Below are 114,669 nucleotides of genomic sequence, written 5' to 3'. Positions count from 1 at the left end.
TCGCCGCCGGGCTCGCACCGAGCGCGCCGCCGAGCGTGCGTACCGTGACCTGGTTCAGATCCTTGTCGTAGACGTAGAGCTTGTCGCCGTCGGCCTGGAGAATTTGCGAATACGGCTTCTGATACGACCAGATGAACTTGCCCGGCCGCGCGAACATGAACGTGCCGCTGGAGGCTGCGCCCTTGGTCGGCACTTGCGTGGACGTCGCGCCGTTGTTGGTCTTGCCGGGCGCCTTGATTTCCTGCTGCGTGAAGTCGCCGCGCGCCGCGTGGACTTGCGACACGAACGCCTTCAATTGCTCCGTGCCGCTCGCGAATGCGTGCGATGCGACCAGCATCGACGCCGAAACCAGCGCCGTGCCGAATGCCTTGACGAAACTGCGCCCCGTAAACTGCTTCATGCTTATGTTCTCCATATAACGCGCGGTCATTCCGCGTCGCGCGCCGGCGTGAGGATTTCGCGGTTGCCGTTCGACGACATCGCCGACACGAGCCCCGAGTTCTCCATCTGTTCGAGCAAACGCGCCGCCCGGTTGTATCCGATGCGCAAATGCCGCTGCACGAGCGATATCGACGCGCGACGGTTCTTGATGACGACCTCGACCGCCTGATCGTACAAAGGGTCCGACTCGCCATCGGCGCCGCCGGTTCCGCTTGCGCCCGCCGAGCCTTCGTCGCCATCGCCCGCGAGGCCGCCTTCCAGAATGCCCTCGATATAGTTCGGCTCGCCCTGCTCCTTCAGCTTGTCGACGACGCGATGCACTTCTTCATCCGACACGAACGCGCCGTGCACGCGTACAGGCAGGCCCGAACCGGGCGGCAGATAGAGCATGTCGCCCATGCCGAGCAGCGACTCCGCGCCCTGCTGATCGAGAATCGTGCGCGAATCGATCTTCGACGACACCTGGAACGCCATGCGCGTCGGCACGTTCGCCTTGATGAGGCCGGTGATCACATCGACCGAAGGACGCTGCGTCGCGAGAATCAGATGGATGCCCGCCGCGCGCGCCTTCTGCGCAATGCGCGCGATCAGCTCTTCGACCTTCTTGCCGACGACCATCATCAGATCGGCGAGTTCGTCGATCACGACGACGATGTTCGGCAGACGCGTGAGCGGCTCCGGCTCGTCGGGCGTGAGGCTGAACGGATTCGGAATGTTTTCGCCGCGCTTCTTCGCTTCGTCGATCTTCGTGTTGAAGCTCGCGAGATTGCGCACGCCCATCTTGCTCATCAGCTTGTAGCGGCGTTCCATTTCGGCGACCGCCCAGTTGAGCGCGTGGCCGGCCTGCCGCATGTCGGTGACGACCGGACACAGCAAATGCGGAATGCCTTCGTAGACGCTCATTTCGAGCATCTTCGGATCGATGAGGATGAGCCGGACCTGATCCGCGCTCGCCTTGTACAAGAGCGAGAGAATCATCGCGTTGATGCCGACGGACTTGCCCGAGCCCGTCGTGCCCGCGACGAGCAAGTGCGGCATCTTCGCGAGATCGGCGCAGACCGGATTGCCGCCGATGTCCTTGCCGAGGCCCATCGTCAGCGGCGATGCGCCGTTCGCATAGACTTCGGAGCCGAGAATTTCGGAGAGCTTGACCGTTTGACGGCGCTGATTCGGCAATTCGAGCGCCATGAAGTTCTTGCCCGGAATCGTCTCGACGACGCGAATCGACACGAGCGACAGCGAGCGCGCGAGATCCTTCGCAAGACCGACGATCTGGCTGCCCTTCACGCCCGTCGCCGGCTCGATTTCATAGCGCGTGACGACCGGCCCAGGATACGCCGCGACCACGCTCACTTCGACGCCGAAGTCCTTCAGCTTCTTCTCGATGAGACGCGACGTGTATTCGAGCGTATCGGCGGCGATGGTTTCCTGCGTCTTCGGCGGCGGATCGAGCAGCGCGAGCGGCGGCAAGGTGGAATCGCCCGGCAGGTCCTTGAAGAGCGGCACCTGCTTTTCCTTCTCGGCGCGTTCGGAACGCGCGGGCGCGGGCGCGGCGGGCACGATCATCACCGGCTCGTGATCCTCGCTCTTCTCGCGCGAACGCACGACCTTGCCTTCGCGCTTGACCGCGGCCGCTTCGCCCAGCTTGCGATCGCGTCCGGCTTCGCGGCGCAGTTGCGCGCCGGTGATCGCATCGAGAATGCCGTCGCCGACCTTCTCGCACACGGACAGCCACGAGAAGCGGAAATACAGCGAGAGGCCGATCGCGAGCGCGATCAGCAGAAACAGCGTCGCGCCCGTGAAGCCGAGCGCGTGCGATACATGGCGCGCGACCACATCGCCGACGACGCCGCCCGGCGCGCGCGGCAACTGCACCTTGAGCGACCACATGCGCAGTGCCTCGATGCCGTCGGAGGCAAGCAGCACGAGCACGAACGCGAACGCTTCGGCGAGCCAGGTGCGATCTTTCGGCGCATCTTCGTCGACGACCGGCGGATGCGTGATCTTTCGATAATTCGCGATGATGCGCCGCGCGAGCAGCACGATCAGCCAGTAGGACGATAGCCCGAAGACGAGCAGGAGGATGTCCGACGTGTACGCGCCGACGCGCCCCGCCCAGTTCGCGATGTGATCGACGCTCACCGCGTGGGTCCAGCTCGGATCCTTGCGGCTGTACGACAGGAGCGCCATGACGAGAAACAGTCCGAGTGCGACCTGGAGAATCCAGCGAATCTCGGTGAAGAGCCGCGACATGCGGTGCGGCAATGCCTGCGGGCTCGCGGAATAGGTAGCTTTGGCCATTGATTCGGTGTCGCTTTGTATCGCTTTTTTGCGGCTCGCGCCTGTTGCGCAAGAGCGGCATGGAACGGTGAACTATTGTAAACGCTGCATTGCGGTGAAAGGCGCAAAAACCGGCGCGTTCTTGCAACCTGTAACACTCGTCACGCGCGCGTCATGTCGCGGTTTCGGCCCGGCGCGGCTATCAATCCGATTGAAAGGTTCATTCGGAAGGCTTTTTCCGACGCCTTTATAATCGTCGTTTTGCACTCAAATACGGTTCATCGGATGTACCGGGCGTCGAGATTGCTGCGTCGCAGGCAATCGCTCGCGCGCCTCGCGGCGCGCATCCGAAACCATCAATAACGGACCATCATCATGTCTTCGCCCAAACACGCCAAAGTGCTGATTCTCGGTTCCGGCCCCGCCGGCTACTCCGCCGCCGTCTACGCCGCGCGCGCGAACCTGTCGCCGCTGCTCATCACCGGCCTCGCGCAAGGCGGCCAGCTGATGACCACCACGGACGTCGAGAACTGGCCGGCGGATCCGTCGGGCGTGCAAGGCCCCGAACTGATGCAGCGTTTCGAGGAACACGCGCGCCGCTTCAACACCGAGATCGTCTTCGATCACATCCACACCGCGAAGCTCAACGAGCGCCCTTTCCGTCTGATCGGCGATTCCGGCGAGTACACCTGCGATTCGCTCATCATCGCGACGGGCGCATCGGCGCAATATCTCGGCGTGCCGTCGGAAGAAGCGTTCATGGGCAAAGGCGTGTCGGCCTGCGCAACGTGCGACGGCTTCTTCTATCGCAACGGTGAAGTCGCGGTGATCGGCGGCGGCAATACGGCCGTCGAGGAAGCGATCTATCTCGCGGGCATCGCGAAGAAGGTCACGGTCGTGCATCGCCGCGACAAGTTCCGCGCCGAGCCGATTCTCATCGACCGCCTGCTCGCGAAGGAGAAGGAAGGCATCGTCGACATCAAGTGGAATCACGTGCTCGACGAAGTCACCGGCGATCAGTCCGGCGTCACCGGCCTGCGCATCAAGGACACGCAATCGGGCAAGACGACCGACATCGCGCTGCAAGGCGTGTTCGTCGCGATCGGCCACAAGCCGAACACCGATCTCTTCGTCAACCAGCTCGAGATGAAGAACGGCTACATCATCACGAAGGGCGGCACGAGCGGCGACGCGACCGCGACGAGCATCCCCGGCGTGTTCGCGGCGGGCGACGTGCAGGATCACGTCTATCGCCAGGCGATCACGAGCGCGGGCACGGGCTGCATGGCCGCGCTCGATGCGCAGCGTTATCTCGAAACCATCGACGAAACGCCGACGCCGCATTCGATGAGCCACGAAGCCGACCGCTGATCGGGCGGCGCGAGCCGCTAGAATGCAGCAACGACGGGCCACGGTTCACTCCGCCGGCCCGTTTTCGTTTCGGCGCGCGCGTGCCGTCGTTTCAGCGGCGACGCCGGCGCGCGGCGCGCCGAGTCCGATCCCCGACCCATTCCGCTGGCCGAACGATGCCGAAGAATCTCCCTCATCCGAACGAACCGAAAGTCCGTCGCAAGGAAGCGCCGCGCCCGGCCGCGCCCGCGCAAAAACCGGTGGATGCGCGCGATGTCGCCGCCGCCGTGAAACGCGAAGGCCTGTCGGGTCTGTCGTCGCTGAAGGGCGCGCTGAAGGCCGACGCCGAGAAGCGCGAAGTCCAGCGGGTCGCGGCGGCGCGCGCCGAGCGGGAAGCCGTCGCGGATGCCGACGAGTTTCGTCGCGCGATCGGCGAAATCGAGCCGCTCAAGACGCCGCCGCGCACGACCGTCACGCGCGTACCGCCGCCGCCCGTGCCGCTGCAGAGCCGCCGCGACGAAGAAGCGGTGCTGCAGGAAGCGCTCTCCGACGAATACGATCCCGAAAGCCTGCTCGACATCGACGAAACGCTGTCGTTCTATCGTCCGGGCGTCAGCCAGGAAGTCGTCAGAAAGCTGCGGCGCGGGGCGTGGATCGTGCAGGCGCAGCTCGATCTGCACGGCATGCGCCGCGAGGAAGCGCGCGAGGCGCTCGCGGAGTTCATCCGCGAATCGGTGAAGCGCGGGCTGCGCTGCCTGCGCGTCATTCACGGGAAAGGGCTCGGGTCCATCGGCAAGGAGCCGGTGCTGAAGGGCAAGGTGCGCGCGTGGCTCGTGCAGAAGTCGGAGGTGATCGCGTTCTGTCAGGCGCGGCCGCACGACGGCGGCGCGGGCGCGGTGCTCGTGCTGCTGCAGCCGGGCGGCACGCCGCGTCATCACAATCATCCGCAGGACAAGTCGCAGGACCGGAGCCTCGGCAAGAACAGCAATCCGGGGCCGGACAGTGCATCCTAGACTCACCCTCGCCATCACCATCATGGAGGCGCTCGCGATTTTCGCGTACGCCTTCTCCGGACTCATCGAGGCGCGCAAGCGCCGGCTCGACGCGGTAGGCGCGTTTCTCGTCGCGCTCGTGACCGCGTTCGGCGGCGGCACGGTGCGCGACGTGCTGCTCTCGCGCCGGCCCTTCTACTGGGTCGAGCATCAGGACTACGTGCTGTTCATCTTCGCGATGGCGATCTTCGCGCCGCTTTTTTTGCGCGTCACGTCACGCCTCTTCGACCAGCGCGCGCTGCTCGTCACCGATGCGATCGGGCTCGGACTCTTCAGCGTGTCGGGCACGTCGATCGCACTCGACGCCCAGATGCCCGCCTTCACCGCGACGATGATGGGCGTCATCACCGGCGTGTTCGGCGGCGTGCTGCGCGACGTGCTCTGCAACGAGATTCCGCTGATCCTGCGCGACTCGCGCCCGTACGCGGTCTGCGCGTTCGCCGGATGCTGGATGTATCTCGGGCTCGAACGGCTCGACGTCGACACGATCTACAACGTGCTCTTTTCGACGGCGTTCATCCTGATCGCGCGGCTCATCACCTTCAAGTTCGATATCCGCCTGCCGCATTAGCCGCACGGGAGGCCAGCGCGTCGGGCGCAGGTCGGGCGCAAAGCAGGCGGGAAAACCCTTCGATTTGCTACAATCGCGTAGTTTTCTAGCCCCGCATCCGGCCGCGATGCAAGCCGCTCCGGTCGCCATCACGCACACAGAACATGAACATCGAGCAAGCGCGTTTCAACATGATCGAGCAACAGATTCGTCCGTGGGAAGTGCTGGACCAGGACGTCCTGAACCTGCTCGCGATCGTCAAGCGCGAGAACTTCGTTCCCGCCGCGTACCGCAACATCGCTTTCGCCGATCTCGAAATTCCGCTGCCTGGCGGCGAGCGCATGTTGTCGCCCAAGGTCGAAGCGCGCGTCCTGCAGGAACTCGCGATCCACAAGGGCGAAACCGTGCTGGAAATCGGCACCGGCTCGGGCTACATGGCGGCGCTGCTCGCGCACCGCGGCCGCAGCGTGACGACGGTCGAAATCTCGCCGGAGCTCGCCGCTTTCGCGCAGCAGAACCTCGCGGCGAACGGCGTGACGAACGTCGACGTGATCACCGGCGACGGCGCGCTCGGCTGGAATCAGGGCGCGCCTTACGACGTGATCTGCGTGTCGGGCGGGCTGCCGGTCATGCCGCAGGAATTTCTGGAACAGCTGAAGATCGGCGGGCGCATCGCGGCGTTCGTCGGCTCGGCGCCGGTCATGAAGGCGCAGATCATCACGCGCGTGGACGAAAAGCAGTTCCGCGTGTCGGATGTCTTCGAAACGCTTGTCGCGCCGCTCAAGAACGCGGTGCATCCGTCGCAGTTCAAGTTCTAAGCCGAAAGCGCGCTGCCGGCCTTATCCGGTAGCGCGCATCTTGCCGGAATCTCCATGCAAAACCTGACCGCACCCGAACTCGCCGCGTGGCTCGCCGATTCGTCGCGCCCCGCTCCCGTTCTGCTCGACGTGCGCGAGCCCTGGGAAATCCAGACGGCGAAGATGGACAACATCGTGTCGATTCCGATGCGCGACATCCCCGCACGCAGCGAAGAACTCGACGACGAAGCGCAGATCGTCTGCATCTGCCATCACGGCGCGCGCAGCGCACAGGTCGCGATGTTCCTCGAATCGCGCGGCTTCACGAAGACGTTCAATCTCTACGGCGGCATCGACGCATGGTCGCGTCAGGTCGATCCGTCGGTTCCGACGTACTGAAAGCGCTCGGCGCGGCGCTTCATCCCTCGCTCGACCAGAGTGCGGTGCCGCGCGCCGAAAAGATGACGAGATAGCCGTTCGGCAAGATAGTCGCGTAGGCGCCCGGATGCCCCGACGTGTGCGTCTGCCAGACCGTCGCGCCATTGTTGTCGTACATCGCCAGATTGCCGTCCTCCTGCATGCGCAGTTCGACGCCCGGCGTGCCGCTCACCTGCGATGACCAGATCGTCGCGCCATCCTTCACCGCGACGAGATAGCCGTCGCCGCGCAAGTTCACCTGCACGTTTCCACTGCACGCCGCGATCGATTGCCCTTCCGCAAGGCCTTCGCCCATCGCGATGCGCCCGCACGCCGTCGGCGCGTTGATCGGCGGCAGCGCGGCTAACCAGCCCAGATCGACCGCATTGGCGATCGCCAGCATGCCGGCATCGTCCGGATGAAGGTCGTCGCCGCTGTTGTAGGCGCGCGCGAACGCCGTCGAGTCGTGCGCGCCGGCCGGGTGGCCCAGCGCCGCGGCCTGATCCAGCACGGCATCGCAACCGCTGCTCTTGCTGCGCAGATAAGCGTTCACCGTCTGGCGCGTGTTCTCGATCTCGGGCGTCCATTCGTCGAGGCCTTCGAACGGCGTAAGCGTCGAGCAGATCAGGCCCACTTTCGCCGCAGCCGCCTGGTGAACGAGTTGCTGATACGCGCCGATGAGCTGCTGCGCGCTCGGCGGATTGCCGCTGATGAGATTGTTCACCGCGTCGTCGGAGACGATCACCCATTTGACGTTGGACTGCGCGAGCACGTCGCGGGCGAAGCGCGTCAGCCCGGCTTGGCCCGAACCGTTCGTGAAGAAATCGTTGCCGCTGATGCCCTGATTCAGCACGCCGACCGTCATGCCTGAGCGGATCAGCCGCTCCGCGAGGCGGTTCGGCCAGCGCCGGTTCGTGTTGGGCGTCGACGCGATTCCGTCCGTGATCGACGCGCCGAAGGTGACCACCGCGCCCGTCGCCGCGGCGTTCATCACATCGACATTGGTGAGGAAATAGTACGACTGCTCGCCCGCCGCGTTCACGACGCCGCCCGTGAACGCCGGGTCCGCGCTGACGTCGCCCGGTGCGATCCAGTTGTCCTGCAAGCCCTCGACGTGCCCGGTCGATCCCGGCGGCGTCTGCGATGGAATATGGAAGCTCACGGAGATGTCCGCGAGCGCCGGCACCTGAAACGGAACGGGGTCGGTCTGGACGGTGCCGCCGACGGGAATCGTCACATAAGTCTGCCCGTTGAAGGTCGCGGCCTTGTCGCTGCCGGCGATCGTCCGCGCGCCGCTCGCGCGACGGGCGACATGCACGTCGCCGAGCGTAACGGGCTGCGTGCCGAACAGATTGGAGAACGTCAGGCGCGCCGCCGTCCCGCCGATGCTCGTCCGCACGACGTGGCGAATCGTCTGATTGTTGAAGCCCCGGTCGGCGGTGACATCGGGCGCGGCGGCCCAGGTTCCGGTCCACGGCGCGGACGTGATAACGCCCTGTGCGAAGTAATGCGACGTATCGGGCCAGGACAGAAAAACGACGAGCGCAAGCCCGATCAACGTGTGTAGCGCCCGTCTCACGCCGCCTCCTTTTCTTTCGATCCTCGTATCGGTGAAAGGAAACTAGACCATCTTACAAGCGCATCGGCCGTGCGGTGGCGTACAGACAACGCAAAAACGCCGGTCCGGAAAGCGCGTGCAAAAAAAATGGGCTGCATGAGCATCGCGCCCGTGCAGCCCGTTCCTGAACGCGTCAGGCGAGCGCAATCAGACGACGTTCATCGCCAGCGCGCTTGCGCGGTAATGTTCCGCGGCCTTGTCCGCGTCGCCGAGCTGTTCGTGCAGACGGGCGAGCGCGCGATGCGTGCGAATCTTCAGCGGTTCGTTGTCGGCGAGCTTCAGCGCCGATTCGAGGAACGCCTGCGCCTTGCCCCACAACTGCTGATGCAGGCAGAGACGTCCGAGCGTGAAAAGCAGGTCGGCGTCTTCGGTGCGTTCCTTCTGCCACGCTTCGGCGCGCTGGATCAGCGGGAAAGCGTCGCCGCCGACGATGCAGTCCGGATAACGCCGCAACAGCCGCGCGTCCCAGTTGTGCGCGAGCGCGTCTTCGACGATCTTCTTCGCCTCCGCGCGACGATCGAGCGCGATCAGCAGTTCCGCGGCGAGATCGGCGAGACGCGGCGACTGGCGCTCGGTCGCCGACAGCGATTGCCACAGTTCGAGCAGCGCGTCCGGGTTATGCCGGCGATCGCGCAGCAGATTTTCCGCCGCGACCTGGCGCAGCCGCACCGCGACCGCCGGATGCAGCGCCTCGCGCTTCTCCAGCATCCGCACGAGCTTCAGCACTTCGCCCCAGTTCTTCAATTGCTGCTGCGCGCGCAGCGCGATCTGCTGCGCGTGGATGCGCCGGCCGCCCTGCGCCTGCATTTCGGTGAGCGCGACGAGCGCGCCGTCGGCGTCGCGGCCATCGGCGCGCATGTCGGCGGTGGCCATCAGGCGCGCGTCCTGCCAGTCGGCGCCGGAAACCTGCGCGAGCCACTCGTCGCGGCGCGCATATTCGTGCAGACGATGCGCCGCGTTCGCGCCGATCAGCCCGGCCGCACCCTTGTTGTCTTCGACGGACAACGCATCGCGCGCGGCCTTCTCGGCTTTCGAAAAACGGCCTGCGTACAGATGCCCGACCGCATCGCGCAGCGACGCATTCGCCTTCGCGATCTTGCTGCGCGTGCGGTACGCGGCGACGCGCGACGGCATCTTCCAGACGCCACGCACCGCGCGGATGATCGCGTACAGCACGATGAACAGCACGACGAGCGCGACCGCGAACAGATTGAGCGACATGTCCACGCGATACGGCGGTATCACGAGCAGGATTTGTCCGTTGTTGAAGCCGCCGACGGTCGCGACGATCACCGCGACGGCGAACAGCAGCGCGAGCCAGATGAGTCCACGAATCGTCATCATCCGCCTCGCTTGAACTGATGGACGGCGGCGAGGCTCGCGTTCAGGTTCGGTACGGCGACGGCGAGCGACGCCTGATCGACCTGCTTCACGAGTTCGCGCACGGCCTGCACTTTCTTCGACGAGGCATCGAAGTAGCGGCCGAGCGCGGCGTCGGCGGCGTGCAGGTCCGACTTGAGCGTCGGCTCGCTGCGCGACAGCAGCGAAAGACGCGCCGACAGCAGCCGCAGCTTCACGTTTTCGCGCACGAAATAACCTTGATCGGGCGATGTGAGCATCGCATCGGCGTTATCGATGCGGCGCACCGAGACGAGGCTCGACAACTGCTGGCCGATGCCGTTCGTGATCTGATGCCACAGCACCTTCCAGCGCGGCTCGCCGGTCGCCGCCGCGATCGACGCGCTGTTGGCCGGCTCGGCGGCCTGCGCGCGGGCGCGGGCGATCGGCGCCTCGCCCGAAAGCGGCAACTGGTCGATCTGGTCGATGGCCGTGTCGAGCTTGATCGCGAGACCGGTGAGATCGGTCGTCGGCGTGGCTTTCAGCTTGTCGATGTCCTGCGCGATCGCCTTGCGGATCGCGACGACCTGCGGACCGGTGGTCGCGGCAAGACGCGTGTCGGCGCTTTGCAGCGCGAAAAGCGCGAGTTGAACGTTGCCGGTGAGTTGCAACTGCTGGCTCGCGCTCGACAGAATCTGCTCGACTTCGGCGACGGTCCAGTCGTCGCGATTGCTCGCGAGATCCTGATATTGCTGCTGCAGCGCCTGACTGTGCGCTTCGGCATCGGCGAGCTTGCCCTGCAACTGGATGATCTGCGTGTTCAACGCGGTGGTCGCGCTCGCGGCCTGATCGGCCTTCGCGCGCAGATCGGCGTTCTGCTCGTCGGACTGGGCGAGGCGCTGCGACAGTTGCGCGTCGGTGCGCTCGAACTTGCGGTTCAGGACGAAGGCGCCCGCGCCCGCCGCCACCGCCAGAATGACGACGACGAACCACAACACCACGATGCCCGCGCCGCCGTTCTTCTTCTGCTGCTCATAAGGCGTGAAAGGCGTGTTCGGCGGCAAGGGCGGTGTCACGTTCGGCTGAGGTGAAGCTTTCTTGGAATCGTTCGAATCAGTCATGCGTGATTGAGCCGTTTGTTGGGCCGGCGCGGTGGCCGGATTGGCGTCCGTCGGCGCGGATGAGGAATTTATCGAAGCCGATGCGCTCGCGTGCGCGTGAGCCTCCGGATCCCGTTGGAGCGGGAACAGCGCTTCCAGCGCGTGCGCGATGCGCTCATCGCCCGCGCCGGACACCGTAATCCTATCAAAACCCGCTCCCCGCGCGGCCTCGGCGATGCGCGGGTGCGGGCAGACGAGCGGCGCGCGCTTGAGCAGCACGATTTCGTCGGCGGTGAGATGTTCGTGGGCGAGCTCGTCGAGATTGCGCACGCCTTCCGAGCTTGTCAGCAGCCACGCGTGCGGTTCTCCGGCCAGCAATTCGTGGATGCGCTCCCACTTTTGCATCGACGGTTCCGGCAACACGCGGCGATAGGCGGCGGCCTTTTCGACCCGCGCGCCTGCTTGCGCGAGCCGCTCGGCGAGCCATTCGCGGCCGCCGTCGCCGCGCACGATCAGCACGCGCTTGCCTTCGAGACCGTTCGTGCCGAAATGCGCTTCGATCGCGGTGAAGAGCGCCTCGGAATCGAAGCGCGGATCGAGCGCTTGCGCCGACGGACTGATCACGCGATGCGACGGCGCGTGCACGCCCTGACGCGCCAGCGCCGCGACCGAGCCCGGACCGACGACTGCGACGGGCAAATCGACGGGCCACGGCGCGGCGAGCCGCGAGAACGCATGATCGATCGCATTCGGCGACACGAACACGACGAGCGCATAGCGCCCCGGCGCTTCCGGCGGCAGAAAAAGCTCGTCGAGCGCGGCGCGCAGCGGCGCATCGTCGGCGACGGGCGCGATATCGATGAGCGGAAATTCCAGCGCGTCGAAGCCGGCGCTCGCAAGGAGCGCGAGCAGCGCGGACGACTGTCCGGCGGGACGCGTGACGACGACGGTGGCGCGGCGCTCGCTCGCCATCAGGACTTCGGCCCCGAGGGCGCGGTGTTCGGGCCGTCGGCGCGCGACATGGTGCTGAGCGCGGCGACGATATCCATCGCGCCTTGCGCTTCGAGATCCGACGACACGCGCTGGCCGAGCGCGAGCGCGGCGGCGAGATCGGGCGCCTGCACGCTTTCCTCCGCGCGCAGCACGCGCTTGCCGTCGGGCATCGACACCGCGCCGCGCAGATGCAGCGCGCCGTCGCGCCATACGGCGTACGCGGCGAGCGGCACTTCGCAACTGCCGCCGAGCGCGCGCGACACCGCGCGTTCCGCCTCGACCGCGAGCGCGGTGTTTTCATCGTGCAAAGGTGCGAGCCACGCGGCGAGATCGGCGCGGTCCGCGCGAATCTCGATGCCGAGCGCGCCCTGCCCCGCTGCCGGCAAGCTCTCGAACGGATCGAGCAGCGCACGGATGCGCGCTTCCAGACCGAGACGCTTCAAACCCGCCGCCGCGAGGATGATCGCCGCGTACTCGCCGCGGTCGAGCTTGGCGAGACGCGTATCGAGATTGCCGCGCAACGGCCGCACTTCGAGATGAGGAAAGCGCGCGCGAATCATCGACTCGCGACGCAGGCTCGACGTACCGACGATGCTCCCCGCAGGCAGCGCATCGAGCGACGCGTAATGCGGCGACACGAAAGCGTCGCGCGGATCTTCGCGCTCCATGATGGCGCCGAGCGTGAAGCCTTCGGGCAGTTCCATCGGCACGTCCTTGAGCGAATGCACGGCGAGATCGGCGCGGCCCTCGGCGAGCGCGGCTTCGAGCTCCTTCACGAACAAACCCTTGCCGCCGACCTTCGACAACGTGCGATCCAGAATCTGATCGCCGCGCGTCGTCATTCCGAGGATTTTCACGTCGCAAGATGGATATAATTTGTGCAGCGCACACCGCACGTGCTCGGCTTGCCACATCGCAAGCCGGCTTTCCCGCGAAGCGATGATGATGCTCGCGGGCGGTGTCGTTGAATGCGTCTCGGAATTCATTGATGCTCGATCGAATGACGGGATGGATGAATAGACATTAGCGAACAATGGTAGCACGCACGCCAAGGTCCACCGACACCCGGGCAGCGCGCGAGAGCCTTGTCCGATGCGCCTTTCGGGGCGTCCGTGGTGTGTTCGTAGCGGCGTGAACGACGGCCCCGGCCGCGTCGCGCGCGATGAACGCTTCGGGGCGCGAAGAATGCCGCGGCATGCTGTCGCCGGTTTGACGCACGGCCGTTCGCGCGGCCCGCGATTTTCTGCCGATGCGGCGCCCGTCGAGGTCGCCGGATCATGTCGATGTACCCTGGCTTCGCAGCTTTCGAGAGGAACCCAACGTGACGTCATCCGGATCGGCTCGCCCGGCGCGCCGCAACGCCGCATTGCCCAAGTCTTCCTCCTCCGACGCGCCGCGCGCGGCGTCGTCGCCCATCGTCACGACGAAGGCCGCGACGGCCGCGAAGGCTTCGAAAGCGGCCATCGCGCCGAAGCTCGCGAAGAAAGCCATCGCGACCAAAACCGCGCCGACGAAGCTCAAAACGCCGCGTCCCAACGGCGCGGCCGTCGCGAAAGCCGCGAAGCCCACGAAGCCCGCGAGCCGCACGCGCGACGACAAGGACCGCCCGCTCTTCGAAGACATCCGCTTTCTCGGGCGTGTGCTCGGCGAAGTGCTGCGCGAGCAGGAAGGCGACGCCGTGTTCGAGGTCGTCGAGGCCATTCGTCAGACGGCCGTGAAGTTCCGCCGCGAGGACGACGTCGAAGCCTCGCAGACGCTCGAAAAGAAGCTGCGCGCGCTGTCGCCGGAACAGACGGTGTCGGTCGTGCGTGCGTTCAGCTACTTCTCGCATCTCGCGAACATCGCCGAAGACCGCCATCACAATCGCCGGCGGCGCATTCACGCGCTCGCGGGCTCGGGTGCGCAGCCGGGCACCATCGCGTATGCGATCGAGCGCATGCGCGAGCACAAGAACATCAGCGCGACGCGCAAGCTGCTCGAGAGATTTTTCGGCGATGCGCTGATCGTGCCCGTCCTCACCGCGCATCCGACCGAAGTCTCGCGCAAGAGCATTCTCGACGCGCAACACGATATCGCGCGTCTGCTCGCCGAGCGCGATCAGGAACTGACCGCGCGCGAACGCGCACAGAACGAAGCGGTGCTGCGCGCACGCGTGACGTCGCTGTGGCAGACGCGCATGTTGCGCGACGCGCGCCTTTCCGTCGCCGATGAAATCGACAACGCGCTGTCTTACTATCGCGCGACCTTTCTCGCCGAAATTCCCGCGCTCTACGCCGATATCGAAGCCGCGCTCGCGGAACACGGCCTGCCCGTGCGCCTGCCGCCGTTCTTTCAGATGGGAAGCTGGATCGGCGGCGACCGCGACGGCAATCCGTTCGTCACCGGCGAAACGCTCGAAAACGCGATCACGCGTCAGGCGATCGTCATCTTCGAACACTATCTGGAAGAGACGCACAAGCTCGGCGCGGAATTGTCCGTGTCGGACCTGCTCGCCGGTTCGAGCGATGCCCTGAAAGCACTCGCCGATGCCTCGCCCGACCAGTCGCCGCATCGCAAGGACGAGCCGTATCGGCGCGCGCTCATCGGCATCTACACGCGGCTTGCGGCGAGCGCGCGCGTGCGGCTCGGCGAAGGCGTCGTGACCGTGCGCAGCGCGGGTCCGGGCGCACCGCAGATTCGCGCGACGCCCTACGCCGATGCCTCCGAATTCGTGCGCGACCTGCACGTGCTGATCGATTCGCTCGCGGAGCATCACGGCGCGTCGATGTCGAGCCTGCGTCTGTCGCCGCTCGCGCGCGCCGCCGAAGTGTTCGGCTTCCATCTCGCGAGCATCGACCTGCGGCAAAGCTCGGACATTCACGAGGCCGTCGTGAGCGAGCTGCTCGCGCGTGCGGGCGTCGTCGAGGATTACGCGTCGCTCACCGAAGAGCAGAAGCGCGAAGTGCTGCTGAAGGAGCTCGCGCAGCCGCGCCCGCTGCGCCTTCCCTACGCGCACTATTCCGATCTCGCGAAAAGCGAGCTCGGCGTGCTCGAAGCGGCCCGCGAGACGCGCGCGAAGTTCGGCGCGCGCGCGGTGCGCAACTACATCATTTCGCATACGGAGACCGTCAGCGACTTGCTGGAAGTGATGTTGCTGCAGAAGGAAACGGGCGTGCTGCAAGGCTATCTCGGCGCGAAGGACGATTCCCCGCGCGACGGCCTGATGGTCATTCCGCTCTTCGAGACCATCGCCGACTTGCGCAACGCGCCGGTCATCATGGGCGAATTCTTCGCGCTGCCGGGCATCGACAAGCTCATCGAAAATCAGGGCAACGAGCAGGAAGTGATGCTCGGCTATTCGGACAGCAACAAGGACGGCGGTTTCCTCACGTCGAACTGGGAGCTGTATCGCGCGGAACTGGCGCTCGTCACGCTGTTCAAGGAGCGTGGCACGACGCTGCGCCTCTTCCACGGACGCGGCGGCACGGTCGGACGCGGCGGCGGCCCGACGTATCAGGCGATTCTGTCGCAGCCGCCCGGCACCGTCGACGGGCAAATCCGCCTGACCGAGCAAGGCGAAGTGATTGCGAGCAAGTTCGCGAACGCGGAAATCGGGCGGCGCAATCTGGAGACGGTCGTCGCCGCGACGCTGGAAGCATCGCTGTTGCCGCACGAGAACGCGCCCGCGCAGTTGCCGCAATTCGAAGCGGCGATGCAGACGCTCTCCGATTCCGCGATGGCCGCGTATCGCGCGCTCGTCTACGAGACGCCGGGCTTCACCGACTACTTCTTCCTGTCGACGCCGATTTCGGAGATCGCGGAGCTGAACATCGGCAGCCGGCCGGCGTCGCGCAAGCTGCAGGATCCGAAGCAGCGCAAGATCGAGGATCTGCGCGCGATTCCGTGGGGCTTCTCGTGGGGCCAGTGCCGTCTCTTGCTGACGGGCTGGTACGGCTTCGGCAGCGCGGTGACGGCGTATCTCGACCGCGCCGGTTCCGACGATGAACGCGCGAAACGTCTCGCGACGCTGCGCAAGATGCACAAGACGTGGCCGTTCTTCAAGAACCTGCTGTCGAACATGGACATGGTGCTCGCGAAGACCGATCTCGCCGTCGCGTCGCGCTATGCGCAGCTCGTCACCGACAAGAAGCTGCGCAAGACCGTGTTCGACAAGATCGTCGCGGAGCATCAGCGCACGTGCGACGTGCTCGGCGAAATTACCGGCAAGATCGATCGTCTTTCGGACAACCCGCTGCTCGCGCGTTCGATCAAGAACCGCTTCCCTTATCTCGATCCGCTCAATCACTTGCAAGTGGAGCTGTTGAAGCGTCACCGCGCGGGCGATCAGAACGTGCGGCTGCGGCGCGGGATTCATTTGACGATCAACGGGATTGCCGCGGGGTTGCGTAATACCGGCTGATGCCTTCCCTTGGCGGGGCGTTTTGGTTCGGGATGCAACGTTGCCTCGATGTATGCGTGGGTTTCGGCGGATCCCGATTTCGTGTCGGTCTATTGGCGTTGCCCCTGTGCGGGGCAGTGCTTATAGACCACTAAGAAAACGGGATCCGGCGAAATCAACAACCGTCACCGACACGAACCCGAGGATCGAGCGACATCCCACAATCTTCAACCACGCCTCTTCCCCTCCACCATCACCGCATCGAGCTCGAACGAGCAATCATCCTTCACGTTGAAATACTGCCGCACCTCATCCGGCGCGCTCGCCCACATCGATCTGATGGCCGTCACGCGCTCGGCCGGCGTACGCATCCGCGTCACCCACGACTCGAATTCCAGCGGGATGCGCCAGCGCTCGGCGATTTGCGCATCGAAACCGGCGGCATCGAGCATCGCGATCCATTCGTCGGCGCGATAGTCACGGATATGCGACGCATCGCGCAGGATTTCGATCGCCTGAATGTGCGTGTCGTAGAGCGGATCGTCGATGCCCGCGATATCGATGAACTTCAGCCGCCCGCCAGGCTTCAACACGCGATGCACTTCGGCAAGCGCTGACGAAACGTCGCGCCAATGATGCGCGCTCATCCGGCTCACGGCCCAGTCGAACGACGCATCCGCGAACGGCAGCGTTTCGGCCGCGCCCTGCTGCGTGCGAATCGTCGTCAGGCCGCGTTCCTTCGCGGCGGCTTCCACGGTCGCGAGCATTTGCGGGGCGATGTCGTACGCCACCACTTCGCGCACGTGCGGCGCGATCGCAAAGCTCGCGTGTCCCGCGCCGCATCCCATGTCCAACACGCGCGCGTTGCCGCAAGTGGCCGCGAACGTCGCGGAGAGATTCTGCAGATCCGCGCCGCTCGCGTGGACGGCGCTCGTGAGATACGCGGCAGCGGTGCTGCCGAATGCGTCTGCGACCTGATCGTGGTGTTTCATCGTGGGCTCCGGTTTCGTCGTGGTCTTGTGTCGCTACAATAGAACCCGCTTTGTACCAGTACAAGTTGTGCAGTTATTCTGGTATGTACACCACCTGCCACGCATGAATCACATCGACAAGAACGAAACCCTCGCCGAAACGTCCGCGCACGCGCTCGGCGAGTTCATCCGCGCGCATCGCGAAAGGCTGTCGCCGCAAGCGGTCGGACTCGCGCCCGGCCCGCGCCGCCGCACGCCCGGCTTGCGCCGCGAAGAAGTCGCGCAACTGTGCGGCGTGAGCCCGACCTGGTACACCTGGATCGAGCAAGGCCGGCCCGTGTCCGCTTCCGCCGATGCCCTCGCGCGCATCGCCGTCGCGCTGCAACTGTCGCGCGCCGAACGTGCGTATCTTTTCGAGCTCGCCGCCCAGCGCGATCCCGCCGAGCCCGATCCGGCTTCGCAGGACGCGCCCGCCGCGCTGCTCCAGACCGTCGGGCTGATCGGCGCGCCCGCCTACGTGCTCGATCGTCAGTGGAACGCGCTGCGCTGGAACCAGCATGCGTCGGCGCTGTTCGTCGGCTGGCTCGACGGCGAGCACGACCGCAATCTGCTCACGTACACGTTCACGTCGCCGGCGGCGCGCGCGCTGATCGTCGACTGGGAAACGCGCGCGCGGCGTCTGGCGGCCGAATTCCGCGCCGATTCGATCCGCCATCTGAACGATGCGCCGACGCGCGCGCTCATCGACGATCTCTCCGCCGCGAGCGATGCCTTCGCGCGCTACTGGGCGTCGCAGGACGTGTTCGAGCGCGAAGGCGGCGAGCGCGCGTTCAATCATCCGTCGCGCGGGCGCGTCGTGTTCAATCAGATCACGTTCAAGCCCGCGCATCGCGAGGATTTGAAGCTCGTGATTCTGGTCGGATCGGAATAGTGCCGAATGTTAAAATTGTCGACTTCCCGAAGCCCGAACCGCTGAAAACATCACCATGACGTCCCAACTCCACAAAAAAGGCGAAGCCTGGTCGGCTCGCTTCTCCGAGCCGATGTCGGAGCTCGTCAAGCGCTACACGTCGTCGGTGTTCTTCGACAACCGGCTCGCGCTCGTCGACATTCAAGGCTCGCTCGCGCACGCGTCCATGCTTGCGGCGCAGAAGATCATCAGCGCCGACGACCTCGCCGCCATCGAGCGCGGCATGGCGCAGATCAAGGGCGAAATCGAGCGCGGCGAGTTCGAGTGGAAGCTGGATCTGGAAGACGTGCATCTGAACATCGAGGCGCGCCTGACGGCGCTGATCGGCGATGCGGGCAAGCGCCTGCACACCGGCCGCTCGCGCAACGATCAGGTCGCGACCGACATCCGCCTGTGGCTGCGCGGCGAAATCGACCGCATCGGCGAGCTGCTGAAGGAGTTGCGCGTCGCGCTCATCGACATGGCCGAAAAGCATGCCGACACCATCATGCCGGGCTTCACGCACCTGCAGGTCGCGCAGCCGGTCACGTTCGGGCATCACCTTTTGGCCTATGTCGAAATGTTCTCGCGCGATGCCGAGCGCATGCGCGATCTGCGCCGTCGCGTGAACCGTCTGCCGCTGGGCGCGGCGGCGCTCGCGGGCACGAGCTATCCGATCGACCGTCACGCGGTCGCGGCGGCGCTCGGCTTCGACGGCATCTGCGCGAATTCGCTCGACGCCGTGTCCGACCGCGACTTCGCGATCGAATTCACGGCGGCGGCCGCGCTCGTCATGACGCACGTGTCGCGCTTCTCCGAAGAACTCGTGCTGTGGATGAGCCCGCGCGTCGGCTTCATCGACCTGGCGGACCGTTTCTGCACGGGTTCGTCGATCATGCCGCAGAAGAAGAATCCCGACGTGCCCGAACTCGCGCGCGGCAAGACGGGCCGCGTGAACGGCCATCTGATGGCGCTGCTCACGCTGATGAAGGGCCAGCCGCTCGCCTACAACAAGGACAATCAGGAAGACAAGGAGCCGCTGTTCGATACCGTCGATACGGTCGCGGATACGCTGCGCATCTTCGCGGAAATGGCCGCAGGCATCACGGTGAAGCCGCAGGCGATGCGCGCGGCCGCGCTGCAAGGCTTCTCGACCGCCACCGATCTCGCCGACTATCTCGTGAAGCGCGGCCTGCCGTTTCGCGACGCGCACGAAGCCGTCGCGCACGCGGTGCGTATCTGCGACGATCGCGGCTGCGATATCGCGGACCTGTCGCTCGACGCGATGCGTATCGAACTGCCGAACGTCGCGCATCTGATCGGCGAAGACGTGTTCGACTATCTGACGCTCGAAGGCTCGGTCGCGAGCCGCAATCATCCGGGCGGCACCGCGCCGGATCAGGTGCGCGCGGCGGCGAAAGCGGCGCGCGCGGCGCTCTGATCGCATTGTCGCGTTGCTGATCTCGAAGGCCGTTCGCAAGGACGGCCTTTTCGTTTCCGCACGCGACGCCATGTCTCGCGCGCGATGCACCTTATTTTCGAGATAATCGGAAATTCATTGCGGTTTCACCGGCAAGCTCGTCCATGATCATTCGCCCCAAGCTCAACTGGTTCCGGCTGCTGTTCGTGTGGCGCGGCTCCGTGCTGCCGCAACTGCTGCCGCGCCTCGGGCTGATCTTCGCGCTGTCGCTCGCGGCGATCTTCATGCACGACCACATGCGGCACTATCCGCTCGGGCTCGGCACGCCGCCGTTCGCGCTCGTCGGCATCGCGCTCGCGGTGTTTCTCGGTTTCCGCAATAGCGCGAGTTACGAGCGATGGTGGGAAGGCCGCAAGCTGTGGGGCACGCTGCTCAACACATCGCGCGCGCTGGCGCAGCAGGCGCTGTCGCTGCCGGACAATCGCGACCGCGCTGAGGAGCGACGTTTTCTGTCCGCGCTCGGCGCGCTGCCTCACGCGTTGAGACATCAACTGCGCAACACCGACGCGCTCGCCGATCTCGCGCCCCGCCTCTCGCCTGAACTGCACGCACGCGTGGCCGCCGCGAAGTTCCGGCCCGCGCTGATTCTGCTCTGGCTCGGCGAATGGGTCGCCGAACGCAAGCGGGAAGACGCGCTCGATGGCTATGCCGTCCTCGCGATTCAGCACAATCTGAACGCGCTTTCGGATGTGATCGGCGGATGCGAGCGCATCGCCTCCACGCCGCTGCCCTTCTCCTACTCGGTGATGATTCACCGCACGATCTACCTCTTCTGCGTGATGCTGCCGTTCGGCCTCGTCGATGGCGCCGGCCTGCTCACGCCGCTTTTCGCGTTGCTCGTAGCGTATGCGTTCATGGCGCTGGAGGCGATCGCCGCGCAGATCGAAGATCCGTTCGGCCTCGAGGAAAACGATCTCGCGTTGAACGCCATCTGCGACGCGATCGAAGCCGCGCTGCACGACATGGCCGCCGACCCCGACTTCCCGATGCCGCCGAAGACCGTCGCATCCTCGCGCGATTTCATCCTCGATTGATCGCGGTTCGATCTTTCATCAAACGACACAATTCGTTTCGCGATAGCGGATGCTGCGCAAGCACGACATCGTTCATAATCGTGCGACTCATCCTGGAGGAATTGTTTTGAAACTGTTCTACAAGGCAGGCGCCTGTTCCCTCGCGTCGCACATCGCGCTCGAAGAATCCGGGCTCGCCTACGAAACCGAAGCCGTCGATCTCAAGACCAAGCTCACCGCGAGCGGCGCGGATTTCACCAAGATCAACGCGAAGGGTTACGTGCCCGCGCTCCTGCTCGACAACGGGGAACTGCTGACCGAAGGCCCGGCGATCATGCAATACATCGCCGATCAGGTTCCGGCGAAGCATCTCGCGCCGCTCAACGATGCGATGGCGCGGTACCGTCTGCAAAGCTGGCTCACGTTCATCGGCACGGAACTGCACAAGAACTTCTCGCCGTTCTTCAACCCGGCCGCAAGCAGCGACTGGAAGGCCGCGGCGATGGCCAATCTCGAACGCCGTCTCGCCTACGTCGCGCAGCAAGTCGATGACAAGCAGTTCCTGCTCGGCAACGAATTCAGCATCGGCGATGCGTATCTGTTCACGGTTTTGAGCTGGGCGAAGCATATCGATCTCGACCTCGGCAAGTGGCCCGCGCTCGTCGCGTATCAGGCGCGTGTCGGCGCGCGCCCGGGCGTGCAGGCCGCGCTCAAGGCCGAAGGACTGATCTGAATCCACGTCGTCTCCGGTAGCCAGGCGGCCTCCTTCGGGAGGCCGTTTTCACATGTAGCGTCGGCATCTCGATAAACGCGTCAGCACAATGCCATCCGGCGAAACCGCTCGTTTCACCATCTCAAATAAGAGTCGTCTCATTCAGTCTTAGACGCGCGCTCCCTATCATTTGCTCATGTTCTCGCGACGCCAAACGCAATCGGCGTCGTCAATCTGATACCGGAGATTCTCATGCGCAATCTGTTCAGCAAAGCCGCCGTCATCGCCATCGTTGCCGGCGCCGCCACGCTCGGCGTCGTCGCTTCGCCCAATGCAATGGCCGCCAGCAAGAGCGCGACCTTCGATGTCACGCTGACCGTGCAGGACGACTGCTCCATCGCCGCGAACCCGCTGAATTTCGGCAGCACCGGTGTGATCAGCAACAACCTCGATCAGACGACGACGCTCTCGGTCACATGCACCAAGGGCACGGCCTACAGCGTCGCGCTCGACGCGGGCACCGCGAACGGCTCGACTGTCGCGGACCGCAAGATGAGCAACGCGGCCGGCGATGCATCGGTCGAATTCAATCTGTATCGGGATACGGCGCGCACGCAGGTCTGGGGCAATACGGTGGACAGCGACACGGTCGCAGGCACGGGCGACGGCTCGAACCAGAGCATCACGGTTTATGGCCGCGTGCCGTCGCAAGACACGCCGGCTGCGGGCACGTATTCGTCGACCATCACCGCGACGCTGGTTTTCTAAGCATTTCGATTTCCTTTTTTCAAAGGCGCGGGGCTTTTTAGAAAGCACCCGCGCATATGCACTGTTGCATGGCGCGAAAAATCAATATCCCCTCGGGTCCATTCATGAAAAGTCACTCGCTCTACCATGCCGCATTCGCCGCCTTGATTGCGGCGGAAACGCTTGCTGTGTCTCCCGAAGGTTTCGCGAAAAGCGGCACGGCCAAAATGGACATCGCGCTGACAATCGAAAATGCCTGCTCGATCGTCACGCCCGGCGCACCTGTCCAAATCGATCAGGCAAGCCGCGTCGCGGTGAATTGCGGCGGGACCAAAACGCCGTATCGCGTCGGCGTCGAAGCGAGATCGGCTTCGGGTGAGGCGCTATCGTTGCAATCGATCGAGCACGCATCTCACGTCAAGGGCGCGGCGGCATCGACCAGTGTGTCCGGCAGCGAAAACTATCCACCGATCGTTGCCGTCACGGTTCAGTTCTGACGCACCGATACGCCGATATACCGGCCGGCGATTAAAGCGATCCCGCATACGGATCTGCGGCGCGTTTCATATTCGCATCGCTGCATGCATCAACGATCCATATCGCCGGAATGCCGATTGAAAATAACGGCCCGATGTCGAACTCACGACGTGCATATTCAAATCGACGGTGCCATATTTCGAAGCAGTATTCTTTGCGTCGCGTAAAAAGCACGCCTATAAGAAAACCAGAAGGAAAACTAATCATCAATTTCCAACTTGCTTAGTGGAGAAGCTTGGATTATCAATATATCCGCGTATAGGCGCTTGAAATGCGCGGCGTTTGAGGCAAACAGCTTGACAATGTAGAGAATCGAAACCAACCATAATCGAAACAAAGGAGGCCATTCTCATGAATCGCCTTGTTAAGCATTCCAAAATTAGCGCATTGACGCTGGCCTTGCTGGTTGCCTATTCAGTCAGTGCCAATGGCGCCGAGTGGCAGGAAGGGACCACATATTCGACAGGCGCCACCGTCACTTACAACGGCCACACGTATCAGGCGCTGCAATCGCATACCGCCTACCCCGGCGCGGGATGGACGCCTTCCACCACGCCGACGTTGTGGAAGGATCTCGGCGCAACGGGCGGCACGCCGACGCCGACACCGACACCGACACCGACTCCAACCCCGAGTCCCACGCCGACACCGACTCCAACGCCGACTCCAACACCGACTCCAACACCCACGCCAACGCCAACGCCGACTCCGACTCCGACTCCGACGCCCACGCCGACACCGTCGGGCTCCGCGTGTTATGACGCGTGGTCGTCGACGCAGGCTTATGCGACGGCGGGCACGCGCGTGACGTACAACGGCCGCAATTATCGAAACAAGTGGTGGACGCAGGGCGAAAATCCGGCGCAATCCGGGCAATACGGCGTATGGGAAGATCTCGGCGCGTGCTCGGGCGGGCCGTCGCCTGCTCCTGCTCCTGCTCCTGCGCCGACGCCGGTTCCGACGCCGACGCCAACACCCGTTCCGACGCCCACGCCCACGCCGACGCCGACGCCGACGCCGACGCCGGTTCCAACACCGACGCCCACGCCCACGCCGGTTCCAACACCGACGCCGACGCCAACGCCGGTGCCAACGCCGGCCCCAACACCGACGCCGACACCCACACCCACACCCGCACCCTCCCCCTCAGGGGCGCGTGAAATCGGCGGCTACTTCGCGCAGTGGGGCATCTACGACCGCAACTACAAGCTCAAGGACGTCGACACGACCGGCTCTGCCTCGATGCTCACGTTCATCAACTACGCGTTCGGCAACCTCTACCAGAAGAACGGCGGCTACGAGTGCGGCATCATCAACAAGGCCGAGCCGGGCGCGACCAATCCGAACGCCGCGGACGCAGGCACCGGCGGCGACGCCTGGGCCGACTATCAAAAGAACTTCGGCGCCAACGAAGCCGTCAGCGGCAAGGGCGACACCTGGGACTTCCCGACGAACGATCCGCGCTACGGCAAAGCCGGAGCCGGCCCGCTGAAAGGGAACTTCAATCAGCTCAAGCAGTTGAAGGCCAAGCATCCGAACCTGAAGGTGATCATTTCGCTCGGCGGCTGGACCTGGTCGCGATGGTTCGGCAAAGCGGCGGCAACCGACGCGCTGCGCAAGCAGCTCGTGAGCTCGTGCATCGACGTCTACATCAAGGGCAATCTGCCCTATGACGCCGGCTCGAACGCGGGCGGCGACGGCATCGGCGCGGACGTGTTCGACGGCATCGACATCGACTGGGAATTCCCCGGCGGCGGCGGCCAGCCATACAACGCCGTCGATCCGAACGACAAGAAGAACTACACGCTGCTGCTCGCCGAGTTCCGCAAGCAACTCGACGCCATCGGCGCCCAGAACGGCAAGCGCTATCTGCTGACGGTCGCGATCGGCGCGGGCGGCGACAAGATCGCGATGACCGAGCCGGGCGAATACAGCAAGTCGCTCGACTGGATCAACATCATGTCGTACGACTTCCACGGCGGATGGGAAACCAACGGGCCGACCGACTTCCAGGCGCCGCTCTACGGCGACCCCGACAGCCCGAACTACAAGGCGGGCCAGTATGCGCCGACCTATAACGTCGACGGAGCGGTGAAGGCGCTGCTCGCAGGCGGCGTGCCGACATCGAAGATCGTGGTCGGCGTGCCGTTCTACGGACGCGGCTGGACCGGCGTCACCAAGGGTCCGCAAGGCGACGGCCTGTATCAGAAAGCCACCAAGCCCGCGCCGGGCAAGTACGAGGAAGGCATCCAGGACTACCGCCTCCTGAAGAGCGCGGCCGGCACGGTGTACGAGCATCCGGTCGCGAAAACCGCGTACAAGTTCGACGGCACCACCTGGTGGTCCTACGACACGCCCGGAACCATGAAACTCAAGATGGACTACGTGAAAGCGCAGAACCTGCGCGGCTCGTTCGCCTGGGAACTCGACGGCGACGGACCCAACGCCGAGTTGCTGAAAGTGATGAGCGACGGACTGAAGTGATGCTCGACGGGCCGCGCGCGTATCGCCCGACCGGGCAGACGCGCGCGGCGCCGAGATCCGAACCTGCCGGGGGCTGCCATGTATAACCATTTGACGAAGGCTGCCGCACTGAGGGGAAAGCTGACGCAGACCGGCATCGGCTTGCGCCGGCGCGGCTTCACCTTGCTCGAACTGCTGGTGGTGCTGCTCATCATCGCGCTATTGGCGGGCTATGTCGGACCGAAGCTCTTCGGCGAAGTGGGCAAGGCGCGCAGCAAGACGGCGGCATCGCAGATGAAGGGCATCGAAAGCGCGCTCGACCGTTATCGGCTGGACACCGGGCACTATCCGGGCACCGACGCCGGCCTCGCCGCGCTGATGACCAACGTCGGCAACACGTCGGGCTGGGAAGGTCCGTACATGAGCAGCGCGATTCCGAACGATCCGTGGGGCAAGCCGTATATCTATCGATCGCCGGGCGAAGGCGGCAAGGACTACGACCTGATGACCTACGGCGCCGACGGCAAGCCGGGCGGATCGGGCGAGGACGCGGACATCGTCGCCAAATGATCCGCGCGGTGAGCGCCATGCGATATCGCGTACGGGTCGAAAGCGACGGCGGCCAGCAGGAGCTGGAACTCGACGCCGCCGATGACGCCCAGTTGCGCCAGAGCGTCGCCGACATGGGTCTGTCGCTCATCGAAGCGACGCCGCTCGAAAAGCGCAAGGCGGGCTTCACGTTCCGCAAGCCCGTGTTCGAGCGCGCGCTCTTCACGCAAGAGCTGATCGCGCTGCTCGAAGCGGGCCTGAGCCTCGTCGAGACCGTCGAGACATTGCGCGACAAGAGCCGCGACGGGCTCAATCGCACAGTGCTCGCGCAGATCGTCTCCGCGCTCTACGAAGGCGAGCCGCTGTCGCGCGCGCTCGAGCGGCAGCCCGCGCATTTTCCGCCGCTCTACGTCGCGACCGTGGCCTCCGCCGAACAGACCGGCCATCTCGCCGAGGCGCTCAAGCGCTATCACCACTACGACGCGCGGCTCTCCGTGGTGCGCAAGAAAGTCGTGTCGTCGATGGTGTATCCGTCGATCGTCATCGCGACGGGCGCGCTCATCGTCCTGTTTCTCGCGTTCTACGTGATCCCGAAGTTCAGCCAGGTGTTCGCGTCGATGAAGGAGATTCCGTTCTCCGCGCGCGTGATGCTCGCATGGGGAAATCTCGTCGAGGCGCACGGCGGGCTGCTGCTCGCGGGCGTCGTCGGCGCGATCGTCGGCGCGGGCTTGTCGTTGCGCAGCGAGAAGGTGCGCGCGCGGCTCTTCGAAGCGTTCATGCGGCTGCCGAAGCTCGCGGACTATCAGCGCCTCTTCGCGCTGACGCGCTTCTACCGCACGCTCGGCCTCTTGCTCGCGGGCGGCATGTCGATGGTTACGTCGATGGAACTCGCCGCGCAGGTCTTGCCCGCGCAATTGCAGACGGCGCTCGCGCAGGCGCTCGACGAAATTCGCGCGGGCAAGCCGCTCTCCGGCGCGCTGCCCGCCGCGAATCTGACGACGCCGGTGGCCGAACGGCTCATCCGCGTGGGCGAGCAAAGCGGCGAGCTGGCCGGCATGGTGACGCGCTCGGCCGAGTTTTGCGACGAAGAGCTGGACCGCGCGATCGACACGCTGATGCGCGTGGTCGAGCCCGTCCTGATGCTGGTGGTGGGCAGCATCATCGGGACGATCATCTTCCTGCTCTACATGCCGATCTTCCAACTGGCCGGAGCCGTGGGGTGAATCATGGAACAAGCCGCGCACATCGCGCCCGATACGCGCACGCGCCAGCAGCGATTCTGGGACGATGCCGATCACGATCCCGCCGACTATCTGCATAACGTGACGGCGACGCTCGGCCTGCGCGGCTTCGACGCGCAAGCGCTCGAAACGCTCACGCCGCGCTTCGACCTGCTCTCTTTCGGCGACGCGATGTCGCGCAAGTGCCTGCTCGCCGACGACCCCGGCGCGCACTTGTGGCTCGTGCTCGCCGACCCTTTCGACGCCAACATGCGCGCCTGGGCGATGAACCGCGTGAAGAAGCCCTTCGCGTTCGCGTTCTGCGTGCCCGCCGAACTGATGGCGTACCTCGCGCTGCATGAATCGGCGCATCAGGCGCTCACGCAGATCAGCGTCGAGGGCAAGTCGTCGGCGAGCGCCGATGCGGGCGTCGAGATCACGCTCGCCACGCTCGCCGCCGACGTGCATCCCGTGATCCGGCTCGTCAATTCGTCGCTGTACGACGCGCTGCGGGCCCGCGCATCGGATATCCATATCGAAAGCACGGCGGCGGGACTCGTCATCAAATACCGCATCGACGGCGTGCTGCAGGAAACGGCGAGCGCGCCGGGCATCGACACGGCCGAGCAAGTGCTGTCGCGCCTGAAGGTCATGGCCGATCTCGATATCGGCGAGCGGCGCATTCCGCAGGACGGGCGCTTCAAGGCGATCATCAATCAGCGCGAGATCGATTTTCGCGTCTCGATCATGCCGTCGATCCACGGCGAAGACGCCGTGCTGCGCGTGCTCGACAAGCAACGCGGCGAGGCCGGCGCCACCGCGCTGCGGCTCGATTCGATCGGCCACGAGCCGGAGATCGTCGAGGCGATCCGCACGATCGCGCACGAGCCGTACGGTCTCCTGCTCGTGACCGGGCCGACCGGCTCGGGCAAGTCGACGACGCTCTACGCGACGCTCACCGAAATCAATACCGGCGACGAGAAGATCATCACGATCGAAGATCCGGTGGAATACGAGTTGCCGGGCGTGCTGCAAATTCCCATCAACGACAAGAAAGGGCTCACGTTCGCGCGCGGCCTGCGCTCGATCCTGCGGCACGATCCGGACAAGATTCTCGTCGGCGAAATCCGCGATGGCGAAACGGCGGGCATCGCCGTGCAGGCAGCGCTGACCGGCCACCTCGTGCTGACGTCCGTCCACGCGAACAACGTCTTCTCCGTGCTCGACCGCTTCCTGCACATGGGCGTCGACATGCACAGTTTCGTCGACGCGCTGCTCGGCGCGGTCGCGCAACGGCTGATGCGCAAGAACTGCCCGCATTGCGTGCGCGACGACGATCCGCCCGACGACGCGCTGCTGCGCGCTTCGGCGCTCACGCGCGAAGAGATCGCCGGCTGGCGTTTCCGCAAAGGCGCGGGCTGCGAGGCGTGCAGGCGCACGGGCTATCTCGGACGTCAGCCGATCGCGGAAGTGCTGCGCCTGAACGATGCGATCAAGCAATGCTTCGTCGAGCGGCGGCCGATCGTCGAGCTGAAGCAACTCGCGTATCAGAGCGGCTTCGTGCCGCTGCGCGGCATCGCGTTGCGCGCGGTCGCCGACGGACGCACGACGCTCGCCGAAGTCAATCGCGTCACGATGGTCGAAGGCTGACGGGGGCGAATCATGTCGCGTTGGTCGGACCATCTCGAAGCGTTGCGCAGCGTCGCGAAGAAGCGGCCGAAGCTGAATGCGCCGTCGATCAAAACGCCCGCATTCATGAGCCGCACGACGATCTGGATCGACGGACGGCACGCCCGCACGTTCGGCGGCGCGCCGATGCCGCTGTCATCGGCGAACGATGTCGCCGCGGCGCTCAAGGCCATCGAAACGCTCGCGCCGAAGCCCGCGAACCTCGGTCTGCATGCACTGCGCGTGGTGGTCGGCGCACCGTTCGCGCGCTATCACGCGCTGCCGTGGCAGCCGCTGCCGAAACCGCAGGACTGGGTCGCCGCCGCACGCGTGCAGGCCGTGCAGATGGGCGCGGGCACCGAGGCGTGGCGCTACGCCGTCACCGATGGCGCGTGGGAACAGGGACGCCTCGCCGCCGCGATATCGGAGGCGCTGTGCGCGAGCATCGAGCGTCTGTGCAAGACGCGCAAGCTGCAACTGCTCGGCATCGAGCCGGCGTATACCTTCGCGATGCAGAAGCATGCGGCGCGCATCCGCGACGGCGCGATCGCGATCGTCGCGCTGGAGGAAACGGAGCGTGACGCGGCCATCGCGCATATCGGGCTGCGGCGCGGCGGCGGATGGACGGCCTTCATCGCATTGCCGGTGACGCGCACGCGCGAGGGCGCGCTCGATGGCGTGCTGCGCGACGCGTTCGCGCTCTGCGCCGATACACCGCCCGAACGCCGCTACGTGATTGGACCGGGCGGACCGGGCGGACCGGACGCGCGCGAGCGCTGGTCGGCCGACGCCGCGCTCGTCGAATGGCTGCCCGCGCCCTGGGATGCCGCGACATGAAAGCGCCCGTCATCGACCTGCATCGTCCGAACCGGCCCGGCGCGGCCGTGGGGCTGCTCGCGCTCGTCGTCGGGATCGTCGCGCTGATCGCGGCGATGCAGTATCGCGACGCGCTCAAGGAACAAGGCGAGGCGCTCGACGAACGCGAGGCGACGATCGCGAAGCAGGAAGCGAAGTTTCATGTGATCAGCAACGCGCATCGCGAGTCCGGCGACGCGCGCATGGCGCAGTTGATGGCGCAGCAGCGCTACGCGACGGAACCCGCGCGCGATCTGATCGAAGGCGGATGGCATCCGAATATCGCGCTGCTGTCGCTGGATTTCGTCACCGCGTCGCGGCAGATCAACATGCAGTTCGAGACGCGCTCGGTCCAGGAAGCGATCTCTTACGCCGACTGGCTTCAGGCGCAGCCCGGCGCGGAAAGCGTCGCGATCAAGCGGCAGATTCAGAAGCCGGGACCGCCGGCGCCATCGGTGGAGACGTCGTTGCAGGTCACGTGGAAGGCGTTCGTCGCGCGCCCGGTGGCGGCTTCGGCGGTTGCGGCCGCTGCTTCGGCTTCGGCGGCATCGACGGCGGCTTCGGCGGCATCGACGGCGGCTTCGGCGGCATCGACGGCGGCTTCGGCGGCATCGACGGCGGCTTCGGCGGCTTCGGCGGCATCGGCGGCATCGGCGGCATCGGCGGCATCGGCGGCATCGGCGGCATCGCCGGCTTCCGCCGCTCCGGCCGCATCGCAAGCGCGGCCCCAGGCGAGCCACGCCGCCCATCCGAGCGGAGCGCGCCGATGAACCGCCTCGTCTGGGAACTGCGGCGCGCGCAGTGGCGGCTCGGCACCTTCGGGCTGCTCGCGGTACTGCTCATCGCGGGCGCGGCGATCGTCGCGCTGACCGACATCCTGCCCTTGCATCGCGACATCGGGCAGCGTGAGGCCGATCTGAACGCGCGCGCCGTCCATCTGACGCAACCGCCGCCACCCTCGCCCGACGAAGCCGTCGCGCCGGTCAGCCCCGAGGAGCGTTATTTCGTGTTCCTGCACAGTCTGCATGCGATCGCGGCGAAGAACGGCATCGCGATTCCGCAGATCACGTATCAGCTCGCCGCGCAGGAGAAGGACGATCCGTCGCTGCGGCGCTATGTCGTCGAGACGACGTTCAGCGCCACTTATCTGCAGTTCCGCGGCTTCATGCACGAACTGCGGACGCTGCCGGGCCTGCGCTGCGAGCGGCTCAGCCTGTCGCGGCCGAATATCGGCGTGACGCAACTGGAGGTGCGCCTGCAATGCGCGTTTCTCGTGGAAGCAACGAAATGAGCCGGCTCGACCTGCGCACCCTGAAGATCTCGCGTCCGGTGCTGGGGCTGATGTTGGCGGCGCTCGCGCTCGTCGCATTCACGTATTTTCGCGGCGGCGACGATACGGCGCCCGAACCGCAACAGCCAGCGGCGACATCGACGGCGAAGCCCGCCGCGCCCGCTTCCGCGCCGCCGGCGGCGAGCGCAGCCGATATCGTCGCGGCGGCCGGACCCGCGCCCATCGATCTCTTTCCGACGCAGAACTGGCAGCCACCGCCGCCGCCTCCGCCGCCCGAACCGCCCAAGCCGTCGAAGCCGCCGCCGCCGCCCGAGCCGCCGCCGCTGCCGTTCGCGGTTCGCTCGCTCTGGCTCGATCAGCAAGGCGTTTTCTATGTGGTCATTTCCGGCGCGAACCGCGAGTTCCCGCTCTGCATGAACTGCCAGAAGAAGGGCTTCCTGCACAAGGGCGACGTGATGCTGAACGCTTATCGCATCGACGACATCAGCCGCCGCGAAGTCCAGTTCACGTACCTGCCGCTGAAGCGCCGGCAGACGCTGTCGCTTGGAGAACTCAAATGAGCCGGCTCAAAGACGTGACGGTCTGCCTGTTGATTCCGCTCATCGCGGCATGCGCGGGGGATCTGCATCGGCAGGATCTGCAAAACCGGCTCGCGGGCATGCCGCCCGACGCCCAGCTCGAACTGCTCGCGCAGCAAAGCGCGCAGTATCCCGACGATCTGGAAATCAGAAGCTGGTATCTCGCGTTGCGGCGCAGGCTGTCGATGGAATACCTGCAACGCGCGACCGTCGCGTACCGCGCGGGCGACGCGGCGCAGGCGCTCGGCTGGGCGCACAAGGCGCAGCAGGCCGCGCCCGGCGACGACAACCCACGCGAGATGATCGAGTGGATCGAGCGACAGGCGCCGATCGACGCGGAAGTGCGCTACGCCGAATCGGTGCGTCTGGATCAGCCGCAGGCGGCGCTCTCGGCCGTTATCGACGTGCTCGCGAAGCAGCCCGACAACGCGCGCGCGATCCGGCTGCGCGAAGAACTGCTCGCGCCGAAGGGACAATCGATCGAGCCGAAGCTCAACAAGGACCTCGATCAACCGATCACGGTGCAGTTCCGCGATCAGCCGATCATCAGCATCTTCGAGCTGGTGTCGAACATCACCGGGCTGAACTTCACGTTCGACCGCGAAGTGCAAGCGACCGCGCCGACCACGATCTTCGCGAGCAACACGTCCGTCAAGCAGGTGCTGTCGATGGTGCTCCAGGCCAATCAGCTTTCGAGCAAGATCGTGAGCGGCAATTCGATCCTCATCTACCCGAAGCGGCCCGACAAGGAAACCGAGTACAAGGATCTCGTCGTGCGGACGTTCTATCTGCAGAACTCGACGGCGGCGCAGGTGCTCGGCGTGCTCAAGCAGATGGTCAAGACGCGCGACGCCGTGCTCGACGAGCGCACCAACGCGATCATCATGCGCGACGCGCCGGACACGATCAAAGTGGCGGAGCGCATCATCCGCGCGCTCGACGTGACGCCCGCCGAAGTGGTCATCGACGCGCAGGTGCTCGAAGTGTCGTCGTCCGATCTGCTGAACATGGGTATCCAGTATCCGGACCGCATCACGTTCGGGCTCAAGTCCGGCACGATCGACGACGGCACCACGCTGCCCGACAACACCGTCACGCTCGAACAACTGCATAACCTCAACAGCAGCGACGTGCTGGTGCGGATCGGGCCGGTCGGCATCAACTTTTTGCAGACGCACGGCAAGACGCGCACGCTCGCCAATCCGAGCATCCGCGTGCGCAATCGCGAGAAGGCGAAGGTGCTGATCGGCGACCGGCTGCCCGTCGTCACGACGACGCTCTCCAGCAACTTCAGCTCCGAGAGCGTCAACTATCAGGACGTCGGCCTCACGCTGGAAGTCGCGCCGGTGATCGCCAGTCCCGACGAAGTGCAGGTGAAGCTGCGCATGGAAGTGTCGAATGTCACCGACACGATCACGACGTCGACCGGGCTCGTCGCGTACCAGATCGGCACCCGCACCGCCGAAACCGTGATGAGCGTGCGCAACAACGAAACGCAGATGCTCGCGGGCCTGCTCCAGCGCAACGATCGCAGCTCGGGATCGGGCTTGCCGGGACTGAGCCGCCTGCCGATTTTCGACCGCATCTTCGGCTCGCGCGCCGACGACTCGAAGGAAACCGAACTCGTCTTGCTGCTCACGCCGCGCATCGTGCGCAATCAGGCCGTGCCGACGGGCAACGCGATGCAGTTCGATTCGGGCACGGAAACGCGCATCAGCACCGAGCGCGATGTCGTGACCGGCAACGAGAGCTTGCGTCTGCCGCCGCCGGTCGCCGCCGCGCCGGCAGTCGCGGCCGGTGCGGTCGCCGCAGCCCCGCCGCCCGTTCCATCGGCTCCATCGGCTCCATCCGTGCCGAACGAGCCGCCGAGCGCGCCGCCCATCGCGATCCTGCCGCCGCCCGCGCCGACGCTTCAGTCAACCGGCGAAGCGCAGCGGCTGCCGCGCGAGCAACCCTGAACCGCGCAGCCGGCCGACGACGATGGAAAAGGGCTTCACGATCATCGAACTGCTGGTCACGCTCGCGATCCTCGCCGCGCTCGCGATGGTCGCCGCGCCCCTCGTGCAGATCGCCGCGCAGCGCAACCGGGAGGACGAGTTCAGGCGCGCGCTGTGGAGCATCCGCGACGCGATCGACGCCTACAAGAAAGCCGGCGACGACGGCAAGATCGACCGTCCCGTCGGCGAGACGGGCTATCCGGCGAAGCTTGCAACGCTCGTCGAAGGCGTCGTCGACAAGACGAGTCCGACGCACGCGCGCATCTACTTCCTGCGCCGCGTGCCGCGCGACCCGATGTGCGACTGCCCGAGCCGCTCCGACGACGCGACCTGGGGCAAGCGCAGCTACGCGAGCCCGCCCGATTCGCCGAGCGAAGGCGACGACGTCTACGACGTCTATTCGCTCTCCGAAGGCACCGGTCTCAACGGCGTTCCCTATCGAAAGTGGTGAGAGCCATGTGGAAGAAGGCGCTGCGCGCATTCACGCTGATCGAGTTGCTGGTCGTGCTGGCGATCATCGCGACCTTGCTCACGCTCGTCGTGCCGCGCTACTTCGGCCAGGCGGACAAGGCGAAGGAAACCGTGCTGCATCAGAACCTCGCCGCGATGCGCGATTCCATCGACCGCTTTCGCGCGGATCAGGGGCGTTATCCGCAATCGCTCGATGAGCTCGTGCAGAAGCGCTATCTGCGCGAAATACCGATGGACCCCGTCGCGGGCAATCGCACCGCATGGACGACCGAGCCGCCCGCCGACGGCACACCCGGCGTCTACAACGTGCGCAGCGGCGCGAAAGGCAAGGGCAAGGATGGCAGCGATTACAGCGCGTGGTGAGCGGCGCGGCGGCGCACGTCGAAAGCGCGAGCGCGGCTTCGGCATGTTGTGGGCGCTGATGTGCGTCGCGCTGATCTCCATCTATCTGATGGCGGTCGGCACCGTATGGACCACGCAAATCCAGCGCGTGAAGGAAGACGAGCTGCTGCGCCGCGGCGACGCGATCCGCCGGGCGATCGAGGCTTACGTCAAGGCCGACAAGAGCGGCGCGTTCCCGAAGCGCTTCGACGATCTGCTGCGCGATCCGCGCGCGTCATACGTGCAGCGCTATCTGCGCGAGGCCTATGCCGATCCGATGACCAACGACGGCCCGTGGCAGGAGATTCGCGGGCCGGACGGCGAGTTATACGGCGTGTACAGCGCATCGAACGAAGCGCCGCTCAAGAAGGACGGATTTTCCGACAGCGATGCGAGCTTCGGGCTGCAGACGAGCATTTCGGAATGGAAGTTCACGTACTACCCGGAAAAGAACATGAGCCGACGGTAGCCGACTTCAATCGTCCGGCGCGCATCCGGACCTTCACGCTGGAGAGACTGAGATGACATCGATTCGAAGAAAGCTGGCATTGCTGCCGGCCGCGCTGATGCTTCAGGCGGGTCTGACGTTCGCGCAGCAGGCCTGGACCGAGGGCACGACCTATTCGGCGGGCACGACAGTCACGTACAACGGACGCGTCTATCAGGCTTTGCAGACGCATACGGCTTATCCCGGCGCGGGATGGAATCCGGCTGCGTCGCCGACGTTGTGGAAGGATGTCGGCGCGGCGGGGACGCCTGCGCCGGCTCCGGCTCCGACGCCTGTGCCGGTTCCTGCTCCGGTTCCGGTTCCGACTCCGACGCCTGTTCCGACGCCCACGCCGACGCCGACGCCGGTTCCGACACCAACGCCAACGCCGACACCAACACCGTCCGGCTGCTACACGGCGTGGTCCGCGAGTCAGGTTTATGCGCAGGCGAACACGCGCGTGACGTACAACGGGCGGAACTATCGAAACAAGTGGTGGACGCAGGGCGACAATCCCGCGCAATCGGGCGCGTATGGCGTGTGGGAAGACCTCGGCGCGTGCAGCGGCGCAACGCCGAGCCCGACGCCCGCTCCTACGCCTACGCCTGTTCCTGCGCCTGTTCCTGCGCCGACGCCTGTTCCGACTCCAACGCCCACGCCGACTCCGGTGCCGGTGCCCACGCCGACGCCGACGCCGACGCCCGTACCTGTGCCCACTCCGGTTCCGACGCCAACCCCAGCGCCAACCCCAGCGCCAGCGCCAACGCCAACGCCAACGCCAACCCCAACCCCAACGCCAACGCCAACCCCCGCGTCCTACAAACCTCAAATCACCTACATCCCCGCGCCCGCCGATTACCCGACGCAGGCCCAGTTCAACGCGTCCGAGAAAGCGCTGATCGACCAATCCGGCGGCCAGATCGCGACGCTGCGCGACGCCCTGCGCGTGCTGCCCGACGACGAAGTCAACGCCGTCGTGCCGAAACGCGCCGCCAATCCGTCGAACGTGAAGCGCGTCGAAGCGATCATCCCCGAAGCGAAGTTCGACGCGCTCTTCCCTGTACGCAACATCGCTTATTCGTACGTGAACTTCCTGCGCGGCATCGCTAAATTCCCGGCCTACTGCGGCGACTACACGGACGGACGCGACGCCGACGCCATCTGTCGCAAGCTGCTCGCCACATCGTTCGCGCACTTCGTGCAGGAAACCGGCGCGAACTGGAATTCGCTGACGCCGGCGCAAGCGCGCTCGAACGACGCCGAGCACAACAACCCGGTACTCGCGACGATGCCGCAAAACACGCCGATTCCCTTCTGGCAGCAAGGGCTGTGGTTCCTGCGCGAATCGGGATACACGGAAGGCTCGGCGGTCGGCGCGTATCAGCAGTGCATCCCCGGCTCGCACGCGACGAACTGGATCTTCTATCCGTGCGCGAAGAATGCCTCGGGCAAGTATCTCGACTACTTCGGGCGCGGCGCGAAGCAGCTCTCGTGGAACTACAACTTCGGCCCGTTCTCGCAGGCGCTGTATGGCGACGTCAACATCCTGCTCGACAATCCCGGACGCGTCGCGGATACGTGGCTCAACTTCGCATCCGCGATCTGGTTCGCCGTGACGCCGCAAACGCCCAAGCCGCCGATGACCTGGGCCGTCGACGGAACCTGGAAACCGAACGCCGTCGATATCGGCAACAACATGAAGCCGGGCTTCGGCGCGACGGTGTTCATCATCAACGGCGGGATCGAGTGCGGCGGCGGCGGCGCGGAAAAATCGCAGGTGACGAACCGCATCAACGCGTACAAGGAGTTCACGCGCGAGCTGGGCGTGACCATTCCCGCCGACGAACCGCTCGGCTGCGCCAACATGAAAGGCTTCAACGAAGGCTCGGCCGCCGCGATCAAGGCGTATCTCGACAAGGACTATTCGTGGATCAACGGCAAGCCGGCGACGGGATGCAAGCTGGTCGACTATCAGATGCCCTTCTCGCTCATCAATCCGGGCGATTACAAGGCGTGCACGGACTACTTCTTCCGCGGCAAGGTGACATACAACGGCAAGGTCGAAGTCGACAACACGAAGTAAGCGCCGGCGCGTTTCCTCGCGGCAACATCCGCGCGAGGGAACGCGTGAAGCGTTCAGTGCCCGTCGCGATAACGCTCGGCGAGCGTCTTCACGCGCGACACATAGGTGCGCGTCTCGTTGTATGGCGGCACGCCGTTGTAGCGATCGACGGCCGCCTCGCCGCTGTTGTACGCGGCCAGCGCGAGATCGAGATTGTTGTTGAAGCGCCTGAGCAGCCACGACAGATACTGCACGCCGCCGCGAATGTTTTGCGCCGCGTCGAACGGATCGCCGACGTTGAAGCGCGTCGCCGTCGCCGGCATCAGTTGCATGAGGCCCTGCGCGCCCGCGCGGGAGATCGCGTTCGCGCGATACGCCGATTCCGCGTGAATCACCGCGCGCACGAGCGCGCTGTCGACGTTGAACGACGCGGCGGCGGCATCGATTTCGCGTCCGTAGGAACGCGTGTCGAGCGCGAGCCCCGCAACGTTGACGTCATCGCCGGGCGAGCACAGATTGCACGCCTCCATGAAACGCAACTCGATGACCGTTACGTTCGCCGCAACGCCGGCCGGTTTCCTGGACACGAAGTGGCGCACGCCGTCTTCGACATAGCTGTAGATGCGCGCCGTAGTCTGACGTCGCGTGAGCGGCGCGGCGGGCGGCGCGGCCGACGCCATCGATGCGGATGACGCTGCAGGCGGCGTCCACTGCCAGTTCATGTTCACGCGGATGCACTTTGCGTTTTCGATGCGCGTGCTGACATACGTGACCGTGTTGTCATCGGACTCGCAGCGCAGCATCGACGCGGCGCGCGCGCGCTCGCCAAGCGCGAGGCATCCGATCGCCAGCAACAAGGCGATCACAGGGCGGCCTTCGATCCTCAACGATGCGCTTGGCATGGCGCGATTCATCCCTCATCCGACACGGCCCGATGCCGCGCCTTGAGAAAGCATAGTTCGCTTTGCGCGAGCCGCGCGGCTGTTTCAATCGCGCCGTTGTTATTCAGATGCTTTTGTGCTTCCATGAAAGGACCGATCGTTTAGTGATACTCGGAAAGCCGCCATGAGCACGATTCCCCGCTTCGATTCGACATGGAAGAACTGGCTCGACGACAACATCCGCCGCGGCTGCACGCATCAGTCGCTGATCGACGCGATGATCGCCGCCGCGTTCCATCCGAACACCGCGCGCCTGCTGCTCGCGCGCCATCTTGCCGGCGACGCGCCTCAAGCCGACGATGAAACATCGCCCGACTATCTCTACGGCACGCCGATGCTGCCGCAGGCGCGCGTGCTGACCGCGAGCGATCGATCCGCGCCCAAGGTCTTCAGCAGCGAACAGCCGGTGATCGCGCTCGTCGCCGACGTGCTCGACGACACCGAATGCGACCGGCTGATCGAGATCGGCCGCGAGCATGTGCAGCGCTCGTCCGTCGTCGATCCGGATTCGGGCAAGGAGATCACCATCGAAGAACGCAGGAGCGAAGGCGCGTTCGTCAATGCATCGACGGATGCGCTCGTCGAAACGATCGACCGAAGGATCGCCGAACTGTTTCGCCAGCCGGTAGAGAACGGCGAGGATCTGCATATCCTTCGATACGGCATGGGCGGCGAATATCGCCCGCATTACGACTACTTCCCCGAAGAGCAGGCCGGCAGCAAACATCACATGCAGCGCGGCGGGCAGCGTATCGCGACGGTCATCCTCTATCTCAACGAAGTCGAGCAAGGCGGCGACACGACGTTTCCGGACATCGGACTCGCGATTCATCCGCGGCGCGGCAGCGCGCTCTATTTCGAATACGTCAACGAACTCGGACAAAGCGATCCAAAAACGCTGCACGCGGGCACGCCCGTCGAAAAAGGCGAGAAGTGGATCGCGACGAAGTGGATCCGGCGCGGGCGTTTTCGCGCTGAAGCATGAGACTTGCGCGACGCCTCGATGCGGACGCCGCGCTCCCCCTCTCTCATTTGCAGGCTCCGACTTTTTCCCAGGCGCCGTCCGAGTTCGTCGCCGGATCGGCGTTGGCGCTCCACCACTTGTTGCGATAGTTCATGCCGTTGTAGCTGACCGTCGTGCCCGCGGTCGCGTAGGTCTTGCTCGCGCTCCACGGCGCGGCGCACGCGAGCAACGTCTGTCCCGAACACGCGCCCAGGTCCTGCCACGATTTGCCGCTGCCCGAATTGCGCGAGGGATCGTCGGAGTTCTCCCAGCGCGCGCTGTAGTTGCGCCCATTGACCGATACGTTTTCCTTCGCCTTGTAGATCGTGCCCGACTGCCACGCGATGGCGCATGTCGCGCCTCCTGCGCTGGGTGAGGGGGCGGGGGTTGGTGTCGGCGTTGGCGCCGGTGCGGGCGTAGGTGTTGGCGTTGGTGTTGGCGTTGGCGTTGGCGTTGGCGTGGGCGTTGGCGTGGGCGTGGGCGTGGGCGTGGGCGTGGGCGTTGGCGTGGGGGTAGGCGTTGGCGCAGGTGAAGGCGTCGGCGTCGGTGAAGGCGCAGGTGCCGGCGCGCCGGTGTAATCGACCGCGAAGTTGTAGTCCTGCGGACTGTCGACGTAGATGCGGTTCGCCGACATCGTCTTCTGCGGCACGATGTTGCCGTTGTTGTCGATCAGCCCCAGCCGCACATGCTTCGCATCCGAGTTGACCTTCTGCGCCATCGCATACACCCAGTCCGCAGCGGCCGTCGTCTGCGCCGTCACCGTATAGCTGATCGATTCCAGATCGTGCCCGTCCGCATCGAAGACCCGCAGCGTGATCTTCATGCCCGCCGGTTGATCCAGCGCGGTCGTCGGGATCGGACGCATCTCGCGCCAGGTCGTGCGCGCGCCGTTGATGACCACGTCGCTGCACGCATAGAACGCTTCGGCGCTGTCGTTGCGCTGCCAGATCGTGTAAATGATCCGCCTGCCCGTTTTGCCGGCGGGCAGCTTGCATTGCAGCTTGTAGCGCCCGTTGTCGAGCGTCGCGCTGTTGAGTTCGCAGAACGGCTTGCTGTCGAGATCGGACCATTTCAACGGCTGATTGAAATCGTAGCCGTCCGAGGTCATGTACATCTGGAAGTAGCGCGTGACGTGCGGCGCGGTCGCGTACCAGACGAATGTGTAGTTTCCGCTCAGATCGGCCGAGATCGTCGTGGCCGGCCAGTCGCTTCGGCCGAGATCCAGACCGTAGTAGTTGGTCTTGCCGCCGCTGCACAGATGCCCGTCGGGCACGAAAGCCTTGTGATCGCCATTGGGCAGTTGATTCACGCCAGCCCAGTCGTACAGGAATGATGGCCCCGCCACCGCGACCGCAGCCTTGCACGGCGCCGACGTCGGGCTTTCCGGGCCCTCGAGGTAGCACGAATAGACGCGGCTGATCGGCGTCTCGATCGTACCGTGCGCCGACACCGCACACGGCACGGCCAACGGAAGCAGCACGAACGTCAATTTCCACTTCTCAGCGAACATGACAATCCCCTTTTTTGATTTGCTTCGCATATCTAGTTCAAATCGTCGAACCGCGCCCGATCGCTCTTCATTCTAGAAGGCGCAATCGGGATGAGTTAGCACGAAGATGCTCCGTGCCGGCAGCCAGTGATTCGCGGCACGCATCAATCTCAATAACGCCCGCGATATGACCACAACAAGCGAAACACCGCGCCTGCCTATCTCAATTAAGAGTCGTCTCATTCAGTCTTAGTCGCGTATTCCCTATGATTCATCCATGTCCTCGCGACGCCAGCGCGATTCAGCATCAGTCATCTTTTCGATCTCAGGAGTGTTCCTCATGCGTAACCTGTTCAAGAAAGCCGCCGTCATTGCCATCGTTGCAAGCGCCGCCACGCTCGGCGCCGTCGGTTCGCAGAATGCATTCGCCGCCACGAGCAAGACCGCGACTTTCGACGTCACGCTGACGGTTCAGGACGATTGCTCGATCGCCGCCAATCCGCTCGATTTCGGCAGCACCGGCGTGCTCACGCAGAACATCGATCAGAACGCCAGCCTGTCGGTCACCTGCACCAAGGGCACGCCCTACACCGTCGCCCTCGACGCGGGCACCGCCACCGGTTCGGCCATATCGGATCGCAAGATGGGCAACGCAGCAGGCGACGCATTCGTCTCGTTCAACCTGTATCGCGATATCGCCCGCACGCAGGTCTGGGGCAACACGGCGGACACCGACACGGTCGCGGGCACCGGCGACGGCGGCGCGCAAACCATCCCGGTCTATGGCCGCGTGCCGACGCAGAACACGCCCGCGGCTGGCGCGTATTCGTCGACCATCACCGCGACGGTCGTGTTCTAAACCTCGCATCGCGCCGCAAGCATCTCGCACTCAGCGCGACGCTTGCTTGTTCGCAGATAAATCTATATCAATGGGATAGTCGGGATGACATAAGGAGACCGACGATGCCCACCTTGCTACCGCGCGTCTGCGCGGTTTTTCTCTTTCTGCAATGCTCCGCGACGCTCGCCGCTTCATTGCAAATCTCCCCGGTAACGATCCAGCTCACTGCCGCGGAGAACGGCAAAGTCATCAACCTGAGCAACGGCGGCGACGAACCGATCCACGCTCAAGTGCGCGCGTTCGTCTGGGATCAGGCCGATGAACAGGACAAGCTGACGCCGACGCGCGAGATCGTCGCGAGCCCGCCTATCGCCGAAGTGGCCGCGGGCGGACAGCAGGTCATCCGCGTGATTCGCGCGAGCATGGAGCCGTTGCAGCAGGAGCGCGCGTATCGTCTGCTCATCGATGAATTGCCGCCGGAAGGCGCGACCGCCGGTGCGAACGTTCAGTTTCGCTTTCGATATTCTGTACCACTATTTATTTCGCCAGCCGGTGAAGCGGGCAAGCCGAAGCTGCAATGGAGCATCGTCGAGAGAAACGGCAAGCCGTTTCTGCTCGTCTCGAACAGCGGGGCGATCCATGCGCAGTTGAGCGCGGTATCGCTGAAAAACGGCGGCGCGGACATTCCGATTTCCGCGGGCCTGCTCGGCTACGTCCTGCCGGGCCGCGTGCGCGCGTGGGCGCTGCCCGCCGCCGCGAGCGCCTTGCGCGGCAAGCCGGCGGACGTCGCGGCGACGGTCAACGGCTCGGCCGTCACGGAGCGGCTCGGCGAGAGCGGCGGACCTTGATCGCTTGCGCATCGCCGCGAGCATGTCCTCGTCCGCCGACACCGCCAGGAAGACGCCGGGCCGGAAAGCTCGCGTCGCGCTGACGCTCGTTCTCGTGTCGGAAGCGGCGATCGCGCAGGTCGACATCACGGGCGGCGGCTCGCCCGCCGAACTGCCGAGCCTCTCGGGCGCAGCGCGCGGGGAGCCCTTCGGCGCGTTCGCCGAAACGAATCAGCAACTCGTGCTCGAGATCGTCATCAACGGAACGAATCTCGGCGAGCCGTCGGAGTTCGAACTGCGTCACGGTCAGCTCTATGCCGAGCCGCGCACGCTCGAAGCCGCGAGCATCCGCGTGAGCGATCTCAAACCGGACGCCGATGGCTGGCTCGCGCTGTCGTCGATTCCCGGCTTGCGCGCGACGTATGCGCCCGCGCGCCAGCAGGCGATTCTCGACGTCGACGAAGCGCGCCAGACCACACGCAAGATCGGCTACAGGCTGCCGGTCACGCCGAAGGCGACGTCAGGCACCGGCTTCCTGATGAACTACGACGTGAGTTACACGCGCGAATACGGCGAAGACAGCGAAAACAGCATCGGCGTGTGGAGCGAGCAGCGCCTCTTCACGCCCTTCGGCGTGTTCGACAACACCGGCACCTGGATCAACGCGGACGGCGGCTCGAACCGATACACGCGGCTCGACACGAACTGGAGCTACTCGAATCCCGCGAAACTTTTCACGATGACGGTCGGCGATTCGGTATCGGGATCGCTGCCGTGGTCGCGCTCCGTGCGCTTCGGCGGATTCCAGATCCAGCGCGACTTCACGCTGAGGCCCGACCTCACCACGTTTCCCCTGCCGATGTTTTCCGCCTCGGCCGCCGTGCCTTCCGCCGTCGATCTCTACGTCAACGGCCTGCGCCAGTACAGCGGCGAAGTCGCGCCCGGGCCGTTCCAGATCGCGCAGGCGCCGAGCCTGAACGGCGCGGGCGTCGCGCAAATCGTCGTCACCGATGCGCTCGGTCGCCGCGTCACGACGAGCGTGCCGCTCTATATCGATGCGCGGCTCTTGTCGAAGGGATTGTTCAACTATTCGTTCGAACTCGGCTTCCTGCGCGACAACTACACGGTCGAGTCTTTCGACTACGAGCGTTCGCCCATCTATAGCGGCGTGTTCAGCTATGGCGTCAGCGACTGGCTGACCTTGCAGGCGCACGCCGAAGGCGGCCAGGGACTCGTCAACGGCGGCGCGGGCGCGGTGATCGGCACCGGCGGCTTCGGCGTGTTCAGCACGGCGGCGGCCGCGAGCAAGGTCGACGGTATGACCGGTTCGCTCTACAGCCTCGGCTATCAGTACATCGGGCCGAAGTTTTCCGTCAGTCTGCAGGGCACGCAGGCGTCGAGCGGCTATCGCGATGTCGCGTCGCTTACGGGCACGTCGACGTTTCAGCATGTCTATCAGGCGACGGCGTCGGTTTCGTTCCTGCGCACGCAATCGGCGACGATGAGCTATGTCGATTCCGAGGACAGCTTTTCCGGGCACGCGCGCGTCCTCACGCTCGCGTACAACGCGCAGTTCGGGCGGCGCTGGTCGCTCTTCGCGACGGCGTACCGCGACTTCCTGCAGAAGAACGTGTGGGGCGGATCGATCGGCGTGACGGTCGCGCTCGGCGGCACCATGGCGGTCAGCACGACGCTCGCGCAATCGGGCGGCCACTCGACGGCGGACGTCACCGCGTCGCGTCCGGCCGATTTCAGCGGCGGATGGGGCTGGACGGTGCAGGCGGGCGCGGGCGCGGATTATCGGCATGGGTTCGCGGGCGCGAACTATCGGGCGAGCTTCGGGGAATTCCAGGCGACGGCGCAGCGCTTCAACGGCACGACGACGGGCACCGCCGAGATGACCGGCGCGATCGCCATCATGGACGGTGCGGTGCTGCCCGCGCGCACGATCACGGATGGCTTCGCGCTCGTCTCCACCGACGGCGTCGCGGGCGTGCCGGTGAGCCAGGAGAACCGCAAGGTCGGCGTCACGAATTCGGGCGGCCATCTGCTGGTGCCGGATCTGCAGTCGTATCAGCGCAATCAGATCGCGATCGATCCGCTCGCCTTGCCCGCCGATGCGCGTATCGAAACGACGAAGCTCAACGTCGCGCCCGAACGGCGCTCGGGCGTGCTCGCGCGCTTCGGGATGTCGCGGTATCAGGGCGCGTCGGTGAGTTTCGTCGATGCGGACGGCGCGCCGATCAAGGAAGGCGCTGCCGCGACCAACGAGAGCACGGGCGAAACGGCGATCGTCGGCTTCGACGGCCTCGCGTTCTTCAACAAGCTCGACGCCGCTAACACGGTGACGATTCGCGGACACGGCGCGAGCTGTTCCGCGCAGGTGCCGTTCGACGCCGCGTCGTCACACGAGTTGCCGCAGATCGGGCCGTTCGTCTGTCGCGGCAACGGAGGATGAATCATGCGAACGCGATCGTGGATACGAAGAGGCGCGGTCATCGTCGTCGCGATGTTTGCGCTGCTCGCGCTGCCGAAAGCGTCGCGGGCGCAGATGTGTTCGTTTTCCGTCGGCTACACGGATTTCGGCGAATACGACACGACCTATTCGGAGCCGACGGAGGTCGTCGGCGCGGTCATCATGTATTGCACCGGCTACACGACGCCGATGGTGCGCATGTGCCTGAACATCAGCACGACGTCGCCGCGCGTGCTGACCGGCCCGAACGGCGCGACGCTCGACTACAACCTATACGTCGATCCGGATCATGTGAGCGTGTGGGGCTCGATTCTCAACCCGTCGACGACGCCGTACATCATCGACCTGCCCGTGCATCCGAGCGGCAAGGTGTGGGCACAGGAGCCGTTCTACGGGCGGATTCCGCCGAATCAGCAGGTCGGATTGGGGACGTACACGCAGACGTTCACCGCCGCCGACACGTATTTCGTCTATGTGGGCTACAGCGGCACGCCGCCGAGTTGCAGCACGGCGACCGCGCCGTACAAGTCGGCGGCGTTCAACGTATCGGTCAACGTGGCGAACAACTGCAACATCTCCGCGACGCCGATGGCGTTCGGCACGCAGAGCTCTTTTCAGGAGCCGCTCGAGGCGACGAGCCGCATCACCGCGACATGCACGTCGGGCGCGTCGTACAACATTGCGCTGAACGGAGGCACGTCGGACGGCGGCGCGATCACTGGGCGCAAACTCACACGGGTGGGTGGGACCGAGACAATCGACTATCAGCTGTACATCGACCCTTCGCATACCGTCCCGTGGGGCGACGGCACGTCCGGGACTGTGATGGGCAACGGCGTCGGTACGGGCGTCGCCTACACCTTCACCGTCTATGGGCAAGTGCCTGCGCAATCGGCCCCACGGCCCGGCCCCTATCGCGACACGATCACCGCATTCATTATTTTTTGATGCGGCTCGTGATCGCCACTGCGTGCACTCAATCCCGCACGCAATCCACGAAATACTCGATCCGTCCGTTGATCATCTCGCCGACCAGCCCGTGAATATCCGTATGGAATCCCGGGAAGCGCTCGTTGAACTCGCGCGCGAAACGCAGGTAATCCACGATCGTGCGATTGAAACGCTCGCCCGGAATCAGCAACGGAATGCCCGGCGGATACGGCGTCAAAAGAATCGACGTCACCCGTCCTTCCAGTTCGTCGATAGGCACGCGATCGATCTCTCGGTGCGCGAGCTTCGCGAACGCCTCGGACGGCTTCATCGCCGGCTCCATGCTCGACAGGTACATCTCCGTCGTCAGGCGCGCGATGTTGTTCGCGCGATAGACGCTGTGAATCTGCTCGCATAGATCGCGCAGACCGATGCGCTCGTAAGACGGATGCTGCGCGACGAACTCCGGCAGCACGCGCCACAGCGGCTGATTGTTGTCGTAGTCGTCCTTGAACTGCTGAAGCTCCGTGACCATCGAGTTCCAGCGGCCCTTCGTGATGCCGATCGTGAACATGATGAAGAACGAGTAAAGCCCCGTCTTCTCCACGATGATGCCGTGCTCCGCCAGATACTTCGTCACGATCGCGGCCGGAATGCCGGTCTCGCCGAATTCGCCGTCGACGTCGAGTCCCGGCGTGATGATCGTCGCCTTGATCGGATCAAGCATGTTGAAGCCTTCCGCGAGCGCGCCGAAACCGTGCCAGCGGTCGTTGGGCTTCAGCACCCAGTCCTCGCGATCGCCGATGCCCTCTTCCGCCAGCGCGTCCGGGCCCCAGACCTTGAAGAACCAGTCGTCGCCGTATTCGGCATCGACCTTGCGCATCGCGCGGCGGAAATCGACCGCTTCCGCAATCGACTCCTCGACGAGCGCCTCGCCGCCCGGCGCTTCCATCATCGCGGCCGCGACGTCGCACGACGCGATGATCGCGTATTGCGGCGACGTGGACGTGTGCATCAGATACGCCTCGTTGAAACGATGACGGTCGAACGTGCTGTTCTCGCTGTCCTGCACGAGAATCTGCGACGCCTGCGAAATGCCCGCGAGCAGTTTGTGCGTGGAGTGCGTCGCGAACACGAGCGCGCCCGTGCGCGGACGGCCCGCGCCGATCGCGTGCATGTCCTGATAGAACGAGTGGAACTCGGCGTGCGGCAGCCAGGCTTCGTCGAAGTGCAGCGTGTCGAGCATGTCGCCGAGCAGATCCTTGATCATCTCGACGTTGTAGATCACGCCGTCGTACGTGCTCTGCGTGATCGTCAGAATGCGCGGCTTGATCTTCGGGTTCTTCGCCAGCGCCTCGCGCGCGAACGGATTCGCCTCGATCTTCCTGCGGATATTCTCCGGCTTGAACTCGTCGCGCGGAATCGGTCCGATGATGCCGAAGTGATTGCGCGTCGGCGTGAGGAACACGGGGATCGCGCCCGTCATCGTGATCGCGTGCAGGATCGACTTGTGGCAGTTGCGATCGACCAGCACGATATCGCCCGGCGCGACGGTCGCATGCCACACGATCTTGTTCGACGTCGACGTGCCGTTGGTCACGAAGAAGAGATGATCCGCGCCGAAGATGCGCGCCGCGTTACGCTCCGACGCCGCGACCGGGCCGGTGTGATCCAGCAGCTGACCCAGTTCCTCGACCGCGTTGCAGACGTCCGCGCGCAGCATGTTTTCGCCGAAGAACTGATGGAACATCTGCCCGAGCGGATTCTTCAGGAATGCCACGCCGCCCGAGTGCCCCGGACAGTGCCACGAATACGAGCCTTCGTCCGCGTACTGCACGAGCTCCTTGAAGAACGGCGGCGCGAGCGCATCGAGATACACCTTCGCCTCGCGGATGATGTGACGCGCCACGAACTCCGGCGTGTCCTCGAACATGTGGATGAAGCCGTGCAGTTCGCGCAGGATGTCGTTCGGCAGATGGCGCGACGTGCGCGTTTCGCCGTACAGGAAGATGGGGATATCGGCGTTGCGCTTGCGCACCGCGGTGATGAACGCGCGCAAGGCGACGATGGCCGTCGCCAGTTCCGGCGTATCGCCTTCTACGACGACGTTGTCCGCGTAAGGCAGCAATTCCTCGTCGTCGATCGACAAAATGAAACACGATGCGCGGCTCGACTGCTGCGCGAACGCGGCGAGATCGCCGTAACTCGTCAGGCCGAGGACTTCGGCGCCTTCCTTTTCGATCGCTTCTGCGAGCGCCCGGATGCCGGAACCCGAAATGTTTTCGGAGCGAAAGTCTTCGTCGATGATGACGACGGGGAAGCGGAACTTCATGGGGCGAATCTCCAAATGGAAACGACCGCTGCCCGAGTCGCAATCTCGGGGCCAGCGGTCTTTCGACAAGCTTGTAACGTGCGTGGTTCGATCAGGTTTTCGGCAGCGTCACGCCGTGCTGACCTTGGTACTTCCCGCCGCGATCGGCATACGACGTCTCGCACATTTCATCGCTTTCGAAGAACAGGACTTGGGCGACGCCCTCGTTCGCGTAGATTTTGGCAGGCAAAGGTGTCGTATTCGAGAATTCGAGCGTGACGTAACCTTCCCATTCCGGCTCGAACGGCGTCACGTTCACGATGATCCCGCAGCGTGCATACGTCGACTTGCCGAGGCACACCGTGAGGCACGAACGCGGAATGCGGAAATACTCGACCGTGCGCGCGAGCGCGAAAGAATTCGGCGGAATGATGCAGACATCGCCCTTGAAGTCGACGAACGATTTCTCGTCGAAGGCTTTCGGATCGACGATGGTGGAATTGATGTTCGTGAAGATCTTGAATTCGTCGGCGACGCGAATGTCGTAGCCGTAGCTCGACGTGCCGTAGCTCACGATCTTGCGGCCGTCCTCGGCCACGCGCACCTGATCGCGCACGAACGGCTCGATCATCTTGTGCTCTTCGGCCATGCGGCGAATCCACTTATCGGATTTGATGCTCATAGGGGACGCTACTCAACGGTGAACGGCTCGGTCTCGCGACCGCCGCCTGCGGTGAAACGGGGCATGGCCGGCGGCGGTTCTCGCCGCGCGGGCCAAACGAAAGCGGGTATTTTACGCGAAGCGCGCCGCCGCGCCGGGCGCTTCGCATGCCGCCGCAGCAGCTACCGCCGGATCACGCCGCAAGCGAGCGCGGGTCCGACGTTGTGCGGCGCGCTCGCGTACGGGTCGAGCGCTTCGCGGTGCAGCATGATCGCGCGCGAAATGATCGAGCGCACGCCGTCGAGCGAGACATCTGTCGCGACGATGAAGCCCGTCGCCGCGCCGGTTGCGTCCGCGTGGATGTTGCCGAGCTCGCCTTCGAGACGCGATGACGTTCGTCTGCGATCGGAAGGCAGCGCGAACACCGGACTCGCGTCCGGCCCGTTGACCGCGATGCAGTCGCCGCGCTCGTGAACGGTCAGCGCGTGATCGCTGTTCGGCGGCATGTCGGTGAGGCTGTAGGAAACCTGCACGCCGTCCGCGCGCTCGATCAGCGTGACGGTGCCGCGCGTGGCGTTGCCGGGCGTCGGATTCAAAACGGCGTCCGCGCGCTTTTCGTGATTCTGGAAGATGAGGCCGCAACCGCTCAGCATGACGCTGCAAGCGGCCATCGCGATCGAGGCGTAAAGCGCCCTTCCGTCGAATCTGTGTCTCATGCGATCCTCTCGGCGGCCCGCCGACGCCCCGTGCGTCCGCGCTGCCGCGCATCGAAGGCGACATGATACCGCGAGCCGCATCGCACAAGGCTCGCGCCGATTCGATCGCTTATTCGAAATCAGGTGTTCTGCACGACGATGCTCGGAAACTTCGAGGTCATGTCGCGCTGGCGCTCCGCAATCGAAATGGCGACGCGGCGCGCGATGGCGCGATACGTCTCCGCGATGCGGCTGTCCGGCTGCGACACGACGGTCGGCTGGCCCGCGTCGGTGCGCTCGCGAATGGCGATATCGAGCGGCAGGGAACCGAGCACTTCGACGCCGTATTCCTTCGCCATGCGCTCGCCGCCGCCCGCGCCGAAGATGTGCTCTTCGTGACCGCAGTTCGAGCAGATATGCGTGCTCATGTTCTCGACGATGCCGAGAATCGGAATCCCGACCTTCTCGAACATCTTCAAGCCCTTCTTCGCGTCGAGCAGCGCGATGTCCTGCGGCGTCGTGACGATCACCGCGCCCGTCACCGGCACTTTCTGCGATAGCGTGAGCTGGATGTCGCCGGTGCCCGGCGGCATGTCGACCACGAGGTAATCGAGATCCTTCCAGTTCGTCTGACGCAGCAATTGTTCGAGCGCGGACGTGACCATCGGGCCGCGCCAGACCATCGGATTGTCCTGCTCGATCAGAAAGCCAATGGAGTTCGCCTGAATGCCGTGGCCTTCGAGCGGATTCATCGTCTGATTGTCAGGCGATTCCGGACGGCCGGTGATGCCGAGCATCATCGGCAGCGAGGGACCGTAGATGTCCGCGTCCAGCATGCCGACCGACGCGCCTTCGGCCGCGAGCGCGAGCGCGAGATTCGTCGCCGTCGTGCTCTTGCCGACGCCGCCCTTGCCGGACGCCACCGCGATGATGTTCTTGACGTTCGGCAGCAGCTTCACGCCGCGCTGCACGGCATGCGCGACGACCTGCGACGAAACATCCACGGTCACGTTCGCGACGCCCGCGATCTGACGCAGCGCGCCTTCCACCATTTCGCGGATCGCACCGAACTGCGATTTCGCCGGATAGCCGAGCACGACACTCACCACGACGTTCGCGCCGTCGACGGATACGTTGCGAATGCTTTTCAGATCAACCAGCTTGCGGTTGGTGTTCGGATCGGTCAGTGTGGCGAGTGCGGCGTCGATCTTCGCGCGGTCAATACTCATCGAGACTCCATGGAACGATTGTTGCTGGCGCCCAGCGGCGCACGGAACACTCTGAGGAAATTGAAAGTAATTGTTAGCGCCGTTGCGTTGTAACGCTTACGCATTGCACTATCCCGCTGCAAATCTTTCCGGGGACGCATCCCACCGGGCAGTCGGGCGCTTTTCTCATTATTGTAGAGGCTCGCCCGGAGGCTCGTCCGAAGACCCTTTCGCACTGTCGGCGCATGCGCCGAACGCTTGTTGAATCAAAGGAGATCGTAGATGAATACTAAGTTGATGACCCGCCTGTCCGTCGTTGCCCTGGTGGGCGCGCTTCTCGCCGGCTGTCAAACGCAGCAGGGCACCAACACCGCAGTCGGCACCGGCGCGGGCGCCGCGACCGGCGCGGCGATCGGCGCGATCTTCGGCGGCGGCAAGGGCGCGGCGATCGGCGCGGCAGCCGGCGCGGCGACGGGCGGTATCGTCGGCTACAACTGGCAGTCGATCAAGAACAAGATCTCGGGTGACTCGAAGGGCACGGGCACGCAAGTGACCGAGCAGCAGGACGGCTCGCTGAAGGTGAACATTCCGAACTCGATTTCGTTCGACACGAACAGCTACGCGATCAAGCCGTCGTTCGATCCGGTGCTGAACTCCGTCACGCAGACGATGCAGCAGCATCCGGAGCTGATCGCGAGCGTGGTCGGCCATACGGATAACACGGGTCAGGCGGCTTACAACCAGACGCTGTCGCAGAATCGCGCGCAGAGCGTCGCGTCGTACATTTCGACGCACGGCGTCGCGGCGCAGCGTCTCGCGGCATCGGGCATGGGCCAGACTCAGCCGATCGCGGACAACTCGACGGAAGCCGGCCGCGCGCAGAATCGTCGCGTGGAGATCTATCTGCGTGCGACCGCGCAGCCCGGACAAGTGCAGTAAGCGTCTGAATATAAAGGAAAATATGCCGCCGCGAGGGCGCTGGCACGAGCGGCAATTAGTCGTCTGAAAAAAATTTGAAACTTGGACGCGGTGCTGCTGTCTGTCCTTACGGTAGGCGGATGGCGATGCCATCACCTGCCATTCTCCTCTTGTCGTTGTTGCTCCGGGGCCCGATTGGACCCCGGTTTTTTTTGGGCGCTCGAAACGCACTCCGCCCCATCCACCGCCGACTCCGCCCGCCTCTCCCCGCCCTGCTAAAATCGAACTCCGCGTTTTTTTCACAACCTCAAGCACTCCCACCGGGCCGCGCCTTTATGTCAGCACCGATTTCAGCCACTGCCACCGCCGCGCCTGCCGCTCAAGCCTTTGAAGGCGGCCGCCGCCAGATCCTCGTCACGTCCGCGTTGCCGTACGCGAACGGTCAGATTCATATCGGCCATATGGTCGAATACATTCAGACGGACATCTGGGTTCGGACGCTGCGAATGCATGGCCACGAGGTCTACTACGTCGGCGCGGACGACACCCACGGCACGCCGATCATGCTGCGCGCCGAGAAGGAAGGCATCACGCCGAAAGCGTTGATCGAGCGCGTGTGGAAAGAGCACAAGCGCGACTTCGACAGCTTCGGCATCTCGTTCGACAACTACTACTCGACCGATGCCGAGGAAAACCGCGAACTGTGCAACACGATCTACGGCGCGCTGCAGCAGGCGGGCCTGATCGAGGCGCGCGACATCGAACAAGCCTACGATCCGGTCAAGGAAATGTTCCTGCCGGACCGTTTCATCAAGGGCCAATGCCCGAAATGCGGCGCGAAGGACCAATACGGCGACAACTGCGAAGTCTGCGGCTCGACCTATCAGCCGACCGAACTGATCAATCCGTATTCGGTCGTGTCGGGCGCGACGCCGATCCGCAAGACGTCGACGCATTATTTCTTCAAGCTGTCCGACCCGCGCTGTGAGGAATTCCTGCGCGGCTGGGTCAGCGGTCTCGCTCAGCCCGAAGCCACCAACAAGATGCGCGAATGGCTCGGCGACAAGGGCGAAGCCAAACTCGCCGACTGGGACATTTCGCGCGACGCGCCCTACTTCGGCTTCGAAATTCCCGGCGCGCCGGGCAAGTATTTCTACGTCTGGGTCGATGCGCCCGTCGGCTATTACGCGAGCTTCAAGAATCTCGCGGACCGCATCGGCGTGAATTTCGGCGAATGGGTGAAGCCCGGCTCGAAGGCCGAGCAATATCACTTCATCGGCAAGGACATTCTGTACTTCCACACGCTGTTCTGGCCGGCGATGCTCGAATTCTCCGGCCATCGCACGCCGACGAACGTGTTCGCGCACGGCTTCCTGACCGTCGACGGCGCGAAGATGTCGAAGTCGCGCGGCACGTTCATCACCGCGCAGAGCGTCATCGACACGGGGCTGAATCCCGAGTGGCTGCGCTACTACTTCGCGGCGAAGCTGAACAGCACGATGGAAGACATCGACCTGAATCTCGAAGATTTCCAGGCGCGCGTGAACAGCGATCTCGTCGGCAAGTACGTGAACATCGCGAGCCGCGCGGCGGGCTTTCTCATCAAGCGTTTCGACGGCCGCGTGCAGGACAGCGCGATGCATCATCCGCTCGTCGCGCAACTGCGTTCGGCGATTCCGCACATCGCCGGCTTCTACGAGTCGCGCGAATACGGCCGCGCGCTGCGCACGACGATGGAACTGGCCGACGCCGTCAACGCCTACGTCGACACCGCGAAGCCGTGGGAACAGGCGAAGGATCCGGCGAACGCCGTCGCGCTGCATGAAACCTGCAGCGTGAGCCTGGAAGCGTTCCGCCTGCTGTCGCTCGCGTTGAAGCCGGTTTTGCCGAAGCTCATCGAAGCGGTGGAATCGTTCCTCGGCATCGCACCGCTCGTCTGGGCCGATGCCGACAAGCCGCTGTCGTCGGCGAGCGCGATCAACGCATACAAGCATCTGACGACGCGCGTCGATCCGAAGCAGATCGAGGCGTTGCTCGCCGCGAATCGCGAATCGCTCGCGCCGGCCGCGGAAGCCGCAGCCGCAACGGCGACGACAACAGCCTCTCCGGCCAAGACCGCCGCTAAGAAGCCGGACGATGCGGGCGTCATTTCCATCGACGACTTCGCGAAGGTCGATCTGCGTATCGCGAAGATCGTCGACTGCAAGGCCGTCGAAGGCTCCGACAAGCTGCTGCAACTCACGCTCGACGTCGGCGAGGACAAGACGCGCAATGTGTTTTCGGGCATCAAGTCGGCGTATCAGCCGCAAGATCTGATCGGCAAGCTGACCGTGATGGTCGTCAACCTCGCGCCGCGCAAGATGAAGTTCGGTCTGTCGGAAGGGATGGTGCTCGCGGCATCCGCCACGGACGAAAAAGCCGAACCGGGCCTCTACATTCTCGAGCCGCACAGCGGCGCGAAACCGGGCATGCGGGTGAAGTAACACGCATCGCATAACGAAAAGGGCACGCAGATCGCGTGCCCTTTTTGCTTGAAGCAGACGATGCTCAGTCCGATTCCACTTCCGTCGCCGATGCCCCGAATGGCGCGCTCACGCCCGACGCCCCCGAGGCCGCCGATGGCTGCACAGCCGACGCCCGCGATGCCGACGAAGACGACGACCACAGCCTCGACCAGCGATTGAAGCGCCGCGTATAAGACAGATCGACGCCCTGATACGTCCCGCCGTACACCGTCACGGCCCAGAACCGCGACAGGTTCAGCGTCGCCTTGACCGCGTTGCTCGCCGATTGCAAGCCTTGCTCGTAGCCGATCACGAGCCGTTCGTTGATCGCCTTCGACAGCAGCACGACTTGCGGATCGGTCAGGCCCACTTCGCTCGATCCGACCGTGAACTCGTCCAGTCCGACCGTCTGCGCGATCTTCGCGCCGCCGCGGCTTCCGAGCAGCGCGAGCGCGCTCGTCATCGCGCTCTGCTGGCCGACGTTGTTGCCCTGATCGGTGCCGTGGCCGAACAGCAGCCACGAGAGCTTTTCGTTGTCTGGCACGCTCGGCTCGGAAATCAGCTTGGCGACCGGCGCCTGCACCGTGCCCGTCACCTGCACACCCGCCTCGACTTCCTGATTGCGCCGCATCGCGAGAATGTTGAGGCCGGGATTCGCCACCGGCCCGTTGAACGTGAAGAAACCGTTCTCGATGTTCAGCTTGCGCCCGAACGCCGTGTACGACGAACCCGGCGTCGTCACGCGCACGTTGCCGACCGCGCGCAGCGGCATGTTCGGCGCGCTCATCGCCGTAATCGTGCCCGCGAGGCCGAGGTCCGCACCCGCGCCCTTGAAGCGGAAGTGCTGACCGAGATCGATCCCGATGTTCGCGCGCGGCGTGAACGGCCCGACCGGCTTCTCGGTCTTCGCGGTGATCGACTGATTCTCGCCCTTGATCGTGCCATCGGGGCGCTCGATCACGACATCGTCGCCGAGAGACGGCGCGGACGATTCCGGCAGATCGATGAGCGCGTGATCGACGGTGAACTTGCCGTCGATCGCCATGCCGCCCTGCAAGCCCGCGTTTGCGATCGTCGCGCTGCCGGAGAGCATCAGCTCGCGATCCGGCGATGCGAACAGCTCCAGCTTGTCCGCGATGATGCTCGCGGTCAGATCGGGCTCCTGCTGATCGAGGCGCACCTTGCCGGTCGCGCGCAGCGTGCCGCTCGCGCCATGAAACTCGACGCGCTGAAAATCGACGAGATTCTCCGACAGCGCAATGCGGATGATGCCGTCCTTCAGTTGCACGCCCTGATCGACGACCGTCGCGGAAATGTTGTCGCCCGTCAGCGAGCCCGACAGATTCGGCTTCGCGACGATGCCCGCGATCACCAGCTTGAGCGCAATCCTGCCGCCGAGCAGATAGTTCGCGCCGAGCAGGCCGCCGGTCGTGCGCAATTCCGGCACGTTCGCGTTGATGGCGCCGGTCAGCGGCGCGTTGTCGTCGATGGTGAGCATGCCGTCGCGATTGACGAGCGGCGTGTGCACGTTGGCATCGATCACGCCGATGCGGCTCGCCTGGGCGTGCAGCGACGCGTTCAGGCGGTTGCCGTCGGTGAAATCCGCGCGCGCGGCGATATCGGAAATGCCGAGCGCCGACAGGCCGCGCGTACCGTCGATCGTCACGTCGCCGGCGCGGCGCTTGATCTGCGCGTAGCCCGTCGCGGTCGCGCCGAGCGTGAAGTTCCAGTCGCCGTCGAAAACGAGATCGGTGCGGATCGGCGGCTCCGCGCCCGTCAGCGTCTGGCGCACGTCGAGCAGATGCGGCACCGACAGGTTCGTCAGCGTGCCGGCCGATTGCAGGCGGCCGTTCTCCATCGCGAACGATTTCAGATTCAGCACCGCGCCTTCCGCGACGAGCCGCGTCGCGCCGAGCACGAGACGCTTCGGACCGTAGCTCACCGAAAGCGGCGATTCGAGATTCAGCGACGGCGTGCCCTTGTTCGACAGCTTCGTGATCGCGCCGTCCCAGTGCGGGCCGTCGGGCGCGTCGGTGAACTTGCCGTTCGCGCCGAGCGCGAGATTCACGGGCTGGCCGCGCACCTTGCCGGTCGCCGTCACGTCGAGCGTGTGATGCGCGCGCGTGCCGTTCAGATTCGCGTCGAGATTCGCGATGTCGATGTCTTCCGTGCTCGCATCGCGCGCCTTCAGCGTGAAGACGAGCGCGCCGTTCGCGCCGTCGCGGATATCGGCGCGGCCTTCCGCGTGACCGAGCCGATTCGCGCCGAACACGAGGCCATCGGCCTGATAGTTCGCCGCGATGTTCGGATGCGCGATCGAGCCGGTCAGATCGCCGTCCGCCTTCGCCGTGCCCGCGATGCCGAAGCCGAGCCGTTCGAGCGCGGGCGCGTCGACCTTGAAGCGCAGCCGGTCGCCGGGCGCGCCGAAGCTGCCGTTCAGATCGACGTTGTTGCCCGCCACCGACAGCGCCGCCTTGCTCGGCAACAGCCGCATGCCCGCGACCTGTATCGTGCCCTCGCCCGTCAGCGGCAGATTGTCGTACATGCTGTCGGTGAGCTTGAAGGTCGCCTTGGTCGTGAGCGTCGGCGCGAGTTGCCCCGATGCCGCCAGCGTGCCGTTCACGCGCGCTTCCACGACACGCGCCGGCGCGGCCGGCTTGTTCGACGGCTTCGCGCCTTTCTTCGCCGGCGCGGGCTTCGGCGCGATCAACTGCTGTTGCAGCAGCAGCGGATTGAACTCGGCGATTTTCGCCTTCAGGTCGTAGCTCGAATTCGCGTCCTTCTTCAGCACGCCGCTCGCTTCGACGCGGCCCTTCCCGACCGCGAGCTTCACGTCGTCGAGCGTGGTCGCTTGCGGATCGAGCTTCACTTTGGCCTGCGCGCGGATCGCGGCTTTCGGATCGTTCAGGTCGGCGGCGATGCGCTGCGTGTCGCCATCCAGCTCGATGCGGATCGGTCCGGCGAAATCCGTCGGGCGCAGCGTCGGCTCGATCGCGTTCAGATCGAGCTTCGCGACCTTGAGGTCGAACTTGCCCTTGCCGCTTTTGAGCGCGCCGCCGCCCGTCACCGACGCGTTCTTCAGGAGCCGAACATCGAGATCGCTGATGCTTTGCTCGGACGCGTCGAGCCGCACGTTCGCGTGCGCGTCGATGAGCGGCAGCAGCTTCTTGTCGATGGAACCGGGCTTCGCGTTCACGATCGACACCGGCCCGGCGACGACGAACGCCTTCGGGTCCGCGCCTTCGACGGGCTTCACTTCGGCGCGCACGGCGAGGTCGGCCTCGGGCGCGCCCGGCGCGAACGCCTGCGGATTGACGTGATCGAACGTGACGAGCGCCGACTTGAGCGGTACGTCCGCGAACGGCAGCGCCTCGACGTGCGCGCGTCCGTTGAGTTTCAGGCCGCTCGCATCGACGTCGGCGATCAGGTCTTCGAGCGAGCCCGAGAGCCGCGCGCTCACGTTCACCGTTTCGTTGTTGACCTTGCCGGCATAGCCCGCATCGCCGGAAAGCGGAAACGGACGCGCGCCGCCATCGAGCTTCGCCGACGCCGTCACCGCGCCGAACGGCGTGTCGAGCCGCTCTACCGCCGCTTCGTGATGCTGGCCGTCGCTTCGGCCGTGGAAAAGCAGGCGCGAGAATTCGGTCGTCGTCGTGCCCTGATGCAGACGCAGTTTCCCGACGGAAAGATCGTTGATCGCAAGTTGAATCGGAATGCGCAGATCCTTGGGCAGTTCCGTTTTCTTGCTCGGCTCGTTCGACGGCGCAATGCGCGCATCGACCGTCCCGATGTGCAGATAATCGATCGTGAAGCGCAGCGGCTCGCGTGTGAGCGCCCAGCGGCCCGACACGCTATCCACCGCGATATCCGTGCCCTTGCCGTCCTTCCAGCGCACGTCGCGCAGTTGCAGGCCGGTCGCGATGGCGCCGCCGTCGAGCTTGCCGGTAAGTTGCCCCTTGAGCAGCTTCGTTGCCGCGTTCCATGCGTAGCGCGTGCCGCGCTCGGTCGTCAGCACGTAAAAGACCGTGCCGATGGCGATCCCGGCGATCAGCACGACGACGAGCACGAGCGCGCCGATCCACCGCGCCAAACGGCGCCAGCCGCTTTTGCGCGGCGGCGGTTTCTGCGCGCCGCCGTCGCCGCCGCCAACGTTTTCGGGCGGCGGCGCTTCGGCGTCCGCCTGCTTGTTCGGGTCCGTCATGCCGATTCAATGTCCTTCATCGTTCTCACGCATCAGAACGCGATGCCGAGCGTCAGATACGGTTTGATGCTCTTGTTCTTCAGCCCATACGCCAGGTCGACGTTGACCGGGCCGACGGGACTGCGCCAGCGCGCGCCGACGCCCACGCCCGGATCGAACACGCGCTCGCTCCAGTTGTCGGTCGCGGTGCCGATGTCGAAGAACACCGCGCCGCCCCAGTCGTGCGTGAACCAGTGCTGATATTCGCTGCTGGCCGTCACCATGTATTTGGTCGGCAGGATCGAGCCGGCCACATTGTTGCCGATGCTGAGATAGCTATAGCCGCGCACCGAATTCGCGCCGCCCGCGCGGAACAGCAGCGAAGCCGGCACGCCGCTCGACGGCCCGCTCGTGAACACGCCGCCGAACTCCGCGCGAAACACGAGCAGATCGTTCTTGCCGAGCGGCACGTATTGCAGCGCGTTGGTGTACAGGCGCGCGAAAGTCTGATCGGCCATCACGCCCTTGACGGCGAAACCCGCCTCCGCGCGGATGATGTTGCCGCGGCGCGGAAACAGCGGATCGTCGACGTCGCGGCGCACCCAGCTCCACGCGGGCACGAGCGCACGCGCCGTCGACGGATTCGGCTCGTTCTGCGTCAGGCGGTCGTCGTAGAAGGTCAGCGAATACGTCGTGTCGATGTTCTGACGCGAGCGCGAACGCTGCACGCCGACGCGCCCGCTATAGATCTTCGTGCTGGAGACGTCGGTGATCGTGTACGAGCCGAACACGGCGTTGACCCAGCCCGACGAATCGGGCGGCATCGCGAGTTGCACGCGGCCGTATTGCTGCGTCTGGTCGAGCCGCCCGGAAATCGTGAACGGGTACGCCGCGCCGAACGTATTGAGATAGCTGTAGGCGCCCTGAATGTGGAAACCCGTGTCCGTCGCGTAACCCACGCCGTAGCGGATGCTGTTGTACGGATACTCGCTCACCTTCACATGCAGCGGTGTGTCGACCGGCTTGTTCACGTCGCTGTCCGCATCGATCGCGACGCTCGCGTAATACGGCGTGTTCTGGATCTGGCGCTGCAACTCGTTCAGGCGCGCGATGTCGTAGACCTCGCCTTCGCGGATCGGATTCACATGGTCGATGATCCACGCGGGATAGCGCTTCGGGCCGCTCACCTCGAGCTTGCCGAGCGTGAAGGTCGGGCCGCTGTCGAACGTCACGGAGAGATCGGCCAGATGCGCGCGCGGATTGATGCGCGCCTGCGAACGCACGATCTTCGCGCCGAGATAGCGTTTCGATTGCAGGGCCCGCAGCGCGGCGTTTTTAGCGTCGTCCCAGCCGCTTTGCGTGAAAGGATCGCCTTCGCTGACCGAAAAAGCGAAACGCGCCGCGTTCTCCTGCGCGCGATCTTCGGTCGTCACCGCGCCGGTGAAATTCAGTTGCACCGAGGCGACCATCGTGCGCGGGCCGGGATCGACGCTCACCTTGACGTTGCGCTTGTCGTCGACGGTCGTGACGTCCGTACGCACGATGGGCGTGAAATAGCCTTCCGTCGCGACGAGATCGCGCACGTCCTTCGGCGTCGCGGTGACGAGGAACTGGAACTGGTCGTCGCTGACGTCGTCGCGCTTGGCGAAACGGGAGAGATCGAGGTTCTCCTTCAGCAGCTTCTTGATGCTGCGCGGCGCGTCGATGTCGACGTCGTACTTGGCGCAAGCGGGCGCAGCGAAGCCGAACGCGACGAGCGCCACAATCAGGGCCGGCCAGCGGCTCATGCCGCGCGGCCTTACGCGCCACGCGCGCAGCGGATCAAACGAACGCCCCGCCAAACGTGACCTCCGGCATCGGGAAAAAGTGGGATTCGAGGTAAAACTTGCAGCCGACGCAATCGGACGCAGGCGCTATTTCACCACATCGGCATGGACGCACGCCGCAAAAGCGGCCATCTCGCGCCGGACGTGCGCCGTTGGACGGCTGCGCGCCGCGTGGGTTCCGCGAAAGCTGCACGCGCGTGCGCCTTCCGGGCGACGAAACTGCCGCGCGCTTGCGGTAAAATTGCGCGCACAGGCAAAATCACAGGCTCACGCCTCGACCTCAACGGAAGCCGGATCATGTATCAGTCGGATATCACCCAGTTCATCAATCAGTTGAAAGAGCAGAAGCCCTCGCTGGAAGAAGAACAGCGCCGCGGCCGCGCGCTACTGTGGGACAAGCAGCCGATCGACCTCGACGAGCGCACCACGCAGCAGCTATCGCGCGTGAACCAGACGCCCTACGTCTATTACCAGAACTTCTGAACGTGAGCGCAGCAGGCCGCGAGCCGCAATCGTCCGCGCATTCGCCGTCTGAGGCAAAGCGCGACGAAGCCCGGGAAGACCGTGCCGTGGCGCTCGCCACGCCCGCAACCGATTCGACGCCCGACACCATCGACGGCGTCGCGATCGCGCACCTGTACGGCGAGCCGCTCTGGAAGCTGCCGACCGACCTGTACATCCCGCCCGACGCGCTCGAGATCTTTCTCGAAGCATTCGAAGGCCCGCTCGACCTGCTGCTCTATCTCATCCGCAAGCAGAACTTCAACGTGCTCGACATCCCGATGGCGGATGTCACCGCGCAATATCTCGGCTACGTCGATCAGATTCGCGAATCGAATCTCGAGCTGGCGTCGGAATATCTGCTGATGGCCGCGATGCTGATCGAGATCAAGTCGCGCATGCTGCTGCCGGTCAAGAAGGCCGACACCGGCGAAGAAGCCGAAGATCCGCGCGCGGAACTCGTGCGGCGTCTGCTCGAATACGAGCAGATGAAACTCGCCGCGCAGAAGCTCGACCAGTTGCCGCAGCTCGGCCGCGACTTCCTGCGCGCGGACATTTACATCGAGCAGTCCGCCGAGCAGCGCTTCCCCGACGTCGACATGAACGACCTGCGCGCCGCGTGGGCCGACGTCATCAAGCGCGCGAAGCTCGTGCAGCATCACAAGATCACGCGCGAAGAGCTTTCGGTGCGCGAGCACATGAGCGTGATCCTGCGGCGTCTGCAGAACGCGCGCTTCATGGAGTTCACGGAACTCTTCGACACCACGCGCGGCGTGCCGGTAGTCGTCGTGAACTTCATCGCGATGCTGGAGCTGTCGCGCGAATCGCTGATCGAAATCACGCAGGCCGAACCCTACGCGCCGATCTACGTGCGGCTCGCGTATTCTCCTGCCTAGTCTTTCTTATCTTTTTCCGCGTGGCGGCGCACCGGCCGCTCGACAGGAGACACCCGCTCGATGAAAGTCATCAGCTCCATCCACGAACTGCGCGACCAGTTGCGCGGCCAGAACCGAACCGCCTTTGTCCCGACGATGGGCAACCTCCACGAAGGCCATCTCTCGCTGATGCGTCTCGCGCGCCAGCACGGCGATCCCGTGGTCGCGAGCATTTTCGTGAATCGTCTGCAGTTCGGCCCGAACGAAGATTTCGACAAATATCCGCGCACGCTGCAGGACGACATCGAAAAGCTGCAGAAGGAGAACGTCTACGTGCTGTTCGCGCCGACCGAGACGGACATGTATCCGGAGCCGCAGGAGTATCGCGTGCATCCGCCGCACAATCTCGGCGACATTCTCGAAGGCGAATTCCGCCCCGGCTTTTTCACGGGCGTGTGCACCGTCGTCATGAAACTGATGTCGTGCGTGCAGCCGCGCGTCGCGGTGTTCGGCAAGAAGGATTATCAACAGTTGATGATCGTGCGCGCCATGTGCCATCAGTTCGCGCTGCCGACGGAAATCGTCGCGGCGGAAACCGTGCGCGATGACGACGGCCTCGCGCTGTCGTCGCGCAACCGCTTCCTGTCCGCCGACGAGCGCGCCGAAGCGCCGCAGCTCGCCGCCGCGTTGCAGCGCGTGCGCGAAGCCGTGCTGTCGGGCAATCGCGATATCGCCGCACTCGAACGCGACGCGATGAACGCGCTCGCCGACCGCGGCTGGAAGCCGGACTACATCAGCGTGCGCAAACGCTCGAACCTGATCGCGCCGGGCGCCGACGAAACCGACGCGCCGCTCGTCGTGGTCGCGGCGGCCAAGCTCGGCGCGACGCGTCTCATCGACAATCTGGAAATCTGAAGGAAGGAAGCACCATGCAGCGCACCTTGTTGAAATCGAAGATTCACCGCGCGACGGTCACGCATTGCGAATTGCATTACGAAGGCTCGTGCGCGATCGACGAAGACCTGCTCGACGCCGCGAACCTGATGGAAAACGAGCAGATCGACATCTGGAACGTGAACAACGGCGAGCGCCTGACCACGTACGCGATCAAGGGCGAGCGCGGCAGCGGCATGATTTCGCTGAACGGCTCGGCGGCGCGCCGCGCGCAACTCGGCGATCTCGTCATCATCGCGGCGTTCGCGCAAGTCGACGAGGAAGAGATCAAGGCGGGCTGGAAGCCGAACCTCGTGTTCGTCGACGAGGACAATCGCATCAAGGGCAGCCGCGATCACGTCCCGACGCAGAACTGGACCTGATTTCCGGGCGGTTTTCGTCCGACGAAGCCGGCGTTCCTCAACGGACGCCGGCTTTTTTCATTTCTTCGACACCCAGTCGATGATCGGCTCCCACTGCTCCAGATCCTTTTCGACGCGGCTTTTGGCCACGTCCCAGATCGTGAGGCCGTGCGCGGCGAGCTGCACGTAGTTCTGCGTATCGCGCAAGAAGCCGAGCACCGGCAAATCGAGTCCTTCGACGAAACGATGCAACTGTTCGGCCGAGCGCGTGCGTGCATCGACGCGCATGCCGACCACGCCGACCTGAATCGCGCCCTTCCTCACCGCCTTCTCCTTCGATAGCCGCGTGAGAAAGTCCTGCGTCGCGAGGATGTCGAACATCGACGGCTGGAGCGGCACGATCACTTTATCGGCGAGATCCAGCGCGAGCGACAGGCGGTTGCCATGCACGCCGGCGGGCGTATCGACGACGGCTTTCTCCAGACCTTTGGGCGGCTTCGCGGGAGAGTCGACGTCGACGGCCCATTCCTCGATCTTCGGCAGCATATCGACGCGCAGCGAAAGCCACGCGTGCGACGAGCGCTGCTTGTCGAGATCCGCGAGCGCGACCCATTCGCCTTGCGCCGCGAAATAGCCGGCCAGATTGGTTGCGAGCGTGCTTTTGCCGACGCCGCCTTTAGGATTTGCCACCACGATCACGGTCATGAAGTGTCCTGGATTTTGTTGGGCGCGCTCGCACAGTGTTTCCGCGCCGCGCACGATTTCGTCTTGACTAGAACAGGTGCATGATTTCGAGCGTTGATATTATCGGCAAAACTCGCGCGGCCGGCATCTCTCCCGAACGGCCGTACGCCTTCCTCCATTTCAACCGACCGCACGCTCATGACGCCCCTTCGCCCCGATGTCACGCTCGATTTCCTTCGCAATCGCCAGAAAGGCCGCCTGCCCGAGCTGCTCGGCGTGCAACTGATCTCGCTCGATCAGGGCCAGTTGAGCGGCGAACTCACGATCCGCCCGGAATTGCTCGCGCCGAATGGCTTTCTGCATGCGGCGACGGTCGTCGGCCTCGCGGATACGTGTTGCGGCTACGCGTGCATCGCGCATCTGCCGGAGAAGGCGCAGAACTTCACGACGCTCGAACTGAAGAGCAACCACGTTTCGACGGCGCGCGAAGGCAGGATCGTCGCGAAGGCGACGGCCGTGCACCTCGGGCGCAGCACACAGGTGTGGGACGCGACGGTCACGAACGGCGACGGCAAGCTGATCGCCATGTTCCGTTGCACGCAGATGATTCTTTATTGACCGAAGGCAGCTTGTAGCGCGTCCAGATCGAGCGACTGCGCGAACGAATCGGCGAGGCGATCCAGCGACGCCTCGCGCAGCGCCGGATAATCGAGCGGCTCGGCGTCTTTTACGCCCGCCCATGCGAGCAGCGCGGCGCAGGCTTCGGGCGTGTCGAAAACGCCGTGCAGATACGTCGCGGCGATCTGGCCGTCATCCGATACCGCGCCGTCGACACGCCCGCCGTCCAGCGCGACCAGCGGCCGCGCGAGCGCCGGTCCGCGCGTGCGGCCCATGTGGATTTCATAGCCGCGCACGGGCGCTTTGGCATCGCCGATGGTCAACCGTCCGGTGACATTCTCCAGTTGCTTCTGCGGCGTTAGCACGGTCGAGAGATCGAGCAGCCCGAGCCCGCCCACGCACCCCGCCGCGCCTTCGACGCCATCGGGATCGTCGATCTCGCGTCCGAGCATCTGCATGCCGCCGCATATGCCGAGCACCTTGCCGCCGTATCGCAGATGCCGTTCGATCGCGCGATCCCAGCCGTTTTCGCGCAGCCATGCGAGATCGCGCTGCACGCTCTTCGAACCGGGCAGCACGATCAGATCGGCGGGCGGCGGCGCAACGCCCGCGCGCACATAGCTGAAGTCGATCTGACGATGCGCCCGCAGCGCATCGAAATCCGTGTGATTGCTGATGCGCGGCAGCGCCGGCACGATCACCTTCAGCGCGGGTGCATCGCCCCGCGTGTGCGGCTGGCTCGGCAGCATGTCCTCGGCGTCGAGCGTCAGGCCGTGCAGATACGGCAGCACGCCGAACACCGGCTTGCCCGTCTGCGCTTCCAGCCAGTCGAGCCCCGGCTTCAACAAGCCGATATCCCCGCGAAACCGGTTGATGACGAAGCCGCGAACGCGCGCCCTTTCGCTCTCCGACAAACACGCGAGCGTGCCGACGAGATGCGCGAACACGCCGCCGCGATCGATATCGGCGACGAGCACGACCGGGCAATCGACGCGCTCCGCGAAGCCCATGTTGGCGATATCGCCGTCGCGCAGATTGATTTCGGCGGGACTGCCCGCGCCTTCGACGATCACCGCATCGAAGTCCTTCTGCAAGCGGTCGTACGACGCGAGCACGGCGTCGAACGCGATGCGCTTGTACGCGTGATACGCGCGCGCGTCGAGGTTCGCGTGCGCGTGACCGTGGATGATGACCTGCGCGCCGCGATCGCTCGTCGGCTTGAGCAGGACCGGATTGAAGTCGATGCGCGCATCGACGCCCGCCGCGATCGCCTGAAGCGCCTGCGCGCGGCCGATCTCGCCGCCATCGACGGTCACTGCGCTATTGAGCGCCATGTTCTGCGGCTTGAACGGCGCGACGCGCACCCCGCCGCGCCGGGCGAGGCGGCACAATCCGGCGACGAGCGTGCTTTTGCCGGCATCGGACGTCGTGCCCTGGATCATCAGCGTGCCGCGTGGCGTGAATGGCATCGGAGGATTCCCATGAAGAGCGACGCGCTATCTTAGCCCGTCAGTACAATATCGCGATGACCCCCGACCTCACTTTCATCCTCGGCGGCGCACGCTCCGGCAAGAGCGCGCACGCCGAACGGCTCGCCGCCGAAAGCGGCCTGCCCGTGACGTATATCGCGACTGCGCGCGTCGGCGACGCGGAGTTCGCCGAACGCGTGAAGCTGCATCGCGGGCGCCGGCCCGCACACTGGGCGCTCGTCGAAGCGCCGCTCGATCTCGCGGGCGCGCTGCGCGAAGCGGATCGCGCGGGACATTGCGTGCTGATCGACTGCCTGACGCTGTGGCTCGCGAATCTGCTTTTCTCGAAAGAAGCGATGAGCGACGAAATCGCCGTTCTGCCCGACAGCGCCCGCGATGCCTTCGCGCAATTCGACGCGGCGCTCGGGCAGACGAAAGGCAAAGTGATCGTCGTGAGCAACGAAATCGGGCTGGGCGTCGTGCCGCTCGGCTCCGTCACGCGTCTTTATGTCGATGAACTCGGCCGGCTGAATCAGCGCGTCGCGGCCGCGAGCACACGCGCGACGCTGATGGTCGCGGGCCTTCCGCTCGCGCTCAAGGGTTAGCGCGATGCTCCTTCTTTCCGCCTACGCAATGGCGCTTCTCGCCGTGCTCGGCGTGATCGTCGATCGCATCTTCGGCGAGCCGCGCGCGCGGCATCCGCTCGTCGGCTTCGGCAATCTCGCGACGAAGCTCGAAGCGCGCGTGAACACCGGCTTTCGCGCGCGGCCGGCGGGCATCCTCGCGTGGTTCGCGCTGGTCGCGCCGCCGGTCGGCATCGCGTGGTTTCTGGTCGGCGCGCTGCCGTTCGCGTATGCGTGTCTCGTGCATGTTCTGCTGCTTTGGTTCGCGCTCGGCGCGAAAAGCCTGCGCCAGCACATCGCGCCGATCGCTCGCGCGTTGAGTTTCGGCGATATCGATCACGCGCGCGTGCTGACGTCGCGCATCGTGTCGCGCGATACATCCCAAGCCGATGAAAACGCGCTCTCGCGCGCGGCGGTCGAATCGGCGCTGGAAAACGGCAACGATGCGATCTTCGGCGCGCTCTTCTGGTTCGCGGTCGCGGGCGGCCCCGGCGCGCTGATGTTCCGCCTCGCCAACACGCTCGACGCGATGTGGGGTTATCGCACGCCGCGCTTTCTGCGTTTCGGCTGGGCGGCCGCGCGCTTCGACGATGTGCTCAACTTCATCCCCGCGCGCCTCACGGCCGCGACCTACGCGCTCGCCGGCGACACCCACATGGCGTGGCACTGCTGGCGCACGCAGGCGCGCTCGTGGGACAGCCCGAACGCGGGGCCGGTGATGGCCTCGGGCGCCGGCAGTCTCAACGTGCTGATCGGCGGCGCGGCGGTGTATCACGGCGTGCTCGAAACGCGTCCGACGCTCGGCGCGGGCCATCCGGCGACGGCGAAGCATGTCGTCGCGGCGTTGCGGCTCGTCGAGCGCGCGACATTGATGTGGCTCGCGGTGCTATTGATGATCGCGGTTCTGAGCGTAACGACGAGTGACTGACTGACATGACGCAATCCATCCGGCACGGCGGCAATCTGCGCGAGGCCGCGCGCCGCTACGCGATATCTCTCGATGACTGGCTCGATCTGTCGACCGGCATCAATCCGCACGGCTATCCGGTGCCGCCCGTCGCGCCCGATGCGTGGCGGCGCCTGCCCGAAGACGACGACGGCCTCGCCGAAGACGCCGAGCGCTACTACGGCGCGCCGCTCGCGTTGCCGGTGGCGGGATCGCAGGCGGCGATACGCGCGTTGCCCGCGCTTTTGCGCCGCGGCACGGCGGCCGTCGCGCCGCTCACGTACGGAGAATACGCGCCCGCGTTCGCACGCGCGGGCCACGCGATCGCCACGCTCGACATCACGAAGCACGATTTGCCCGATACGTTCGATCACGTCATCGTCGCCAATCCGAACAATCCGACGGCCGAGCGCGTCGCGCCCGACACGCTGCTTTCCTGGCACGAACAGCTCGCCTCGCGCGGCGGCACGCTGATCGTCGATGAAGCGTTCGCCGACGCCGATCCCGCATCGTCGCTGGCGAGCGAGACGGCGCACGACGGGCTCGTCGTGCTGCGCTCGGTCGGCAAGTTTTTCGGGCTCGCGGGCATTCGCGCGGGTTTCGTGCTGGCCGCGCCCGCGCTCGCCGACGCGTTGCGCGACGCGCTCGGCGCATGGACCGTGAGCGGCCCGGCGCGACATGCGGTCGCCGCCGCTTTCGCCGATATCGCGTGGCAGCGCGAAATGCGCGAGCGTCTGCATCGCGATGGCGCGCGCCTTGCCGCATCGATCGCGATCTACGGTTTCGACGTGCGCGCGACGCCGCTTTTCGCGTGGACAGCGACGACGAAAGCGCCCGAACTGCAACACGCGCTCGCGTTGCGCGGCATCTGGACGCGTCTTTTCGATCTGCCCGGCATGACGCCGAGCCTGCGCATCGGATTGCCAGGCGCGGAAGGCGACTGGGCGCGCCTGTCGCTCGCGCTGCGGGAGATTTGCGCGTGAGGTTGCGCCGTGCGATTGCCCTGCTGATCGGCTTCGCGGTGACGCAAGCGCATGCGATCACCGTCGTCGATGACAGCGGCGCGTCCGTCACGCTCGCGAAGCCCGCCGAACGTGTCGTCAGTCTCGCGCCGCATGTGACCGAGTTGCTGTTCGCGGCGGGCGGCGGCGCGCGCGTCGTCGGCGCTGTCACGTATAGCGATTATCCGAAAGAGGCGCAGGCGATTGCCCGCGTCGGCGACAACAAGGCGCTCGATCTCGAACGCATCGTCGCGTTGCATCCGGATCTGATCGTCGTGTGGCGGCATGGAAATGCGGCGCGTCAGACGGATCGACTGCAGGCGCTCGGCGTGCCGATCTATTTCAGCGAGCCGAAGCATCTCGACGATATCGCGGCGAGCATCGGCAAGCTGGGCGCGCTGCTCGGCACGCAGAATGAGGCACGCGCCGCGTCCGATGCCTTCATGCGCGAGATTGCGCGATTGCGTGCGCGTTACGCGGAACGGCCGCGCGTGAGCGTGTTCTATCAGGTGTGGGACGATCCGTTGATGACGCTCAATCGCGACAACGTTTTCGACGAAGTGATCGGCTTGTGCGGCGGCGCGAACGTGTTCGCAGCCGAGAAACCGCGCGTGCCGACGATATCGACCGAAGCCGTGCTCGCGGCGAATCCGGAAGCGATCGTCACGGCGACGCCCGGCGCGACGAAGCCCGATCGCCCGTTGCCCGCGCTCGAAAGATGGCGGCGCTGGACATCGATGACGGCGGTGGCGCGCGGCAATCTTTTCGGCATCGACGGCGATCTGATCAATCGGCCGACGCCGCGGCTTGCGCTGGGCGCGGATGAGCTGTGCCGCGATTTGGAAATCGCGCGCGAGCGGAGGACGAAGTAGTCAGGCGTTCCACCGCACAAGCAGCCACTGCCCGCGCACGCGCCTGAACCACGCGATCCCGCCGAAATCGAGCGGCCATTGCAACGCCGATTCACGCGCGACGCCGAGCAGATGCGCAGCAAGCACGCGCACGACGCCCGCATGCGCGACGACATGCACGGCCCGTTCATCGACACACGTCGCATCGAACCACGCGATCACGCGATGCGCGAACTGCGCGAGACTCTCGCCGCCGTGCGGACGAGCATGGGCGATATCGTCGGCCCATGCATCGATCAGCGCGCGATCGATCGCGTCCCACGCGCGCCCTTCCCACGCGCCGAAGTGCATCTCGGCCAGACGTGCGTCGGGATGAACGTCGCCGCCCAGCGCACGCGCGATCGAAGCGCAACGCACGAGCGGACTCGCGTGCCATCCATCGACGCATGGGGGCACGTTCAGCGCCTTCATGCGCGCCGTCAACGCGCTCGCCGATTCGCGCGCATCGCGCTGCAAAGGCACATCGGTTTGCCCGTAGCAAACGCCCGCATCGACGGCGACTTCCGGATGCCGGATCAGGACGAGATCCATGCGAGCCCTATGAGATAGATCGCGATCTCGAACACTTGCTGCGCGAAACCGAGGCAATCGCCCGTGTAACCGCCGATGCGCCGGACGAAGTACCGTCCGATGAACAAGCGCAGAACGATCAGCGCGACGATCGTCACGCACGCGAGCTTCCAGTCGGTCACGAAGAGCCACGGCAGGCCGAACGCGAGCGCCAGCGCGAACGACGACACGCTCATGCGCTGCGCGACCGGCTTCGCCTTGCCTTCGGCGCGCACGTAATCGAGCGTGACGAGATAGCTGATTGCGAACGCGCGGCTCGCGGCGTGCGCGGCGATCATCGTCCACGCGACGCGTTGCGGCGGCAATGCGGCGAGCGTCTGCCATTTCAGCGCGAGCGCGATCATCAACGCAATCGCGCCGAACGCGCCGATGCGCGAGTCGTGCATGATGCGTAACGCGTCCTCGCGCGTGTATGCGCCGCCGAAGGCATCGACGCAATCGGCGAGTCCGTCTTCGTGAAACGCGCCGGTCAAGACGAGCGTCGCGGCCATCGAAAGCAGCACCGCGATGCCCGCCGGAAACACGCGCAACGCCGCGAGATACACCAGCGCCGCGACGCCGCCGACCATCGCGCCGACGAGCGGAAAATAGCGCGCCGCCGCGTTCAGATAGTCGCGCTCGAAGCCGACCCAGCGCGGCACCGGCACGCGCGTGAAATAGCCGAGCGCGGTGAAGAAATAGCGCAGTTCGTCGAGCGGGCGCATCTCAGTCGGCTTTATTCGAGACGCCCGCCGACTCGAAGCTCGCCATTTCGTCGACGAACGCGACGGCCGCGCGCAGGATCGGCAACGCGAGCGCCGCGCCCGTGCCTTCGCCCAGACGCAACTCGAGTTGCAGCAGCGGCGCGGCACCGAAATGCGCGAGCATCCGGCGATGCCCCGTCTCGTTCGATGCATGCGCGAACACGCAATAGTCGAGCACGTCAGGCGCGATCTTCGATGCAACCAGCAACGCGGAAGTCGCGATGAAACCATCGACGAGTATCGTCATGCCCGCGCACGCGGCGGCGAGATACGCGCCCGTCATCATCGCGATTTCGAAGCCGCCGAAGGTCGCGAGCGTGTCGATCGCATCGCCTTCATCGCGATGCAGCGCGAGCGCTTTAGACAGCACCTCGCGCTTGTGCGCGAGTCCTCGCTCGTCGAGACCGGTGCCGCGCCCGACGCATTCGTCGATCGAAAGAACGCACAGACGGCTCATCAGACATGCCGCCGCCGACGTATTCGCGATGCCCATTTCGCCGAAGCCGATCACGTTCGTGCCGAGCGACGCGTGATGCCGCACGCGCGCCCCGCCCCGCGCGATGCCTTCGAGCGCGGTCTCGCGCGACATCGCGCGTTCGTGCGCGAAGTTGCGCGTGCCGAGCCCGAGCGACAGACGCTCGTATCCATGATCGATGGGAATCGGCGTCGCGACGCCCGCATCGACGACTTCGAGCGTCATGCCGACCGAGCGCGACAGCGCGTTGATCGCAGCGCCGCCCGCCAGAAAATTCGCGACCATCTGCGCGGTCACTTCCTGCGGATACGAGCTCACGCCCTCTTTCGCGATGCCGTGATCGCCCGCGAAGACGATCATCGCGGGACGCTCGATGCGCGGCTTCGCCGTGCGTTGAATCAGGCCCATTTGCAGCGCGATGTCTTCGAGCCGCCCGAGACTGCCGGGCGGCTTCGTCTTCGTGTCGATGATGCGGCGCAGTTCGCCTTCGATGGCGCGGTCGAGCGCGCGGGGCATCGGGATGCCGTTATTCGTGGACATCGGAATTCCTTTCATGAGCGAGGGATGGAAGGCACGAGCGCTTCGTGCTCGCCATCGCGAATCAACGCGAGCGGATAGCCGAATGCGGCGCTCGCGCGTTCGGCCGTGAGCACGTCGGCGACGAGTCCCGCATGAGCGCCGCCGTTGCCGTCGAGCAGAAGCGCGTGTGTCGCGAAACGGCGCGCGAGATTCAGATCGTGGCACGAGAAGATTACGGTGCGCTTGTGCGCGCGCGCCGCGTCGCGCAACGCGTGCAGGCAATCGATCTGATGATGCAGGTCGAGATGCGAAAGCGGTTCGTCGAGCAACAGCAGCGGCGCGTTCTGGCACAGCACGGCGGCGAGCGCGACACGCTGGCGTTCGCCGCCGGAAAGCGTCAGCACGTCGCGCGACGCGAACGATGCGAGACCCAACGTTTCGAGCGCGGCGTACGCGGCGGCGCGATCCTCGTCGCTCTCCCAGCCCCAGCCGGTGAGATGCGGAAAGCGGTTGAGCAGCACGGTATCGAGCACGCTCGCGCTGAAGGCGTCGTGCGCGGCTTGCGGCATCAAAGCGCGTGCGCGCGCGAGTTCCGTCGCGCGCCATGACGCGAGCGCGCGGCCGTCGAGCGACACGCTGCCCGATGCGGCTTTCGCAATCCCGGCGAGCACGTTGATGAGCGTCGTCTTGCCCGCGCCGTTCGGCCCGGCGATGCACCACATTTCGCCCGCTTCGATCGACTGCGTGAGCCCGTCGATGAGCGTGCGCTTATCCGCGCGAAGCACGATGGCGTCGAGCCGCAAAATCATCGCGGCCTCCGCAGCAGCATCCACAGGAACATCGGGACGCCGATCAATGCCGTGACGACGCCGACCGGCAATTGCGCGGGCGCGATCACCGTGCGCGCGACGAGATCGGCGGCCATCACCGCGAGTCCGCCCGCGAGCGCGGCGGCGGGCACGAGCATGCGCTGATCGTTGCCGAACGCGAGGCGCAACAGATGCGGCACGACGAGCCCGACGAAGCCGATGGTGCCCGCCGTCGTCACGGCGGCCGCCGCCGCGATCGATGCGACGAGATACACGCGCAGACGCAAGCGCTCGACCGGCACGCCGAGCGCGCGCGCGGTCGTATCGCCGCGCAAGAGCACGTTCAGTTGCGGTGCGACGGGAACGATGACCGCGAGCACGACGGCGAGCGCGATCAGCGCGGGCCATGGCGCCGCCGCGCCGTTGAGATCGCCCGTCAGCCAGAAGATCATGCCGCGCAAACGGTTCTCGGGCGCGACGCTCAGGATCAGCGTGATGAGCGCGCCCCATCCCGATGCGATCACGACACCCGTCAGCAAGAGCCTCGGCGATGCGTCCTGTCCGCTTTGCCACAAGTCCTTGCGCGCGAGTCCGAGGACCAGTACGATCGATGCGAACGCGCCCGCGCAAGCCGCGATATCGACGCCCCACCACGGCAGCGACCCGAGCATCGCGGCAAGCGCGAAGGTTGCCGCGCCGCCGGATACGCCGAGCACGTACGGTTCCGCCAGCGGATTGCGCAACAGCACTTGCAGCAGCGCGCCGGCGAACGCGAGCAATGCGCCCGACGCGAAGCCCGCGAGCGCGCGCGGCAGACGCAAGGTCAGCACGATGTCATCGGCGATATCGGGCGTCGCCGAGTGCGCGTGAAAGAGCGCGCCGATCGCGCGCGATACGGGCAATGCGACGCTGCCCATCGCGAGCGACGCGACCAGCACGACGAGCGTCGCTGCGCCGAGCGCGATCCAGATCGCGGTGGCGCGGCTCGCGTCCATCGCGCGCGGACGTTCAGCCACGCGGCTCACGACGGATGCCAGCCCAACGTGATGTACGCGCCGCGTCGTGGCGTGTTGTACGAGTAGGCAAGTTCATAGTCCTTGTCGAACAGGTTGTCGATGCGCGCCGTGACGTACCACGACTTCGAGATGTCGTAGCGCGCCGACAGATTCACGATGCCGTAGCCCGCGAGCGTCGAATTGTAATCGCTGCGTTGACCGCTCACGATCCATTCGCCACCGACGCGCCACGGCCCGATCGTGCGATGCGCCGTCAGCGTCGCGAAATGCCGCGCGCGCCGCGTCAAATCCTCGTGATTCGTTTCGTCGACGGGATTCTGGAACGTGACGCCCGTGCGCACATCCGTTGCGCCGACGTGCCCCGCCCACGATCCCTCGATGCCCTGCACCTTCGCGCGCCCGACGTTCTGCGCGACATAGTAGAAGCCGCCGTCGGACACGTAATCGATCAAATTCGAATAGCGCGTCTGAAAAAGCGTCACGCGCACCACGCCGAGCGCATTCGATGCGTACTGCAACGCCGCCTCGACCGAATGACTCCGCTCCGGCTGAATCGACGGATTACCGCTCAGCGGATAGTAGAGATCGTCGAAGCTCGGCGCGCGAAACGAGGCCGAATAGCTCGCGCTCGCCTTCCAGTGCGCGTCGAAGTTATACGCGTAGCCCAGATAGTAGCTGTTCGCGCCGCCGAAATCGGAATACTGATCGCGGCGCAGATTCGCCTGCAACTCGTTCGCGCCGATGTGCCCCACGTAACCCGCGAACATCGAATTCACATGACGGTCGGGCGCGCTGAACTGATCGGAATCGAGCGTCTGATCGAGATGCTCGTAGCCGAAGAGCAGCTTGTGCGCGTCGCTGATCCGCACGTCGTTCTGCCACGTATATTGCCGGTTCTCCGAATCGAAACGGCTCGTATAGACGCCGTTCTGCTCGATGTTCGCGCGGTCCTGTCCCTGCGCGATCGTGAAGTGCGTCGTCCAGTTATCCGTGACGCGGCCGTTCGCGAACACCGACGCCGAGCGCACGCGATCGTGCGTTTCGTTGATATCGGTCGGCTGGCCATAGGCATCGTCGAAACTGTTGATGCCGTTCGATTGCAGGAAGCGCACGCCCGCGTCCCACTTGTCGCTGAACTCGTGACGCAGCGTCGCCGCGACGCTCTCGTTCAGATAGCCGTTCGCGTTCGGATTGGCGCCGGGCGCGATTCCCGGATCGATCGACGAGAAGCCGTCGGTTTTCTCGCGCGAGACGTTCACGCTGAAGGTCGTGCGGCCGTCCTTGTCGAGCGCGCCGCTCACGCCCGCCGATTGCCGCTGCGTGTGATAGCTGCCGTACTCCGCCTCGAAGTTGAAGCGCGGCGGATGCGCCTCGCCTTCCTTCGTGAAGATCTGCACGACGCCGCCAATCGCATTCGATCCATAGAGTGCCGACACGTTGCCGTTCACGACCTCGACGCGCCCGATCTGGTCGAGCATCAATTGCGATAGCTGTGCCGCGCCGAGCGACGCCGATTCGACGCGCACGCCGTCGATCAGCACGAGCGATTGCGACGACGCCGCACCGCGTATGAAAAGCCCCGAGTTCGAGCCCGGTCCGCCGTTGCGCGTGATCTGCACGCCGGGCGCGAGCGCGACGAGTCCGAGCGCGTCGCTTGCGTTTGCATCGGCGATGTCCTGCTCGTCAAAAAGCGATGTCTGCGGAATCGATTCGGCAAGCGGCTGCGGCGCGCGCGTCGATGTGACGACGACGGGCGCAAGCGTTTGCGTGCTGTCTTCCGTCTGGGCCGCCTGTGCAGCGCCGGCGAACGGCAAGGCGCCGATGGCCGCAACGAGCGCGCCATGACGGGAGAGACCGCTTCTGAGCGCGGCCAGTGGCAATACCATGTGTGAAGTGTTCCGTTTCGCGTGAGCGCGACCCCGCTCCCCGCGAGGACGATGCGCGACGAACGCACCGCGCCATGCGCGCCGATGCGTCGGACTCCGGCCGGTATCCGGGCTGGCGATCAATCGTCTCGCCTTCCCGCGCATGGCGCGCAGTGGCATCGACACGTTTCTTGCAGTCGCGCGCGTGCGACGAATTTCGACACGCTCGCGCGGCAAAAACGCGCATGAGACGACTTGCAACTTGCGTTGCGGTCGCTTACCGTTGCGGGGGCAGCACAGGTTGGCTCGTCGTCGATTGCGGCGACTTCGCTCCCTGTTTCCCGTTTGACTGCATCCACGAGATCCGCGGATGCGAGCACCAAAAGTGCGGCAAGTGTAGGAGCGCGGTTCGGGGCCGTCAAGAAAACCGCGCGGGCAGACTGGCGCGGCGCATGACGAATCGAACGAGAAGCGAAAGAGAAGCGGCCGGCCTGTCATCACGAGCGTTGCGGGGCGCTCGCGTTTTCTGCACACGAATGCATCGCGACATGCGCTTGATTCGAAGGATTAAGCGCTAGATCGCGTGTTGTTACGTCTCGAAACGAGACATTTATCGGAAGCTCCGTTGAACCGCGCTAAAATGCGAGGTCTTTAGAGGACGCAGCACATGCTCAACGAACTCGAATCACTGTCAGGAAACATCGGCCGGCTGATCCAGATCAGCGAGCGCCACAAGCAGGCGCATCAAGCGCTGCAGGAACAACTCGAACAGCTGCGCGCCGACTATGCGAACGTGCAGGCCGAGCTCGCGCAAGTGCGCGAAGAGCGCGATACGCTGCAGTCCGAACGCGATTCGCTGTCCGCGAAAATCGACGACGCGCAAATCCGCCTGAACGCGATTCTCGAAAAGCTGCCGCGCGGCAAGTCCGCGCAACATGCCGAGTCCGACAATCAACTCGATCTCCTCGAAGCCGATTCCCGGGAAGCACATGAAACGGAATTGCACGGCGAGCATCATCAGGGAGAGAAGGCATGACGACCACGCAGATCGAAGTATCCATTCTCGGGCAGCCGTATCGTCTCGCGTGCTCGCCGGAAACCGAAGGCGCATTGCGTGAAGCCGTCGCGCGCGTCGACGCCGAAATGAACAAAGTGCGCAATGCAAGCAGCGTGCGCGGCACGGATCGCATCGCGGTGATGGCGGCGCTTTCGCTGGCGTCGGAATTGCTTAAGCTGCAGGACAGCGTGCGTCACGGCGAGGCCTTCCCCGCCGAAGAAATCCGCCGCACGATGCACTCGATGAACGAGCAATTGGGCGCGGTCATTGCGCAACACGAAGCGCAATAAGGCAGATGCGCGTCGAGTCAATCAGCGCGCAATGTCAATCGAAAAAAGAAACTGCCGAAGTAGCGTGAAGAGGCTGCAGAAGGCAAACGATTGGTGTAGAGTGACGTTTCCCTGCCTGGTACGCCAAGGTCATATATTCCTTGAACCAATGCTACATTGGCACGGTTGCGGAACCTTGCAGCACGGGCGCGCGCGTCGCTAGTCCGATGTACCCGAAGTGTTGCTTACCGCGACCAATCTTGAACCCAGGTTCAGGATGCCGGCCTAGCGGCTGTGGCGGGGACCTCATTCAAGAAACGGCATCGGTTTTTCCGATGCCGTTTTCGTTTGTCCCTGCCGTTCGCTCTTCGATTCATGCACACGACCATGCGCTACTGGCTGATGAAGTCCGAACCGGACGAAGCGAGCATCGATCATCTCGCGCACGCGCCGAAAAAAACCTTGCCGTGGACGGGCGTACGCAACTATCAGGCGCGCAACTTCATGCGCGATCAGATGCAGATCGGCGACGGCGTGCTCTTCTATCATTCGAGCTGCCCGGAGCCGGGCATCGCGGGCATCGCGAAAGTGTGCTCGACGGCGTATCCGGATCCCACGCAATTCGATCCGAAGAGCGATTACTACGATCCGAAATCGACGCAGGAAACGCCGCGCTGGATGCTCGTCGACGTGAAGTTCGTGAAGAAGACGCCGCTCATATCGCTCGCCGCGTTGCGCGAACATCCAGAGCTTGCCGACATGCAAGTGCTCGCGCGCGGCAACCGGCTCTCGATCACGCCCGTGACCGAAGCGCAATGGCGATTTATTACCGAGCACCTCGTCTAACAAGGAACTTACGACTTCACGACTGCGACTAAATCCCGTCGCACGTACGCGATGTCACGGAGTCCTTCGATGCTCAATAAGAAAACCGCCGCCGCCTTCGCCCTGCTCGCGATGTCCGGTGCCGCGCTTACGTTGTCTCAAACCGCCGCTGCGCAGACGGTGATGACGCAGCCACAGCCCTCGGGCGTGCTCTCGCTCTCCGCACAAGCGAGCGCGCAAGTGCCGCAGGATGTCGTCAACATCACGCTCTTCTACGAACAGGAAGCGGCCGATCCGTCGTCGCTCACCAGCACGCTCAATCAGCGCGCCGAGGCCGCGTTACGCGAAGCCAAAGGTGTCGACGGCGTGACCGCGAAGAGCGGCTCGTTCACCGTCTATCCGTCGACGGATCGCGACGGCAAGATTTCCGCGTGGCGCGGGCGCACGGAAGTCGTGCTCGAATCGCATGACTTCGCGGCGGCATCGAAGCTCGCGGGCAAGATGAGTTCGTCGATGCAAGTGGGTAGCGTCGCGTTCTCGCTGTCGCCCGAAGCGCAGCGCGCGGCCGAGCAAAAGCTCGTCTCGCAAGCCATCGATTCGTTCCGCAAGCAGGCGCAAAGCGCCGCGCAAGGCTTCGGCTACAGCAATTTCACGATTCGGGAAGTGAATGTCGGACGGAGCGGCGCGCAGCCGCGTCCCGTCATGATGATGCAATCGCGCGCGATGAGCGCCGATGCGAAGATGGCCCCGATCGCGATGGAAGCCGGCACGACCACGGTGACCGTCGACGTTTCCGGCTCCGTACAAATGGGACGCTAAACGTCGCTCCCGCTGTTCACGCGGGGCGGCGTTCGACCGCCCCGCTCTTTCCTCAAGCCTTTGCGGATTCGGGCGGCAGGCGCAGATTGCGCTTGTAGGCCCACACCATCATTACCACGCCGGCGACGATCATCGGCAGCGAAAGCCATTGGCCCATCGAGAGATTGAGCGCGAGCAAGCCGAGATAATCGTCCGGCTCACGCGCGAATTCCACGGTGAAGCGCGCGAGTCCATAACCGATCAGGAACAGCGCCGAAATCGCGCCGACCGGACGCTGCTTGCGCGAGAACGTCCAGATCACGATAAACAACACGAGCCCTTCCAGCGCGATTTCGTACAACTGCGACGGATGACGCGGCAGCATGTGGTAACGCTGAAAAATTTCCGTGAGGTGATACTGCGCGTCGAGCTGCGGATTCTTCGAGAGCCACACGGCGTCGTCGTTCGTCGAGTTCTGGAAGAGCATCGCCCACGGCGCGTTCGGGTCCGTCACGCGGCCCCACAGCTCGCCGTTGATGAAATTGCCGAGTCGCCCCGCCGCGAGACCGAGCGGCACCATCGGCGCGACGAAATCCGTCACCTGCAGCCATGTGCGCTTGCGGTGATACGCGAACAGCACCATCGCGAGCGTCACGCCGAGAAAGCCGCCGTGAAACGACATCCCGCCTTCCCATACCTTGAAGATATCGAGCGGATGCGCGGCGTAATAACTGGCCTTGTAAAACAGCACGTAGCCGATGCGCCCGCCCAGAATCGTGCCGAGCACGCCGTAGAACAGCATGTCGTCGATGTCCTTCACGGTCCAGCCTTGCGCGGCGACATAAGGCAGCCGCAGCCGCAACCGGCCGATGACGATGGCCGACACGAACGCCACCAGGTACATGAGGCCGTACCAGCGCACGGCGAGCGGTCCGAGATGAATCGCGATGGGATCGAAATTGGGATGTATGAGCATTCTGATGTGGGAATCTTTAAGCGGGCTACAGGGGCGAATCATACAGAACCGGCGCTTTCGGCCCTCGAACGGACGATTTCGATGAACCCGGCGAGCACCGGACTCACTTCCGCGATCCGCCATACCAGCCCCGTTTCCACGAAAGGACCGGGATCGAGAAGCGGACGATACACGACGCCCGTGCGCCTTAGATGACGCAGCGATTGCGGCACGAGCGCGACGCCCATGCCGGCGGACACGAGGCTCACGATGGTCTGCATCTGGATCGCCTCCTGCCCGATACGCGGCGTGAGCCCGGCCGCGCCATAGCAGCCCATGATGATGTCGTGCAAGCCGGGCGCGAGACGCCTCGGAAAGACGACGAGCGGCGCGGCGGCGAGATCGTGCAGGTCGACGGGTTCGTCTTCGCTCGAATTCAGCTCTTGCGCCTGCTTCTCGGACATCGCGATCATCAGCGGCTCGCGCGCGATCGGCACATACTCGAGCGACGACGCGTAACGCGGCGGCAGCGGCGGAATGACGAGGCCCGCATCGACGCGCCCGGCGACGAGTTCGTCGATCTGCACGTCGCTCGTCGCTTCGGTCAGTTGCAGACGCACGCCGGGATGACGCGCACCGAAATCGCGCAGCAGCGCCGGCAGAAGCCCGTAATCGGCGGTGGAGACGAACGCGAGCGACAGCACGCCCGCCTCGCCGCGCGCGAGCGATTGCGCGAGCGGACGCAGCGCATCGGCGGATGCGAGCAGGCGGCGCACTTCCGGCAACAGATCCTTGCCGACGGGCGTCAGCTCCACGGTCCGTTTCGTGCGCACGAAAAGCGCGACGCCGAGCGATTCTTCCAGCGCGCGGATCGCCTGCGAGAGCGGCGGCTGCGTCATCGCGAGGCGCGCGGCGGCACGGCCGAAGTGCATCTCTTCGGCGACCGTCACGAAATAACGCAGGAGTCGTAGTTCCATTGATATGTTTTGCGACCTAGTAAGCCCTGAATAATATATTGGACAGACACATAGCGCGGTTGCATTCTTGCTGCATCAAATCAAGAACATCCCCTCAGGAGCACACCATGGCCTTCAATCGCCGCTCGAAGCACATTACTCAGGGCGTCGCGCGCTCGCCCAATCGCTCGATGTATTACGCCCTCGGCTACAAGGAGGAGGACTTCGACAAGCCGATGATCGGCGTCGCCAATGGCCACTCGACGATCACGCCGTGCAACGCGGGCTTGCAGCGCCTCGCGGACGCCGCCGTCGAATCGATCAGGAAATCCGATGCGAATCCGCAGATTTTCGGCACGCCGACGATCTCCGACGGCATGTCGATGGGCACCGAAGGCATGAAGTACTCGCTCGTGTCGCGCGAGGTAATCGCGGACTGCGTCGAGACCGCCGTGCAAGGCCAGTGGATGGACGGCGTCGTCGTGATCGGCGGCTGCGACAAGAACATGCCGGGCGGCATGATCGGCATGGCGCGCATGAACGTGCCGTCGATCTATGTGTATGGCGGCACGATTCGCCCCGGCAACTGGAAGGGCAAGGATCTGACGATCGTGTCGTCTTTCGAGGCGGTCGGCGAGTTCACCGCGGGGCGCATGTCGGAGGAGGATTTCAAGGGCGTCGAGAAGAACGCGTGCCCGTCGACCGGCTCGTGCGGCGGCATGTACACGGCGAACACGATGAGCTCGTCGTTCGAGGCGCTCGGCATGTCGCTGATGTATTCGTCGACGATGGCGAATCCGGATCAGGAAAAGGTCGATTCCGCGGCCGAATCGGCGCGCGTACTCGTCGAAGCGGTGAAGAGGGATCTGAAGCCGCGCGACATCATCACGAAGAAGTCGATCGAGAACGCGGTGGCGCTCATCATGGCGACGGGCGGCTCGACGAACGCCGTGCTGCACTATCTCGCCATCGCGCACGCGGCGGACGTGGAATGGAGCATCGACGACTTCGAGCGCATGCGCAAGAAAGTGCCGGTCATCTGCGATCTGAAGCCTTCCGGTCAATATGTCGCGACGGACTTGCACAAAGCCGGCGGCATTCCGCAAGTGCTGAAGATCCTGCTCGACGCGGGTCTCTTGCACGGCGACTGCATCACGATCACCGGCCGCACGATGGCCGAAGAACTGAAGGACGTGCCGAGCAAGCCGCGCGCGGATCAAAAGGTCATCTTCCCGATCGAGCAGGCGCTTTACAAGGAAGGGCATCTCGCGATCCTGCGCGGGAATCTCGCGGAAGACGGCGCGGTCGCGAAGATCACGGGCCTGAAGAATCCGGTCATCACGGGTCCTGCGCGCGTGTTCGACGACGAGCAAAGCGCGATGGACGCCATTCTCAGCGACAAGATCAAAGCTGGCGACATTCTCGTGCTGCGCTATCTGGGGCCGGTCGGCGGTCCGGGCATGCCGGAGATGCTCGCGCCGACATCGGCGATCATCGGCAAGGGGCTGGGCGAATCCGTCGGCTTCATCACCGACGGGCGTTTCTCGGGCGGCACCTGGGGCATGGTGGTCGGCCACGTCGCGCCGGAAGCGTTCGCGGGCGGCACCATCGCGCTCGTGCAGGAAGGCGATTCGATCACCATCGACGCGCACAAGCTGCTTCTGCAACTGAACGTGGATGACGCCGAACTCGCGCGCCGCCGCGCCGCGTGGAAGCAGCCCGCGCCGAAGTACACGCGCGGCGTGCTGGCGAAATTCGCGGCGCTCGCGGGGCCGGCGAACAAGGGCGCGGTGACGGGTTGACGCGCGACCGGCGCGCGCGTCACCAGATGTAGCGCGCGCCGAGCAGCCCTTCGTAGCTCCGATAACCGCCATCGCCTTGCTGATAGCCGAGATTGCCCCACACGCGCCACTGTTTCGCGATCTGGCCTTGCGCGCCGAGCTTGAACTCCATGCGATTTCTCGGGCCGTCCTGCGACACGCGCGCGTCGTTGAACGAAACCGAGGAAAGCTGCGTGTCGTGCCACCAGTTGATTTCCGCGTACGGCAGCCATCCGGGCGACGCCGCCGAGCCTGGCGCGTGAAAGATCCGCACGCCGACGCGCGTCGTGAATCCGCCGCCATCGTCGCTGTGAATCACCGTTCCGTTGTGCTCGACGTGATCGCCGGCGTGATAGTTCGTGTAGATCAACTGAAGCTGCGGCTCGACGAGCACCGGTCCCGTCGATGTCTGCCCGAGCGCAAAGGCCCAGCCGCCTTCGAGCGATCCCGCCCACACGCTGCTCGAATAATTCTCGCCCGGCAGATCCGCGCCCTTCACGGTGTTGTCGAAATGGGCGTACTGCAGCCAGGTGTCGACGTACGGGCCATCGGCTGACCAGGCATTGCCGCGCCACGTCGCGTAGACGCCCGCGCTCGCCCCGTTGACGTTGCCGCGCGCGGTCGCGGAACTGTTCTGCGCGGTCGCATCGGTGGTGGACGAGCCGTAGCCCGCCATCACGCCCGCCTGCCAGCGATGCCCGTCCGACACCCGATGCAGCAGGTCGATGCCCGCCTGCACGAGCGCGGTGTCCGTCGATTCGCCGATACGCCCGCTGGCCGCGTCGCTGTCGGTATGCGCGCCTCTCGTGCGCGCCCAGGCCGTCGCGTTATCGGCGTCCGGCGGTAGCGCGGCGTAGGAATCGGCGAAGCCTGCGCGATCGTGCAGTGTCATCGTGAACATCGTTTCGGCCGAGCGCTGATTGCCGAGGTAAGCGCCCGGCTCCGGGCGCGGCGTCGGCGCCGAACGCAGATACCAGTCGCCATCGTCCGGCGTCGCCAGGCCGCCTTGCCGCAGACTGTATTCGTACGGACCCGCGACCACGCGGCCGTCAAGCGTGAACACGCCGTTCGATTGCCCGTCCACCTGGACGATCTCGATGCCGTTCGCCGTTTGCGCGCCCGCGCCGCCCGCATTTGCGATTGCGACGCGCGTCTGCCCCGCCGTGCCGCCGTGTACGACAAGTCTGTCGGTCGCCGATCCGTCGCCCGCGAGCACCGTGGAGAGCGCCATCCGGCCGTTGTTGCCGGTGTAATCGCCCGCGACGGTCAGCGTGCTCGCGGGCGCGGCGCTCGCCATGCGAATCTCGCCGTTGTTCGTGAGCGCGCCGCCGATGAGGAATTGTCCCGCCGGACCGCCCGCGAAACCCGGCGCGGCATCGGCTATGGCCAGCACGCCGTTGTTGAGCACCGCGCCGCCCACCGAGCCATAGCCGCCGAAGGTCGCGCTCGGAGCCACGCTTACCTGAGACGTATTCGCGAGCCGCGCGCCGTCGGTCAACACCAGCGCGCCCGCATCGACGCGCGTGGCGCCGCTGTAGGTTTGCGCGTTGGTCAACGTGACGACGCCGCTGCCTTGCTGAACGACATCGCCCGTGCCGCTGATCGTGTTGCGGAAGATCACGTTGTCGGCGCGGTCGAAGACGAGCGCGCCGTCATCGACGACGTTCCCGGCGACGCTGCCCGTCGTCCCGCCCGCGCCGAGCCGCAGCGCGCCCGAAGCAATCGTCGTCGTGCCGGTGAACGTGTTGTCGCCGCTCAGCGTCAGCGTGGCCGCGCCGCTCTTCGTCAAACTGCCTGCGCCGCCGATCGTGCCGCTGAACGTCGAATCGGCCGCGCTGTTCACGCTCAGCGCACCGCCGGCGAGCGTCACATTGCCCGCGCCGGCGAGATCGCTGACGTGCTGATCGAAGCCGCGCAGATCGAAGGTCGCGCCCGCCGCCACCGCGAGCTGCGAACTTCCCGCGATCACGTCGCGCGCGCCCGCGGCGAGCGTGCCGGCATCGATCAGTGTCGCGCCGGTATAGCCGTTCGCCGCCGACAGGATCAACGTGCCCGCGCCCTTCTTCGTCAACGTCCGGCCGTCCCAGCCGCTCGCGAACCGGCCAGTCTGGTCGTTGAGCGCGACATCGGCATTGAAGGTATCCGCCGCGCCCGCGAGCGTGAACGCGCCGTCGCCCTGTGCCGCGCCTGCGAGCCAGCGCAGGCCGAAGCCGACTTCGTAGTCGAGCCCGTTGTTGGTCTTCGCGCCGGCGAGCGTCAGATAATCGACGGGACTCGCCGTGCCGCCGAACCCGACGCTCGCGAAATCGCCTGCGATACCGCCGCTCGTATGGATGATGTCAAAGCGCGTGCTCGTGAGCGCGCTCGCGGAATCCGGCGCGCTCGCGCCGAAGCCGCTCACGTTCAGCGCGCCGCCGAGACTCGCGCTCGCCGCCGTGATGATCGGCTGGGCCTGTCCGATGGCGATCGTCAGCGCTGCGCCCGGCGCCTGGCTGAAGTTCGTCGCGACGTTCAGCGTCGAATCCGCGGCGATGGCGGTCGTCGCGCCAGGCTGCGTCGCATAGCTGCCCGCATTGAACGCGCCCGGCTGATTCAGCGCGAGCGTGCCCGCTTGCACCTTTACCGCGCCTTGCGACGATCCCGCTGCTGTCAGCGCGGCGGTGCCGCTGCCCGCCTGCACGAGCGTGCCCGTTCCCGTTATCGCGCCGTCGAACGAAAAGGCGTCGCTGCGATTGAACCGAAGCAGGCCGTCATTGACGACATTGCCCGTCACGATGCCGGCCGCGCCGCCCGTGCCGAGCGTGAGCGAGCCCGAAGACCTTACCGTCGTGCCGCCGCCGTTCTGAATGACCGCGCCGCCGAGCGTCAGCGCGCCTTCGACATCGAGCGCCGCTGAGGATGTCCCGCCCATCAGCACCGTTCCGTTGAGCGTCCAGTCGCTGCCCGCGCGCGGGTTCAGCCGGATGAAGCCATGTTCGGGACTTGCGAAGAAATTCCCCGACTCCGTGTTGGTGCCCGTCAGGATGATCGAATTGTCTGTGCTCTGGCTGGTGATGGCGTTGCCATTGCCGCTTATCAAGCGCGAACCCGCGCCGAGCGTCACGACGTTGTTCGGGCCGAATAGCAGAATGGCCGTTTCCGACCCGCTGGCAATGACGCCGGCGTTATCGAGCGTGCTCCCGCTTTGGAGCCGCACGCCCGCCCCGATCGTGCTGCGGATCACGCCCGTGGCGCCATTGCGTACCTCCATGGGAAGGCCGCTTCTGCCGAGAATGCCTTCGTGATAGGCATCGATGAGTCCGTCATTGTGGATCACCGCCGTTCCGGCACTCACGAGGATCCCGCTGCCGTTATCCTGATCGCCCATACCCGAGCGGATGACCGCCCCGGCGTGATTGTTCACGGTCACGTTGCCCGTCGATCCGAGGAGAATGCCGTCCGTGCTGGCCGTCACCGCCGAGTTGGCGTTGAGCGTTCCGAAGTTGTCGACGGTCCCGCTCGCCGCGCCCAAGTAGGTAATTGCATGGCTGATACGCGCGCTGACATCGCCGCGATTGACGATATTGTTGGCTGCACCGTTGTTGTTGAAGAGGATGCCGTGCGTATGGCCCAGCGCCGCGCCGGACACCTGATTGACGAGCGATCCGGGCACGTCGAACACAACTGCCGCCGCGATGTTGTCCGTAGAACTGATGATCGAACCCGCGTTCGACATGGTTACGGGCGCAATGCCCTCGACGTTGATGGCGTTGCCCGATGAGGTCGTGATCGCGGTGCCGGGCTTGATCAGGTAGGACGTGTCGGTGGAAACCGTCTGCGTGGCCGAGCTTGGCCCGAGTGTCGTGACGGCGTGCGCCGACATCGCGAAAAGAAGGAGCACGGCGGCGGAATGAGGACGCCGTTCAGTAAAGAATGGCCGGTCCCGCCCGCGATATCGTTGTTTGCTCATGCGCTGGACGACTCCGTTCCACCGACGTCCCAAGGCGTGCATCACGACTGCGAGTCACGCGCTCATCGCTGTATCTGGTCGAAGCATTGGCAGTATAGGTAAACGCCCGTCGAATTTCGGCGTCATCCTCTTTGTAACGATATGCGTGGCAGGCGAACATGATCAGTTCGCCAAAAGAAATAGCGCAACAATCGAACGCGCGCGTTCGACTGGAGAAACAGGGTGTCGCCGGGATCAGGTTATCGCGTGCCGGGCGGAGATACCGTCGCCGCGATAGAACTCATTCGCCGCGCTGACGGCGCAACTCTTCCTCGACTGCATCGCGCACCCATTCGCTCATCCGGCCTTCGAGCGCCATCGCGACTTCGCGCGTGATCGCCGAGACGAGTTGCGTCGAATGTTCGCGCAGCACTTCGCGGCAGCGTTCTTCGATGAGCGCGCGCGCATCGCCTGTCAGGAAGTTCGTGAAGCGGCCGCGCAGCCGCTCGGCGATTTGGTCCGCGTCGTATTCGATCGCGGCGTTGATCGACGGCGCGCGCGCGTATTCCGGCTTGCCGGGCACGACGACATCGGTCAGCGTCGGAATGGAGGAATCGAAGGATTCGGGCTTGTCGGTCATCTCGGGTGGTCTCCTTTGTCACTGCCAGCGTAGCGCACGCAACGCGCGCTTTCTGTTCGCTCAACCGCCCTGATTGTGCGTCTCGATCGCATAGCCGCGATCGCGATAGAAGCGATAACGCTCGCGGCCCGCGGCGAGTTCGTCGCCCTCGCTGCCGACGATCTCGACGAGCCGCTCGAAGCGCGCGAACTGCGCGGACACCGGCGCGCCGAGATTCACCAGCACCTGATGATGCGGCGCTTCATCCAGATTCGACGTGAGCACGACAGGCGTGTCCAGCGCGAGCGCGCTCTTCGCCATGCAGTGCGGCACGAATTCGAGCGGCTGGAAGGTCCACAACTGCTCGTCGAACGCGGCGAGACGCTGCGGTTCGGCGAGCACGACGAGCGGCTTGCCGCTCGCATACACCTTGCGCGCGAGGCGGCAGGCGTAGGCGAGCGGATCGCCGACATTCGTATGGAAGTCGATGCGTGTCATGCGCCCGCGCGATCGATCAGGAACTGCGAAAGCAGCGGCACGGGACGGCCCGTCGCGCCCTTCGCCGCGCCGCTCTTCCACGCGGTTCCGGCGATATCGAGGTGCGCCCACGGATACGCCGTCGCGAAGCGCGACAGGAAGCACGCCGCCGTCACGCTGCCGGCCGGACGTCCGCCGATATTCGCGACATCCGCGAAATTCGACTTGAGCTGGTCCTGATACTCGTCGTCGAGCGGCAGGCGCCATGCCGGATCGGACGCTTCGCGCGATGCGTCGAGCAACTCGCCCGCGAGCGCGTCGTCCTTCGAGAAGAGACCGGTGTTGTGATGCCCGAGCGCGATGATGCACGCGCCCGTGAGCGTCGCGATATCGACCACGGCGGCGGGCTTGAAGCGCTCCGCGTAGGTCAAGGCGTCGCACAGGATCAGGCGGCCTTCGGCGTCGGTGTTGAGCACTTCGATGGTCGTGCCGTTCATCGCCGTGATGATGTCGCCCGGCTTCACCGCGTTGCCCGCGGGCATGTTCTCGCAAGTCGGGATCACGCCGATCACGTTGAGCTTCAGGCCCATTTCGGCGACCGCGCGCATCGTGCCGAACACGGAACCCGCGCCGCACATGTCGTACTTCATCTCGTCCATCGCCTCGCCCGGCTTGATCGAGATGCCGCCCGAGTCGAACGTGATGCCCTTGCCGACCAGCACGATCGGCGCGTTCTTGCCCTTCGTCTTGTTCGCTTCGACGCCCGCGCCCTGGTAATGCATGACGATGAACTGCGGCGGCTCGACCGAACCCTTCGCCACCGACAGGAACGAGCCCATGCCGAGCGCCTCGATCTGCTTCTGGCCGAGCACCTCGACCTTCAGCTTGAAGTCGCGGCCAAGCTTCTTCGCGGTCTGGCCGAGATAGGCCGGCGTGCAGACGTTCGGCGGCAGATTGCCGAGATCGCGCGTGAGATCCATGCCGTTCGCGATCGCGACGCCCTGCTTCACCGCGACCCTGGCGGCTTTCTCGTCCGCGGAATCGATGCTGAACACGATCTTCCTGAGCGAGCGCGCGCCGTTGTCGGGCTTGCTCTTCATCTGCGTGAATTTGTAGGTCAGCTCGCGCAGCGCGAGGATCGCGGCGCGCACGGCCCACACGCCGTCGCGCTCCTGGACCGGCAGTTGAGCGAGCGTGAAGGTCGCCTGGCCGATCTTCGAGCCGAGCAGCACGCGCCACGCGGCGCGCACGGCTTCGCCATAGGCTTTCTGATTGAAGGCGTCCTGCTTGCCGAGCCCGACGAGCAGCACGCGCGATGCGCCGATGCCGGTCACTTCGGGCACGAGCAGCGTCGTGCCGGCGCGGCCGCTCATGTCGCCGGCTTTCACGACGCGCGAAATGAGGCCCTTGGTGGCGACGTCCATGTCGCGCGCGGCGCCCGTGAGCGTCTGCGCTTCAAAGATGCCGAGCACGATGACATCCGACTTTCCGGTAAGGAAACCATTTGCCTCGCCTTTGCTCCAATCACAGGCTTTTATGCTAAAGTCCATCGCGCTTATCCTCGGATAAAATCTAGGCTGAAGGATGAAAGCCGCAATTATCCGCTATTTTTTCCGCGGCGGTCACAGGCGCAAAGCGAGGATGAGCACGATGCCCTTCCCCTTCGCCACAAGATGCGTGCATGATTCCGCATCCCCGCCGGCAAATCGCAAAATTCAATGATCTTCGAACGCTCCCTGCAGCGCGAACTCGCGTATACGGCCGGCGCCGTGTTCATGGTCCTGCTCACGATCATGCTCACGACGATGATGATCCGCATCGTCGGCTTCGCGGCGCAAGGTCAGATCGACCCGAAAGACGTCGTCGTGCTGATCGGGCTCACCGTCATCGGCTATCTCGCGGTCATGCTGATCGTGACGCTGTTCGTCTCCATCCTCTTCGTGCTCACGCGCTGGTATCGCGACTCGGAAATGGTCGTGTGGCTCGCGTCGGGCGTGAGTCAGACGCAGCTCATCAAGCCGATCGCCGTGTTCTCGACGCCGATCATCATCCTCATCATGTTCTTCGCTTTCGTCGGCTGGCCGTGGTCGAATCAGCAGAGCAAGCTCATCAAGCAGCGCTTTCAGCAGCGCGATGAAGTGTCGCTGCTCGCGCCGGGCCAGTTCCGCGAATCGCCGGCGAGCCATCGCGTGTTCTTCATCGAGAAGATGTCGCAGGATCAGGGGCACGTCGAGAACGTGTTCGTCACGAGCACGGAAGGCGGCAAGGTCAACGTGATCGTTTCGAAGAACGGGCACACCGAAACGCGTCCCGACGGCGACCGCTTCATCGTGCTCGACAACGGCCGCCGCTACGACGGCGAGCCCGGCCAGCCGAACTTCCGGATCATGGAATTCGAGCGCTATGGTGTGAAGATAATGAGCCGCCAGGTCGTCAACACGCCGACGACCACGGGCATCTACACGCCCGATCTGCTCGCGGATCCGACCAAGGAAAATCTCGCGGAGTTCGCGTGGCGCGCGGGCTTGCCGATCATCGCCATCAATCTGATGCTGCTCGCCATTCCGCTTTCGTATCAAAACCCGCGCCGCAGCCGCACGATCAATCTCGTGATGGCCGTGCTCATCTATCTCACGTATTCGAACCTGCTGAACGTCGTGCAGTCGTGGATCGAGCAAGGCAAGCTGTCGTTCGGCGTGGGACTCGTCGGGCTGCACCTCGTCGTGGGGGCGCTCGTCGCGTTCATCTTCTGGCTGCGGATTCGCAACCGGCCGCTCTTCAGGCTCTCGTCGCTGACGGGTTCAAAGGGGGCCTGACATGTTGCGCATCTACGAACGATACTTCGCGCGCCAGATCTACCTCGCGTTCATCTTCATCCTGTTCGCGTTCTCGGGGCTGTTCTTCTTCTTCGACCTGATCAACGAGCTGAACACGGTCGGGCACGGCAAATACAACTTCATGCTCGCGGTGCTGCGCGTCGGGCTGCAGACGCCTTCGCGCTTCTACGAGATCATTCCCGTCGCCGCGCTCATCTCGGCCATTTACGTCTTCGCGCAGATGGCGGCAGCCTCGGAATTCACGATCTTCCGCGTGTCGGGGCTTTCGACCGGCGCGGCGCTGCGCTCGCTGATGAAGATCGGCATTCCGCTGGTGTTCATCACGTACCTCATCGGCGAAGTGATCGGGCCATACACGGACCAGTTGTCCGAGCGCGTGCGGCTTGAGGCGCTCGGATCGTCGGTGTCATCGAATTTTCAGTCGGGCGTGTGGGTCAAGGACACGTTGACGGCGAAAGAGAACGGCGAACAGGTCACGCGTTTCGTCAACGTCGGCACGCTGAACCCCGATACGACGATCGCCAACGTGCGAATCTACGAGTTCGATTCGAAGTTCCGCCTGACCAACGTACGCATCGCGAAGACGGGTGTGTACGCGCCGCCCGGCCACTGGAAGCTCACCGGCGTGACCGACACCCGCCTGAACGACGCGCCGCCGCAGGCCGTCAATCCCGGCGACACGTTGAATCCGGTGTATCGCGCGACGCAGACCACGCTGCCGGAGTACTCGTTGCGCTCCGAGCTGACGCCGCAGATTCTGTCGGTGCTGCTCGTGTCGCCGGACCGGATGTCGATGTTCAACCTCTTTCGCTATATCCAGCATCTGACGGAGAACCATCAGGACGCGCAGCGCTATCAGATCGCGTTCTGGCGCAAGATTCTTTATCCGTTCGCGGTGTTCGTGATGCTGATTCTGTCGCTGCCGTTCGCGTACCTGCATACGCGCGCGGGCGTGGTCGGCGTGAAGGTGTTCGGCGGCATCATGATCGGCATGAGCTTCCAGTTGTTCAACACGCTGTTCTCGCATATCGGCAATCTGAATACCTGGCCCGCGCCGCTCACGGCGGCCGCGCCCGCGCTCGCCTATCTGGCGGTCGGGTTGATCGGACTGAAGTGGGTCGAGCGGCACTGACGTTTCTTCTCTGACGGAGAACGCGCGATGAAGAAGCACGGCATCATCCTGTTCGGTCACGGCGCGCGCGATCCGCGCTGGGCCGAGCCATTCGAGCGGCTCGCGCAGAAGTTGCGTGGTTCGCGCGGCGATCAGCCGGTGGCGCTGGCGTTTCTCGAGTTGATGTCGCCGGATTTGCCGGCCGCAGTGGCGCGGCAAGCCGCCGATGGATGCGATGCCATTACGGTCGTGCCCGTGTTTTTCGGACAAGGCGGGCACGTGCGTCGCGACTTGCCGGAGATCGTCGAGAAGTGCCGGAAGGCACATCCCGACGTTGCGATTTCCTGCGCGACGGCAGTCGGGGAAGATGACGCGGTGCTGGAAGCGGTCGCGGGGTATTGTTTGCGGCAGATGGGCGCGTAGTTCATCGCTGGCCGTTCGGCCGAATGGCACCCTCCGAATCGAGCGCCTCTACTTGGATTGACTTTTCCGTATATCCGATTGGGCTCCGTATGAATCTGCTCATTTCCAAGTGGGCAATAGCCTCGCAGTACGCATTCCCGCGCCAGCAACTCGAAAAAGAAGAAAATCAAGCTCGTCGACTTTTGAATTCCGAGATCCAAAGCAAAAGGAGCGCACCGTCTCCGGTGCGCTCCTTACTTTGAGCCTGTCGAACGACATCAAGCCGCCGCCTGCATCCCCTTCAAATGCACCTTCGGCTTCACCGCCGACGCCCGTTCGCGAAACGCCTCACCGATCATCAGCAAGCTCGGCTGCGACGGATCCAGCCACTCCTGCGCCTCGCCCAGCGCCATGCGCGCGAGCGTCAACGTCAGCGTGCGTTCGCGCGGCGTACTGCACGCCTCGACGATCGCCACCGGCGTCGAGCCGGGACGTCCCGCATCGATCAACTGCTGCGCGATGTCCGGCGCGCTGTCGCGGCCCATGTAGAACACGAGCGAATCGGCCTTCGCCTGCTCGCGAATCTCGTCGCTGTCCGCCGCACGCGAATGCGTCGCCAGTGCGACGCTGCGCGCCACACCGCGCAAGGTCAGCGAGCGCTTGAGCGTCGCCGCGCTCGCGAGCGCCGCCGTGATGCCCGGCACCACTTCGAACTCGATGCCCGCAACTTCGAGCGCGCGCATTTCCTCGTCGGCGCGGCCGAAGAGCATCGGATCGCCGCCCTTCAGACGCACCACGACACCGTGTTCCAGCGCGGCATCGACGATCTGCTTGTTGATGAAGTGCTGCGCCGTCGAACGCTGTCCGCAGCGCTTGCCGACAGCAATCTTCTTCGCGTTGGGCGCGTAGTCGAGCATCGCCGGTTCGACGAGCGCGTCGTGCAGCACGACGTCCGCCTGCTCGAGCAAGCGCATGCCGCGCACGGTGATGAGATCCGCCGCGCCCGGCCCCGCTCCGATCAGATAGACCTTACCCATTGCAATCATCCGTCGCTAAATGTCGATCAAGCCGCGATCGAACGAATCATGCCGGCGGCGACCGTGTGATGCGTCGCTTCATCGATCAGCACGAACGCGCCGGTGCCCTGATGCGTATCGTACTCGTCCGCGACGATCGGCTTCTGCAACGTGAGCGCCACGCGGCCGATATCGTTCATCGCGAGCGTGCTGCGATCGACCGAATGCGACAGCGTATGCACGTCCAGCACCTGCTTCACCGCGCCGATGCGCGCGAACACCGTGTTCGTCGTCTGTTTCAGCAGATATTTGCGCTGCGGCGAAAGCGGCTCTTCGTCGAACCAGCAGAGGTCCGCTTCGAGCTTCTTCGCCGGCTCGACCTTCGCCGCGGCGGGCACGAAGGTATCGCCGCGCGACACGTCGACGTCTTCCGTCAGGCGAATCGTCACCGTCTGGCCAGCGAACGCGCGATCCACCGGCGCGACACCACCCGGCACCGGCGCGATGATCTCGGCAACCGTCGCTTCGCGGCCGGCGGGCAGCACGGTCAGCGCATCGCCGACGCGCACTTCGCCCGCTTCGACGCGGCCCATGTAGCCGCGGAAATCGTCGGCTTGCGAGCCGTCCTGACGCGCGACCCATTGCACCGGGAAACGCAGCGCCTGATCGTTCGGCTGCGCGACCGGCAGCGATTCCAGCAGATCGAGCAGCGGCTCGCCTGCGTACCACGGCATGCGCTCGCTCGCCGTCACGATGTTGTCGCCCTTCAGCGCCGACACCGGCACGAAGCGCACGTTCGACAGCCCGAGCTGACGCGCGAGCACGACGTACGCATCGCGAATCTCGTTGAAGCGCGCTTCGCTGTACTCGACCAGATCCATCTTGTTGATCGCGACGATCACGTGCTGCAGACCGAGCAGCTTGACGATCGCGCTGTGGCGCTTCGTCTGCGGCAGCAGTTGCGCGACGCCGTCCTCGAACGTGACGCGCGTTGCGTCGACGAGAATGATCGCCGCATGCGCCGTCGACGCGCCCGTCACCATGTTGCGCGTGTACTGCTCGTGGCCCGGCGTATCGGCGATGATGAACTTGCGCTTCGCCGTGGCGAAATAGCGATACGCGACGTCGATGGTAATGCCCTGCTCGCGCTCGGCTTCGAGGCCGTCCGTGAGCAGCGAGAGGTCGATTTCATCGCCGACCGTGCGCTTGTTCTTCGCGCGCGAAATCGCCGACAACTGATCCGACAAGACGGCCTTGCTGTCGTACAGCAGACGGCCGATCAGCGTGCTCTTGCCGTCGTCGACGGAACCCGCGGTGATGAAGCGCAACACGCCCAGATCTTCAGCTTGATAGATGCTCATGACTCGTTTCTTCCTGTGGCGTGATGCTTAGAAATAACCTTGCTTCTTGCGCTGTTCCATCGCGGCTTCGGAAGCCTGATCGTCCATGCGCGTCGCGCCGCGTTCCGTGATTTCCGTCACGGCCGTTTCCGCGATGATCTTCTCGACGTCATCGGCATCGCTCGCGACCGGGCACGTGCAACTGATATCGCCGACGGTGCGGAAACGCACTTGCGCGATCTCGGCGGTCTCGCCTTCGCGCACCGGCGTGAGCGGCGTTACCGGCACGAGCAGGCCGTTGCGGCGCACGATCTCGCGCTCATGCGCGTAGTAGATGTTCGGCAGTTCGAGCTTTTCGCGCGCGATGTACTGCCACACGTCGAGCTCGGTCCAGTTCGAGATCGGGAACACGCGCAGATGCTCGCCGTTGTGCAGACGCGCGTTGTAGATGCTCCACAGTTCCGGACGCTGCGCCTTCGGATCCCACTGGCCGAATTCATCGCGGAACGAGAAGATGCGCTCTTTCGCGCGCGCCTTTTCTTCGTCGCGGCGCGCGCCGCCGATCATCGCCGTGTAGCCGTATTGCTCGATGGTTTCGAGCAGCGTCACCGCTTGCGCGGCGTTGCGCGAATCCGTCTCGCGACGCAGACGCACCGTGCCCTTCTTGATCGAATCCTCGACATGACCGACGACGAGCTCCGCGCCGATCTCGGCCGCGCGGCGATCGCGGAAATCGATCACTTCCTGGAAGTTGTGACCCGTGTCGATGTGAACCAGCGGGAACGGCAGCGTCGTCTTGCGGCCCCCGCCGAGGCCGAACGCCTTGAGCGCGAGCGCCAGCACGACGACCGAATCCTTGCCGCCCGAGAACAGGAGCGCGGGCTTGCTGCATTCCGCGACCAGTTCGCGAATGATGTGGATCGACTCGGCTTCGAGCCAATCCAGGTGATCCATGCGAGTCGCCTTGTTGACGACCGGTGCGGTGACGTTAGAGTCGAGCGTCGTGCTCATGTTCGTCGATCCTTTTTCTAGCGGCGCTTCTATGAGCGCCGCGTTCAGTGACAGGGGGTAGTGCCTTAGATCGCGGAGCTTGGTGCTGCTTCGACGATCTTGATATTCGTGATGTGCAAGCCGCATTCCTTCGTATCGCGCGATTCCCACCACCAGCGTCCGGCGCGGCTGTCTTCGCCGGGGCGCACCGCGCGCGTACAAGGCTCGCAGCCGATGCTCGGATAGCCGCGCGCGTGCAGCGGATTCACGGGCACATCGAAGGCTTTCAGGTAATCCCACACATCGGTTTCGGTCCAGTCCGCGAGCGGATTGAACTTGGCGATGTTGCGCGGCTCGTCGCGCTCTTCCTCGTGCAGCTCGGCGCGCGTCACCGATTGTTCGCGGCGCTGTCCCGTCACCCACGCGGAGACATCGGACAGCGCGCGATTGAGCGGCTCGACCTTGCGGATATGGCAGCAGCTCTTGCGCAAATCAATGCTTTCGTAGAACGCGTTCAGACCGTGATCGCGCACGTAGGCATCGACCGCGTCCTGTTGCGGATGAAACTGCTCGATGTCGTAGCCGTAGCGCGCTTTCACGGTATCGAGCATGCCGCGCGTTTCCGCGTGCAAACGGCCCGTATTCAGCGAGAAGATGCCGATCTTCACACCGCGCGAAAGGATGGCGTGCGTCAGCACCATGTCTTCGGCGGCGAGGCTGCTGGCTAGCTTGACGCTCTGGTGGCGCGCCGCAATCGAATCGAGCAGCGCATCCAGGCGTTCAACCTTGGCTTGCAATTCAGGCGTCATACATCAGGCTCCGAGCGCTGCGACGAGCGTCGCGCGACGACGGAACAGCGGTTCCGGATTGTCGGTCGCGCCCTGATACAGATTCGTGAACTCGGTGAACGCGTTGAGCGCGTCGTTGATGTCCTTGTCCGCGCGCACGGCGAACGCATCGAAGCCGCAGCGCGCGTGGAATGCAACCTGATCGCGCAGCACGTCGCCGATTGCGCGCAGTTCGCCCGTCCACTGATAGCGCTCGCGCAGCAAGCGGCCGATAGAAAAGCCGCGGCCATCGCGGAACACCGGGAAATCGACGGCGATCACGGAAATCTGCGCGAAATCCGCGACGATGTCGGCGGGTTCGTCGTCCGGCGCGAGCCACACGCCGATGTCTTCTTTCGCGCGCGACGCGACGATCGCCGGCTTGTGCTCTTTCCACAGCGCAAACGGCACGATGATCTTGCCGGCCGGCAACGCATCGACGGCGGGCAACGTACCGTCTTCGGCGGCGCGCACAACGGTGAAACTGTCTTCGACGACCGCGCGGTTCTTGATAATCAACGTCATTTGCAGATCCTTAAGCGTGAGCCTGGCGCGATGCGTACACGCGCTCCTTGAACGGCGCCATGCCGATGCGGCCGAACGTCTCGATGAAGCGCTCGCCTTCGATGCGGTTGTCGACGAAAGTGTCGATCACTTGCGCGATCACGTCGGGCATCTCTTCGGCCGAGAACGACGGGCCGATCACCTTGCCGAGATGCGCGCCGGTCGCGCCCGAGCTTTGCTCGCCGCCGAGCGTCACCTGATACCACTCCGAGCCGTCCTTATCGACGCCAAGAATGCCGATATTGCCGACGTGGTGATGACCGCACGCGTTGATGCAGCCCGAGATGTTCAGCGAAAGGTCGCCGAGGTCGTGCACGTAGTCGAGATCGTTGAAACGGTCCTGAATGGCGAGCGCGATCGGGATCGACTTCGCATTCGCGAGCGAGCAGAAATCGCCGCCCGGGCACGCGATGATGTCCGTCAACAGGCCGATGTTCGCCGTCGCGAAACCGAGCGCCTTCGCGCGTTCCCACACCGTGTGCAGATCGCGCTTCTTCACGTTCGCGAGAATCAGGTTCTGCTCGTGCGACACGCGGATTTCGCCGAACGAGAATTCATCGGCGAGCGCGGCGACGTCGTCCATCTGCTGATCGGTGGCGTCGCCCGGCGCGATGTTGCGCTGCTTGAGCGAGAGCGTCACGGCGGCGTAGCCCGGCACCTTGTGCGGACGCACGTTGCGCTCGACCCAGCGCGCGAACGGCTTGCTGTCGATCAGATGCTTTTCGTAGGAAGCGTCGGTGTCCGCGAGCTTCTCGTAGACGTGCGGCGCGAAGAACTTCGACACGCGATCGACTTCTTCCTGCGTGAGCGTCGACGGGCCGTCCTTCAAGTGTTGCCACTCTTCCTCGACCTGCTTGCTGAACTTCTCCGGCGACAGCGCCTTAACGAGAATCTTGATACGCGCCTTGTACATGTTGTCGCGACGGCCGTAGCGGTTGTACACGCGCAGCACGGCTTCGCAATAAGTAAGCAAGTGTTGCCACGGCAGATCGCGCTTGATGATCGCGCCGACGATCGGCGTGCGGCCGAGGCCGCCGCCCGCGAGAATGTCCATCACGACTTCGCCTTGCGCGTTCTTCTTCAGATACACGCCGAGATCGTGGACTTGCACGGCCGCGCGGTCTTCCGCCGAGCCGTTCACCGCGATCTTGAACTTGCGCGGCAGCCACGCGAATTCCGGATGGAACGTCGACCATTGACGCAGAACTTCCGCCCACGGACGCGGATCGACCTGCTCGTCGGGCGCGACGCCCGCGAACTGATCGGCGGTGATGTTGCGGATGCAGTTGCCCGACGTCTGGATCGCGTGCATTTGCACCGACGCGAGCTTGCGCAGGATTTCCGGCGTCTCTTCGAGCTCGACCCAGTTGAACTGGATGTTGGTCCGCGTCGAGAAGTGACCGTAGCCGCGGTCGTGCTCGCGCGCGATGGTGGCCAGCATGCGGAGCTGGTCGCTGCGCAGGTTGCCGTACGGGATCGCGATGCGGTGCATGTACGCGTGGCGCTGCATGTACAGGCCGTTCTGCAAACGCAGCGGACGGAATTCTTCTTCGCTCAATTCGCCCGACAAACGTCGGCGGACCTGGTCGGCGTACTGCGCGACACGTTCGTCGACGATGCGTTGGTCGATCTGATCGTATTGGTACATTCGGGGGCCCCAAGTTCTTGTGTAAAGCGCAGCGTCCTAGGTTACGCGGCGCGTCTCGTCCATCGAATATCCATTGAGTCGCTATTGCCCGAGCCGTTCAGACTGAACGCTCATTTGCTCATGACAGATAGAGATATGGATATCGGAAAAATTGGACTGATAGTAAAGAACCTGCTATATATTGCAAACGACTGAAAAATTACTTTGATATGCCCGGTAGTAATAAACAAAGGCTATAAATGAATCTGCATCAGTTTCGCTTCGTGCGCGAGGCCGTCCGGCAGAACTTCAACCTCACGGAAGCCGCCAAGGCGCTGTATACGTCGCAGCCGGGCGTCTCGAAAGCGATCATCGAATTGGAAGACGAGTTGGGCGTCGAAATCTTCACGCGGCACGGGAAACGCGTGAGGTCGCTCACCGAGCCGGGGCGCATCATTCTCGCGTCGGTCGAGAAAATCTTGCAGGAAGTGGAAAGCCTGAAGCGCGTCGGTAAGGATTACGCCGCGCAGGATCAGGGCAATCTCGTCATCGCCGCCACGCATACGCAGGCGCGTTATTCGCTGCCGTCCGCCATCGCAGAATTCAAGAAGCGCTTCCCGAAGGTCCACCTTTCGATTCTGCAAGGCAGTCCGACGCAAGTCGCCGAAATGGTCATCCACGATCAGGCCGATATCGCCATCGCGACGGAAGCGATCGCCAACTATAAGGAACTGGTGTCGCTGCCCTGCTTCCAGTGGCAGCATCTGGCCGTCATGCTGCCGGATCATCCGCTGTTGGAGCGCAAGACGCTGACGCTCGACGATCTCGCGCAATTCCCGATCATCACTTACGAGGCGTCGTTCGCCGGGCGCACGAAGATCAATCAGGCGTTCGCGCTGCGCAATCTGACACCGGACATCGTGCTCGAAGCCATCGATGCCGACGTCATCAAGACTTACGTCGAACTGGGGCTTGGCGTCGGAATTCTGGCGGATATCGCGTTCAATCCGGAGCGCGATCGGCATTTGCGCGCGATGCCGGTCGGACATCTCTTCGGCACGAACGTCACGCGGCTCGCGCTCAAACAGGGCGCGTACCTGCGCAGCTATGTGTATACGCTCGTCGAACTGCTGTCGCCGTCGCTGAATCGCAAGCTGATCGAACAGGCGCTGTCCGGCGAGCACGAGAGTTACGAGCTTTGAATATCGGCGGCGCCCGCCGCCTAGAAAATCCTGCCCTTTTGGAGACCATCCGATGACGTTGTCGAAGTTCACGCGCCGGCTCGCTGCCGGCGTCGCCTTATCCGTAGTTGCCGCCGCCGCGCACGCCCAGTTGAAGGTCGGCATCGATCTGTCGAGCACCGGTCCGGCCGCCGCCATCGGCATCACCAGCAAGAACGCGATGCTCATGTGGCCGAAAACCATCGCCGGGCAGAGCGCGGAGTACATCATCCTCGACGACGGCTCGGATCCGGGCGCGGCCGTGCGCAACATCCGCAAGCTCATCAGCGAAGATCACGTCGATGTGATCGTCGGGCCGAACATCACGCCGGCGGCGCTCGCCGCGCTCGATCCCGTCGCCGAATCCGAAACGCCGATGATCACGCTGATCGGCTCGGCATCGGTCGTGGAGCCGCAGGAAGGCAAGAAAGTGTGGGCGTTCAAGATGGCGCAGACCGATCGCGCGATGGCCGACGTCATGACGCGCTACATGGCCAATCACGGCGTGAAGACGGTGGGCTTCATCGGCTTCGCGGACAGCTACGGCGATAGCTGGCTCAACGAGTTCACCAAGTTCGCCGATCTTCGGCATATCAAGATTGTCGCGAGCGAGCGTTTCAATCGCACCGATGCGAGCGTCACCGGCCAGATTCTCAAGCTGATGGCCGCGAAGCCCGACGCGGTGCTGATCGCGGGCGCGGGCACGCCGACGGTGTTGCCGCAGCGCACGCTCGTCGAGCGCGGCTACAAGGGCGCGATCTATCAGACGCACGGCATCGCGACGCCCGAGTTCATCAAGCTCGGCGGCAAGGACGTCGAGGGCACCCTGTTCCCGACGCAGCCGGTCGTCGTCGCGCGGACGCTGCCGGCGGATCATCCGTCGAAGAAGGCTGCGCTGGCGTTCGCGAATGCGTATGAGGAGAAGTACGGCAAGGGCACCGTGACGCAGTTCGCGGGCGATGCGGCGGGCGTGTATCCGCGTCTTCAGGACGCCGTGGCGCGCGCGCTGAAGACGGCCAAGCCGGGCACGAAGGAGTTTCGCGTGGCGCTGCGCTCGGAACTCGAGCATGCGCACGAACTGGTCGTGCCGAACGGCGTCGTCAATACGAGCGCGACGGATCACGTCGGTCTGGATCAGCGCGCGAGCGTAATGGGCGTCATCAAGAACGGCGCATTTACGTATCTCGCGCAGTAAGGTCCTTTGTTCTGAAAACGCTGCTGTCGATGCTTGCCGGCGACGGCGTTTTCGGTCATAATCGCCGACTCGATTGGCTCGTTGGTTCGCTCTGTTCCGCTACGAGTCGATTCAGGCCCAGGTGGTGAAATTGGTAGACGCAGGGGACTCAAAATCCCCCGCCGCAAGGCGTGCCGGTTCGATTCCGGCCCTGGGCACCAGGATTGTTGAAAAAGCCGCTCCGTTGTGAGCGGCTTTTTTGCGTTTGGGGCACGGCTTCGGCGTCATTTCGGCATCTCGCCGGGTTTCGCGGCAATCTGCGTTTGAACGTTGCCTGAACCGCGCTCGACTTCGACGCGCGGCTCATCGCCCGCAGTCTTCCGATAAATCCAGCCCACGACGGGCGGAACGACGAACCTGGCGATCGCGTAAGCCAACACGACAGGCCAATACTCTCGAAAGAAACCCAGCACGAAGTTCAACATTTTTCCACCCACGCCTTCCATTCATTCACCGCGATCGAAAATACATAGTAGACCAGAGCATCCCGAAGAGGATGCATAGGCAGAATCGCCCGAACTTCCTCACTGAACGAAGCGACGAGCAAGTATATCCAGAGAAGCATCCCGATTAGAGAGGCGAAAATTCCCAGATTCGCGACAAGAAACGCCTCAGCGATTCGTCGCTCGGAGAACCATCGAGAATAGGCGCCGCGGCGAAGCTCACCCGGCAGCACCGTCAACGCAAGATTCAGACTGACGCTCGACGCGACGAGCGAAATCGGAAAGAAGTCATCCCTGCCCGGCTGCTTCAGCGCCACCCTCAAGATGTACTCGATCGCGCCCATGAATAGCGGCAGTCCGACGATCAGTTGCCGCGCCGTCGCGTCGAAGCCCTTCGATTGCATTGTCATCGTCCATATGTGCGTGATGACACGCAATTTCGCCGATGACGCGAGCGCGCGTAAGTCGTCCGTCCGGCTATGTGCGCTCTCGCGTAGACGCGCACTGCCGCGTCAGCAAAAAATGGCCTCCATCGGCATTCGGAACCCCGGCGCGCGGAGCATCGCGGGGATGCTCGCACGCGCAGCGCCCGCATTTCGGGTTGCTTAGGACCCTCTCGATGTCGTGACCCGCTCGCGCGACGCGCCGAGCCATAACTCGAAGAAAGGTACGACATGAATCGACCTGATCACTCGCTGTCTCTCGACTCCGTCATCTGCAAGCGCTGCAACACCGTTTCCCCTGCCTCGGAAGACACCTGCCCCGCGTGCGGCGCCGATCGTCAGGGCGCGATTTTCACGAGCCGCGCGGCCGAAGCCGCCGCGGCCGCCGCGGCGCCGGTGCCCGCGCCGCTCGACATTCTCGACTGGGACGATAGCCACTGGCTGCAGCGCCTCGTGCGCCGCAGGATGCTGACGTCCTACCCGAACTTCGTCGAGCCCGATGCGCAGGATCAGCGCAAGCCCGCCCGCACCGGCATGGCGATGCTGGTCGGCGGGGTGATCGCCAGCATCGCGGTCGGCGGATACTTTTATGCGCGTCTGGACGACAACGCGCCGTCGCCGAGCGCGGAGCCCGGTATCAGCGCGGCGGGATCGATTCGCGACGGCGCCTCCGGCGCGTCCAAGGCCGATGCCGCGCGGCACGCATCGTTGGCGCGCTCCAAAGCGGATACGCCGAGTGCGCAGCCTGTCCCATCAGCGACGACGACAACGACGATCGCGAAGACGCCCGCGCCGATAGGGGAAACCGCGTCTGTCGCGCCGCGCGTCACGGCATCGAGCATGTTGGCGACGACGCCGCACGTTGCGGCGAACGCGGCTCCGGCGAGCAACGCGTCGCCAGCCATGATCGCAACTGCGAAGCCCGCGACGCCCGTTCCCACGACGAACGCAGCCGCCGCGACAGCCGCATCGGTCGCTGCCGTCGCGCCGCCGACAAAGCCGACGACGCCGGTCGTCGCATCGCTGCAGAAGCCTGAACCGCGCGTGGTCGCGACGATCGCCGCAGCGGCGCCGGTGCCGCCGAAACCGGTGACGCAAGCGCCCGCGCCCGTCGCTCGCGCGATCGAGCAGCCTCGAAATACCGCGCCCGTCGCCCGACAATCCGAACAGCCGCGCAGCACCGCGACGGTCGCCTCGATCGACAAACCGCCCACGCCCGCCACGCCCGCCGTTCAGCCTGCGCCGGAGCCGCTTCCCGCAGCCGTCGCGCGGAGCATCGCGGCGGCTCAGCAAGCGCTCGCCGGGCGCGACCTCGCGGCGGCGCGCCGTCACATGCGCGGCCTCTCGGCGAGCGAGCCGCGCAGTCCGGAAATCCAGCAGCTCGCGGCCGAATTGTCGCGTCAGGAACGTGCGCGCGACGGCGCGATAGCGAACGCGCGCGCCTGCGCCGCCAACATGGAAGCGGCGTGCGCGTTGCGCAACGCACGCCGCGCGGTCGCGCTCGACCCGCGCAACGGCCAGGCGCAGGCGACGCTGCGCCGCGCGCTCGCTGTGCAGAACGAGAGCAACACCGAGTACTTCCGCCAGGCGAGCGGCATCCCGAAGCCGGTCGTCCCGACGATGACCTACGACGGCCGTTGGAACGCGCACGCCCATCATTCGGGGATACCGGATGACGACAATTCGCGCTTCACGCTCTTCGGCCTGGGCGTGCCGGCCGTATCGAAGGGACGCGGCGACGCGCATTGATGTACTGACGCGCCATTCAGCATGATGCAAACGGAATAAGCCGCAACGCACATCCGTTTAAAGGTGACGAACGAGCTGCCGGCGAACCGCGCCGAAGGAGTCACCATCATGCAAACCGGATTGTTGCGCCGTCTGGTGGTTTGCGCCGCCGCGGTCGTCTCGCTCGCGGGCATCGCCTCATGCGGCGGCGGCTCGGACGACAACATGCCGACGGCGACACGTTTCAAGATGTCGATCGTCGTCTCCGATGGCGCCGTGTCCGCGCCTCACACCGACCCGAATCTGAAGAACGGCTGGGGCGTGGCGTTCAACCCGAACGGCTTCGTTTGGGTCGCCGACAACGGCACGCAGACGGCCACGCTCTACGACGGCAACGGCGTCGTTCAGTCGCTGGTCGTATCGATCCCTCCGAGCGCGTCCGGGCCCGCCAAACCGACAGGAATCGTCTTCAACAAGGGACCGGATCTCACGCTCTCGCGCAACGGCAAGTCGGGCGTCGCCGCGTTCGTCTTCGCGGGAGAAGGCGGCTCGATTACCGCGTGGGCGCCCGCCGTCGACATGACGCACGCGTTCACCGCCGTCGATTCGAGCGCGTCGGGCGCGATCTACAAGGGACTCGCGATCGCCACGACGTCGACCGGCGCGCATCGCCTTTACGCGACCGATTTCCATAACAACAAGGTCGACGTCTTCGACGGCACGTTCACGAAGATCGCCGTGCCCGGCGGCTTCAGGGACGCGCAGATTCCGGCGGGTTTCGCGCCCTTCGGCATTCAGACGATCGGCTCGAAGATATTCGTCACCTACGCGAAGCAGGACGGCGACGCCGAGGACGACGTGCCGGGCGTGGGCCTGGGCTTCGTCGACGTGTTCGACATCGACGGCAATCTGACGCAGCGCTTCGCGGCGAACGGGCCGCTCAACGCTCCGTGGGGCATCGCGCAGGCGCCCGGAAACTTCGGCACGTTCAGCAACGATATCCTCATCGGCAATTTCGGCGACGGCACCATCAACGCGTTCGATCCGAATACCGGCGCGTTCGTCGGCGCGCTCACGGATACCGGCGGCGCGCCGCTCGTGCAGCACGGTCTGTGGGGCATCGCGTTCGGCAACAACCTGAACGCGCAGCCGTCGAACACGCTGTTTTTCGCCGCCGGGCCGAACGACGAAGCCAACGGCGTGTATGGCCGCATCGACATGCAATGACGCGCACGCGACGATTCCCTGGGCGATGACGCTGGCCGCGGACGCATGGCCGTCCGAAAGCGCATCGCCACGCTCGGCGCCGCCCGCGGTTCGGGCGGCGCTTTTTTTGGCGATGCGAAGCGCGCCGGCGCGCGCGGACCGAAAGCGCGGCTTGCTAGAATGCGCGCTTCAACTCCGCTCATCCGATGGACCTCGAAACCCTCCTCTTCTCCCAAGGCTTCGGGTCGCGCCGCCAGTGCCGCGGCATCGTGGCCGAAGGCCGCCTGCGCATCGCGGGCATCGTGCGCGACGATCCGCACGCCCATCTCCCCGTCACGCCCGGTCTCGAATTCGAAGTCGACGATCATCTCTGGACGTATCGCGAGAAGGCGTACATCGCGCTCAACAAGCCCGCGGGCTACGAATGCTCGCGCGATCCGCAGCATCATCTGAGCGTGTTTCATCTGCTGCCGCCGCAACTCGCCGAGCGCGGCGTGCAGGCCGTCGGCCGACTCGACCAGGACACGACCGGCCTGCTGCTGCTTTCCGACGACGGCGCGTTCGTGCACGCGTTCACGTCGCCCAAGCGCAAGGTGCCGAAGGTCTATCTCGCGACCGTGCGTCATCCGCTCGACGGTCTGCAACTCGCGAAGTTGCGCGAAGGCGTGCTGCTGCACGGCGAGCCGAAACCGAGCGCCGCGCTCGCCGCCAAACAACGCGGCGAACGGCTGCTCGAACTCACCGTGCTCGAAGGCAAATACCATCAGGTCAAGCGCATGGTCGCGGCCGCGGGCAACCGCGTGGAGAAGCTGCATCGCGAGCGGGTCGGCGGTTATGCGTTGCCCGACACGCTCGTCGAAGGCGCATGGCGCTGGCTCGAAGACGCCGATCTCGCCGCGTTGCGAAACACTTCGCATTGAGCATGCAAATCGGTGAATCCCCTCACCGGCGGACGCTGCGATGCAGCATGCCTTCCACGTTTCGTACTCTTATACTGGTCTAACGGATACCAAAATGATTACGAAAAAAGCAGGAGGGCATCATGGTCTCCCAATCGGCCGTTGCGCTGGTAGCGTTCGTCGCGCTGTGCGCAGTCCTCATCGGGGTGCTGGGCTTCGTCATGCACATGCGCCACAAGTATTCGCCGAATCTCATCGGCGCATTGATCGGCGCGTTGATGTGCTTCGTTCTGCTCGAAACGATTCCGGCGCTGATCTAACGCCGCGCGTTCTGCTTTAGGAACGCGTCGACCGTCGGATGGCGCAGCACGTAGCCCAGTTCGCGCTTCAGGCGCGTGTTGGCGAGCCGCCGCGATTCGCGCATGAACGAAAGCGTGACCGGCTCCAGGCGCGTTTGCGCTTCGCTGCGCGAAATGCGCGGCACGCGCGTCAGGCCGTAGGCATCGGCCACGCGGTCGAAGTAATCCGCCATGCGCAAATCCGTGTCGTCCGACGCGTTCACGACGCGCTGCGCACGCCCGCGCGCGAGCGCACGCACGAGAATGGCCGTGAGATCGTCGGCGTGAATGTGGTTCGTGTAGACGTCGTCCGGTTCGGCGAGCGCGGGCATGCCCTTTTCGATGCGCGCGATCGGCAGGCGGTTGGCCGCGTAAATGCCCGGAATCCGCACGATCGACACCCGCCAGCCGCTTTTCACGCCCGCCGCGCGCAACTGCCGCTCCGCCGACACGCGCCGCCGCGCGCGTTCGTTCGCAGGCCGCGCAGGCCGCGTTTCGTCGATCCACGCGCCGGCGCAATCGCCATAAACGCCGGTCGTGCTCGCATAGACGAAACGCGTGCGCTGCCCGTCCCGGCGCTTCGCGGCCGCACGAAGACCGTCGGGTACAATGAAAGATGTTTTTCCGGCGCGATCCGCATGCAGCCAATGGCTTGCGGCGGCGCGCGCCACCGAGCGGCGCGGTCTGCGCAGCGCGGCGATCAGCGCGCGCGTGCGGCGGTCCGAATCGCCGTCGCGCTGAGGCGGCGCGAGATGCAGCACGTCGCGTGCGAGGCCGGCGAGCCTTGCGAGGCTGCGGCGCACATCGAGATCGCCGGAAATGGGCGTCGCGCCGGCCGCGCGCAATTCGCCGGCGCGTTCAGGATGATGCGTGAGCGCGACGACGCGGGGCGCAGCGGCGCGCGCATGCAGAAGCGGCAACGCGCGCATGCCGACATCGCCGCATCCGACGATCAGGACGCGCGCGCGGCGAAGGTTTCGAGTGGCGATCATCGGAGCATTTTATCCGTCGCCTGAAACCCGCGTGCGGCGTCCGAAAAGACTCACGAGACAACTCCACACATCGCAGAAATCGATCTATGGCTTTCAACGTAACGCTCCGGCAAAGCGGCCGGCAGTTTCAAGTAGAACCCGACGAACCGGTGCTGACCGCCGCGCTGCGCCAGGGCATCGGCCTGCCGTACGGCTGCAAGAACGGTGCGTGCGGTTCGTGCAAGGGCGCCGTCGTGAGCGGCGAGGTCGAGCAGGCGCCGCATTCGTCGTCGGCACTGTCGAACGACGAAAAGACGCGCGGCATGGCCCTCTTCTGTTGCGCGACCGCGCAGACGGATTTGACCATCGACGTGCGCGAAGTCGCGGGCGTCGGCGACGTCCAGGTGAAAAAGCTGCCGTGCCGCGTGAACGCGCTCGAACGCAAAGCCGACGACGTCATCGAACTGAAGCTGCAACTGCCCGCGAACGAACGCCTGCAGTATTACGCGGGCCAGTACATCGAATTCATCCTCAAGGACGGCAAGCGCCGCAGCTATTCGATGGCGAGCCCGCCGCATCACGAAGGGCCGCTCGAACTGCACATTCGCCACATGCCGGGCGGCACGTTCACGGATCACGTCTTCGGCGCGATGAAAGAGCGCGACATCTTGCGCTTCGAAGGCCCGCTCGGCACGTTCTTCCTGCGTGACGAGTCCGACAAGCCGATCGTTCTGCTCGCTTCGGGCACGGGTTTCGCGCCGATCAAGGCGATCATCGAACATGCGGTCTTCAAGAATCTGAATCGCCCGATGACGCTTTATTGGGGCGGCCGCCGCAAGAAGGATCTCTACATGATGTCGCTCGCCGAACAGTGGGCGCGCGAGGTTCCGAATTTCAAGTTCGTGCCGGTGCTCTCCGAACCCGACGCCGGCGACGCCTGGACGGGCCGCACGGGCTTCGTTCATCGGGCTGTCATCGAAGATCTGCCAGACTTGAGCGGCTATCAGGTGTACGCGTGCGGCGCGCCCGTGATGGTGGAATCGGCGCAGCGCGACTTCACGCAGCATCATCGGCTGCCGGAGGACGAGTTCTACGCGGATTCGTTCACGAGCGCGGCAGATCTCGCGCATCCCGTGTGAGCTTGCACACAACGTGCACGCGGACAAAAAATCCGCGTGCACGGTTTACAGGCGGCAACCGCTTAACGTATCCTTCGCGAATGCTCAAAACCCTGAACGCACTTCGACGTCGCCGCTCGCCGCTTCCCTAGGGATGCCGCTGGCTCGTCACGCATTGCGCTCACGGTTCGGTCTTGTCGAAGCGTACGAAATGAAGCCACGGAAATCCGTGGCTTTTGTTTTTTCCGCATCGTTTTCCTCTTTTTCTCGCACTAGCCTTCGTGGAGCCCGCTGTCATGAATTTCAATGAGTACCCCGTTGATTCGCTGATGTACATCACGAACCGTCCCGAGATCGTGTTCACGCATGGCAAGGGTTCCTGGCTCTACGACAACACGGGCAAGCGCTATCTCGACTTCATCCAGGGCTGGGCGGTGAACTCGCTCGGCCACTGCAACGAAGGCATGATCGAGGCGATTGAAAAGCAGGCGCGCACGCTGATCAACCCGTCGCCCGCGTTCTACAACGCGCCGATGGCGCAGCTCGCCGGCCTGCTCACCGCGAACAGTTGCTTCGACAAGGTGTTCTTCGCCAACAGCGGCGCGGAAGCGAACGAAGGCGCGATCAAGCTCGCGCGCAAGTGGGGCAAGAAGTTCAAGAACGGCGCGTACGAGATCATCACGTTCGACCACAGCTTCCACGGCCGCACGATCGCGACGATGTCCGCGAGCGGCAAGCCCGGCTGGGACACGATCTACGCACCGCAAGTGCCGGGCTTTCCGAAGGCCGATCTGAACGATATCGCGTCGGTCGGGAAGCTCATCAACGAGAAGACCGTGGGCGTGATGCTCGAGCCGATTCAGGGCGAAGGCGGCGTAATTCCCGCGACGCGCGAATTCATGCAGCAACTGCGCGAATTGACGAAGAAGCACAACATCCTGCTCATCGTCGATGAAGTGCAAAGCGGATGCGGCCGCGCGGGAACGCTGTTCGCGTACGAGCTGTCGGGCGTCGAGCCGGACATCATGACGCTCGGCAAGGGCATCGGCGGCGGCGTGCCGCTCGCGGCGCTCCTGTCGAAGGCGGACGTCGCGTGCTTCGATGCGGGCGATCAGGGCGGCACCTACAACGGCAATCCGCTGATGACGGCGGTCGGCTACTCGGTGATTTCGCAACTCGTCGCGCCGGGCTTTCTCGAAGGCGTGCGCGAGCGCGGCGAGTATCTGAAGCAGGAACTGCTGAAGCTGTCGGACGAGCGCGGCTTCAAGGGCGAGCGCGGCGAAGGTTTGCTGCGCGCGTTGCTGCTCGACAGCGACAAGGGTCCGCAAATCGTCGAGAAGGCGCGTCTGATGCAGCCCGACGGCCTCCTCCTCAACGCGGCGCGCCCGAATTTGCTGCGCTTCATGCCCGCGCTCAACGTGACGAAGGACGAGATCGACCAGATGATGACGATGCTGCGTTCGGTGCTCGATTCGCTGTGATCATCCGCACTTTCGATGCAGGCGATCGCGACGCCGTGATCGCCCTGTGGCGCGATGTGTTTCCGGAGTACGCGGACGCATCGCGGCCGCAGCGCGATCCGGCGCTGTCGATCGAGAACAAGATGCGCACGCAACCGGAGCTGTTCTTCGTCGGCTCGATGGATGGCGAAGTGATCGGCACGGTGATGGCCGGTTACGACGGGCATCGCGGCTGGGTGTATTCGCTTGCTGTCACGCCTGCGCTGCGCGGCCGCGGATACGGCAGTGCGTTGATGAAGCACGCGGAAGCGGCGTTGACGAAGCTCGGCTGCCCGAAGGTGAATCTGCAGATTTTGTCGTTCAAGACGGAGCTGCGCGGGTTCTATGAAAGGCTCGGGTATCGGATGGATGAAGTGGTGAGTTTGGGGAAGCGGCTTTGACGCGCGAACTCAGGCTGAACGCTTCGACAAGGCCGCTATCTTTCTCAGATGTCGACCAGGTTCAACAAGAAAAGCAGATTTGAGGCATCTCGTCGACGGCCGCTGCGCGTCTTTGCTTTCTTTGCGGATTGCGCGCCGCATCTTCTACCGACGAGCCGCGCACCTTGAACGACGGATTGGGTTCGATCGAAATGTTGCGAAAGACCACGTCCGTTGTGCCGCTTTCTTCCCTGTATTTCAGCGTCAGGTCTACGTTGTAATCAGTGAGCCAAACGCCGTCGTACTCCACGACGAATCCGCTCTGCGTCGCTACTGAGCAGTGGGTTTCGACTGCGGAGCCGGTGAGCGAAGCAAACACGTCGAACGCCGGTTTTGTGTTTCCGACCCGGCACTGCATGCGCTTTTCGCCCTTTCGGGAAGGCTGAGGAACGGACATATCAAATTCCGCCCCTTTGACCAGGGTCTGTGGGGTCGCGCGGATCGCAGTGCTATCCTTGAGGTTCGCCATGCCGATCTGGCTATCGCCCCACAGTTCCTGAGAACGCAGGTCCGCCATTCGGTAGTAGGTCCGGAAATAGGCCCATGTAACCGCACTATCTCCAGCGGTCGTGACGCTTTGCTCCGAAACGACACCATTGTCGTGACGGTTCACAAGAGTTGACGTGAAGGGCACACGCTTCAGTGGTGAGCGTGAATCGACCCAATCTGCTTCGATGATCAGTCGCTTGTAGGGAAGAATCCGGCTGCCCTTAGCGGGAAGACCGCGTTGCACCACCTCGCCATAGCGTCGAAAAGTATTGGCGCAGCATCGCGCCCTGCGGCGAATCCGGGTCGATACCTGATGATGCAAGCCGCGAGTTGAAGTCCGCCAAGTCTCTCGTCTCGGCGGATACGGGTGCGATCGGTTGAGTCTGTCCTGTCGCCGTCGGTATCGAGAGGAAAGCGAAGGCAGCCAAGAGCCAACGTATGATTTTCAAGCGTTGCATATATTCTTATCTGATCTGAGAGGTTCGAATGTGAATGGCCGAGCGAAAGGCGATGCAAGGCTCGCGATCATTGCGAAGTTGAATTCGAATCCGTGTCAACTCTCGCGTCGGCACATTTGGCAGCGCGTGTCACAGCGACGGGTTCATCCATGTCATGGCCGTCGATAAGACGAACGGATATCCAGCACTGCCTGCCCCTCATCTCGAGAAACGCATCGTAGTCACGGCCCGCAACCGGACTGAAAGTCACACGCGGTGGAGTACACCACCAATGGGCGTTACCCGCACTGCCGCTCGTTCCCATGCTCAGGACAATCGGCTGGCCGCCCGCCACCACATACTCTCTGATGGAATCCTTGAACTCCAGGCCGTCGACTCGCATGAACTCGCGCGGGCTCGGCGGCATGCCGATAACCTCGCTCCGCGACGAATATTTCCAATTGGCAAAAAAACCGTCGTCACCGGCCACCCATTCAGCTCCCTCGACGGAACCGCCATAACAGGCGTGATTGGGAAGGTACGAGGCAGTGCGCGTTCCGTTGCCGGAGAGAAGTCTGATACGCGCAGAGACCGCGCTATCGTATTCCGGCGCCGCGACGGTCACGTTATGACTGGGCTGCGGAAACAATCCGCAGCCCGTCAGTGCCATCGTGGCTGCGATGAGGAGGTGGCCGCGCTTCGGCAGCTGGCTGAGACTGGAGGTGAACATCGCGCAAAATCCCCGATTCTTGATCGGCATCCTGAGCTTCGATAGTGGGAAGAATCTGAGAAAGCGGGCTAATGCGACAGATGACGAGAAAGCGAGAACGATTTGGCGAAGCACCCGTAATCCTGGAAAAGAAAAAAGCCGACTGTCTCGCGACAGTCGGCTCCCTTTCGAGCATCGGACGGTTAAGTCTTCACTCACCCAAATACGCCGCCCTGACCTTCGGATCATCGAGCATGACCTTCGCGTCGCCGGACATCGTCACCGTGCCTGAATCCATCACGTAACCGCGATTCGCCGCCTGCAGCGCGAGACGCGCGTTCTGCTCCACGAGCAGCACCGTCAGCCCTTCCTTCGAGATTTCCCGCACGACTTCGAAGATCTTCTCGACCATGATCGGCGAAAGACCCATCGACGGTTCGTCGAGCAGCAAGAGCTTCGGGCGCGACAGCAGCGCGCGGGCCATCGCGAGCATCTGCTGTTCGCCACCCGACAGCGTGCCCGCGTACTGCGACGCACGTTCCTTCAGACGCGGAAAGAAGCCGAACATGCGCTCCGTGTCCTTCTGAATGCCGTCCGAATCGTTGCGCAGATACGCGCCCATCTGCATGTTCTCGAGAATCGACATGCGCGCGAAGATGCCGCGGCCTTCCGGCACCATCGCGAGGCCGCGCTTGAGCAGTTCGTGCGTCGGCACGCCCTTGATCGACTGGCCCATGTACTCGATATCGCCGCCCGAGTACGGCTTGAGGCCGGTGATGGCCTTCATCGTCGTCGTCTTGCCCGCGCCGTTCGCGCCGATCAGCGTAACCAGTTCGCCCTGCCCGACTTCGAGATCGACACCCTTCACCGCCTGGATGCCGCCGTAATTCACCTGCAGACCCTTGACCTTCAACATTGCGCTTGTGGTCGCCATTTAGTGCACCCCCGCACCCAGATATGCCTCGATCACCTTCGGGTCCTTCTGCACGTCCTGCGGCAGACCTTCGGCGATCACCTTGCCGTAATCGAGCACCGTCATGCGGTTGCACAATCCCATCACGAGTTTCACGTCGTGTTCGATCAGAAGAATCGTCTTGCCGTCCGCGCGGATCTTGTCGAGCAGACGCGTGAGCTCGACCTTCTCCGTCGCGTTCATGCCGGCGGCGGGTTCGTCGAGCGCGAGCAGCTTCGGATCGGTCGCCAACGCGCGCGCGATCTCCAGACGGCGCTGATGCCCGTACGACAGATTGCGCGACGTGTAATCCGCGTATTGCAGCACGCCGACGTATTCCAGCAGTTCGAGCGCGCGCTCCTTGATCTCGCGCTCTTCGCGGCGTTCGGCGGGCGTCTGGAACACCGCGCCGACCAGACCGTGCTTCGTGCGAACGTGACGTCCGACCATCACGTTCTCCAGCGCCGTCATGCCGCCGAAAAGACGAATGTTCTGGAACGTGCGCGCGATGCCCGCCTTCGCCACCTGATAAACCGCCGTCGGGGTGTACGCCTGGCCGTCGAGCTTGAACTCGCCCGAATCCGGCGTGTAGAGACCCGTGATCACGTTGAAGAACGTCGTCTTGCCTGCGCCGTTCGGGCCGATCAGACCGTAGATTTCGCCTTCCTTGATTTCGAGGCGTACGTCGGACAACGCCTGCAAGCCGCCGAAACGCTTGTTGACGCCCGTGACGGAAAGTCGTGTTTGCTTATCGCTCATCTTTCAATCCCCCGCCTTTAAGCACGCACCGGCTTCTTGCCGTTGCGCTTCGCGATCTTCGCGATCTTGTCTTCGTGTTTCGCGGCGGGCCACAGGCCTTCCGAGCGATACAGCATGATCAGCACCATCGCCAGACCGTACAGCAACTGGCGGATGACTTCGGTATCGACAAGCTGATGACCGAAGATGGCGTTCTGCAGCGGACCCATTGTCGTGCGCAGGAATTCGGGGAACACGGCGAGCAGCACCGCGCCGAGAATCACGCCCGGAATATGGCCCATGCCGCCCAGCACCACGCACGCCAGCACGACGATCGACTCCCAGAACGTGAACGATTCCGGCGACACGAAGCCCTGGAACGCACCGAACATCGCGCCCGACAGACCGCCGAACGACGCGCCCATCGCGAATGCGAGCAGCTTCACGTTGCGGGTGTTGATGCCCATCGCCTTCGCGGCGATTTCGTCTTCGCGGATAGCGGCCCACGCGCGGCCGATACGCGAATGCTGAAGGCGCGTACACACCCAGATCACGAACAGCGCGCACAGCACGAACAGGTAGTAGTACAGGTACACCGACGGGAATTTGAAGCCGAAGAACTCGTGCGTCTGCGCGAGGCTGTAGCCGCCGACGTGCACCGGATCGATACCCGTGATGCCCTTCGGACCATTCGTGATGTTGACCGGACGATCGAGGTTGTTCATGAAGATCCGGACGATTTCCCCGAAGCCCAAGGTCACGATCGCGAGGTAGTCGCCGCGCAGACGCAGCGTCGGTGCGCCGAGCAGCACGCCGAAGGTCGCGGCGAGCGCCATCGCGATCGGCACGATGATGAGGAACGGCACATGCAATCCGTTCGGCGCGAGCGCCGCGATCCACTCGAATTGCGTCGACAGTTGCGGCGACGACAACAACGCCGCCGTGTAAGCGCCGACCGCGTAGAACGCGATGTAGCCCAGGTCGAGCAGGCCGGCGAAGCCGACCACGACGTTGAGACCCAACGCGAGCATGACGTAGAGCATCGCGAAGTCGAGCACGCGGACCCAGTAGTTGCCGCCCGCTGCGCCGATGACCATCGGCGCGGCAATCACGAACACAGCGGTGAGAATGCCGATGACGAGCGTCTTCGTCATGTTCTTCTCGGGGATGAGCGTCGTGGACGGCTCAATCGGTTGAATCGAAGTCATTTTTTTGAGCTCCTCACACGTTCTTTAAGCGCGGTCCGCGACACGTTCGCCGAGCAGACCCGACGGACGGAACACGAGCACGATGATCAGCACGACGAAGGCGAAGACGTCCTGGTAGTTGGAACCGAAGACCCCGCCCGTCAGATTGCCGATGTAACCGGCGCCCAACTGTTCGATGAGACCGAGCAGCACGCCGCCCACCATCGCGCCGCCCAGGTTGCCGATGCCCCCCAGCACCGCCGCCGTGAACGCCTTCAGGCCGGGAATGAAGCCCATGTAGAAGTGCGCGTTGCCGTATTCCGACGCGATCATCACGCCCGCCAACGCAGCCAGCGCCGAGCCGATCATGAAGGTCGCGGAAATCACGAAGTTCGGGTTCACGCCCATCAGCGACGCGACGCCCGGGTTCTCGGCGATCGCGCGCATCGCGCGGCCGAGCTTGGTCTTGTGCACGAGGAGCAGCAGGCCGCCCATCACGAGGAACGCGACGACGATGATGACGATTTCGGTCATCGAGATCACCGCGCCCGGACGGGTTTCGTCGGCGGCGATAACGTTGATCGGATCGGTCGGCAGAAGCTGCGGGAAGGCGAGCGGATTGCGGCCCCAGATCATCATCGCGATGGTCTGCAAGAGGATCGAGACGCCGATCGCGGTAATCAGCGGCGCGAGACGCGGCGCCTTGCGCAGCGGCCGGTACGCGACGCGTTCGATGGTGTAACCGACGATCGCGCAGACGATCGCGGCGATAACGAGCGCGATCGTCAGCATGATCGGTCCGGGCAAGCCGGGCGCGTGATTCTGCATGACGCCGATGGCGGAGAGCGCGACCATCGCGCCGACCATCAGCACGTCGCCGTGCGCGAAGTTGATGATGCCGAGAATGCCGTACACCATCGTGTAACCCAACGCGATGATGGCGTAGACGCTGCCAAGCACCAGACCGTTGAGGATCTGCTGGATGAAAATATCCATTTAAAGCTCCTTAGCCCCGTGCGATTCGATAACGCCTTTATCACCGGCCGATAAACCGGTGTGAAGTGAAATCTGAAGCGGCACTGCGCGTACTTTTAAAAAACCGGTAAGGGTTGAGCGCCGATCGTCCGCCCGCGGCCGGATGAGGCTGCGAGCGGTTCACGGACGGATACGAAAACAGCGCCGCCGGATAGCTGGCGCCGCCAGACTGCCTACTGCTTGACGACGTCGAGTACGTCCTTCTTCTTGTCCTTGAAGTCGTACAGCGTGATGGTCCCCGCCTTCAGGTCGCCCTTGTCGTCGAATGCGATATGCCCCGTCAGACCGTTGTAGTCGGTCGTGGCAATCGCAGCGAGCACCTTGGGCGCTTCGATGGAGTTCGCACGCTTCATTGCATCGACGATCACGTACATCGCGTCATACGTGAACGGCGCGTAAATCTGCACCGGCGTGTGAAAGCGCGCTTCGTACTTCTTCTCGAAGTCGGCTCCCTTGTCCATCTTCGAAAGCGCGAGCCCCGCCTCCGAGCAGACGATGTTCTGCACCGCGTCGCCCGCGAGCTCGGCCACCTTGTCGGTGCAGACGCCGTCGCCCGCCAGAATCTTCGCCTTGATGCCGAGCGCCGCCGCTTCCTTGGCGAACGGGCCGCCCGTCACGTCCATGCCGCCGTACATCACGACGTCCGGCTGGATGCGCTTGATCTTCGTGAGAATCGCTTTGAAGTTGCGC

The 114,669-nt window shown here is 64.5% G+C and carries 104 protein-coding genes, 1 tRNA gene, 1 other RNA gene, 2 pseudogenes and 1 riboswitch (2 of these 109 only partly in view); of the genes and pseudogenes, 63 read left to right on the top strand and 45 right to left on the bottom strand.

Going from position 1 to position 114,669, the window contains the following annotated elements; all coding sequences use genetic code 11:
• Together lolA and NCT05_RS04570 are read right to left on the bottom strand one after the other, a co-directional pair.
• On the bottom strand, positions 1-400 hold the 5' portion of the coding sequence (gene lolA, locus NCT05_RS04575) for an outer membrane lipoprotein chaperone LolA (RefSeq protein WP_081851844.1). 281 nt of this gene lie to the left of the window's left edge; the window shows 400 of its 681 coding nt (coding positions 1-400); the start codon lies at positions 398-400; its stop codon lies off the left edge, out of view.
• 26 nt (positions 401-426) lie between these two features.
• Positions 427-2,742, bottom strand: coding sequence for a DNA translocase FtsK (locus NCT05_RS04570; RefSeq protein ID WP_008350980.1), 2,316 nt, complete (start codon positions 2,740-2,742; stop codon positions 427-429).
• Positions 2,743-3,096: 354 nt separating this feature from the next.
• Between NCT05_RS04570 and trxB the strand changes: the two genes are divergently transcribed.
• From trxB to NCT05_RS04545, 5 genes are all read left to right on the top strand, one after another.
• Positions 3,097-4,092, top strand: a complete 996-nt coding sequence (gene trxB, locus NCT05_RS04565; protein WP_008350982.1) for a thioredoxin-disulfide reductase — start codon at positions 3,097-3,099, stop codon at positions 4,090-4,092.
• A 155-nt stretch (positions 4,093-4,247) separates the two neighbouring features.
• Complete coding sequence (locus NCT05_RS04560) at positions 4,248-5,084, top strand: Smr/MutS family protein (protein ID WP_008350985.1); 837 nt, start codon at positions 4,248-4,250, stop codon at positions 5,082-5,084.
• On the top strand, positions 5,074-5,694 hold the full coding sequence (locus NCT05_RS04555; protein ID WP_008350988.1) for a trimeric intracellular cation channel family protein: 621 nt from the start codon (positions 5,074-5,076) through the stop codon (positions 5,692-5,694). The genes NCT05_RS04560 and NCT05_RS04555 overlap by 11 nt, the downstream gene beginning before the upstream one ends.
• A gap of 143 nt (positions 5,695-5,837) precedes the next feature.
• Positions 5,838-6,491, top strand: a complete 654-nt coding sequence (locus NCT05_RS04550; RefSeq protein WP_008350990.1) for a protein-L-isoaspartate O-methyltransferase family protein — start codon at positions 5,838-5,840, stop codon at positions 6,489-6,491.
• Positions 6,492-6,545: 54 nt separating this feature from the next.
• Positions 6,546-6,869: a rhodanese-like domain-containing protein gene (locus tag NCT05_RS04545; RefSeq protein WP_008350991.1), complete on the top strand. Its 324-nt coding sequence runs from the start codon at positions 6,546-6,548 to the stop codon at positions 6,867-6,869.
• A 19-nt stretch (positions 6,870-6,888) separates the two neighbouring features.
• Here the strand turns inward: NCT05_RS04545 and NCT05_RS04540 are convergent, their stop codons facing one another.
• The 4 genes from NCT05_RS04540 to hemC form a co-directional block, all read right to left on the bottom strand.
• The gene (locus NCT05_RS04540) at positions 6,889-8,466 is read right to left on the bottom strand and encodes a GDSL-type esterase/lipase family protein (RefSeq protein ID WP_250480364.1); all 1,578 of its coding nucleotides are present in this window, start codon (positions 8,464-8,466) and stop codon (positions 6,889-6,891) included.
• Positions 8,467-8,652: 186 nt separating this feature from the next.
• Entirely contained in the window at positions 8,653-9,846 is a 1,194-nt protein-coding gene (locus tag NCT05_RS04535; RefSeq protein ID WP_008350996.1) for a heme biosynthesis protein HemY, read from the bottom strand.
• Complete coding sequence (gene hemDX, locus NCT05_RS04530) at positions 9,846-11,915, bottom strand: fused uroporphyrinogen-III synthase HemD/membrane protein HemX (protein ID WP_250434119.1); 2,070 nt, start codon at positions 11,913-11,915, stop codon at positions 9,846-9,848. The genes NCT05_RS04535 and hemDX overlap by 1 nt, the downstream gene beginning before the upstream one ends.
• Positions 11,915-12,922: a hydroxymethylbilane synthase gene (gene hemC / locus NCT05_RS04525; RefSeq protein ID WP_250501815.1), complete on the bottom strand. Its 1,008-nt coding sequence runs from the start codon at positions 12,920-12,922 to the stop codon at positions 11,915-11,917. The genes hemDX and hemC overlap by 1 nt, the downstream gene beginning before the upstream one ends.
• A gap of 335 nt (positions 12,923-13,257) precedes the next feature.
• Between hemC and ppc the strand changes: the two genes are divergently transcribed.
• Positions 13,258-16,335 (top strand): phosphoenolpyruvate carboxylase, encoded by a 3,078-nt coding sequence (ppc, locus tag NCT05_RS04520; RefSeq protein ID WP_250439211.1) that lies wholly within the window; start codon positions 13,258-13,260, stop codon positions 16,333-16,335.
• A 206-nt stretch (positions 16,336-16,541) separates the two neighbouring features.
• Here the strand turns inward: ppc and NCT05_RS04515 are convergent, their stop codons facing one another.
• The gene (locus NCT05_RS04515; RefSeq protein WP_008351004.1) at positions 16,542-17,306 is read right to left on the bottom strand and encodes a class I SAM-dependent methyltransferase; all 765 of its coding nucleotides are present in this window, start codon (positions 17,304-17,306) and stop codon (positions 16,542-16,544) included.
• Positions 17,307-17,409: 103 nt separating this feature from the next.
• Here NCT05_RS04515 and NCT05_RS04510 point away from each other — a divergent pair, with 103 nt between their 5' ends.
• The 22 genes and pseudogenes from NCT05_RS04510 (at position 17,410) to NCT05_RS04415 (ending at position 36,766) form a co-directional block, all read left to right on the top strand.
• Positions 17,410-18,216 carry a helix-turn-helix transcriptional regulator gene (locus NCT05_RS04510; protein ID WP_250501814.1) on the top strand — a complete coding sequence of 269 codons (807 nt, stop codon included), beginning with the start codon at positions 17,410-17,412 and terminating at the stop codon, positions 18,214-18,216.
• Positions 18,217-18,271: 55 nt separating this feature from the next.
• Positions 18,272-19,675 (top strand): argininosuccinate lyase, encoded by a 1,404-nt coding sequence (argH, locus tag NCT05_RS04505; protein WP_008351007.1) that lies wholly within the window; start codon positions 18,272-18,274, stop codon positions 19,673-19,675.
• A gap of 143 nt (positions 19,676-19,818) precedes the next feature.
• Entirely contained in the window at positions 19,819-20,748 is a 930-nt protein-coding gene (locus NCT05_RS04500) for a bestrophin family protein (protein WP_008351010.1), read from the top strand.
• A gap of 106 nt (positions 20,749-20,854) precedes the next feature.
• Positions 20,855-21,460, top strand: coding sequence for a glutathione transferase GstA (gstA, locus tag NCT05_RS04495; protein ID WP_008351011.1), 606 nt, complete (start codon positions 20,855-20,857; stop codon positions 21,458-21,460).
• A 231-nt stretch (positions 21,461-21,691) separates the two neighbouring features.
• Complete coding sequence (locus NCT05_RS04490; protein ID WP_244807785.1) at positions 21,692-22,207, top strand: Csu type fimbrial protein; 516 nt, start codon at positions 21,692-21,694, stop codon at positions 22,205-22,207.
• Between the two features lie 68 nt (positions 22,208-22,275).
• Positions 22,276-22,683, top strand: a complete 408-nt coding sequence (locus tag NCT05_RS04485; RefSeq protein WP_250501813.1) for a hypothetical protein — start codon at positions 22,276-22,278, stop codon at positions 22,681-22,683.
• A gap of 391 nt (positions 22,684-23,074) precedes the next feature.
• A pseudogene (locus tag NCT05_RS36955) lies at positions 23,075-23,233 on the top strand (carbohydrate-binding protein); the annotation flags it as partial.
• Between the two features lie 26 nt (positions 23,234-23,259).
• Entirely contained in the window at positions 23,260-23,484 is a 225-nt protein-coding gene (locus NCT05_RS04480) for an MSCRAMM family adhesin SdrC (RefSeq protein WP_250501812.1), read from the top strand.
• A 13-nt stretch (positions 23,485-23,497) separates the two neighbouring features.
• Positions 23,498-23,599, top strand: a pseudogene (locus NCT05_RS36950) (carbohydrate-binding protein); the annotation flags it as partial.
• A 210-nt stretch (positions 23,600-23,809) separates the two neighbouring features.
• Positions 23,810-25,207 carry a glycoside hydrolase family 18 protein gene (locus tag NCT05_RS04475; protein WP_081851932.1) on the top strand — a complete coding sequence of 466 codons (1,398 nt, stop codon included), beginning with the start codon at positions 23,810-23,812 and terminating at the stop codon, positions 25,205-25,207.
• 78 nt (positions 25,208-25,285) lie between these two features.
• Positions 25,286-25,756 carry a type II secretion system major pseudopilin GspG gene (gspG, locus tag NCT05_RS04470; RefSeq protein WP_008351020.1) on the top strand — a complete coding sequence of 157 codons (471 nt, stop codon included), beginning with the start codon at positions 25,286-25,288 and terminating at the stop codon, positions 25,754-25,756.
• Positions 25,757-25,773: 17 nt separating this feature from the next.
• Positions 25,774-26,958 carry a type II secretion system F family protein gene (locus NCT05_RS04465; protein WP_034474466.1) on the top strand — a complete coding sequence of 395 codons (1,185 nt, stop codon included), beginning with the start codon at positions 25,774-25,776 and terminating at the stop codon, positions 26,956-26,958.
• Between the two features lie 3 nt (positions 26,959-26,961).
• Positions 26,962-28,605 carry a GspE/PulE family protein gene (locus NCT05_RS04460; protein WP_008351022.1) on the top strand — a complete coding sequence of 548 codons (1,644 nt, stop codon included), beginning with the start codon at positions 26,962-26,964 and terminating at the stop codon, positions 28,603-28,605.
• Between the two features lie 12 nt (positions 28,606-28,617).
• Complete coding sequence (locus NCT05_RS04455) at positions 28,618-29,460, top strand: hypothetical protein (RefSeq protein ID WP_250480355.1); 843 nt, start codon at positions 28,618-28,620, stop codon at positions 29,458-29,460.
• A complete protein-coding gene (locus NCT05_RS04450) occupies positions 29,457-30,248 on the top strand; it encodes a hypothetical protein (RefSeq protein WP_250501810.1) in 792 nt (263 codons plus the stop codon). The genes NCT05_RS04455 and NCT05_RS04450 overlap by 4 nt, the downstream gene beginning before the upstream one ends.
• Positions 30,245-30,769, top strand: coding sequence for a hypothetical protein (locus NCT05_RS04445; RefSeq protein WP_250480353.1), 525 nt, complete (start codon positions 30,245-30,247; stop codon positions 30,767-30,769). Before NCT05_RS04450 ends, NCT05_RS04445 begins: the two co-directional genes overlap by 4 nt.
• On the top strand, positions 30,766-31,329 hold the full coding sequence (locus NCT05_RS04440) for a hypothetical protein (protein WP_250501809.1): 564 nt from the start codon (positions 30,766-30,768) through the stop codon (positions 31,327-31,329). The genes NCT05_RS04445 and NCT05_RS04440 overlap by 4 nt, the downstream gene beginning before the upstream one ends.
• A complete protein-coding gene (locus NCT05_RS04435) occupies positions 31,326-33,305 on the top strand; it encodes a secretin GspD/PilQ domain-containing protein (protein WP_250501808.1) in 1,980 nt (659 codons plus the stop codon). The genes NCT05_RS04440 and NCT05_RS04435 overlap by 4 nt, the downstream gene beginning before the upstream one ends.
• 22 nt (positions 33,306-33,327) lie before the next feature.
• Positions 33,328-33,795, top strand: coding sequence for a type II secretion system protein (locus NCT05_RS04430; protein WP_008351029.1), 468 nt, complete (start codon positions 33,328-33,330; stop codon positions 33,793-33,795).
• A gap of 5 nt (positions 33,796-33,800) precedes the next feature.
• Positions 33,801-34,178 (top strand): type II secretion system protein, encoded by a 378-nt coding sequence (locus NCT05_RS04425; protein WP_008351031.1) that lies wholly within the window; start codon positions 33,801-33,803, stop codon positions 34,176-34,178.
• On the top strand, positions 34,153-34,665 hold the full coding sequence (locus tag NCT05_RS04420; RefSeq protein WP_008351032.1) for a type II secretion system protein: 513 nt from the start codon (positions 34,153-34,155) through the stop codon (positions 34,663-34,665). The genes NCT05_RS04425 and NCT05_RS04420 overlap by 26 nt, the downstream gene beginning before the upstream one ends.
• Positions 34,666-34,717: 52 nt before the next feature.
• A complete protein-coding gene (locus NCT05_RS04415; RefSeq protein WP_250501807.1) occupies positions 34,718-36,766 on the top strand; it encodes a glycoside hydrolase family 19 protein in 2,049 nt (682 codons plus the stop codon).
• A gap of 53 nt (positions 36,767-36,819) precedes the next feature.
• Here NCT05_RS04415 and NCT05_RS04410 read toward each other — a convergent pair whose 3' ends face one another.
• Complete coding sequence (locus NCT05_RS04410; RefSeq protein ID WP_250501806.1) at positions 36,820-37,647, bottom strand: lytic transglycosylase domain-containing protein; 828 nt, start codon at positions 37,645-37,647, stop codon at positions 36,820-36,822.
• 163 nt (positions 37,648-37,810) lie between these two features.
• Between NCT05_RS04410 and NCT05_RS04405 the strand changes: the two genes are divergently transcribed.
• Positions 37,811-38,671 carry a 2OG-Fe(II) oxygenase gene (locus tag NCT05_RS04405; protein WP_008351040.1) on the top strand — a complete coding sequence of 287 codons (861 nt, stop codon included), beginning with the start codon at positions 37,811-37,813 and terminating at the stop codon, positions 38,669-38,671.
• A gap of 43 nt (positions 38,672-38,714) precedes the next feature.
• On the opposite strand, the gene NCT05_RS04400 is transcribed toward NCT05_RS04405, so the two are convergent.
• Positions 38,715-40,199 carry a lytic polysaccharide monooxygenase gene (locus tag NCT05_RS04400; protein WP_250501805.1) on the bottom strand — a complete coding sequence of 495 codons (1,485 nt, stop codon included), beginning with the start codon at positions 40,197-40,199 and terminating at the stop codon, positions 38,715-38,717.
• A 319-nt stretch (positions 40,200-40,518) separates the two neighbouring features.
• Between NCT05_RS04400 and NCT05_RS04395 the strand changes: the two genes are divergently transcribed.
• The 4 genes from NCT05_RS04395 to NCT05_RS04380 all read left to right on the top strand — a co-directional run bounded on the left by NCT05_RS04395 (position 40,519) and on the right by NCT05_RS04380 (position 45,270).
• Positions 40,519-41,037 carry a Csu type fimbrial protein gene (locus tag NCT05_RS04395; RefSeq protein ID WP_008351043.1) on the top strand — a complete coding sequence of 173 codons (519 nt, stop codon included), beginning with the start codon at positions 40,519-40,521 and terminating at the stop codon, positions 41,035-41,037.
• Between the two features lie 104 nt (positions 41,038-41,141).
• Positions 41,142-41,867 carry a fimbrial biogenesis chaperone gene (locus tag NCT05_RS04390; protein ID WP_034472900.1) on the top strand — a complete coding sequence of 242 codons (726 nt, stop codon included), beginning with the start codon at positions 41,142-41,144 and terminating at the stop codon, positions 41,865-41,867.
• Positions 41,868-41,889: 22 nt separating this feature from the next.
• Positions 41,890-44,304: a fimbria/pilus outer membrane usher protein gene (locus NCT05_RS04385; protein WP_250501804.1), complete on the top strand. Its 2,415-nt coding sequence runs from the start codon at positions 41,890-41,892 to the stop codon at positions 44,302-44,304.
• 3 nt (positions 44,305-44,307) lie between these two features.
• Positions 44,308-45,270, top strand: coding sequence for a Csu type fimbrial protein (locus NCT05_RS04380; RefSeq protein ID WP_008351048.1), 963 nt, complete (start codon positions 44,308-44,310; stop codon positions 45,268-45,270).
• A gap of 28 nt (positions 45,271-45,298) precedes the next feature.
• Here the strand turns inward: NCT05_RS04380 and NCT05_RS04375 are convergent, their stop codons facing one another.
• The 4 genes from NCT05_RS04375 to apbC form a co-directional block, all read right to left on the bottom strand.
• Positions 45,299-47,584 carry an arginine/lysine/ornithine decarboxylase gene (locus NCT05_RS04375; RefSeq protein ID WP_008351050.1) on the bottom strand — a complete coding sequence of 762 codons (2,286 nt, stop codon included), beginning with the start codon at positions 47,582-47,584 and terminating at the stop codon, positions 45,299-45,301.
• Between the two features lie 91 nt (positions 47,585-47,675).
• Positions 47,676-48,245, bottom strand: a complete 570-nt coding sequence (dcd, locus tag NCT05_RS04370; RefSeq protein WP_008351052.1) for a dCTP deaminase — start codon at positions 48,243-48,245, stop codon at positions 47,676-47,678.
• A 161-nt stretch (positions 48,246-48,406) separates the two neighbouring features.
• Positions 48,407-48,940 carry a superoxide dismutase family protein gene (locus NCT05_RS04365; RefSeq protein ID WP_008351054.1) on the bottom strand — a complete coding sequence of 178 codons (534 nt, stop codon included), beginning with the start codon at positions 48,938-48,940 and terminating at the stop codon, positions 48,407-48,409.
• 119 nt (positions 48,941-49,059) lie between these two features.
• On the bottom strand, positions 49,060-50,148 hold the full coding sequence (gene apbC / locus NCT05_RS04360; RefSeq protein WP_034472904.1) for an iron-sulfur cluster carrier protein ApbC: 1,089 nt from the start codon (positions 50,146-50,148) through the stop codon (positions 49,060-49,062).
• A gap of 261 nt (positions 50,149-50,409) precedes the next feature.
• Here apbC and NCT05_RS04355 point away from each other — a divergent pair, with 261 nt between their 5' ends.
• Both NCT05_RS04355 and metG read left to right on the top strand, forming a co-directional pair.
• On the top strand, positions 50,410-51,066 hold the full coding sequence (locus NCT05_RS04355) for a YiaD family glycine zipper/OmpA-like lipoprotein (RefSeq protein ID WP_008351059.1): 657 nt from the start codon (positions 50,410-50,412) through the stop codon (positions 51,064-51,066).
• Between the two features lie 314 nt (positions 51,067-51,380).
• Positions 51,381-53,528, top strand: a complete 2,148-nt coding sequence (gene metG, locus NCT05_RS04350; RefSeq protein ID WP_250501803.1) for a methionine--tRNA ligase — start codon at positions 51,381-51,383, stop codon at positions 53,526-53,528.
• A gap of 64 nt (positions 53,529-53,592) precedes the next feature.
• On the opposite strand, the gene NCT05_RS04345 is transcribed toward metG, so the two are convergent.
• Positions 53,593-57,750 (bottom strand): translocation/assembly module TamB domain-containing protein, encoded by a 4,158-nt coding sequence (locus tag NCT05_RS04345; RefSeq protein WP_250501802.1) that lies wholly within the window; start codon positions 57,748-57,750, stop codon positions 53,593-53,595.
• Positions 57,751-57,782: 32 nt separating this feature from the next.
• A complete protein-coding gene (locus tag NCT05_RS04340) occupies positions 57,783-59,516 on the bottom strand; it encodes an autotransporter assembly complex protein TamA (protein WP_239295371.1) in 1,734 nt (577 codons plus the stop codon).
• Positions 59,517-59,849: 333 nt separating this feature from the next.
• Here NCT05_RS04340 and NCT05_RS04335 point away from each other — a divergent pair, with 333 nt between their 5' ends.
• The 4 genes from NCT05_RS04335 (at position 59,850) to panD (ending at position 62,247) form a co-directional block, all read left to right on the top strand.
• Complete coding sequence (locus tag NCT05_RS04335) at positions 59,850-60,038, top strand: DUF3460 family protein (RefSeq protein WP_250501872.1); 189 nt, start codon at positions 59,850-59,852, stop codon at positions 60,036-60,038.
• Between the two features lie 86 nt (positions 60,039-60,124).
• Positions 60,125-60,952, top strand: coding sequence for a segregation and condensation protein A (locus NCT05_RS04330; protein ID WP_034472990.1), 828 nt, complete (start codon positions 60,125-60,127; stop codon positions 60,950-60,952).
• Positions 60,953-61,012: 60 nt separating this feature from the next.
• The gene (panC, locus tag NCT05_RS04325; RefSeq protein ID WP_250501801.1) at positions 61,013-61,846 is read left to right on the top strand and encodes a pantoate--beta-alanine ligase; all 834 of its coding nucleotides are present in this window, start codon (positions 61,013-61,015) and stop codon (positions 61,844-61,846) included.
• A gap of 14 nt (positions 61,847-61,860) precedes the next feature.
• Entirely contained in the window at positions 61,861-62,247 is a 387-nt protein-coding gene (gene panD / locus NCT05_RS04320; protein ID WP_008351073.1) for an aspartate 1-decarboxylase, read from the top strand.
• A gap of 57 nt (positions 62,248-62,304) precedes the next feature.
• Here panD and NCT05_RS04315 read toward each other — a convergent pair whose 3' ends face one another.
• Positions 62,305-62,931: a ParA family protein gene (locus NCT05_RS04315; protein WP_008351074.1), complete on the bottom strand. Its 627-nt coding sequence runs from the start codon at positions 62,929-62,931 to the stop codon at positions 62,305-62,307.
• A 177-nt stretch (positions 62,932-63,108) separates the two neighbouring features.
• On the opposite strand from NCT05_RS04315, the gene NCT05_RS04310 reads away from it, so the two are divergent.
• Positions 63,109-63,528: a PaaI family thioesterase gene (locus tag NCT05_RS04310; RefSeq protein WP_034472911.1), complete on the top strand. Its 420-nt coding sequence runs from the start codon at positions 63,109-63,111 to the stop codon at positions 63,526-63,528.
• Here NCT05_RS04310 and NCT05_RS04305 read toward each other — a convergent pair.
• The gene (locus NCT05_RS04305) at positions 63,522-64,997 is read right to left on the bottom strand and encodes a cobyric acid synthase (RefSeq protein ID WP_250501800.1); all 1,476 of its coding nucleotides are present in this window, start codon (positions 64,995-64,997) and stop codon (positions 63,522-63,524) included. The two genes, NCT05_RS04310 and NCT05_RS04305, sit on opposite strands and share 7 nt — an antisense overlap.
• A 56-nt stretch (positions 64,998-65,053) precedes the next feature.
• Here NCT05_RS04305 and cobU point away from each other — a divergent pair, with 56 nt between their 5' ends.
• The 4 genes from cobU to NCT05_RS04285 are packed head-to-tail and all read left to right on the top strand — an operon-like array spanning position 65,054 to position 68,439.
• Entirely contained in the window at positions 65,054-65,602 is a 549-nt protein-coding gene (gene cobU, locus NCT05_RS04300) for a bifunctional adenosylcobinamide kinase/adenosylcobinamide-phosphate guanylyltransferase (protein WP_250458220.1), read from the top strand.
• A gap of 4 nt (positions 65,603-65,606) precedes the next feature.
• A complete protein-coding gene (cbiB, locus tag NCT05_RS04295; RefSeq protein WP_250501799.1) occupies positions 65,607-66,548 on the top strand; it encodes an adenosylcobinamide-phosphate synthase CbiB in 942 nt (313 codons plus the stop codon).
• A 5-nt stretch (positions 66,549-66,553) separates the two neighbouring features.
• Complete coding sequence (gene cobD / locus NCT05_RS04290) at positions 66,554-67,549, top strand: threonine-phosphate decarboxylase CobD (protein WP_250501798.1); 996 nt, start codon at positions 66,554-66,556, stop codon at positions 67,547-67,549.
• Complete coding sequence (locus tag NCT05_RS04285) at positions 67,546-68,439, top strand: cobalamin-binding protein (protein ID WP_250501797.1); 894 nt, start codon at positions 67,546-67,548, stop codon at positions 68,437-68,439. Before cobD ends, NCT05_RS04285 begins: the two co-directional genes overlap by 4 nt.
• Here the strand turns inward: NCT05_RS04285 and NCT05_RS04280 are convergent, their stop codons facing one another.
• From NCT05_RS04280 to NCT05_RS04255, 6 genes are read right to left on the bottom strand one after another with little or no spacing between them, the layout of a single operon-like run.
• On the bottom strand, positions 68,440-69,009 hold the full coding sequence (locus tag NCT05_RS04280; RefSeq protein ID WP_008351088.1) for a histidine phosphatase family protein: 570 nt from the start codon (positions 69,007-69,009) through the stop codon (positions 68,440-68,442). It lies immediately after the preceding gene.
• Positions 68,994-69,752, bottom strand: a complete 759-nt coding sequence (locus NCT05_RS04275; RefSeq protein ID WP_244807765.1) for an adenosylcobinamide-GDP ribazoletransferase — start codon at positions 69,750-69,752, stop codon at positions 68,994-68,996. The genes NCT05_RS04280 and NCT05_RS04275 overlap by 16 nt, the downstream gene beginning before the upstream one ends.
• A gap of 1 nt (position 69,753) precedes the next feature.
• The gene (gene cobT, locus NCT05_RS04270; protein WP_250501796.1) at positions 69,754-70,806 is read right to left on the bottom strand and encodes a nicotinate-nucleotide--dimethylbenzimidazole phosphoribosyltransferase; all 1,053 of its coding nucleotides are present in this window, start codon (positions 70,804-70,806) and stop codon (positions 69,754-69,756) included.
• Positions 70,807-70,817: 11 nt separating this feature from the next.
• Positions 70,818-71,594 (bottom strand): ABC transporter ATP-binding protein, encoded by a 777-nt coding sequence (locus NCT05_RS04265; protein WP_250501795.1) that lies wholly within the window; start codon positions 71,592-71,594, stop codon positions 70,818-70,820.
• The gene (locus NCT05_RS04260) at positions 71,591-72,619 is read right to left on the bottom strand and encodes a FecCD family ABC transporter permease (RefSeq protein ID WP_008351096.1); all 1,029 of its coding nucleotides are present in this window, start codon (positions 72,617-72,619) and stop codon (positions 71,591-71,593) included. Before NCT05_RS04260 ends, NCT05_RS04265 begins: the two co-directional genes overlap by 4 nt.
• Positions 72,616-74,496: a TonB-dependent receptor domain-containing protein gene (locus NCT05_RS04255; RefSeq protein ID WP_250501794.1), complete on the bottom strand. Its 1,881-nt coding sequence runs from the start codon at positions 74,494-74,496 to the stop codon at positions 72,616-72,618. The genes NCT05_RS04260 and NCT05_RS04255 overlap by 4 nt, the downstream gene beginning before the upstream one ends.
• A gap of 81 nt (positions 74,497-74,577) precedes the next feature.
• Positions 74,578-74,875, bottom strand: a riboswitch (cobalamin riboswitch).
• Between the two features lie 267 nt (positions 74,876-75,142).
• Here NCT05_RS04255 and NCT05_RS04250 point away from each other — a divergent pair.
• The 5 genes from NCT05_RS04250 to NCT05_RS04230 all read left to right on the top strand — a co-directional run bounded on the left by NCT05_RS04250 (position 75,143) and on the right by NCT05_RS04230 (position 77,445).
• Positions 75,143-75,511 (top strand): ATPase, encoded by a 369-nt coding sequence (locus tag NCT05_RS04250; protein ID WP_008351100.1) that lies wholly within the window; start codon positions 75,143-75,145, stop codon positions 75,509-75,511.
• Positions 75,508-75,822: a cell division protein ZapA gene (locus NCT05_RS04245; protein WP_008351102.1), complete on the top strand. Its 315-nt coding sequence runs from the start codon at positions 75,508-75,510 to the stop codon at positions 75,820-75,822. Before NCT05_RS04250 ends, NCT05_RS04245 begins: the two co-directional genes overlap by 4 nt.
• A 105-nt stretch (positions 75,823-75,927) precedes the next feature.
• Positions 75,928-76,109, top strand: a non-coding RNA gene (gene ssrS / locus NCT05_RS04240) — 6S RNA.
• A 79-nt stretch (positions 76,110-76,188) separates the two neighbouring features.
• Positions 76,189-76,647, top strand: coding sequence for an EVE domain-containing protein (locus tag NCT05_RS04235; protein ID WP_008351103.1), 459 nt, complete (start codon positions 76,189-76,191; stop codon positions 76,645-76,647).
• A gap of 69 nt (positions 76,648-76,716) precedes the next feature.
• A complete protein-coding gene (locus tag NCT05_RS04230) occupies positions 76,717-77,445 on the top strand; it encodes an SIMPL domain-containing protein (protein ID WP_034472932.1) in 729 nt (242 codons plus the stop codon).
• A gap of 52 nt (positions 77,446-77,497) precedes the next feature.
• Here NCT05_RS04230 and lgt read toward each other — a convergent pair whose 3' ends face one another.
• Entirely contained in the window at positions 77,498-78,400 is a 903-nt protein-coding gene (lgt, locus tag NCT05_RS04225; RefSeq protein ID WP_008351107.1) for a prolipoprotein diacylglyceryl transferase, read from the bottom strand.
• Positions 78,401-78,438: 38 nt separating this feature from the next.
• Complete coding sequence (locus tag NCT05_RS04220) at positions 78,439-79,356, bottom strand: LysR family transcriptional regulator (protein WP_244807760.1); 918 nt, start codon at positions 79,354-79,356, stop codon at positions 78,439-78,441.
• Between the two features lie 107 nt (positions 79,357-79,463).
• Here NCT05_RS04220 and ilvD point away from each other — a divergent pair, with 107 nt between their 5' ends.
• On the top strand, positions 79,464-81,137 hold the full coding sequence (ilvD, locus tag NCT05_RS04215) for a dihydroxy-acid dehydratase (protein WP_008351111.1): 1,674 nt from the start codon (positions 79,464-79,466) through the stop codon (positions 81,135-81,137).
• Positions 81,138-81,156: 19 nt separating this feature from the next.
• Here ilvD and NCT05_RS04210 read toward each other — a convergent pair whose 3' ends face one another.
• From NCT05_RS04210 to NCT05_RS04195, 4 genes are all read right to left on the bottom strand, one after another.
• A complete protein-coding gene (locus NCT05_RS04210; protein ID WP_250501793.1) occupies positions 81,157-85,104 on the bottom strand; it encodes an autotransporter outer membrane beta-barrel domain-containing protein in 3,948 nt (1,315 codons plus the stop codon).
• 280 nt (positions 85,105-85,384) lie between these two features.
• Positions 85,385-85,723, bottom strand: a complete 339-nt coding sequence (locus NCT05_RS04205) for a DUF2486 family protein (protein ID WP_008351113.1) — start codon at positions 85,721-85,723, stop codon at positions 85,385-85,387.
• A 60-nt stretch (positions 85,724-85,783) separates the two neighbouring features.
• Positions 85,784-86,200, bottom strand: coding sequence for a DNA polymerase III subunit chi (locus NCT05_RS04200; RefSeq protein ID WP_008351114.1), 417 nt, complete (start codon positions 86,198-86,200; stop codon positions 85,784-85,786).
• The gene (locus NCT05_RS04195; protein WP_250501792.1) at positions 86,197-87,729 is read right to left on the bottom strand and encodes a leucyl aminopeptidase; all 1,533 of its coding nucleotides are present in this window, start codon (positions 87,727-87,729) and stop codon (positions 86,197-86,199) included. Before NCT05_RS04195 ends, NCT05_RS04200 begins: the two co-directional genes overlap by 4 nt.
• Before the next feature lie 168 nt (positions 87,730-87,897).
• On the opposite strand from NCT05_RS04195, the gene lptF reads away from it, so the two are divergent.
• From lptF to NCT05_RS04180, 3 genes are read left to right on the top strand one after another with little or no spacing between them, the layout of a single operon-like run.
• Positions 87,898-88,995, top strand: coding sequence for an LPS export ABC transporter permease LptF (gene lptF / locus NCT05_RS04190; protein WP_008351116.1), 1,098 nt, complete (start codon positions 87,898-87,900; stop codon positions 88,993-88,995).
• 4 nt (positions 88,996-88,999) lie between these two features.
• Complete coding sequence (gene lptG, locus NCT05_RS04185; protein WP_008351117.1) at positions 89,000-90,148, top strand: LPS export ABC transporter permease LptG; 1,149 nt, start codon at positions 89,000-89,002, stop codon at positions 90,146-90,148.
• 27 nt (positions 90,149-90,175) lie between these two features.
• Complete coding sequence (locus NCT05_RS04180) at positions 90,176-90,550, top strand: sirohydrochlorin chelatase (protein ID WP_008351118.1); 375 nt, start codon at positions 90,176-90,178, stop codon at positions 90,548-90,550.
• Between the two features lie 257 nt (positions 90,551-90,807).
• Here NCT05_RS04180 and cobA read toward each other — a convergent pair whose 3' ends face one another.
• From cobA to NCT05_RS04150, 6 genes are all read right to left on the bottom strand, one after another.
• Positions 90,808-91,566 (bottom strand): uroporphyrinogen-III C-methyltransferase, encoded by a 759-nt coding sequence (cobA, locus tag NCT05_RS04175; protein WP_008351119.1) that lies wholly within the window; start codon positions 91,564-91,566, stop codon positions 90,808-90,810.
• A gap of 26 nt (positions 91,567-91,592) precedes the next feature.
• A complete protein-coding gene (locus NCT05_RS04170) occupies positions 91,593-92,906 on the bottom strand; it encodes a sulfate adenylyltransferase subunit 1 (protein ID WP_008351120.1) in 1,314 nt (437 codons plus the stop codon).
• A gap of 27 nt (positions 92,907-92,933) precedes the next feature.
• Positions 92,934-93,896, bottom strand: a complete 963-nt coding sequence (cysD, locus tag NCT05_RS04165) for a sulfate adenylyltransferase subunit CysD (RefSeq protein ID WP_175982801.1) — start codon at positions 93,894-93,896, stop codon at positions 92,934-92,936.
• 65 nt (positions 93,897-93,961) lie between these two features.
• Positions 93,962-94,684 (bottom strand): phosphoadenylyl-sulfate reductase, encoded by a 723-nt coding sequence (locus NCT05_RS04160; RefSeq protein ID WP_250501791.1) that lies wholly within the window; start codon positions 94,682-94,684, stop codon positions 93,962-93,964.
• Positions 94,685-94,687: 3 nt separating this feature from the next.
• Positions 94,688-95,227: a DUF934 domain-containing protein gene (locus NCT05_RS04155; RefSeq protein WP_250501790.1), complete on the bottom strand. Its 540-nt coding sequence runs from the start codon at positions 95,225-95,227 to the stop codon at positions 94,688-94,690.
• A gap of 10 nt (positions 95,228-95,237) precedes the next feature.
• Entirely contained in the window at positions 95,238-96,914 is a 1,677-nt protein-coding gene (locus NCT05_RS04150) for a nitrite/sulfite reductase (RefSeq protein WP_250501789.1), read from the bottom strand.
• A 239-nt stretch (positions 96,915-97,153) separates the two neighbouring features.
• On the opposite strand from NCT05_RS04150, the gene NCT05_RS04145 reads away from it, so the two are divergent.
• The 3 genes from NCT05_RS04145 to NCT05_RS04135 all read left to right on the top strand — a co-directional run bounded on the left by NCT05_RS04145 (position 97,154) and on the right by NCT05_RS04135 (position 99,508).
• Positions 97,154-98,095, top strand: a complete 942-nt coding sequence (locus tag NCT05_RS04145; RefSeq protein WP_008351128.1) for a CysB family HTH-type transcriptional regulator — start codon at positions 97,154-97,156, stop codon at positions 98,093-98,095.
• A gap of 52 nt (positions 98,096-98,147) precedes the next feature.
• The gene (locus NCT05_RS04140) at positions 98,148-99,308 is read left to right on the top strand and encodes an ABC transporter substrate-binding protein (RefSeq protein ID WP_008351129.1); all 1,161 of its coding nucleotides are present in this window, start codon (positions 98,148-98,150) and stop codon (positions 99,306-99,308) included.
• Between the two features lie 115 nt (positions 99,309-99,423).
• Positions 99,424-99,508 (top strand) — tRNA-Leu (locus tag NCT05_RS04135).
• Positions 99,509-99,571: 63 nt separating this feature from the next.
• On the opposite strand, the gene NCT05_RS04130 is transcribed toward NCT05_RS04135, so the two are convergent.
• Positions 99,572-99,772 (bottom strand): hypothetical protein, encoded by a 201-nt coding sequence (locus NCT05_RS04130; protein ID WP_241814161.1) that lies wholly within the window; start codon positions 99,770-99,772, stop codon positions 99,572-99,574.
• On the bottom strand, positions 99,766-100,194 hold the full coding sequence (locus NCT05_RS04125; RefSeq protein WP_250496655.1) for a hypothetical protein: 429 nt from the start codon (positions 100,192-100,194) through the stop codon (positions 99,766-99,768). Before NCT05_RS04125 ends, NCT05_RS04130 begins: the two co-directional genes overlap by 7 nt.
• Before the next feature lie 270 nt (positions 100,195-100,464).
• Between NCT05_RS04125 and NCT05_RS04120 the strand changes: the two genes are divergently transcribed.
• The 4 genes from NCT05_RS04120 to NCT05_RS04105 all read left to right on the top strand — a co-directional run bounded on the left by NCT05_RS04120 (position 100,465) and on the right by NCT05_RS04105 (position 104,386).
• Complete coding sequence (locus tag NCT05_RS04120) at positions 100,465-101,982, top strand: hypothetical protein (RefSeq protein ID WP_250501788.1); 1,518 nt, start codon at positions 100,465-100,467, stop codon at positions 101,980-101,982.
• Between the two features lie 108 nt (positions 101,983-102,090).
• Entirely contained in the window at positions 102,091-103,188 is a 1,098-nt protein-coding gene (locus NCT05_RS04115) for a TIGR03118 family protein (RefSeq protein WP_250501787.1), read from the top strand.
• A 185-nt stretch (positions 103,189-103,373) separates the two neighbouring features.
• On the top strand, positions 103,374-104,087 hold the full coding sequence (locus NCT05_RS04110) for a pseudouridine synthase (RefSeq protein ID WP_008351140.1): 714 nt from the start codon (positions 103,374-103,376) through the stop codon (positions 104,085-104,087).
• 122 nt (positions 104,088-104,209) lie between these two features.
• Entirely contained in the window at positions 104,210-104,386 is a 177-nt protein-coding gene (locus NCT05_RS04105) for a hypothetical protein (protein WP_008351142.1), read from the top strand.
• Here NCT05_RS04105 and NCT05_RS04100 read toward each other — a convergent pair.
• On the bottom strand, positions 104,383-105,396 hold the full coding sequence (locus tag NCT05_RS04100) for an NAD-dependent epimerase/dehydratase family protein (RefSeq protein ID WP_250501786.1): 1,014 nt from the start codon (positions 105,394-105,396) through the stop codon (positions 104,383-104,385). The genes NCT05_RS04105 and NCT05_RS04100 overlap by 4 nt on opposite strands.
• Positions 105,397-105,482: 86 nt before the next feature.
• On the opposite strand from NCT05_RS04100, the gene NCT05_RS04095 reads away from it, so the two are divergent.
• The 3 genes from NCT05_RS04095 (at position 105,483) to NCT05_RS04085 (ending at position 108,393) form a co-directional block, all read left to right on the top strand.
• Positions 105,483-106,514, top strand: coding sequence for a CDP-6-deoxy-delta-3,4-glucoseen reductase (locus NCT05_RS04095; protein WP_008351145.1), 1,032 nt, complete (start codon positions 105,483-105,485; stop codon positions 106,512-106,514).
• Positions 106,515-106,789: 275 nt separating this feature from the next.
• Complete coding sequence (locus NCT05_RS04090) at positions 106,790-107,974, top strand: acetylornithine transaminase (protein ID WP_250501785.1); 1,185 nt, start codon at positions 106,790-106,792, stop codon at positions 107,972-107,974.
• Entirely contained in the window at positions 107,971-108,393 is a 423-nt protein-coding gene (locus tag NCT05_RS04085) for a GNAT family acetyltransferase (protein WP_175982808.1), read from the top strand. The genes NCT05_RS04090 and NCT05_RS04085 overlap by 4 nt, the downstream gene beginning before the upstream one ends.
• 61 nt (positions 108,394-108,454) lie before the next feature.
• Here the strand turns inward: NCT05_RS04085 and NCT05_RS04080 are convergent, their stop codons facing one another.
• The 7 genes from NCT05_RS04080 to NCT05_RS04050 form a co-directional block, all read right to left on the bottom strand.
• Positions 108,455-109,165 carry a hypothetical protein gene (locus tag NCT05_RS04080; RefSeq protein WP_250501784.1) on the bottom strand — a complete coding sequence of 237 codons (711 nt, stop codon included), beginning with the start codon at positions 109,163-109,165 and terminating at the stop codon, positions 108,455-108,457.
• Between the two features lie 281 nt (positions 109,166-109,446).
• On the bottom strand, positions 109,447-110,118 hold the full coding sequence (locus NCT05_RS04075; RefSeq protein ID WP_008351152.1) for a hypothetical protein: 672 nt from the start codon (positions 110,116-110,118) through the stop codon (positions 109,447-109,449).
• A 160-nt stretch (positions 110,119-110,278) separates the two neighbouring features.
• The gene (locus tag NCT05_RS04070; protein ID WP_008351154.1) at positions 110,279-110,983 is read right to left on the bottom strand and encodes an ABC transporter ATP-binding protein; all 705 of its coding nucleotides are present in this window, start codon (positions 110,981-110,983) and stop codon (positions 110,279-110,281) included.
• 18 nt (positions 110,984-111,001) lie between these two features.
• Positions 111,002-111,778 carry an ABC transporter ATP-binding protein gene (locus tag NCT05_RS04065; RefSeq protein WP_008351156.1) on the bottom strand — a complete coding sequence of 259 codons (777 nt, stop codon included), beginning with the start codon at positions 111,776-111,778 and terminating at the stop codon, positions 111,002-111,004.
• 17 nt (positions 111,779-111,795) lie between these two features.
• Positions 111,796-112,965: an ABC transporter permease subunit gene (locus NCT05_RS04060; protein WP_008351157.1), complete on the bottom strand. Its 1,170-nt coding sequence runs from the start codon at positions 112,963-112,965 to the stop codon at positions 111,796-111,798.
• Positions 112,966-112,989: 24 nt separating this feature from the next.
• The gene (locus tag NCT05_RS04055; RefSeq protein ID WP_008351160.1) at positions 112,990-113,940 is read right to left on the bottom strand and encodes a branched-chain amino acid ABC transporter permease; all 951 of its coding nucleotides are present in this window, start codon (positions 113,938-113,940) and stop codon (positions 112,990-112,992) included.
• Between the two features lie 212 nt (positions 113,941-114,152).
• A protein-coding gene (locus NCT05_RS04050; RefSeq protein WP_008351162.1) for a branched-chain amino acid ABC transporter substrate-binding protein crosses the window boundary here: on the bottom strand, positions 114,153-114,669 show its 3' end. Its footprint extends 710 nt past the window's final position; only the last 517 of its 1,227 coding nucleotides appear in the window; its start codon lies beyond the right edge, outside the window; it ends in the stop codon at positions 114,153-114,155.

The organism is Caballeronia sp. AZ7_KS35, assembly GCF_023631045.1.
Lineage (GTDB): Bacteria > Pseudomonadota > Gammaproteobacteria > Burkholderiales > Burkholderiaceae > Caballeronia > Caballeronia zhejiangensis.
Note: the sequence above shows the minus strand (reverse complement) of the source record. Positions and strands in the feature narration are given on the sequence as shown.

Excerpts from the sequence above, each read along its gene's own strand:
- NCT05_RS04570 (WP_008350980.1), bottom strand. The coding sequence starts at position 2,742 with ATGGCCAAAGCTACCTATTCCGCGAGCCCGCAGGCATTGCCGCACCGC.
- trxB (WP_008350982.1), top strand. The coding sequence starts at position 3,097 with ATGTCTTCGCCCAAACACGCCAAAGTGCTGATTCTCGGTTCCGGCCCC.
- NCT05_RS04560 (WP_008350985.1), top strand. The coding sequence starts at position 4,248 with ATGCCGAAGAATCTCCCTCATCCGAACGAACCGAAAGTCCGTCGCAAG.
- NCT05_RS04550 (WP_008350990.1), top strand. The coding sequence starts at position 5,838 with ATGAACATCGAGCAAGCGCGTTTCAACATGATCGAGCAACAGATTCGT.
- NCT05_RS04545 (WP_008350991.1), top strand. The coding sequence starts at position 6,546 with ATGCAAAACCTGACCGCACCCGAACTCGCCGCGTGGCTCGCCGATTCG.
- NCT05_RS04535 (WP_008350996.1), bottom strand. The coding sequence starts at position 9,846 with ATGACGATTCGTGGACTCATCTGGCTCGCGCTGCTGTTCGCCGTCGCG.
- hemDX (WP_250434119.1), bottom strand. The coding sequence starts at position 11,915 with ATGGCGAGCGAGCGCCGCGCCACCGTCGTCGTCACGCGTCCCGCCGGA.
- hemC (WP_250501815.1), bottom strand. The coding sequence starts at position 12,922 with ATGAATTCCGAGACGCATTCAACGACACCGCCCGCGAGCATCATCATC.
- NCT05_RS04515 (WP_008351004.1), bottom strand. The coding sequence starts at position 17,306 with ATGAAACACCACGATCAGGTCGCAGACGCATTCGGCAGCACCGCTGCC.
- NCT05_RS04510 (WP_250501814.1), top strand. The coding sequence starts at position 17,410 with ATGAATCACATCGACAAGAACGAAACCCTCGCCGAAACGTCCGCGCAC.
- argH (WP_008351007.1), top strand. The coding sequence starts at position 18,272 with ATGACGTCCCAACTCCACAAAAAAGGCGAAGCCTGGTCGGCTCGCTTC.
- NCT05_RS04500 (WP_008351010.1), top strand. The coding sequence starts at position 19,819 with ATGATCATTCGCCCCAAGCTCAACTGGTTCCGGCTGCTGTTCGTGTGG.
- NCT05_RS04490 (WP_244807785.1), top strand. The coding sequence starts at position 21,692 with ATGCGCAATCTGTTCAGCAAAGCCGCCGTCATCGCCATCGTTGCCGGC.
- NCT05_RS04485 (WP_250501813.1), top strand. The coding sequence starts at position 22,276 with ATGGCGCGAAAAATCAATATCCCCTCGGGTCCATTCATGAAAAGTCAC.
- NCT05_RS04480 (WP_250501812.1), top strand. The coding sequence starts at position 23,260 with ATGGACGCCTTCCACCACGCCGACGTTGTGGAAGGATCTCGGCGCAAC.
- gspG (WP_008351020.1), top strand. The coding sequence starts at position 25,286 with ATGTATAACCATTTGACGAAGGCTGCCGCACTGAGGGGAAAGCTGACG.
- NCT05_RS04465 (WP_034474466.1), top strand. The coding sequence starts at position 25,774 with ATGCGATATCGCGTACGGGTCGAAAGCGACGGCGGCCAGCAGGAGCTG.
- NCT05_RS04460 (WP_008351022.1), top strand. The coding sequence starts at position 26,962 with ATGGAACAAGCCGCGCACATCGCGCCCGATACGCGCACGCGCCAGCAG.
- NCT05_RS04455 (WP_250480355.1), top strand. The coding sequence starts at position 28,618 with ATGTCGCGTTGGTCGGACCATCTCGAAGCGTTGCGCAGCGTCGCGAAG.
- NCT05_RS04450 (WP_250501810.1), top strand. The coding sequence starts at position 29,457 with ATGAAAGCGCCCGTCATCGACCTGCATCGTCCGAACCGGCCCGGCGCG.
- NCT05_RS04445 (WP_250480353.1), top strand. The coding sequence starts at position 30,245 with ATGAACCGCCTCGTCTGGGAACTGCGGCGCGCGCAGTGGCGGCTCGGC.
- NCT05_RS04440 (WP_250501809.1), top strand. The coding sequence starts at position 30,766 with ATGAGCCGGCTCGACCTGCGCACCCTGAAGATCTCGCGTCCGGTGCTG.
- NCT05_RS04435 (WP_250501808.1), top strand. The coding sequence starts at position 31,326 with ATGAGCCGGCTCAAAGACGTGACGGTCTGCCTGTTGATTCCGCTCATC.
- NCT05_RS04430 (WP_008351029.1), top strand. The coding sequence starts at position 33,328 with ATGGAAAAGGGCTTCACGATCATCGAACTGCTGGTCACGCTCGCGATC.
- NCT05_RS04425 (WP_008351031.1), top strand. The coding sequence starts at position 33,801 with ATGTGGAAGAAGGCGCTGCGCGCATTCACGCTGATCGAGTTGCTGGTC.
- NCT05_RS04420 (WP_008351032.1), top strand. The coding sequence starts at position 34,153 with ATGGCAGCGATTACAGCGCGTGGTGAGCGGCGCGGCGGCGCACGTCGA.
- NCT05_RS04415 (WP_250501807.1), top strand. The coding sequence starts at position 34,718 with ATGACATCGATTCGAAGAAAGCTGGCATTGCTGCCGGCCGCGCTGATG.
- NCT05_RS04410 (WP_250501806.1), bottom strand. The coding sequence starts at position 37,647 with ATGCCAAGCGCATCGTTGAGGATCGAAGGCCGCCCTGTGATCGCCTTG.
- NCT05_RS04405 (WP_008351040.1), top strand. The coding sequence starts at position 37,811 with ATGAGCACGATTCCCCGCTTCGATTCGACATGGAAGAACTGGCTCGAC.
- NCT05_RS04400 (WP_250501805.1), bottom strand. The coding sequence starts at position 40,199 with ATGTTCGCTGAGAAGTGGAAATTGACGTTCGTGCTGCTTCCGTTGGCC.
- NCT05_RS04395 (WP_008351043.1), top strand. The coding sequence starts at position 40,519 with ATGCGTAACCTGTTCAAGAAAGCCGCCGTCATTGCCATCGTTGCAAGC.
- NCT05_RS04390 (WP_034472900.1), top strand. The coding sequence starts at position 41,142 with ATGCCCACCTTGCTACCGCGCGTCTGCGCGGTTTTTCTCTTTCTGCAA.
- NCT05_RS04385 (WP_250501804.1), top strand. The coding sequence starts at position 41,890 with ATGTCCTCGTCCGCCGACACCGCCAGGAAGACGCCGGGCCGGAAAGCT.
- NCT05_RS04380 (WP_008351048.1), top strand. The coding sequence starts at position 44,308 with ATGCGAACGCGATCGTGGATACGAAGAGGCGCGGTCATCGTCGTCGCG.
- NCT05_RS04375 (WP_008351050.1), bottom strand. The coding sequence starts at position 47,584 with ATGAAGTTCCGCTTCCCCGTCGTCATCATCGACGAAGACTTTCGCTCC.
- dcd (WP_008351052.1), bottom strand. The coding sequence starts at position 48,245 with ATGAGCATCAAATCCGATAAGTGGATTCGCCGCATGGCCGAAGAGCAC.
- NCT05_RS04365 (WP_008351054.1), bottom strand. The coding sequence starts at position 48,940 with ATGAGACACAGATTCGACGGAAGGGCGCTTTACGCCTCGATCGCGATG.
- apbC (WP_034472904.1), bottom strand. The coding sequence starts at position 50,148 with ATGAGTATTGACCGCGCGAAGATCGACGCCGCACTCGCCACACTGACC.
- NCT05_RS04355 (WP_008351059.1), top strand. The coding sequence starts at position 50,410 with ATGAATACTAAGTTGATGACCCGCCTGTCCGTCGTTGCCCTGGTGGGC.
- metG (WP_250501803.1), top strand. The coding sequence starts at position 51,381 with ATGTCAGCACCGATTTCAGCCACTGCCACCGCCGCGCCTGCCGCTCAA.
- NCT05_RS04345 (WP_250501802.1), bottom strand. The coding sequence starts at position 57,750 with ATGACGGACCCGAACAAGCAGGCGGACGCCGAAGCGCCGCCGCCCGAA.
- NCT05_RS04340 (WP_239295371.1), bottom strand. The coding sequence starts at position 59,516 with ATGAGCCGCTGGCCGGCCCTGATTGTGGCGCTCGTCGCGTTCGGCTTC.
- panC (WP_250501801.1), top strand. The coding sequence starts at position 61,013 with ATGAAAGTCATCAGCTCCATCCACGAACTGCGCGACCAGTTGCGCGGC.
- panD (WP_008351073.1), top strand. The coding sequence starts at position 61,861 with ATGCAGCGCACCTTGTTGAAATCGAAGATTCACCGCGCGACGGTCACG.
- NCT05_RS04315 (WP_008351074.1), bottom strand. The coding sequence starts at position 62,931 with ATGACCGTGATCGTGGTGGCAAATCCTAAAGGCGGCGTCGGCAAAAGC.
- NCT05_RS04310 (WP_034472911.1), top strand. The coding sequence starts at position 63,109 with ATGACGCCCCTTCGCCCCGATGTCACGCTCGATTTCCTTCGCAATCGC.
- NCT05_RS04305 (WP_250501800.1), bottom strand. The coding sequence starts at position 64,997 with ATGCCATTCACGCCACGCGGCACGCTGATGATCCAGGGCACGACGTCC.
- cobU (WP_250458220.1), top strand. The coding sequence starts at position 65,054 with ATGACCCCCGACCTCACTTTCATCCTCGGCGGCGCACGCTCCGGCAAG.
- cbiB (WP_250501799.1), top strand. The coding sequence starts at position 65,607 with ATGCTCCTTCTTTCCGCCTACGCAATGGCGCTTCTCGCCGTGCTCGGC.
- cobD (WP_250501798.1), top strand. The coding sequence starts at position 66,554 with ATGACGCAATCCATCCGGCACGGCGGCAATCTGCGCGAGGCCGCGCGC.
- NCT05_RS04280 (WP_008351088.1), bottom strand. The coding sequence starts at position 69,009 with ATGGATCTCGTCCTGATCCGGCATCCGGAAGTCGCCGTCGATGCGGGC.
- NCT05_RS04275 (WP_244807765.1), bottom strand. The coding sequence starts at position 69,752 with ATGCGCCCGCTCGACGAACTGCGCTATTTCTTCACCGCGCTCGGCTAT.
- cobT (WP_250501796.1), bottom strand. The coding sequence starts at position 70,806 with ATGTCCACGAATAACGGCATCCCGATGCCCCGCGCGCTCGACCGCGCC.
- NCT05_RS04265 (WP_250501795.1), bottom strand. The coding sequence starts at position 71,594 with ATGATTTTGCGGCTCGACGCCATCGTGCTTCGCGCGGATAAGCGCACG.
- NCT05_RS04255 (WP_250501794.1), bottom strand. The coding sequence starts at position 74,496 with ATGGTATTGCCACTGGCCGCGCTCAGAAGCGGTCTCTCCCGTCATGGC.
- NCT05_RS04250 (WP_008351100.1), top strand. The coding sequence starts at position 75,143 with ATGCTCAACGAACTCGAATCACTGTCAGGAAACATCGGCCGGCTGATC.
- NCT05_RS04245 (WP_008351102.1), top strand. The coding sequence starts at position 75,508 with ATGACGACCACGCAGATCGAAGTATCCATTCTCGGGCAGCCGTATCGT.
- NCT05_RS04235 (WP_008351103.1), top strand. The coding sequence starts at position 76,189 with ATGCGCTACTGGCTGATGAAGTCCGAACCGGACGAAGCGAGCATCGAT.
- NCT05_RS04230 (WP_034472932.1), top strand. The coding sequence starts at position 76,717 with ATGCTCAATAAGAAAACCGCCGCCGCCTTCGCCCTGCTCGCGATGTCC.
- lgt (WP_008351107.1), bottom strand. The coding sequence starts at position 78,400 with ATGCTCATACATCCCAATTTCGATCCCATCGCGATTCATCTCGGACCG.
- NCT05_RS04220 (WP_244807760.1), bottom strand. The coding sequence starts at position 79,356 with ATGGAACTACGACTCCTGCGTTATTTCGTGACGGTCGCCGAAGAGATG.
- ilvD (WP_008351111.1), top strand. The coding sequence starts at position 79,464 with ATGGCCTTCAATCGCCGCTCGAAGCACATTACTCAGGGCGTCGCGCGC.
- NCT05_RS04210 (WP_250501793.1), bottom strand. The coding sequence starts at position 85,104 with ATGAGCAAACAACGATATCGCGGGCGGGACCGGCCATTCTTTACTGAA.
- NCT05_RS04205 (WP_008351113.1), bottom strand. The coding sequence starts at position 85,723 with ATGACCGACAAGCCCGAATCCTTCGATTCCTCCATTCCGACGCTGACC.
- NCT05_RS04200 (WP_008351114.1), bottom strand. The coding sequence starts at position 86,200 with ATGACACGCATCGACTTCCATACGAATGTCGGCGATCCGCTCGCCTAC.
- NCT05_RS04195 (WP_250501792.1), bottom strand. The coding sequence starts at position 87,729 with ATGGACTTTAGCATAAAAGCCTGTGATTGGAGCAAAGGCGAGGCAAAT.
- lptF (WP_008351116.1), top strand. The coding sequence starts at position 87,898 with ATGATCTTCGAACGCTCCCTGCAGCGCGAACTCGCGTATACGGCCGGC.
- NCT05_RS04180 (WP_008351118.1), top strand. The coding sequence starts at position 90,176 with ATGAAGAAGCACGGCATCATCCTGTTCGGTCACGGCGCGCGCGATCCG.
- cobA (WP_008351119.1), bottom strand. The coding sequence starts at position 91,566 with ATGGGTAAGGTCTATCTGATCGGAGCGGGGCCGGGCGCGGCGGATCTC.
- NCT05_RS04170 (WP_008351120.1), bottom strand. The coding sequence starts at position 92,906 with ATGAGCATCTATCAAGCTGAAGATCTGGGCGTGTTGCGCTTCATCACC.
- cysD (WP_175982801.1), bottom strand. The coding sequence starts at position 93,896 with ATGAGCACGACGCTCGACTCTAACGTCACCGCACCGGTCGTCAACAAG.
- NCT05_RS04160 (WP_250501791.1), bottom strand. The coding sequence starts at position 94,684 with ATGACGCCTGAATTGCAAGCCAAGGTTGAACGCCTGGATGCGCTGCTC.
- NCT05_RS04155 (WP_250501790.1), bottom strand. The coding sequence starts at position 95,227 with ATGACGTTGATTATCAAGAACCGCGCGGTCGTCGAAGACAGTTTCACC.
- NCT05_RS04150 (WP_250501789.1), bottom strand. The coding sequence starts at position 96,914 with ATGTACCAATACGATCAGATCGACCAACGCATCGTCGACGAACGTGTC.
- NCT05_RS04145 (WP_008351128.1), top strand. The coding sequence starts at position 97,154 with ATGAATCTGCATCAGTTTCGCTTCGTGCGCGAGGCCGTCCGGCAGAAC.
- NCT05_RS04140 (WP_008351129.1), top strand. The coding sequence starts at position 98,148 with ATGACGTTGTCGAAGTTCACGCGCCGGCTCGCTGCCGGCGTCGCCTTA.
- NCT05_RS04130 (WP_241814161.1), bottom strand. The coding sequence starts at position 99,772 with ATGTTGAACTTCGTGCTGGGTTTCTTTCGAGAGTATTGGCCTGTCGTG.
- NCT05_RS04125 (WP_250496655.1), bottom strand. The coding sequence starts at position 100,194 with ATGCAATCGAAGGGCTTCGACGCGACGGCGCGGCAACTGATCGTCGGA.
- NCT05_RS04120 (WP_250501788.1), top strand. The coding sequence starts at position 100,465 with ATGAATCGACCTGATCACTCGCTGTCTCTCGACTCCGTCATCTGCAAG.
- NCT05_RS04115 (WP_250501787.1), top strand. The coding sequence starts at position 102,091 with ATGCAAACCGGATTGTTGCGCCGTCTGGTGGTTTGCGCCGCCGCGGTC.
- NCT05_RS04110 (WP_008351140.1), top strand. The coding sequence starts at position 103,374 with ATGGACCTCGAAACCCTCCTCTTCTCCCAAGGCTTCGGGTCGCGCCGC.
- NCT05_RS04105 (WP_008351142.1), top strand. The coding sequence starts at position 104,210 with ATGGTCTCCCAATCGGCCGTTGCGCTGGTAGCGTTCGTCGCGCTGTGC.
- NCT05_RS04100 (WP_250501786.1), bottom strand. The coding sequence starts at position 105,396 with ATGATCGCCACTCGAAACCTTCGCCGCGCGCGCGTCCTGATCGTCGGA.
- NCT05_RS04095 (WP_008351145.1), top strand. The coding sequence starts at position 105,483 with ATGGCTTTCAACGTAACGCTCCGGCAAAGCGGCCGGCAGTTTCAAGTA.
- NCT05_RS04090 (WP_250501785.1), top strand. The coding sequence starts at position 106,790 with ATGAATTTCAATGAGTACCCCGTTGATTCGCTGATGTACATCACGAAC.
- NCT05_RS04075 (WP_008351152.1), bottom strand. The coding sequence starts at position 110,118 with ATGCCGATCAAGAATCGGGGATTTTGCGCGATGTTCACCTCCAGTCTC.
- NCT05_RS04070 (WP_008351154.1), bottom strand. The coding sequence starts at position 110,983 with ATGTTGAAGGTCAAGGGTCTGCAGGTGAATTACGGCGGCATCCAGGCG.
- NCT05_RS04065 (WP_008351156.1), bottom strand. The coding sequence starts at position 111,778 with ATGAGCGATAAGCAAACACGACTTTCCGTCACGGGCGTCAACAAGCGT.
- NCT05_RS04060 (WP_008351157.1), bottom strand. The coding sequence starts at position 112,965 with ATGACTTCGATTCAACCGATTGAGCCGTCCACGACGCTCATCCCCGAG.
- NCT05_RS04055 (WP_008351160.1), bottom strand. The coding sequence starts at position 113,940 with ATGGATATTTTCATCCAGCAGATCCTCAACGGTCTGGTGCTTGGCAGC.